Source organism: Phyllobacterium sp. T2-21, from assembly GCF_055378485.1.
In genome coordinates this window covers 2464289-2575284 of record NZ_AP027912.1, presented here as the reverse complement: position 1 = coordinate 2575284, position 110996 = coordinate 2464289, and the positions used below count along the sequence as shown (strand labels likewise).

Here is a 110996-nt window from a genome sequence, read left to right as displayed (position 1 = left end):
CCTGGCTGCGGCCAATGCCACGGAAGTTGAACCGCAATGTCGTGAAGCCGCGCTGCTGGAACATGTAGAACAGATCGTAGACGATCTTGTTGTTCATGGTGCCGCCAAACTGCGGATGCGGGTGCAGGACAATCGCTATCGGTGCATTTTTTTCCATCGAAGGCTGATAACGGCCCTCAAGACGCCCCGCAGGTCCATTGAAAATTACTTCAGGCATGTGTACTCCACTCTTCGCCACAGGGCGTCTGTCGATCAGCCGGACTTGACGGCGATCAACAGCACCCATAAAACCAGTTTAGAACCGTTCAAAACTGGTGTAGGATTTTGTCTCGAAGCGGCTTCATAGGCCGGTCCGAGGTTGAATTTCAAGAAAATTGCGCTTTTTGCCGGCGCTGAGTTCAAAAGAACAGGAATCACGACAGGTATGGCCCAAAAACGCGCCTATCTCGACTACAACGCCAGTGCGCCGCTTCTTGCGGCAGCGCGCGATGCTGTCGTCGATGCTTTGGCGCAAACGGGCAATCCATCGTCTGTTCATCAGGAAGGCCGTGCTTCAAAAGCCATTCTCGAACGCGCCCGCCGCGACGTGGCCGCTCTTGTGAATGCCAAACCTGATCATGTGTTCTTTACATCGGGTGCCACCGAGGCTGCTTCAACCCTGCTGACGCCACATTATATGATGGGACGGGCCCCTGTGCGCCTGTCGCGGCTTTATGTCAGCGCCAGCGAGCATCCCTGCGTGCTGGCGGGCGGGCAGTTTGCCGCCGACCAGATCGATACGGTTCCGGTGGATCGCAACGGGCTGCTCGACCTTGAGCGGCTGCGTGCGCTGCTGGCGGCCCATGACAAGGGCGAAGGTCTGCCGCTGGTCGCCGTGCAGGCCGCCAACAACGAGACCGGCGTGTTGCAGCCGATCGATGAAATCGGCAGGCTTGTCAAAGCGTTCGGCGGCTTTCTTGTCGTCGATGCGGTGCAGGCGGCCGGGCGGATTCCTCTCGATATTGCAACAGCTTGTGCTGATTATCTCATTCTCTCGTCGCACAAGATCGGCGGCCCGAAGGGCGTCGGCGCCATCATTGCGGTGTCCGATCTGGTCATGCCGAAAGCGCTGGTGCGCGGCGGCGGACAGGAAAAGGGCCATCGCGCCGGAACGGAAGCCTTGCCTGTTATAGCGGGTTTCGGCGCTGCGGCGCGGGTTGCCCGCGAACAGTTGCTGGACGGCGGCTGGGGGCTTGCCAACCGGCAGCGGATCGAGGACGGCATCCGGGCGATTGCACCCGATGCGGTGATTTATGGCGATGCGGCCGGGCGGCTCGCCAATACGACCTTCTTCAGCCTGACGGATATGAAGGCGGAAACCGTGCAAATCGCTTTCGATCTGGCGGGAATTGCGCTATCGGCAGGCTCTGCCTGTTCTTCGGGAAAAGTCGGGCCAAGCCATGTGCTTGCGGCCATGGGATTTGGCGATGGAACCGGGGGCCTGCGGGTCTCCACAACGCCGGAAACCACGCAGGACGAAATTGCGCTTTTCCTTGAGGCGCTGACAAAAATTGTCGCGCGGCGGGACCGGACGAAGCCGGTTTCTGCCGATGCGGCGTGAAATATCGCAGATATCGACAATAAATAGTCGATAAATGCAAAAGAATCCGGTGAATACCGGTGTTAAATCGTGCGATTGCACACTACATTGAGGCAAATATTCAAGACGACACACGCCTTGACGTTTGCAACTGCGGGACCTTGAATCCCGCGAGGATGGAGAACGCCAATGCCTGCCGTGCAGGAAACTATTGATCAGGTCCGCACCCTGGACGTGGACCAGTACAAGTATGGCTTTGAGACCCTTATCGAAATGGATAAGGCGCCAAAGGGCCTCAGCGAAGACATTATCCGCTTTATTTCGGCCAAGAAGAACGAGCCGGAATGGATGCTGGAATGGCGTCTGAAAGCCTATGAACGCTGGCTGACGATGGAAGAGCCCACATGGGCGCGGGTGAACTACCCGAAAATCGATTTCCAGGACATGGTCTATTATGCCGGGCCGAAGAATCAGACCGGACCGACATCGCTTGCCGAGGTCGATCCCGAGCTGCTGCGCACCTATGAGAAGCTTGGCATTCCGCTGAAAGAGCAGGAAATCCTTGCGGGTGTGCGCAAGATGGGCGAACCGAGCCCTTCGGACGAGAACGAAGAAGCCAGCGACAATGTCTACAAGTCCGGCCGCGTGGCGGTGGATGCCGTGTTCGACAGCGTGTCCGTGGTTACGACCTTCAAGGCGGAACTGGCCAAGGCCGGCGTCATTTTCTGCTCGATCTCCGAAGCGATCCGCGAACATCCGGAACTGGTCAAGAAGTACCTGGCGTCCGTGGTGCCGGTTTCCGACAACTTCTATGCAACGCTGAATTCGGCTGTCTTCACGGACGGCTCCTTCGTCTATGTGCCGAAGGGTGTCCGCTGCCCGATGGAACTGTCGACCTATTTCCGCATCAACGAGCGGGATACCGGTCAGTTCGAACGCACGCTGATCATTGCCGAAGAGGGCGCCTATGTGTCGTACCTCGAAGGCTGCACCGCGCCGCAGCGCGATGAAAACCAGCTGCATGCGGCTGTCGTGGAGCTGATTGCCCTGGACGATGCCGAGATCAAATACTCGACCGTACAGAACTGGTTCCCCGGCGATGCGGAAGGCAAGGGCGGCATCTACAATTTCGTCACCAAGCGTGGCGATTGCCGCGGCGTCAATTCCAAGATTTCCTGGACGCAGGTCGAAACCGGTTCGGCGATCACCTGGAAATATCCGTCGGTGATCCTGCGCGGCGACAATTCACGCGGCGAATTCTATTCCATCGCCGTTTCGAACGGTCATCAGCAGATCGACAGCGGCACCAAGATGCTGCACCTCGGCAAGAACACGTCGAGCCGCATCATCTCCAAGGGTATTTCGGCGGGCAAGTCGAACAACACCTATCGCGGCCAGGTTTCGGCGCACCGCAAGGCGGAGAATGCCCGCAACTTCACGCAGTGCGACTCGCTGCTGATCGGCAATGATTGCGGCGCGCATACGGTGCCTTACATCGAGGCGAAGAACGCCACGGCGCAGTTTGAGCACGAAGCCACCACCTCCAAGATTTCCGAAGATGCGCTGTTCTACGTGATGCAGCGCGGCATTCCGGAAGAGGAGGCGATTGCGCTGATCGTCAACGGCTTCGTCAAGGAAGTCATTCAGGAACTGCCGATGGAATTTGCCGTGGAAGCGCAGAAACTGATCGGCATCAGCCTCGAAGGCTCAGTCGGATAGCCATGGGACGGCCATCATCGGCCCGTCACTCGCCAAACAAGATTATTGTTGGGATCGCCGAGGCTGATCCCGAGGAATTCAAAGGGTAATAGAATGCTGGAAATCAGAAACCTTCATGCGAAGATCGCAGATACAGACACCGAAATCATTCGCGGCCTGAACCTCACGGTCAAGGCGGGCGAAGTGGCAGCCATCATGGGACCGAACGGTTCGGGCAAGTCGACGCTGTCCTATATTCTTGCGGGCCGCGAAGATTACGAAGTCACTGCGGGTGACATCCTTTACAACGGCGAGTCCATTCTCGAACTCGACCCATCCGAGCGCGCCGCCAAGGGCATCTTCCTGGCATTCCAGTACCCGATGGAAATACCCGGCGTTGCCACGATGGAATTTTTGAAAGTGGCGATGAACTCGCAGCGCAAGGCGCGCGGCGAAGAACCGCTGAAAATCCCGGAATTCATCGCCCGCGTGAAGACGGCGGCGGCCTCGCTCGACATGGATATCGGCATGCTGAAGCGTCCGCTCAATGTCGGTTTCTCCGGCGGTGAGAAGAAGCGTGCGGAAATCCTGCAGATGAAACTGCTGGAGCCGAAGCTTTGCGTGCTGGATGAAACAGATTCGGGCCTCGACATCGACGCGCTGAAGATCGTTTCCGATGGTGTGAATGCGCTTCGTTCGCCTGACCGTGCGGTGATCGTCATCACCCACTATCAGCGCCTGCTCGACTATATCGTTCCGGACAGCGTGCACGTTCTCTACAAAGGACAGGTCATCAAGTCAGGCGACAAGAACCTTGCCCTCCATCTCGAAGAGAACGGCTACGCCGATATCATCGGCGAGGCAGCCTGAGGAGCGACGTCATGAATGTTCACACAGGACGCCAGCCGACAACCGCAGAAGCGGCGCTGGTCGACTCCTTCGTCGACCGGATGGGCGAACTGCCCGGCGATGCGGAAATCGTCAGCGCGCGTGACAACGCCATCGAGGCGTTGAAGACGCAGGGTCTGCCGTCACGCCGCGTCGAGGCCTGGCATTATACCGATCTGCGCACCCTTCTGCGCAGTGTCGCCGCCTATGATGGCACGGCGGGCACCAATGCCTTGCCGGCAGTCATCCCGGGATCGGCGGTTGCAACGGTTTCCAACGGTGTGGCGCTGACATCACCGCGGGTCGCCGGTGTCGACTTCGCCAAGTACAGCGACAGACTGGCTGACGGATCGGTGATCCGCGATCTCGCCATTCGTGGCGGTGACGATGCGATCGGCCAGATCAACGCAGCCTACGTGACTGACGGCTGGGCCGTCTCTATTGCCGATGGCGCGGAGCTTCAGGCGCCGCTGGAACTGCAGAATGCGCAGGCGCGCGGACAGGGCCACGTGCGGTTTGCCGTCAAATTCGGCAAGGGCAGCAAGGCAACCGTGATCGAACGCCAGACAGGCGGCGCGGGCGAGGGCTTCTCGACCAGTGTCAGCAACGTCACCGTTGCCGACGATGCTGAGATCGTCTGGATCATCCTGCGCGAGCAGGGTGTCGACGCAACGCAGCTTGCCCAGTTCACCGCGACCATCGGCACCAATGCGAAGCTGACGCTCTATATCGTCAATGCCGGCGGCAAGCTGGTGCGGCAGGAAGTGCATGTGCTGTCGAAGGGTGAAGGCTCCGACTTCCAGTTGCGCGGCGTCAACCTGCTTGGCGGTGACAGCCACACGGACGTGACGATGACGCTCGGCCACCTCGTCGAGAACACCACGTCGGTGCAGATCATCCGCAATGTGGTGACGGACCGCGCGCGCGGCGTTTTCCAGGGGCAGATCAAGGTCAATAAGATCGCCCAGAAGACCGATGCGCGCATGGCCTGCAACACTCTGTTGTTGTCGGATGACGGCGAATTCGATGCCAAGCCGGAACTGGAAATCTTTGCCGACGACGTGGCGTGCGGCCATGGGGCGACAGTGACCGAGATCGACGGAAACCACCTGTTCTATCTGCAGGCGCGCGGTATCCCGGAAAGCGAGGCACGCGGCCTGCTGATCAAGGCATTCGTGGCTGAGATCGTCGAAGAACTGGAAAGCGAACCACTGGTCGAGGCTCTGGAAGCCATTCTCGACAAGTGGCTGGCGGCGCATGTCTGATCGTTTGCCTGCCGGCTGGTCCGGCGGGCACTATTTCAGGTGAAACACCCGACTGAAACGCAGGAAAGCGCGGGCAACATGGATACGAAGATCATTCGAAGCGGTTATGATGTCGAGGCGATCCGCCGCGATTTCCCCATCCTGTCGCGCGAAGTCTATGGCAAACCGCTGGTTTATCTCGACAACGGTGCCTCCGCGCAGAAACCGCAGGCGGTGATCGACGCGATCACCCATACCTATTCGAACGAATATGCCAATGTGCATCGCGGCCTGCATTTCCTGTCGAACGCGGCCACCGATGCCTATGAAAAGGCCCGCGAAAACGTTCGCCGCTTTCTGAACGCCGGTTCGGTCGACGAGATCGTCTTCACCAAATCGGCCACCGAGGCGATCAATACGGTTGCCTATGGCTATGGCATGCCGCATATCGGCGAGGGCGACGAGATCGTCCTGTCGATCATGGAGCATCATTCCAACATCGTTCCCTGGCATTTCATCCGGGAACGGCAGGGCGCCAAGCTGGTCTGGGTCCCGGTCGACGAGCAGGGCGCGTTCCATATCGAGGAATTCGAGGCACGGCTAACGGAACGCACCAAGCTGGTGGCCATCACCCATATGTCGAACGTGCTCGGCACCGTGACGCCGATCAAGGACATCGTCCGCATTGCCCATGCGCGCGGCATTCCGGTGCTTGTCGACGGCAGCCAGGGCGCCGTGCATCTGCCGGTTGACGTGCAGGATCTCGGCTGTGACTGGTACATTTTCACTGGGCACAAGATCTATGGTCCATCCGGTATCGGTATTCTCTATGGCCGCAAGGAAAAGCTGGAAGCCATGCGCCCGTTCCAGGGCGGCGGCGAGATGATCGAAGAGGTGACGGAGGATATCGTTACCTACAATCACCCGCCGCACCGCTTCGAGGCGGGCACGCCGCCGATTGCCCAGGCCATCGGGCTTGGCGCTGCCATCGAATATGTCGAGAAGATCGGCCGCGCCGCCATTCTCGCGCATGAGGAAGATTTGCGCGATTACGCGCATGAGCGGCTGCGTGAGATCAATTCCCTGCGCATTTTTGGCGATGCCAAGGGCAAGGGCGCGATCATCTCCTTCGAGCTCGAAGGCATCCATGCGCACGATGTGTCCATGGTGATCGACCGGGCCGGTGTTGCCGTGCGCGCGGGCACACATTGTGCCCAGCCGCTCTTGAAACGGTTCGGTGTAACGTCCACATGCCGTGCATCGTTTGCGATGTATAATACGAGAGACGAGATCGATGTTCTCGCCGATGCGCTGGAAAAGGCGCGGAAATTCTTTGGGTGATGACGATGACCGACAAAGTCGAAACGCTGGAAAAAGACGAGACGCTGAAGCCGGAGGCTTCCGCGGTGAGCGGCGCAGTTTCCGCTTCCGCCATTCCAGCCGATGAACTCGCCCGCATGACCGATGATATCATCGGCGCGCTGAAGACGGTCTATGATCCGGAAATTCCGGCGGATATCTATGAGCTTGGCCTCGTCTACAAGATCGACATCGAAGACGACCGCTCCGTGAAGATCGAGATGACCCTGACGGCACCTGGCTGCCCGGTTGCCGGTGAAATGCCGGGCTGGGTACAGGATGCGGTCAGCTCGGTCGAGGGCGTCAGCTTTGTCGACGTGACGATGACCTTCGATCCGCCCTGGACGCCCGACCGCATGTCGGAAGAGGCGCAGGTCGCTGTCGGCTGGTACTGATCCGTTCCGGCCGCATTGCGCTTTCGGCTGATATCCTCTCCTAATGTCTAATTGTCAGATGCGTCGCGGCTCGTCACTGTGGGGTGTCCCATGCCGCAGCGTGTGGGCCGCCGATTAACGGAACAGCCCCTCAGGAGGTCCGCGATGAGTGCTTTCTGGATCGTGCGCCTCGGTATGGCAGGCGTGATCTTCTTTGCGCTCAAAGCCGCCTGGCATTGGCAGGCATCGACTGTCGTTTTGACGCGCGCGGATATTGCCGGGCTGCTCGACGCCCGGTCGGCCATGGGTGTCGTTGCCGAGTCCGCGCTGGAACAGGCGCGGCAGAACGCGCGGGGTTCCAGGGCCGCTGCCTGGGCGTGCGTGCTGGCCGCCATCGTCGGCATCGCCAGCTGGTTTTGAAGCGCCCTCAGGGCGCTTCGCAACCTTCCGGAACGCTTTGATCCAGCGGCTTTTCGAATTTCTGCAACGTGCCGTCGAGAATGGACAAGGGAACAAAGGGAACGCCCTGGATGGCGGCATTCGCCAGCCGCAGGCGGTAGCAACCGTTGTAGACGGTGTGTTTCCCGTCCTTCTGCGTCGATTCGATCGCCAGAGGCAGGCTCCAATAGGTCGAACCAGCCGCGCCTTCGCTTTCGGATTTGCCAAGGCGCAATTCCACCGAGACGGTGTTCTCGTACCCGGCCTGGAACTGCGGAAACGGCTGGCTATGGCCTTCCTCGGCATAGTAGCTGTAGGCGCGCGCATATTCCTGGCGGTTGATGGCATTGTAATAGGATTTGACCAGTTGCTCCGGCGTGCTGCGGTCGTCGAGATAGTCCGGTACGGACTGATTGGGCGCTTCAGCCGATTCCTTGGCGGCAGGTGCTTCCGGGGCGGCCTCGGCGGGCGCTGCTGCCGGCTTCGTTCCGGTTTCCTGCTTCGGCTCGGGCTTCTTGGTCTCCTGAGCAAGTGCAGGCGTCAGGTTCAGCGCCATACCGGCAAGGCTGGTGAGAATGAGATGGCGGTAATTCATGATTTCTGCCTTCTGCGTGCGGGTTTTTGGGACGGGACGAGTTTGAACACTTGCGGTGACGGTTGTGTAACACTAACTATGGTACAGACGGATCATTACACGATCCGAACCAAGAGAGATGAGAAATGGGTCGTTTTTCTGTCATGACGTTGACTGACGCTGCCGCTGCCCGCGTAAGCGAGATCGTGGCGGCGCGCGAGAATGCGCTCGGCATTCGCGTCGGCATCAAGAAGGGCGGCTGCGCCGGTATGGAATATACCATCGACCTCGTCACCGAGGCCAAGCCTGGCGACGACATCGTTGAAAAGGAAGGCTCCAAGGTCTTCGTTGCGCCGGAAGCGGTGCTGTATCTCCTGGGAACGCAGATGGACTTCGAGGTCACGACCCTGCGCACGGGCTTTGTCTTCAACAATCCCAACCAGACGTCCGCCTGCGGCTGCGGTGAGTCGGTCGAACTGACACCGGCCAAGCCGGAAGCCTTGGCACCTGCCGCTTCCTGATTTTTCAGAAATCGCTATCCGGGACGGACGGCACGCTTTTTGGGCGTGACGTCTTCCTGCGCGCCTGCAATAATCGGCCATGGACAATGACGCGATTCACGATCTGTTTTCCGGGCTGGGGCCTGTCACCATCAAACGCATGTTTGGCGGCAAGGGCATCTATCACAACGGTCTGATCATTGCGCTTGAGGTGGCCGACGAAATCCTGCTCAAGGCCGATGCGATTTCCGCGCCCGACTTCGAAGTGGCAGGCTGCCGGCGCTGGACTTACGAAGGCAAGTCAAAGATCGTCGATATGCCGTACTGGTCCATTCCCGCCGATGCGTTCGATGATCCCGATGTTATGACCGAATGGGCGCGCAGGGCCTATGAGGCCTCGCTGCGCGTGGCGAGGCAAGCATAGACGTCGAGAACCGCGCTGTCGGGCTTCTACGGGCCTGTCAGGCCATCTGACGGATCAGGTCCAGGGCATGAACGGTGGGGAGTGTCAGTCTGTCCGGCAGGTTATCGAGGGAAAACCAGTCGATACCGCCGTGTTTGTCCGGTTCAAGCAGTTGCATTTCGCCGGAAAAGCTTTCCGCTTGAAACAGAACGCCGAACCAATGCTGCTTTTCATCATGAAAAAGCTGTTCGCTGAGGCCCAGCAACTTGATATCACCGGCTTCCAGCCCGGTTTCCTCAAGCGCCTCGCGCCGGATCGCCTGTTCGGCGGTTTCCAGGAAATCGATCTTGCCGCCGGGAATGCCCCAGGCACCGGTCTCCGGGCTTTTCTTGCGCTGTAACAAGAGGATGTGGCCGTCTCTTATGAAAACGATTCCGCATCCAACGCCCGGCGAATCCACACCAAAACCTCAGATTTTCGTATCGATCAGCATGAAGGCAGGAATGTCATCGCCAAAGCCGACCGGCGATGGTTCATTATCGCCCCGGTCGCGGCGGTATTCGCGCTCACGTTCGCGCCGTGGTTGTTCCTGCTGAGCGGCAGGGCGGGCGCGGCGCTGTTCATTGTCAGCCTTGATTGCAGCCTTTTGCGGCTTCTCGGCCGTCTTCTTGACGGGCGCTTCGGCGACAACTGGCTGTTCGCCGGTTTCCTTGGCGCGCTCGGCGGCGGCAATGATATCGATTTCCGACTGCGGGCGCTCGCGCTCGCGGCCCTCATTGCGCGGCTTGCGCTTGCTTTCGCTCTTGCCGCGGGCACTACGGCCACGGCGCGGCGCCTCGTCGGGTTCTTCCGAAACGGGCAGGGTGGAGAGATCGCCGTCATACCAGTTGATGTCTTCGCCGATCAGCTTTTCGATGGAGGCGAGATGTTTGACATCGGATGGCGTGACCAGCGTGAAAGCCTTGCCCGAGCGTCCGGCGCGGCCCGTGCGGCCGATGCGGTGGACGTAATCTTCCGAATGGATCGGCACGTCGAAATTGAAGACGTGGCTGACATCGGGAATATCGAGACCGCGGGCAGCCACATCGGAGGCAACGAGGATCTTGAGCTTGCCGTCCTTGAAATTGGCCAGCATCGTCGTGCGGGCGCGCTGATCCATATCGCCGTGCAGGGCACCGGCATCGAATTCATGCTTGACCAGCGAGCGGAACAGCTCCGAAACATCCTTTTTGCGGTTGCAGAAGATGATCGCGTTCTTCAGGCCATCCTCTTCGGCGCGGATGAGATCGCGCAGCTTGGCGCGCTTCTCCCAATCCTTCTTGCCTGATTTGACCAGCTGCTGCTCGACGGTCTTGGCCGTCGTCGCCGCCTTGGCGACTTCAACACGCACCGGCGCATGCAGGAACTGTTCGGTCAGCTTGGTGATCTCAGGCGGCATGGTGGCCGAGAAGAACAGCGTCTGGCGGGTGAACGGGATGAGTTTGCAGATGCGCTCGATATCGGGGATGAAGCCCATGTCGAGCATGCGGTCGGCTTCGTCGATGACCAGAATGTCGACGCCGGTCAGGAGCAGTTTGCCGCGCTCGAAATGATCGAGCAGGCGGCCGGGCGTGGCGATCAGGACGTCGGCACCGCGTTCCAGCTTGCGCAGCTGGTCGTCAAAGGAGACGCCGCCGATCAGCAGCGCAACGTTGAGGCGATGGTTCTTGCCGTATTTGACGAAGTTTTCCTCGACCTGCGCCGCGAGTTCGCGTGTCGGCTCCAGAATGAGCGTGCGCGGCATGCGGGCACGGGCACGGCCCTGTTCCAGCAGCGTCAGCATCGGCAGCACGAAGGAGGCTGTCTTGCCGGTCCCTGTCTGGGCAATGCCGAGCACGTCCTTGCGCTGCAGCGCATGCGGGATGGCGCCTGCCTGGATCGGAGTGGGGATTGTGTATCCTGCTGCTTCGACAGCGTCGAGCACTTTCGGCGAAAGGCCCAGATCAGCGAACGTGGTCAATGGAGGTTTAACTTTCTATCTGCAGTCGATGCCGCACATGTCCGTCATTTTTGCCAATGGAATGGGTGCATTGTATTGCACATTGTCTTGCAGGAATGGCGTTAGGGCTCATGCCAGCAAAAGTCAACTCTCGCGTCCCGTGAGATTTAAGAGTCTGTTACAATTGTGCATCACTTTAATCTAATGTTGTCAATAAAGGAACTGTTCTTTGAGAATTCGTTCATTCCATGAATGGTTCTTGTCGAACAGGATGGTTGCGCGCAGTTGCGAGGCTTCTTCGATGGTGACCGAAAGAACCGACTTCACTTCCGTGTGATCGGCGACCGCATTGACCGGACGCTTCTCCGGTTCGAGGATATCAAGCCGCACCGTGACCTTGTTCGACAGGAGCGCACCGCGCCAGCGGCGCGGGCGGAAGGGTGAGACCGGGGTGAGGGCCAGCAAACGGGCATCGAGCGGCAGGATCGGCCCTTGCGCCGAGAGATTGTAGGCGGTTGAACCCGCTGGTGTTGCCACCATCACGCCATCGCAGATCAGCTCCTCCAGGCGAACCTGGTCGTCGACGGTGATCCTGATCTTCGCGGCCTGATAGGACTGGCGCAGCAGATAGACATCGTTGAGCGCAAAGGAGGTCACCGTGCCTTCCTCCAGCGATTCCGCCACCATCTTGAGCGGGCGGATGGTTTCGGCCTGCGCCGCCTCCACACGTTCCTTCAGGCCGGTCTCGCTGTACTCGTTCATGAGAAACCCGACGGAGCCGCGATTCATGCCATAGGTCATCTTGCCCTGGTTCATGTGGTTCTGCAGCGTCTGGAGCATGAAGCCATCGCCGCCGAGCGCAATGATGACGTCGGCATCCTTGGGGGCCGTCTGCCCGTAGACATTGACGAGAGACGCCATGGCCTCGTCGGATTCCGGTGTTCCGGAGGAAAGAAAAGCAAAGGTTTCAATATTCCGGGTCATGGCTGCCTGCGTGTCCGAGCATGTCGAGGATGTATCGCCTAGCACGGCGCGCTTGATCTGGCAAAATGCGGTGCAGGCAAAAAAACCGGAAAAAATGCGCCAAGTGCTGTTTTTTCATTTTACATCGGGGAGGTTTATGCTAATCGGACGCCGCTGCCCTTGTAGCTCAGTTGGTAGAGCATCTGATTTGTAATCAGAGGGTCGGGAGTTCGAGTCTCTCCGGGGGCACCACCTGTTTTTCCTTCATTTTCAAGTGGTTGTTTGTCCGGCATCTTTTTCAAGGTGCGGGGCCGGGATTCGTGGGCGGGTCAAAGCGTTCTTCATCCGATCCGCGCCATAGGCCTTATCCCCACCAACGGCTGTACGCGAACGCTGCAAGAGCCAGCGCAGCCAGAGCCCAAACCAGCGGAATGAATGCGAGGCCTGCTTTGCCCGCGCCACGACATCGCGCTTTATCCGCCGCGCCCATTGTTTGATATCTTTTGTCCAGGCCATCGGAGCAATTAGCAACGAGTTTCAGTCCATGGCTAGTCCATTTGGGCCATTCGCGGCATGGCCCGAGCAGAAGCGCAGATCATCGGATGGTGGTTCGACGCTTCGAACTGCGATGCAATGCGGCAGCGACCAAACTGGGATCAAGCGAAACGTTGATCACCGTATCGCAATGCGGGCAGACAAACATCCCGCCGCGCAAATGCTTCGTGCCATCCACCAGATCAACCTGTTGAACAGTGATGGACGTCAGTTCACGTGCACACTTTGGGCATTTCCCGCTTGTCATTCGTTCTTCCCGTCTTTGGACGGATTTTGACACAACTCTGGCAAAAGCAAACTTATCCGATGAGGTGAAGACCTACATCGTTCAGGCACTGCCGGGCCATGCCGGCTCCAGTCTGGTGCCTAAGTGGAAAACGACGTCTGAAGAGACCCTTGTGGCCTTGTTTCCGACTGGGGATATCTGAAAGTTTCGCAGCAATGACTGTTTAGCCGGGAAAGCTGTCGTCAATCCGTGCTTACAGGAGTGATGTCACGATCATGCCGATCACGGCAGCAGCCATAACGGCCGTGGCGAGCCAGCCGATCCAGCAAAGCGGACCCTTTACGGTGTTCTTCTTCATGATGTCGGTTCTGGCCGTCATCAACATCATCATCACCATGACCGGGACGGATACGATGCCATTGATGACGGCACTCCAGAACAATGCCTTGATGGGGTCGATGGGTGAAAAATCAACGAGAATGCCAATGAGTGTCGCCGCTGCAATGGTTGCGTAAAACGCCTTTGCTTCCTTCGGCTTGCGCGCGAGGCCGATCGGCCATTTGCGGGCTTCACCCAGGGCATAGGCCGCCGATCCCGCCAGCACAGGAATGGCAAGCAGGCCGGTTCCAATGATGCCCAGCGCAAAGATTGTGAAGGCAAACTGGCCGGCAATCGGTTTGAGTGCCTCTGCTGCCTCAGCCGATGTCTGTATGTCAGTTTTTCCCGCCACATGCAGCGTTGCTGCAGTCGTCACCATGATGGCCAGGGCGACCAGGCTCGAGAAGCCCATGCCGACATAGGTATCCCAGCGAATGCGATGGATGGCAGCCTTCGACTGTTCCGGTGCATCAACGAGAGGCTGTCGGGACGCGCTCTCCTTTTCGTCTTCCACCTCCTGTGAGGCCTGCCAGAAGAAAAGATAGGGGCTGATGGTTGTGCCCAGAATGGCCACGACCGTCGTCCAGAACGCCGTGTCGGCCGAAAAGGTGGGAATAAAAAGCCCGCGCGCCAGCTCTGGGTAGGGGATTTTCACAACCATAACCGTCCCGAAATAGGCGAACAGCGAGAATGTCAGCCATTTCAACACGGAGACATAGCGGGCGTACCGCAGGAATATCTGCAGGCAGGCGCTAAAAATCGCAAACAGAACCACATAAAGTGCGACCCTGCCGCCGATGAGCAATCCGACCGCGTCGCCCATCGCCCCGAGATCGGCACCGATGTTGATCGTATTGGCGATGAAGAGCAGGGCGACGATCGCCGGCAAAATCCAGGGAGGATAATATGTCCGCAGATTTGTCGCGATGCCATGGCCCGTCGTGCGTCCTATCCGGGCGCTGATTTCCTGAATGGCTGCCATCAGCGGATAGCTGAACAACATGGTCCATGTTATCGCAAATCCGAATTGCGCTCCGGCCTGGGAATAGGTGGCGATACCGCTGGGATCGTCATCCGCCGCACCGGTAATAAGACCGGGCCCCAGAGCGCTCAAAAGCTTCGGCTTCGATGTTGCCACTACTGGATCCTTTTTCCGGATCCCTGGTTTTCTTCGCCACGACGATATTCTCCCGAAATGGCCGCTGCAACGGCACACAGCAACGGGCAGAACAGGAATTCGTTCCTTGGGGGGCGACGCATGGCCGCTGATGGCATCGGAAGCCCGGCCGATGTATAGTTCTAATTGTTGGCCATCGGAGCCTGAGGCGCGACAGGATCATCACCTATGCCTGCCATGGATAAGCTGTTCGCGGGATCCATCCCGGAGATGTACGACACCTGTCTGGTGCCTCTCATCTTTCAGGCCTATGCCACTGACCTGGCCCGGCGGGTCGCAGGCGCGGCGCCTGCCCAGGTTCTGGAAACGGCGGCGGGAACCGGCGTCGTCACGCGTGCGCTGGCCCCGCTTCTCGGCGCGAGAGCCAGTTACACCGTCAGCGATCTCAACCAGCCGATGCTCGACAGAGCTGCCATCCGGCAGGGAGCGGACGGGCGGATCACCTGGCGACAGGCGGACGCGCTTAGCCTGCCCTTCGAGCAGGACAGTTTCGATGCGGTTGTCTGTCAGTTTGGCGCGATGTTCTTCCCCGACAGGGTCTGCGGCTATCGGGAGGCGCTTCGCGTCCTCAAACCTGGCGGCCGCTTTGTCTTCAACGTGTGGGATCGCATCGAGGAAAACGACTTTGCCCGCATCGTCACGGATGCTGCATCCGCCGTTTTTCCCAGCGATCCGCCCCGGTTCCTTGCCCGAACGCCGCACGGTTATCACGATGTCGGGCTGATCGAAGCAGAATTGCGCATGGCCGGCTTCACGGCCATCGAGATCATGACGCTCCAACACCGAAGCGATGCGCCAAGTGCGCGCAGCGCGGCGATTGCCTACTGCCAGGGCACGCCATTGCGCAACGAAATTGAAGCCCGCGACCCGAAGGCGCTGCAGACCGTTACCGACCGTGCCGCCGAAGCGATTGCGAAGCAGTACGGCGATGGCCCGGTTTCCGGAAAAATTCAGGCGCATATCGTTGTTGCACGGGCCTAGCGGATCGAGACCCAGCATTTGCCGCAGCTTTTCGTCACTGGCGCGTCACGCCGGATTTGCTTTTGTCGGTCCTGGAGTGGACAGACATGATCGTCTCAAGAACGGAAGAATAGGGGATCATGCCCCGGTCCACTGTCGAGAATGTGGTGCATTGATCTGACGATGAAGCAAAGTGCTGGAAAAGCGCATGCTGGAATAAATTAGGGCCCTCGTGTGTCTCCAGACGCGAGGGCTTTTATCTTTCTGGGTCGGGGTGCCGGCAAACACCATTCATTTCGGTTGAACTAGATCGGTGTGCCGATCTGCGGAGCAAATTTTTCTCCGGTACGACCCTTCTCAAAGACCGCGCAGCTATCATAAAAATGCATCGAAAGCGTCCCCCTCGAAAAGTCGCTTTCCGGAATTGCTCCGCGTGTATGTTCGGCGTTCAATTCGTCGATCATGTCCTTGCAATGCTCAATGAACGATCCGGGCCGCTTGTATCCGCCGGAATATTCTTCCCAATAGGCGGTGTGCAGATCCTCGACGAAATAGACACCGTCCCTCGCCATGCGCGGATAGAGGAATTGAAACGTTGCCGACAGGTGCTCCATGACATGGCTTCCGTCATCGAGCACCACGTCAGGTGCGCCAAACTCCGCCAGAATGGAAGCCAGGAAACCGGTGTCCGACTGATCCCCGATCCTGATATGGATCTGGTCTTCCTCGAAGTTTGCGCATTCCGCCCTGACATCGATGCCGACAATCGTCGCAAGAGGGCCCAGATACTGCTTCCACATTTGCAGTGACCCGCCTTCGCCACAACCGATTTCAAGAAATATTACGGGGCGATTGATGTATCTGGAAAAGTGCCGTTCATAGCTGGGGAAATAGTGTTTCCATTTATGAATGATGCGGCCCTGATTATTCAGGAACAATGGCCAAAGTGACATGTCAAACCCCGTCGTTCTGATATCGAACAGGTATTTTATGATCCCTGAAATAGCAAGGTTCGCGTGATCCGCCCTGGCGGATCACGGCAGCATTCTCTGCATCACCTCATCCTTGCGAATGAAGCGGTGCCAAAGTGCGGCCAGGGCATGAATGCCGGCCAGGATGAGTATTCCGTTGGCGCAAAGGCTGTGCAGTTCCCTGATCGATCGCGCGGTTTCCCTGTTGGGGACAAATGGCGCGGGAATGGTGAAGAGGCCAAAGAAGCTCAAGGCGTCGCCTCTGAACCAGGTGAGCAATATGCCAAGGACGGGAATGGCGATCAGCAAGGCGTAGAGCAAAAGATGCCCGACCTTTGCCAGCGGACGCTCAAGGCCTGTCATCGAAGGCGGAAGCGCCGGGGCGCCGCGCGCGACACGCAAAGTCACCCGCCAGAACACGAGTGCGGCGAGCAGCAAGCCGAATGAGATATGCAGCCACCACGCCAGGGCCCTGTTGGGATCACCTCTCGGAAAGAGATCGTTGCCATAGGTCAGCGCATAAATGAGCAGGACCAGAACGAACAGCGACCAGTGCAGGGTCTTCTGCACCGGTGAATATCCATTGACCGCCATGGGAGGCACTCCACTTTATAATCATTCTAATGTTTTCACATTGGCGCGAAACGCGGCACGGCGGCAACGGTTTTTTTCTTAACGATTCGTAAGGTTCCGGACTGTGGTTTCCCGGCGAGGTGCATGCGCGTCCTCCCATCGCCGGACGGCTTGAAACCGGATCACCGGTCCCATACCATTCCGCTTGGATTCGTGAACACACGACCGTTTGCGCCGTTTGTTCCATCGGGAGTTTGACATGACAATGAAAGACCGGCCGTCCTGTGTTGCGCATTGGTCCGAGATCGAAGGGACTGATGAAAACCACTACAAGGGTGATGACGAATTGCTCGCCATCAACGCGGCTTTCGGTCGGCATTTCGGGCTCGGCAGGATCGGCATTCATCACCAGCGCCTCCTGCCGGGGCGGCGGACATCTTTCCCGCATGCCGAGAGCGCGGAAGAGGAGTTCGTCTACGTCATCGAGGGCACGCCCGATGTCTGGCTGGATGGCGAACTCTGCCGGTTGAAGGCGGGCGATGCGGTTGGTTTTCCGGCGGGCACCGGAATTGCCCATAGTTTTCTCAACAATACCGAGGAGGAAGTCCGTCTTCTCGTGGTTGGTGAAACACCGAAGCCGGAGAATCTGATCTATTATCCGCGCCATCCCGAGCGGAAGGCATTGCGTTCGGACTGGTGGGACAATCCGCCCGAGCGCCCGCTCGGCGACCACGACGGCATGACGGACAAAGTCCGTATCTGGAAAGCGCGGAACGTGTAGACAGGCTCCACGACCGCGGGAAGAAGAGAACGCAAAGCACGTTCCTGCGGAAGTACTTGCTGATCATGGGGATTTGCGGAAAAACGCGTGAAATCCGCAGTCGGCATACGCCCGGAAAGCCGCTGTATTGTTCCGATAAACCGGGCCAGATTTTTCATACGAAATGAGCATTGGCGGGACGTGGCATTTCATTTTTACTTATAGTACGGTTCGCTCGTCCTTGCGGACCATTGAAGAAAAATGAGGGGAAAAACCATGTCTTTGAAGAGAATAATGCAGGCTGCGTTACTGAGCGTTGCTTTGGGCGCTCCAGTCGCCTTGGCCGATGATCTGAAGATCGCGGTCGCAGGCCCGATGACCGGCCAGCTTGCCAATATCGGTGACCAGTTCAAGCAGGGCGCACAGGCCGCAGCCGCCGCGATCAACGAAAAGGGCGGCATCAAGGGACGGCAGATCAAACTGGTGTTCGAAGATGACGTCTGCGATCCGAAGCAGGCCGTTTCGATTGCCAATCGTATTGTCGGCGAAGGGATCAAGTTCGTCGATGGTCATGCATGCTCGGGTTCCAGCATTCCCGCGTCGGCGGTTTATGCCGAGGCTGGCGTGCTGATGATGACACCGGCGTCGTCCAACCCCGACCTGACCGATGCCGCAGCGAAAAAGGGCTGGTCGACGATCATGCGCCTCTATACGCGCGATGACGGCCAGGGTGAATTTGTCGGTCCGTGGATCGCCAAGACCTACAAGGGCAAGCGCGTCGTGATCCTGCATGACAAGGGCGCCTATGGTAAGGGCCTCGCCGACGCGGTGAAAGCCAAGATGAACGAGAGCGGGCTGAAGGAAGTGTTGTATGACGGCATCAATGCCGGCGACAAGGACTATTCGGCGCTCATCACCAAGCTGAAGGAAGCAAAGGCTGATTTCGTCTATTTCGGCGGCTATCATCCCGAAGCGGGCCTTATCCTGCGTCAGGCGGCCGACCAGAACTTCAAGTTTCAGCTGATGATGGGCGATGCGATTGCCTCGCCGGAATTCTGGGCGGTGGCGGGCCCGGCAGGCGAGGGTGTGATGTTCACGTTCCCGGCTAATCCGCAGGCCCGGCCGGAGGCGAAAGCTGCTGTTGAGAAGATCAAGGCCAGCGGCTTCACACCGGATGGTTTCACGCTGTTCTCCTACGCGGTTGTTGAAGCTTTCGCACAGGGCATCGAGCGTGCCGGCGGTGATGATCCGGTCAAGGTTGCTGCGGCGCTCAAGGATGGAAAGCCGGTCAATACCGTCATTGGCCCGGTGGTTTTCGATGAGAAGGGCGATATCAAGGATGCCAAATATGACATCAATATCTGGCACAACGGTGCTTACTCGGCCATGAAGCCGTAAGACAGAAAGGGCGGGCGGTCGTTTCGTCCACCTGTACCGGTCAAAATGAAAACGGGCGCCGCGAGCGCCCGTTTTTCTTGGCCAACAACCCGTATTCTACAGTCCGCAGCTCTGCATCTGCGCGGCGTACCGGCTTGCCATGGCGGCCGTGCGCCGCGCTGCCCGGTCGACACCCGGCCTGTTGCGCCATGTTCCGCGCGCATATTCCTTGGGACCGGCGTAATAGGCGGCGTAGAGATTGTAGGCGTCGTTGAGCGGGATGCCATTCTTCTTGTTGCTTTGCGCGTGATACCAGCCGACGAAATACACCGCATCGGCAAAACTGGTGCGGCCGCTGCCATAACGTCCGGTGCTGCGCTGGAATTCCGCCCAGGTGCCGTCGAGCGCCTGCGAATAGCCGTAGGCGGTGGAGGGGCGCGTCCAGGGAATGAAGCCGAGCAATTTGGTGCGTGGCGGCCTTGCCCGGGCCTGAAAGCCGGATTCGGTGTTGATCGTGGCCATGAGAATAGGAACCGGCACGCCATATTGCGCTTCCGCGCCCTTGGCGTAGGAATACCAATTGTTGAAGAATCCGTCCTTTTGATCGAATACGGCGCAAACATTGCTGGTCTGGGTGGGCGCCGAGGCGCAGCCTGCCAGCAACAACAAGGGTATCATCATGATGCGGCGCATGGGCAAGTCCTTTGTCTTGCCCAACCAACTAGTCCTCAATTCCTAATGGAATCTTACCAAATGGCCTCGAATGCCGATCACATTCGATCAAATTTGATGTGACAATTTATTGTTTCTTAAACGCTGCTTGCCGCCGCGCGAACAGGATCGGTGCGGGGGTGAGGCAGTGCCCCGATGTATCCCGGCGAGAAAGAGACTTGCCTTCGTGCCGCAGCGGGATCACGTTTGGCCGGGCGAATCCGTTCCGTGCAATGGAGATCACCGGTCACCATTCCAGAGGTTTTCCCCATGCGTGCCACCCATCATCCCGCCGGAACCGTGCATCGACTGATCATCGACGGAGTTTCCCTTCGCAACAATCTGCTGGGCGATCCGACCGCTCGCGTGGTCGATGTTTATGTGCCCGCCGGGCATGATGGCACCGGTCTGCCGCTGCTTGTCGATCTCGTGGGGTTCACCGCCGGCGGTCCCGCGCACACCAACTGGAAGGGTTTTGGCGAGAACGTTCCGGAACGGCTTGACCGGCTGATCGGTTCGGACGCCATGCCTCCGGTCGTCGTTGCCTTCCCGGACTGCTTTACCCGGCTCGGCGGCAACCAGTACATCAACAGTGCGGCAATGGGCAATTGGGAGGATTTTCTCATCGACGAGATGCTGCCGGCGGTCGAAGGGCGGTTCCGCTGCGGCGGTGACGGCAAGCGCGGGGTTTTCGGCAAGAGTTCAGGCGGCTATGGCACGCACGTGCATGCCATGCGGCGATCCGATATCTGGTCTGCGGCGGCAAGCCATTCCGGCGATGCGGGCTTTGAACAGCTTTATCTGCCGGAATTTCCCGGCGTGCTGCGGGCGCTCGCCGAACATGATCTCTCGATTGAAGCATGGATGAAGGCTTTCGAGGCGAAACCGAAAAAGAGCGACAGCGACACGCTGGTCATCATGATTTTGGCCCAGGCGGCAACATTCGATCCGGATCCGCAGGCCTTCCTGGGGCTGCGGCTGCCCGTCGATCTGGAAACCTGCGAACTGATCGAGGAGCGGTGGGCGAACTGGCTGGCCTGGGATCCGGCGCGGCTGGCGGAAACGCATGGGCACAATCTGGCGAAACTGAAAGCGGTTTATTTCGATTGCGGGACCAAGGACCAGTATAACATTCTCTACGGGTCGCGCCGGGTGCACCGCACGCTTGACCGGCTTGGCGTCGTTCACCGTTATGACGAATTTGACGACAATCATTCGGTTGTCGATTATCGCATGGATGTCAGCCTGCCTTTTCTTGCCAAGGCCTTGAGCTGAGGCATCCGGCGACCCAGATAGGGTAGGCCCGACCGGGCAACCAGCATGGAGAGCAGGTATCCCGGTCAGGCCCTTGTGCTGGAGGGCAGCGCCAAGGCAACGCCGCCAGGGAACGAAAGTTCCGGTTGGCAATCGGACAAATGGGGTTTTATGCAATGTTCTTGCAATCTAATGTGGTGACAACCCGATTGCGGCAGCAACCCGGTTTGATCTGCTGATCAGAATTTGACCGATGCCTCGTAACCTGCTTTTCAGATGAAGCCGCATCCTGCGGGCGCCAGAAATTGAGCCGATGAAAAACCACGTGAACCCATTATGACTGCGACAAACATCGAATACAGGTTGATAGCAATGATTCATGCCGGGGGGATAATCCTATGCTGATCCCCAGGAATTCATGGCTCTATGCAGCACTTTCCTATTCATTGTGGCCCTTGTTCTATTGCGTCGGTCTCATCGGAACCTATGCGGCGTTTCAGACGCAAGCGCCGCTTCTCTGGTTCAATGTGGTGTATTTTTCGGTGGTGGCACTCATTGCCGTCTTCGAACGGATCATGCCGTACGAGGAAACCTGGCTGAAACGCGACGGCGAAACCTTCAATGACATCGCCCATACGTTGCTGACAAAGGGCGCCGTGCAGATCGCCGCGGCCATTGGCGCATCGTTTCCCATGCTTGTGGCCATCGTCGCCCAGCCGGTGCTCAGCACGTCGGCACATATCTGGCCGAGCGCGTGGCCCTTGGCGATCCAGGTCGTCCTCGGACTGATCATTGCCGAATTCGGGCTGTATATCGCGCACCGGCTGGCCCATGAAAAACTGGCGCTCTGGCGGTTTCACGCCTTGCATCACAGTGTCGAGCGTTTGTGGGTGGTCAACACGGGCCGCTTCCATGTGATCGATTCGCTGTTCAAGATCGCGCTCAGCCAGATACCGCTCTATCTGCTCGGCGCACCGCTGCCGGTGTTCCTGTGGATCAGCGCCGTGACCGCGTTTACCGGGCTTTTGACCCATTGCAATGTTGACGTGCGCACCGGGCCGCTCGACTGGATTCTCAGCACGCCACGGTTGCATCGTTGGCACCATTCCAAGGAATTGTCGGAAGGCAACACCAATTACGGTGAGAATCTGGTGCTGTGGGATCAGATTCTGGGAACCTATTTCAATCCGCCGCGGCCATCGCCTGTCGATATCGGCATCAGCGGCAAGGTGGCCAAGAGCTTTCTCGGCCAGCTGGCGCAACCCTTCTCGTCCAGAGGTGTCCGGCAGATTCTCGGTTATGCCCCGAAGAAGAGCGATGAGGCCGGAGCTTCATCGGTCACGGCGAAAGTGCTCGCCGGCGACAAGGCCGGCGACAAGGATTGAGGCAGCAATCGCGCATTCAACCGCGCTGGCCGTGGATGATCATGTTGAACTGCACGACATTCGAATAGATCGGCGTGCCGACATCCATGCCGTATCTGGAGCGCATCACCTTGCCTTCGACATGAAAGACGATGGCGTTGCGGTCATGGGTGGCAAGGCTGGCCTGGAAACTGGCCGGGCTGCTCTTGCCGCGGGCGGTCAATATTCCGTCGATTGTCGCCGTGTTGGGGCTGGTCTGGATGATATGCGTTGACTTGAAGGTGACGGTTGGAAAGTTCTGCGCGTCGAACACGGCGTCGGAACGCAGGAAACTTTCGATCCGCGACTGGCCGGTGTTGACGCTTTCGGGAAACAGCGTGAACTCAATGCTCGACCGGCTGATATCGCCATTGTTCAAGGAAAACACGCCCGAGAACTTCTTGAAGTCGCCCGATATGCCTCCGCCGCCGATTTGCTCGACGACGAAGCCGATGCGGGACGATGCATCGATCTTGTAACGGCCTGCCACATCGGCCAGCGTGTCGGCGTTTGCCAGTGCAGGCGCTATGGCAAGCAGAAGTGGTATGACGGCCTTGAGAACGGCGCTGATGCAAGCCCGGGCGATTTTCATGATCGAGTATCCTTGTTTGCAATGCGCAGGGGATCGGCACGCGACCGAACTGGGGCCGGGCGGCGCGCGCCGAGCATGCGCAGGAGGACAGTGTCCTTTTTCCAGAAGTGATGGTGCAGGGCTGCCAGAATGTGCGCGGCAGCGACAATGGCGGAGAGATAGGCGAGCCAGGCGTGACTGGCTGTCCAGAATGCCTCGGCCTGATCCGAGATTGTCAGAGGCAGTGGCGGTATCACCACCAGATTGAAGGCATAGGTCGGTATCTGCAAAGGCGAACTGGAGGCGAGCGCCCATCCGGTCAACGGAATGACAAAGAGGGCGATGTAGAGGAACGCGTGCGCCACATGCGCCGCGGCGCGCTCGATCCGGCTCATGCTGTCGGGCGCACGCGGTCGCGGATTTGCCATCCGCCAGAGAAGCCGCACGCCCGAGAGCAGCAGAATGAGAAAGCCCAGGGATTTGTGCCACTGGAAAAGGCTGAACTGCAGGGCGTAATTGCCGGTGCGGACCATCAGATAGCCCAGCAGAATCTGCCCAAGGAAAATGGCGGCAATGATCCAATGGAAGAGGATCGTCACCACGCCATAGGATTCCGCATCATTTCGCAGCATCGGTACACTCCATCGCACAAGCAGCCCCTGGGGAGGGGCTACCCTGATGTGGAATGAACACCGCAGCGGTGAAAATTATTCGGCCCGCCGATTCTTTTGTTCGGCGGCGCGGATTATCCGGCTTTTGTGCTCAGAAACCGCTGTGCCGCATACAGCGAGATGGCTGCGGCATTCGAAACATTGAGCGATTTGATCGCGCCGGGCATGTCGAGACGGGCGAGGTGGGTTACCGTCTCACGGGTCTTCTGCCGCAATCCCTTGCCTTCGGCGCCCAGAACCAGCGCGATGCGGTCATGCGCCATGGTTTTTTCGAGTTCAAGCGGGCCTTCCGAATCAAGACCGATGGTGGCAAAGCCGAGCTCGTGCAGTTCGTGGATGGCGTCGGCGAGGTTGCGCACCTCGATATGCGGAATGAGTTCAAGCGCGCCCGATGCGGCCTTGGCCAGGACGCCCGATTCCTGCGGGCTGTGGCGGGCGGTGGTCACGATGGCACCGGCACCGAAGGCAACGGCGGACCGCATGATCGCGCCGACATTGTGCGGATCGGTGACCTGGTCGAGAATCAGCAGGAGCTGGCTGTCTTTCAAAGCCTTCAGCGACTGGGTCTTCAGCGGCTTGACTTCGATCATGACGCCCTGATGCACGGCTTCGGAGCCGGTTTCCCGATCAATCGCACGCGGATCGACAATATCGACATCGAAGGGCAGGGCGGACGAATCAGCGATCTCCAGCCGGTCGAGGGCATTCTTCGTCACCAGCATGCGCTTGATCTGGCGCTGGGGGTTGTCCAGCGCGGCGCGCACCGTATGCAGGCCGTACAGGCGCACGAGCCCTTCCGGCGCCTGCGTGCCTTCCGCAGCGGGCCGCGTGGGACGCTGGGCCTGCGGCGGCCCTCCGGCCTTCTTGTCGCGAAACTGGCGGCGCAGCGTGGCATAGTGGGAATCTTTGGGTGTACGGGATGGTTTTTCTTCGCTCATGCCGCAACCTATAACCCTTCATGCCGCCCGGCGATATATGCTTCTTGGCGAAAATGCAGATGCTCCCGCTTTGATCGCTTCGGCCGTGCCGGCGAACGGCTCGGGACAATGATTTTCACAGGACCCGTCATTTTCTTCCGCAGACTGTTGACACCACGAAAGCTAGTCGGCATAAGGCCACCCGCAAGCCGCCGCTGGAAAACAAATCCGGTAGCTGGTTTGCAGAGTGCCTGATGGCGCGGTTCTATCGGTAGTGACCGGAGGAGTGCCCGAGTGGTTAAAGGGGACGGACTGTAAATCCGTTAGCTTGGCTTACGTTGGTTCGAATCCAACCTCCTCCACCACTGCCGGAACCGAGCGCCTGATGCACAAGCCAAAACCGGAACTGGTTTTGGTATGGCTTGTGCGCCGTTTAAAATGTTACGGTGGTTCCAGTGCGTTTCGCACGCACGGCACTGTAATATGTGCGGGTATAGCTCAGTGGTAGAGCAGCAGCCTTCCAAGCTGAATATGCGGGTTCGATTCCCGCTACCCGCTCCAGATTTGCAAGAGCACCGCGTGCACGCGTGAGCGCGCAGAGGTGCTCTTCGATTTTTGTCTTGAGCATTGCACGCCGCTCATGTGTCCCCATATGAACGAGCATGAACAAGACGAAACCAATCCGATCCGGTTGATCAGACCGGGCGGGCGACTGAGCTGACGGACGGCTTGCTGTCTCGTCTGAGCTACAAACATGGTACCGGCCCTAGACCGGTTGTGATGACGAGAGAACGACAGCTATGGCTAAGAGCAAGTTTGAACGTAACAAGCCGCACGTCAACATCGGCACGATTGGTCACGTTGACCATGGCAAGACATCGTTGACGGCAGCGATTACGAAGTATTTCGGAGAGTTCAAGGCGTACGACCAGATCGACGCGGCACCGGAAGAAAAGGCGCGCGGCATCACCATTTCGACGGCACACGTCGAGTACGAGACGGCAGCGCGCCACTACGCGCACGTCGATTGCCCCGGCCACGCCGACTATGTGAAGAACATGATCACCGGTGCGGCGCAGATGGACGGCGCGATCCTGGTTGTATCGGCAGCCGACGGCCCGATGCCGCAGACGCGCGAGCACATCCTGCTGGCCCGTCAGGTTGGCGTTCCGGCGATCGTGGTTTTCCTGAACAAGGTCGACCAGGTTGACGATGCCGAGCTTCTGGAACTGGTTGAACTGGAAGTGCGCGAGCTTCTGTCGAAGTACGACTTCCCGGGCGACGATGTGCCGATCGTCAAGGGTTCGGCGCTGGCCGCACTGGAAGATTCCAACAAGGAAATCGGCGAAGACGCGGTGCGCGCGCTGATGGCGGAAGTCGACAAGTACATCCCGACGCCGGAGCGTCCGGTTGACCAGCCGTTCCTGATGCCGATCGAAGACGTGTTCTCGATCTCGGGTCGTGGCACGGTTGTGACGGGCCGCGTTGAACGCGGTATCGTCAAGGTTGGTGAAGAAGTTGAAATCATCGGCATCAAGCCGACGACGAAGACGACGGTGACCGGCGTTGAAATGTTCCGCAAGCTGCTCGACCAGGGCCAGGCCGGCGACAACATCGGCGCGCTGATCCGCGGCGTTGGCCGTGAAGACGTCGAGCGCGGCCAGATCCTTGCCAAGCCAGGTTCGGTCAAGCCGCACACGAAGTTCAAGGCAGAAGCCTACATCCTGACGAAGGACGAAGGTGGCCGTCATACGCCATTCTTCTCCAACTACCGTCCGCAGTTCTACTTCCGCACGACCGACGTGACGGGCGTGGTGACGCTGCCGGAAGGCACGGAAATGGTCATGCCCGGCGACAACATCTCGGTTGATGTGACGCTGATCGTGCCGATCGCAATGGAAGAGAAGCTGCGCTTCGCTATCCGTGAAGGTGGCCGCACGGTTGGTGCAGGCATCGTCGCTTCGATCATCGAGTAATTGTCGCAAGACAAGTTGAATAGGAAAAAGGCGGCCAGTGGCCGCCTTTTTTTGTTTGCCTGCAGCTATTGCCTGATGAAATCAGACGGATTTCGGTTTGCCGTAGGTGCGATGGTAAGCGGCAACGAGTTCGAACAGGCGATCGAAGTCGATCGACAGGACCCGGCCATCGATGTAGATGCCCTTCGGCATGCGGAACAGCGATGCCCGGACGATCCTCGATTTGATGCCCCGGCCGAGCTGATCCACCTGATGGGGATCGATACCCAGCACGATTGTCTGTTCGCGGTTGTCGTTCCATGACGCCACGTCGTTGATGTTCTTCCAGGGAATGGTCTCGTCGGCCAGGCGCCTGTCGCACAGGCCTTCCGGCGAGATGGTGATTGCATCGCGGGTCTTGAGCAGCCGCCAGACCAGGCGACCGGTCAGAAGCGGGAAAACCACGGAACCGGCACAGGCGATGTACTCGATCAGGTTTTCCGGCTCACTGCCGAGCAATTCATAGATAACGACCCCGATTGAATAGAATGACAGCATGCTCGTCATGGCAATATGCTGCAATGGCTTCGAGAACGAGGATTTGATTTTGATCGTTTGGCGCGCGTCCATTTTGATCTCTTTCGTCAATCCCCGTAACGGCCGGTCGATGCCGGGCCCGGTCGCGGGAAGGGACAGGTTGAATTCACGAAAATGTGATGACGTAAATGCATGACGTGAGCATGACAATCCTATGACGCGTCAATTCACACTTTATTGCAATTGTACATTTATCGAGAGCTTGCGCTTCAACACGCTGCTGCCGTGGGCAATGCGCCCCTGCGGCGAAAGGGCAGGTGCTTTCTGTTTACCCTTCCGAACCCTTGGTCTATCCTTGCCACAACAGAGCATATTCGGCTCCAAGGATACCGCCGCGATCCGGCAGCGGGCAATTGGTAGTTATCGGGATTGACATGTTTGGTTATCGTTTGGCCGGATGCAGCGTTCTTTCAGGCATGGCTGCCTGTGTTCTCCTGGCATTGTTGCTCCAACTGGCGCTTGTCGCGCCCGTTCTGGCGGGAAAGAAGCAGGCCGGGGCACCCGTCCTGCAGTCCATGCGCTTTGCCATTGTCCGCAGCGCGGTGCCCAGCTGCGAGCCCGCCTGTCCGGAATGGATATGGGCCTCCGGCACCATATTGGACGACACGCCGGCCAAGCTGCGCAAGATTCTGAAGGTCATGGGCAAACGGCGCCTGCCGATCATCATGGAATCGAATGGCGGCAACGTGGACGCGGCCATGCAGGTCGGCCGCATGATCCGCAAGCGTGGTCTCGACATTGCCATCGGCAGAACCCGCTTTGAAGGCTGCAGCCCCGACCAGAAGTGCAAGCCCGACCGTTATGCCGATGGGGCCTATGCCGGGTTTCCCTATCCGGCGGGCGCCTATTGCCTCTCCGCCTGTCCCTATATCTTCGCGGCGGGTGAAAAGCGTCTTGTCGGCCCCTGGGCCCTGATCGGCGTGCACCAGATCACGCAGGTCTATACACAGACACGCATCACCTATGAGACGCGCTACCGGATGGTGAACGGGAAGAAGAAGATTCTTGATACCAAGATCGTCGGGCGCAAGCCTGCCGGCTCCTATGAACGCACCGATCTTAGCAAGGGATATCGCCAGAAACTGCTCGCCTATTTTACCGGCATGGGCATCGACCCGGCCATTGTCGACCGGATGCTGTCCATTCCGGCCAAGGATATCTCGGTTCTGACGCAGGATGAGCTGGTTGCGTTCAAGCTTGTGTCGGGAACGGGGGATGTCAACGATCTCGCGGCTACGCGCATCTGTGAGCAGGAGCCCAAGGCCGTAAACTGCGTCGAGCTCAAATCTGCCGGTTCCAAGATTGTTTCGAGAATGGACTGATATTTTTGACACCCCATTGATAGCGAAGCCGTTCCGCTTGTAGATAGGCAGGGGAATTGCTTGTGGGGAAGAGCATGGCGTTGACGAAAGTTGCGTTCGATGATTGCCGGTTGCGCTGCTACGATGGCTTTTTCCGTTTATTGATTGTTCTCAGCCTCGCTTTTGCTCTGTTTGCAGGTTTGACAACGGCGCTGCTTGCCGCGGATGCCGAACGGCCCGCATTGCCCGGCCCAGGCGCGACCAGCCAGCCATATGTTCCACCACCGCTCGGCCTTGCCTCGGGACCGGCAACAACAGTGCAACCGATCCTGCGCGATGCTGACCTAACCGGCCCGTCCTATAGCGCTCCGGGGCAATCCGCGCCCAGCACCGGCCCCTTCTGCGATATGTCATGCCCGGCCTGGACGCCGGATCGCGCGTCCATTTGCAACCCGACGAGGAATTGTGTGGCGGGCGTGCCCGCCTATGCTCCGCTTTTTTCGCCGCAGGCGGGAAATATCCCCAGACCAGAACCGATCCAACCACTGCCAGACACGTATCAGTCGAATCTTCTCGTGGCTGACAGTCCCATGGCGTTTGCGATTGTGCGCGCCGACGTTGAGGTTTGCAGACCGAATTGCCCGGAATGGATTGCGGCTACGGGGACGATCAAGCCCGATACGCCTGCAAAGCTGCGGAAAATCCTGAACCAGGCCGGCAAGCGGCGGCTGCCGCTCGTGATCGACTCGAGGGGAGGTGCCGTGAATGCCGCCATCGAGATGGGGCGGATCATCCGCAAGCGCGGTCTGGACGTTGCCATCGGCAAGACGATGTATTTGGGGTGCACGCCGGGCCCGAAGAGTTGCAAACCCGATTTTGCCGATGGGGCTTACGCCGGTTATGCTTTTCCGGGCGGCGGGATTTGCCTGTCCGCCTGTCCGTTTTTTGCCGCGGGCGGCTTAAAGCGATTGGCCGGATATGAGGCGCGGGTCGGGATTCACCAGATCACCACCACGGTCACAAATCTCATGATTACCTATCAGACGCGCTACCGGATCGTGAACGGCAAGAAGAAAATCATTGATCGGAAAGTTGTCAGCCGGAAACCAACCGGGACGTATGAAACCACGGAGGTGCGTAAAGGCTATCGCAAGCAACTCGTTGCCTATTTCGTGGAAATGGGGGTCAAACCCAGCCTCGTCGACCGGATGCTTGCCGTTTCCGCCAGCGATATCTACATATTGCAGTATAATGAGTTGTCGGACTTCAAATTTGCGACGGACGAGGGTGATTCTCGTGCATTCACTGCCGGCAGGATTTGCAACCGCGATCCAAAGCCCGGCAACTGTGTGGAACTGAAGCCTGTTCCGCCGAAAGCCTGAGAAAAGGCAGCGGCTTTCATCTCTGCCTGCGCGGGAAAACCGTCAAATCTGCGCGTCACGCGACGAATTTCTCATAAAGCGGCGCGCGGCGGGAATAGGGGCTTGAAAAGCGCAGCGCTTTGTGGAATGTACGCCCCGGACTGTAGGGGAGTAGCTCAGTTGGTAGAGCGGCGGTCTCCAAAACCGTAGGTCGCAGGTTCGAATCCTGTCTCCCCTGCCACTCATAGTCTGCCCGCACACGATTGGATGGTGTGCTGACAGATGTTTGGAAAGAAACGAAACCGGGGACTTGTGTTTTACCGGAATCGGTTCTATGTAACATCAACAGACACGCGGTGCGTGGAGCTGAACGATCAGCTTTACGGGCCGTAATGGTGTGAACAAAGCGTGTTGTTACCATGGCAACATATTGAGTTTACAACAACATGACACGCACGAGCGGTAAATGGCATCCAAGACAAACCCGATAAGTTTTTTTCAGCAAGTGCGCGCGGAAACGGCAAAGGTCACCTGGCCTTCACGCCGTGAGACGCTCATTTCCACCGCTATGGTGATGGTGATGGCGTTTTTTGCTGCGATTTTCTTCTTCGCAGCTGATCAGTTGATGGCCTTCGGGATTGATCTCGTTCTCGGTCTTGGTCGTTAACGCAGGCTGACAAGGAAATTTGAATGACCGCGCGCTGGTATATCGTTCACGCCTATTCGAACTTTGAAAAGAAGGTCGCCGAGTCGATCGAAGAAAAGGCGAGGCAGAAGGGTCTGTCGCATCTTTTCGAGAAGATCCTCGTGCCGACTGAAAAGGTGGTTGAAGTGCGCCGCGGCCGCAAGGTTGATGCTGAGCGCAAGTTCTTCCCGGGTTATGTCCTTGTTCGTGCCGATCTGACGGATGATGCGTATCATCTGATCAAGAATACGCCGAAAGTGACGGGTTTCCTCGGTTCCGACAACAAGCCGGTTGCGATTTCCGACAAGGAAGCCGACCGGATCCTGATGCAGGTTCAGGAGGGTGTCGAGCGTCCGAAGGCTTCGATCTCGTTCGAGATCGGCGAAAGCGTTCGTGTTGCCGACGGTCCGTTTGCTTCGTTCAACGGTGTCGTTCAGGAAGTCGACGAAGAGCGTTCGCGCCTCAAGGTGGAAGTTTCGATTTTCGGCCGCGCTACGCCGGTCGATCTGGAATTTGGTCAGGTCGAAAAGATCTGATCAATCGGCTGCCCGACGGGCGGCCAGCCACGTCAGTGGCCAATGGTGGGAGGTGAGGCGGCCTTTAGCCGGGTCTTCAATCCGTACCACCAAACTGCAACCGCCGGTTTTCCGGCATAATGATAAGGCAGAGAAGTTATGGCTAAGAAAATTGCAGGCCAGCTCAAGCTGCAGGTTTCGGCAGGATCGGCAACACCGTCTCCTCCCATCGGACCGGCACTTGGTCAGCGTGGCATCAACATCATGGAATTCTGCAAGGCCTTCAATGCGGCCACGCAGGAACTGGAAAAGGGTTCGCCCATTCCGGTCGTGATCACATACTATCAGGACAAGTCCTTCACTTTTGTGATGAAGACGCCGCCGGTGTCTTACTTCCTCAAGAAGGCTGCAAACCTGAAGTCCGGTTCCAAGGAGCCAGGCAAGGTGGTTGCTGGCAAGATCTCGCGCGACAAGGTCCGTGAAATCGCGCAGGCGAAGATGAAAGACCTGAACGCAGCGGATGTCGAATCCGCCATGCGCATGGTCGAAGGTTCTGCCCGTTCGATGGGCCTGGAAGTGGTGGGCTGAGACGATGGCAAAAGTATCAAAGCGTGTAGCCAAGGTTCGTGAAGGCGTTGACCGCGAGAAGCTCTATGATCTGACTTCGGCTGTTGCCATGGTCAAGGAACGTGCCATTGCCAAGTTCGACGAGACGATCGAAGTATCGATGAACCTCGGCGTTGATCCCCGCCATGCGGACCAGATGGTTCGCGGCGTTGTCAATCTGCCAAACGGCACAGGCCGTACGGTTCGCGTTGCTGTTTTCGCTCGCGGCGACAAGGCTGAAGAAGCCAAGAAGGCCGGTGCTGACATCGTTGGCGCGGAAGATCTGTTCGAGATCGTCAATGGCGGCAAGATCGATTTCGATCGCTGCATTGCCACTCCGGACATGATGCCGCTCGTCGGCCGTCTCGGTAAGGTTCTCGGCCCGCGCGGCATGATGCCGAACCCGAAGGTCGGCACCGTAACGACGGATGTTACGGCGGCGGTCAAGGCTTCCAAGGGCGGCGCTGTCGAGTTCCGCGTCGAGAAGGCCGGTATCGTTCACGCCGGCGTTGGCAAGGCATCGTTCGATGTCAAGGCGCTGGAAGAAAACATCAAGGCATTCACCGATGCCGTCACCAAGGCAAAGCCGGCAGGCGCCAAGGGTGAATACGTCAAGCGCGTCGCGATTTCTTCGACGATGGGCGTTGGCGTCAAGGTTGATCCGTCGACTGTACGCCCTGCGTAACAGCTGATGTGAAAACTCGGGCCTAACGGCTTGAGTTCTAAAGAATTCCAGGCCTTTCGGGGCCTGGATAACCGGATGAAAGTCCGGTTATCCTGTCCGAGATTGCAGGTGGCTCGCCTTAATTGTCATGAGCCTGCATGAGACGTGGAACAGCTTTGTTAGGGTGGAAAAATCCACCGAGACAAGGTTCGAACCGTAGTTGCCTTTCGCTTGCAGCCGGATTTCCGGCGAAGCAGGGGGGACAGGATCCTCAAGTGTTGTTTGGTTTCAGTTTTCGGATTGAAGCCTTGCAACAAAAGGCAACCCGGCAGGGACGCACCGTGCGTTTCTGCCAAATGGAGAGAGACAGTGGAAAAAGCGGAAAAGCGCGAATTTGTCACTTGGCTGAACGGCGTCTTCAAGGACTCCGGTTCAGTTGTCGTGGCCCACTATACCGGTCTCACCGTTGCGCAGCTGAGCGATCTTCGCTCCAAGATGCGTGATGCTGGTGGCACCGTTAAAGTCGCGAAGAACCGCCTTGCCAAGATCGCTCTTCAGGGCACGGAATCGGAAGGCATTTCTGACCTGTTCACAGGTCAGACGCTTGTTGCCTATTCGAATGATCCGATTACGGCACCAAAGATCGCCATCGAATTTGCCAAGGGTAACGAGAAGCTCGTCATCCTCGGTGGCTCGATGGGAGCAACAACTCTCGACGCTGATGGCGTGAAGGCTCTTGCCGCACTGCCGTCACTCGACGAGTTGCGTGCAAAGCTGGTTGGTATGATCCAGACACCAGCAACGCGCATCGCTCAGATCGTAAACGCACCGGCAGGCCAGCTTGCCCGCGTTTTTGGCGCCTATGCCCGGAAGGACGAAGCGGCATAAGGCCGTTCTCGCTGTCAATATATCGAACCTTGTAAAGGAAAACCAAAATGACTGATCTCGCAAAGATCGTAGACGACCTGTCCAACCTGACTGTTCTGGAAGCTGCTGAACTTTCCAAGCTTCTTGAAGAGAAGTGGGGCGTTTCTGCTGCTGCTCCTGTTGCTGTTGCTGCTGCCGCTGGCGGCGGTGCAGCTGCTGCAGCCGTTGAAGAAAAGACTGAATTCGACGTCGTTCTGACCGATGCCGGCGCTAACAAGATCAACGTGATCAAGGAAGTCCGCGCAATCACCGGTCTCGGCCTCAAGGAAGCCAAGGACCTCGTTGAAGCTGCTCCCAAGCCAGTCAAGGAAGCTGCTACCAAGGACGAAGCTGACAAGATCAAGGCACAGCTCGAAGCAGCTGGCGCCAAGGTTGAACTCAAGTAAGTCCAACATTTTTGGCGGGCAGGGCGACAAGCCCTGTCCGCTGATCTGCCCTTTTTGGGCAACCCGGTACTGAACCCTTTTCCTGACGGCAATTCCGATGCTTTCAGGAAACGGGTTTTGTCCCGTTCACGGGGCCGCAAAAGCGGTTTTAAGAAACATGCCAGTTTCCGCTGGCGCAAAGACGAGGAGCGACGATGGCTCAGACCCATACTTTTAACGGTCGTAGGCGCGTACGCAAGTTTTTCGGTAAGATCCCTGAAGTCGCAGAGATGCCGAACCTCATCGAGGTTCAGAAGGCTTCCTACGATCAGTTCCTCATGGTTGAGGAGCCGAAAGGCGGGCGTCTTGATGAAGGTCTGCAGGCTGTGTTCAAGTCTGTGTTCCCGATCCAGGATTTCTCCGGCGCTTCCATGCTTGAATTCGTCAAGTATGAATTTGAAGCTCCAAAATTCGACGTTGACGAATGCCGTCAGCGCGATCTGACCTATGCTGCACCGCTGAAAGTCACGCTGCGCCTGATCGTGTTCGATATTGACGAGGATACAGGCGCCAAGTCGATCAAGGACATCAAGGAACAGGACGTTTACATGGGCGACATGCCGCTCATGACCGATAACGGCACGTTCATCGTCAACGGTACCGAGCGCGTCATCGTTTCGCAGATGCACCGTTCGCCGGGCGTTTTCTTCGATCACGACAAGGGCAAGACCCATTCGTCGGGCAAGCTGCTGTTTGCTGCGCGCGTCATTCCTTACCGCGGTTCCTGGCTTGACATCGAGTTCGATGCCAAGGACGTGGTCTATGCGCGTATCGACCGCCGCCGCAAGATTCCTGCGACATCGCTGCTGATGGCGCTGGGCATGGACAGCGAAGAAATCCTGTCGACGTTCTACAATTCGCTGATGTTCAGCCGTGACGGCGACACCTGGCGCATTCCGTTCTCCGTCGATCGTTTCCGTGGTTTCAAGGCGACAACCGACGTTATCGATGCCGATACCGGTGAAGTCATTCTCGAGTCCGGCAAGAAGCTGACAGCCCGCGCTGCCAAGCAGCTTGCTGAAAAGGGCCTGAAGTTCATCAAGGCAACGGAAGACGACCTGTTCGGCATGTATCTTGCCGAAGACATCGTCAACATGGAAACCGGTGAAGTCTATCTCGAAGCCGGTGATGAGCTGGACGAGAAGACCCTCAAGGTTCTGCTCGACACGGGTGTAGCCGAGATCAACGTTCTCGATATCGACCATGTCAATATCGGACCGTATATCCGCAACACGCTGGCCGTAGACAAGAACGAAAGCCGTCAGGACGCCCTGTTCGACATCTATCGCGTCATGCGTCCCGGTGAGCCGCCGACAATCGACTCGGCTGAAGCCATGTTCAAGTCGCTGTTCTTCGATAGCGAGCGTTATGATCTCTCGGCTGTTGGCCGCGTGAAGATGAACATGCGTCTCGACCTGAATGCAGAAGACACTGTCCGCATCCTGCGCAAGGAAGATATCCTTGCCGTGGTCAAGATGCTGGTCGATCTGCGCGACGGTCGCGGTGAAATCGACGACATCGACAATCTCGGCAACCGCCGCGTGCGTTCGGTCGGCGAATTGATGGAAAACCAGTACCGCGTTGGCCTGCTCCGCATGGAGCGCGCCATCAAGGAACGCATGTCGTCCATCGAAATCGACACCGTGATGCCGCAGGACCTGATCAATGCGAAGCCGGCAGCCGCCGCCGTTCGCGAATTCTTCGGTTCCTCGCAGCTGTCGCAGTTCATGGATCAGACCAACCCGCTTTCGGAAATCACCCACAAGCGCCGTCTTTCGGCACTTGGACCTGGTGGTCTGACCCGCGAGCGTGCAGGCTTCGAAGTCCGCGACGTGCATCCGACGCATTACGGCCGCATCTGCCCGATTGAAACGCCGGAAGGCCCGAATATCGGTCTGATCAACTCGCTCGCAACCTTTGCCCGGGTCAACAAGTACGGCTTCATCGAAAGCCCGTACCGCCGGATCGTTGACGGCAAGGTCACGGACGACGTCGTCTATCTCTCGGCGATGGAAGAAGCCAAGTATCACGTGGCGCAGGCCAATGTGGAACTGGACGCTTCCGGCGCCTTCACGGACGAATTCGTTGTCTGCCGTCATGCGGGTGAAGTTCTGATGGCTCCGCGTGAAAACGTGGATCTGATGGACGTGTCGCCGAAGCAGCTCGTATCGGTTGCCGCAGCGCTTATTCCGTTCCTGGAAAACGACGACGCCAACCGCGCTCTGATGGGCTCGAACATGCAGCGTCAGGCCGTGCCTCTGGTTCGCGCCGAGGCACCGTTCGTCGGTACCGGCATGGAGCCGATCGTTGCCCGTGACTCCGGCGCCGCCATCGGTGCACGCCGCACAGGTATCGTCGATCAGGTCGATGCGACGCGTATCGTTATCCGTGCGACGGAAGATCTCGTACCGGGCAAATCAGGCGTCGATATCTACCGCCTGATGAAGTTCCAGCGTTCGAACCAGAACACCTGCATCAATCAGCGTCCGCTGGTTCGTGTTGGCGACCGGATCGAAAAGGGCGACATCATTGCCGACGGTCCTTCGACGGACCTGGGCGATCTGGCGCTCGGCCGCAACGTGCTCGTCGCGTTCATGCCTTGGAACGGCTACAACTACGAAGACTCCATCCTTCTGTCTGAAAAGATCGTTTCGGATGACGTCTTCACCTCGATCCATATCGAGGAGTTCGAAGTCATGGCCCGCGATACGAAGCTCGGACCGGAAGAAATCACGCGCGACATTCCGAACGTTTCGGAAGAAGCCCTGAAGAACCTGGACGAAGCCGGTATCGTTTACATCGGCGCGGAAGTTCAGCCCGGCGACATTCTCGTCGGCAAGATCACGCCGAAGGGCGAAAGCCCGATGACGCCGGAAGAGAAGCTTCTGCGCGCCATCTTCGGTGAAAAGGCTTCCGATGTCCGTGACACCTCGATGCGCATGCCGCCCGGGACTTACGGTACGGTTGTGGAAGTTCGCGTTTTCAACCGCCACGGCGTTGAAAAGGACGAACGCGCCATGGCGATCGAACGCGAGGAAATCGAGCGTTTGGCCAAGGACCGCGACGACGAACAGGCTATTCTTGACCGCAACGTCTATGGCCGTCTGGCTGACGTTCTCAATGGCAAGCCTGCCGTTGCCGGACCGAAGTCGTTCAAGAAGGGCACTGTTGTCACGACGGAAGTCATGGGTGAACACCCGCGTTCCCAGTGGTGGCAGTTCGCCGTCGAGGACGAAAAGCTTCAGGGCGAAATCGAAGCTCTGCGCAACCAGTACGACGACTCCAAGAAGCTGCTCGAACAGCGCTTCATGGACAAGGTCGAAAAGGTACAGCGCGGCGACGAGATGCCTCCGGGCGTCATGAAGATGGTCAAGGTCTTTGTTGCTGTGAAGCGCAAGATCCAGCCAGGCGACAAGATGGCCGGCCGTCACGGCAACAAGGGTGTTGTCTCGCGTATTGCCGCCGTTGAAGATATGCCGTTCCTCGAAGACGGAACGCATGTCGACATCGTGCTCAATCCGCTTGGCGTGCCAAGCCGCATGAACGTTGGCCAGATTCTGGAAACGCATCTGGGCTGGGCCTGCGCCGGAATGGGCAAGAAGATCGGCGATCTGATCGAAGCCTACAAGGCACAGTATGCGGCCAGTGGTCAGGGCGATATCCAGCCGCTGCGGGCGACGATCGAGTCGATCATCCCCGACAACGACCGGAACGAGCCAGTCCGCAACTATGACGACGAAAGCATCGTGCGTCTTGGTGAGCAGATGAAGCGCGGCGTGTCGATTGCAACGCCGGTGTTTGACGGTGCGCATGAGCCGGACATCAACGTGATGCTGGAGCAGGCGGGTCTGAAGGCTTCCGGTCAGTCGACGCTCTATGACGGACGTACGGGTGAAACTTTCGATCGTCAGGTGACTGTCGGCTACATCTACATGCTGAAGCTGCACCACCTGGTCGACGACAAGATCCACGCCCGTTCGATCGGACCATACTCGCTCGTGACGCAGCAGCCCCTGGGCGGCAAGGCCCAGTTCGGCGGTCAGCGTTTCGGTGAAATGGAGGTCTGGGCCCTGGAAGCATACGGTGCGGCCTACACGCTGCAGGAAATGCTCACGGTCAAGTCCGATGACGTCGCCGGCCGTACCAAGGTCTATGAAGCGATCGTCCGCGGTGACGATACGTTCGAGGCCGGTATTCCGGAGAGCTTCAACGTTCTCGTCAAGGAAATGCGTTCGCTCGGTCTCAATGTCGAGCTGGACGATACACGCCAGCAAGAGCAGCAGGCTTTGCCTGACGCGGCAGAGTAAAAAAGTTGGGGTGCGCGGTTTGCCGCGCACCCGACCATTTTGTTTCGAGCCGCTGCAGAAGCGGCATTTGATCTAGATGGACCCGCGACGGCGGATCATTCCATCGCAAGCAGAGGGCAATTTTTGCCCCATGGAGAAACGGCATGAACCAAGAGGTCATGAATCTTTTCAATCCTCAGGTGCCTGTACAGGCATTCGATTCCATCCGGATTTCGATTGCCAGCCCTGAGAAGATTCTGTCCTGGTCATACGGTGAGATCAAGAAGCCGGAGACGATCAACTACCGCACATTCAAGCCTGAGCGGGATGGTCTCTTCTGTGCTCGGATCTTCGGGCCGATCAAGGACTATGAATGCTTGTGCGGCAAGTACAAGCGCATGAAATACAAGGGCATCATCTGCGAAAAGTGCGGCGTGGAAGTAACGCTGTCGCGCGTTCGCCGTGAGCGCATGGGCCATATCGAACTCGCAGCCCCGGTTGCGCACATCTGGTTCCTGAAGTCTCTGCCAAGCCGTATCGGCACATTGCTCGACATGACCCTCAAGGGCATCGAGCGCGTTCTCTATTTCGAGAACTACATCGTGACCGAACCCGGCCTGACATCTCTGAAAGAGCATCAGCTGCTTTCAGAGGAAGAATACATGATCGCTGTCGATGAGTTCGGTGAAGATTCCTTCACGGCACTGATCGGCGCGGAAGCTATCCATGAGCTTCTGGCTTCCATGGATCTGGAGAAGATTGCCGGCGATCTGCGTGAAGAGCTGGCGACAACGACTTCGGATCTGAAGCAGAAGAAGCTGATGAAGCGTCTGAAGATCGTCGAAAACTTCCTGGAATCGGGTAACCGTCCGGAATGGATGATCATGAAGATCGTTCCGGTCATTCCGCCGGACCTGCGCCCGCTTGTTCCGCTGGATGGCGGCCGCTTTGCGACGTCCGATCTCAACGACCTCTATCGTCGTGTGATCAACCGTAACAACCGTCTGAAGCGCCTGATCGAACTGCGCGCACCTGGCATCATCATCCGCAACGAGAAGCGCATGCTTCAGGAATCGGTTGATGCACTGTTCGACAACGGCCGCCGCGGCCGCGTCATCACCGGTGCCAACAAGCGTCCGCTGAAGTCGCTGTCCGACATGCTCAAGGGCAAGCAGGGCCGCTTCCGTCAGAACCTGCTCGGCAAGCGCGTCGACTATTCCGGCCGTTCGGTCATCGTGACCGGTCCGGAACTGAAGCTGCACCAGTGCGGTCTGCCGAAGAAGATGGCGCTCGAACTGTTCAAGCCGTTCATCTATGCCCGTCTCGACGCCAAGGGTTATTCCTCGACCGTCAAGCAGGCGAAGAAGCTGGTTGAAAAGGAAAAGCCGGAAGTCTGGGACATCCTTGACGAGGTCATCCGCGAGCACCCGGTTCTCCTGAACCGTGCGCCGACGCTGCACCGTCTTGGCATCCAGGCGTTCGAACCCATCCTGATCGAAGGCAAGGCAATCCAGCTGCATCCGCTCGTCTGTACCGCTTTCAACGCGGACTTCGACGGTGACCAGATGGCTGTTCACGTTCCGCTTTCCCTGGAAGCGCAGCTTGAAGCCCGCGTTCTGATGATGTCGACGAACAACATCCTGCACCCTGCAAACGGTCTGCCGGTTATCGTTCCGTCGCAGGACATGGTTCTGGGCCTGTACTATCTGTCGATCGTTGCGGCGAAAGAGCCGGGCGAAGGCATGGCTTTTGCCGATATCGGTGAGCTGCATCACGCCATTGGCAGCGGTGCCGTCACCCTGCACACCAAGATCAAGGGCCGCTTCAAGAGCATTGATGCGGACGGCAAGCCGACGTCGAAGATTTTCGACACGACGCCTGGCCGCATGATCATCGGTGAGCTGCTGCCGAAGCACCACAACGTGCCTTTCGACATCTGCAACCAGGAAATGACCAAGAAGAACATCTCCAAGATGATCGACACGGTCTATCGCCATTGCGGACAGAAAGAGACGGTCATTTTCTGCGATCGTATCATGCAGCTCGGCTTCAGCCACGCTTGCCGTGCCGGTATTTCCTTCGGCAAGGACGACATGGTCATTCCGGAAACCAAGGCGAAGCTCGTTGCCGAGACCGAAGCTTTGGCGACCGAATACGAACAGCAGTACAATGACGGCCTGATCACCCAGGGCGAGAAGTACAACAAGGTCGTCGACGCTTGGGGCAAGTGCACCGAGAAGGTCGCTGACGAAATGATGGCCCGCATTAAGGCTGTCGAGTTCGATCCTGTCACTGGCCGCCAGAAGCAGATGAACTCGATCTACATGATGTCGCACTCGGGTGCCCGTGGTTCGCCGAACCAGATGCGCCAGCTGGGTGGCATGCGCGGACTGATGGCCAAGCCTTCGGGCGAAATCATCGAAACGCCGATCATTTCGAACTTCAAGGAAGGCCTGACCGTGAACGAGTACTTCAACTCGACCCACGGTGCGCGTAAGGGTCTTGCCGATACCGCCTTGAAGACGGCCAACTCCGGTTACCTGACACGCCGTCTCGTCGACGTCGCGCAGGATTGCATCGTCATCTCGGTGGATTGCGGCACGACAACGGGCCTCACCATGCAGCCGATCGTTGATGCCGGTCAGGTCGTTGCGACCATTGGCCAGCGTGTTCTCGGCCGTACGGCGCTCGAAGACATCCTGCATCCGTTGACGGGTGACGTTCTGGTTACCGGCGGCAACATCATCGACGAGTTCGATATCGATGCCATCGAAAAGGCGGGCGTCCAGTCCATCCGCATCCGTTCGGCTCTCACCTGTGAGACCCGTGGCGGCATCTGCGCCAAGTGCTACGGCCGCGATCTGGCCCGTGGTACGCCGGTCAATCAGGGTGAAGCTGTCGGCGTTATCGCCGCTCAGTCGATCGGTGAGCCAGGCACGCAGCTGACGATGCGTACGTTCCACCTTGGTGGTACGGCGCAGGTTGTGGATCAGTCGTTCCTCGAAGCCAGCTATGAAGGCACGGTGCAGATCCGTAACCGCAATGTGGTTCGCAACTCCGACGGCCATCTGGTTGTCATGGGCCGTAACATGGCTGTTGTCATTCTTGATGCGACAGGCAAGGAACGGGCGACACACCGCGTCACCTACGGTTCGCGCATCTATGTCGATGACGGCGATACGGTTAAGCGCGGCCAGCGCGTTGCCGAGTGGGATCCTTATACCCGCCCGGTCATGACGGAAGTCGAAGGTCATGTCGAATTCGAAGACATGGTCGACGGTCTCTCCGTTTCGGAAACGACGGACGAGTCCACCGGTATCACCAAGCGCGTGGTCATCGACTGGCGTTCGACACCGCGCGGTTCGGACCTGAAGCCTTGCATCGTCGTCAAGGACAAGGCCGGCAAGGTTCTGAAACTGGCAAAGGGCGGCGATGCACGCTTCCAGCTGTCGGTTGAATCGATCCTTTCGGTTGAGCCTGGCTCGCACGTGAAGGCGGGTGACGTTCTTGCCCGTATCCCGATGGAAAGCGCCAAGACCAAGGACATCACCGGTGGTCTGCCGCGCGTTGCGGAACTGTTCGAAGCACGCCGTCCGAAGGACCACGCGATCATCGCCGAAATCGATGGTACGGTTCGTTTTGGCCGCGACTACAAGAACAAGCGCCGCATCGTCATCGAACCGAACGACGAGACGCTCGAGCCAGTTGAGTATCTGATCCCCAAGGGCAAGCCTTTCCATCTTCAGGATGGCGATGCGATCGAAAAGGGCGATTACATCCTCGACGGCAACCCGGCACCGCATGACATTCTGGCCATCAAGGGCGTGGAAGCACTCGCTTCGTATCTCGTCAATGAAATCCAGGAAGTCTATCGTCTGCAGGGCGTTCTGATCAACGACAAGCACATCGAAGTGATTGTCCGCCAGATGCTGCAGAAGGTCGAAATCACCGAATCCGGTGACACTGGCTTCATCGCCGGTGACCATGTCGACCGGATCGAGCTGGACGAGATCAACGAACGTCTCGAGGAAGATGGCAAGAAGCCAGGTTACGGTACTCCGGTTCTCCTGGGTATCACCAAGGCTTCGCTGCAGACGCCGTCGTTCATCTCGGCTGCGTCCTTCCAGGAAACGACACGCGTCCTCACGGAAGCTGCCGTCGCCGGCAAGATGGATGCGCTGCAGGGCCTGAAGGAAAACGTCATCGTTGGCCGTCTGATCCCGGCTGGTACGGGTGGAACGGTCAAGCAGATCCGCCGCATTGCCGGTGCCCGCGACGAGCTGATCATCGACGAGCGCCGCAAGGAAAGCGGAGCCGGTGCTGCCAAGGTCGACGCCATGCTGACCGACATGACAGGCACTCCGGCCGAATAAGCCGGTTGCACACAACGACATTGAAAAGGCCGCCTTTCGGGGCGGCCTTTTTGTTTGGGCTATGAGGTGAATGCTGATGGGCAGGTGGGCGTAGTGCCAGCCCCTCTAGTTCATTGGTCAAACTCGATCAGCGCGGCCTGGCCGGTGAGGGCGGTCTTCCAGGCGGAGAGGTGGGGTTCTTCCTCCGGCTCGCTTGTCAGCGTGCCGATCTCAAGGAGTTCAGCCTCTTCATAGCCTTCATTGGCCAGAATCTGCAGGGCGGTTTCAACCAGCCCGTCGGCATCGTCGTTCATCAGGAGAACATGCACCTGCAGCGGCTCTTCCTCGCCTTTCTTCCAGACGTCGGCAACGATGAGGTGGACCGGCTTTGAGTCGGCAGGGGCAGTGGACATGTTAATGATTCCCGAATCTGTGTGTTACAAGCCATAAGACTAGCCAAAATGGCCGCAGGCGTCTCGCCAAAGCCTTAAATCTCTGTGCACGATGCGAAAGATTGCTTGAATTCGCGCTCTTTACGCGAAACAATCTTACCATCAGGCCGCAAAGCGCCCCAAAACGCTCCAAACCTTAATAAAATTTGGTGTTCAGGCTTGACGTGGAGCAGGGGACAAAGTATCAGCAGCACATCTGAGCCGATGTGAGATTGGCTGTTTCGGAGCGACACGCTCTGGAGTTCATCTCAAACAGGGTTCGTTTTACGATCGAAATGCAATTTGCCGCTCGCATGAAGCTCTTAAGGCTTCCTCTGCTTTTATTCGGGCAACCACCCTCGCGGTGGTTTAGTTGCCCGAATTCGTGCATGAGCATGGCGCTGAAGCGGCCCTGACGGGCGAAGATACGAGATTTGTGAAAGAGGGAAGGTTGAATGCCTACCGTAAACCAGTTGATCCGCAAGCCGCGCACTGCGCCGGTAAAGCGCAATAAAGTTCCTGCCTTGCAGGAAAACCCGCAGAAGCGCGGCGTTTGCACCCGCGTCTACACGACGACCCCGAAGAAGCCGAACTCGGCTCTGCGTAAGGTTGCCAAGGTGCGTCTGACGAATGGCTTCGAAGTTATCGGATACATTCCGGGTGAAGGCCACAACCTTCAGGAACACTCTGTCGTGATGATCCGCGGCGGCCGTGTCAAGGATTTGCCGGGCGTTCGTTACCACATCATCCGTGGTGTTCTCGATACGCAGGGCGTCAAGAACCGTAAGCAGCGCCGTTCCAAGTACGGTGCAAAGCGTCCGAAGTAAGATTTTCCGGGACTTTGGCCACCAGGTAGGTCAACCCGATGCAGATAAGAGACAAAAAGTATGTCCAGACGCCATAGTGCAGAAAAGCGTGAGATCAACCCGGATCCAAAGTTCGGCGATCTCGTTCTGACGAAGTTCATGAATGCAGTCATGCATCATGGCAAGAAGTCGATCGCTGAGCGTATCGTTTACGGTGCGCTTGAGTCGGTTGAAGCCAAGAGCAAGCAGGAGCCGGTTGCCCTGTTCCATCAGGCCCTCGACAATGTTGCGCCGCACGTTGAAGTGCGCTCGCGCCGTGTTGGTGGTGCAACATACCAGGTTCCGGTCGATGTTCGTCCAGAGCGTCGTCAGGCTCTTGCCATCCGTTGGCTGATCAATGCTGCTCGCGGTCGCAATGAGACCACGATGATTGATCGCCTGTCCGGCGAACTCCTGGATGCGGCAAACAACCGTGGCTCGGCTGTGAAGAAGCGTGAAGACACGCATCGCATGGCAGAAGCCAACCGCGCATTCTCGCATTACCGCTGGTAATCGTCGAAACCCTATTCTTGAAGGCACCATATCATGGCCCGCGAATATAAAATCGAAGACTACCGTAATTTCGGTATTATGGCGCACATCGACGCCGGCAAGACGACGACGACCGAGCGTATTCTTTATTACACCGGCAAGTCGCACAAAATCGGTGAAGTCCATGATGGCGCTGCAACCATGGATTGGATGGAGCAGGAGCAGGAGCGTGGCATCACGATCACATCCGCTGCAACCACCACCTACTGGACAGGCCGCGATGGCAAGAAGCGTCGCTTCAACATCATCGACACGCCAGGTCACGTCGACTTCACGATTGAAGTCGAGCGCTCGCTGCGCGTTCTCGACGGTGCGATTGCTCTGCTCGATGCCAATGCCGGCGTAGAGCCGCAGACGGAAACCGTTTGGCGTCAGGCTGAGAAGTATCATGTTCCGCGCATGATCTTCGTCAACAAGATGGACAAGACCGGCGCCGATTTCGATCGCTGCGTTGAAATGGTCAAGACCCGTCTTGGTGCCAAGGCTGTTGTCATGCAGCTGCCGATCGGTGCAGAGACAGAATTCAAGGGCGTCGTCGATCTGATCGAAATGAAGGCTCTGGTCTGGCGCGATGAGCAGCTGGGTGCGCAGTGGGATGTCGTTGAGATCCCTGCTGATCTGCAAGCCAAGGCTGAAGAATACCGCGAAAAGCTGATCGAAGCTGCCGTTGAAGTCGATGAAGCTGCGATGGAAGCGTATCTGGAAGGCAACATGCCTGACAATGACGCTCTGCGCGCTCTGATCCGCACCGGCACCTGCCGTGTTGAATTCCACCCGGTATTCTGCGGTTCGGCCTTCAAGAACAAGGGCGTACAGCCTCTGCTTGATGGTGTTGTTGAATACCTGCCTTCGCCGGTTGACGTTCCTTCGATCAAGGGTATCGACCCGAAGACCGATGGCGAGACAACCCGCAAGTCTTCGGATGAAGAGCCTCTGTCGATGCTCGCATTCAAGATCATGAACGATCCGTTCGTTGGTTCGCTGACTTTCTGCCGCATCTATTCCGGCAAGCTGACCAAGGGTGTTTCGCTCGACAACACAGTCAAGAACAAGCGCGAACGTATCGGCCGTATGCTGCAGATGCATTCCAACTCGCGTGAAGACATTGAAGAAGCGTTTGCCGGCGACATCGTTGCTCTGGCAGGCCTGAAAGAAACAACGACAGGTGACACGCTCTGCGATCCGCTGAAGCCGGTTATCCTGGAACGCATGGAATTCCCCGATCCGGTTATCGAAATCGCGATCGAGCCGAAGACCAAGGCCGACCAGGAAAAGATGGGCATTGCGCTGAACCGTCTTGCTGCTGAAGATCCTTCATTCCGCGTCAAGTCGGATGAAGAGTCGGGTCAGACAATCATCGCCGGCATGGGCGAACTTCATCTCGACATTCTCGTTGACCGTATGCGTCGCGAGTTCAAGGTCGAGGCGAATGTTGGTCAGCCGCAGGTTGCCTACCGCGAATCGATCACACGCAAGAAGGAACAGGACTACACCCACAAGAAGCAGTCGGGTGGTTCGGGTCAGTTCGCTCGCGTCAAGATCATCTTCGAACCCCACGATGGCGACGATTTCATCTTCGAATCGAAGATTGTCGGCGGCTCTGTACCGAAGGAATACATTCCGGGCGTTCAGAAGGGTATTGAAAGCGTCATGGGTGCGGGTCCGCTCGCAGGCTTCCCGATGCTCGGCGTGAAAGCCACGCTGATCGACGGTGCCTACCATGATGTCGACTCGTCGGTTCTGGCATTCGAAATCGCAGGCCGTGCGGCATTCCGCGAAGCTGCCCGCGAAGCCGGTGCCCAGCTGCTCGAGCCGATCATGAAGGTCGAAGTTGTAACGCCTGAAGATTATGTCGGTGACGTAATCGGCGATCTGAATTCACGTCGTGGTCAGATTTCGGGTACCGAAGCCCGTGGCATTGCTACGGTCGTCAATGCAAACGTGCCGCTGGCCAACATGTTTGGTTATGTGAACACGCTGCGTTCGATGAGCCAGGGTCGTGCACAGTACACGATGCAGTTTGATCACTACGAACCTGTTCCGACAGCAGTCGCACAGGAAATTCAGAAGAAGTTTGCGTAACCCTGACGGTTGCGCGTGACAGTTGAGTTAAGCCTGAGCAGGCGAACATATAACGGAGAGCTCAGATGGCTAAGAGCAAGTTTGAACGTAACAAGCCGCACGTCAACATCGGCACGATTGGTCACGTTGACCATGGCAAGACATCGTTGACGGCAGCGATTACGAAGTATTTCGGAGAGTTCAAGGCGTACGACCAGATCGACGCGGCACCGGAAGAAAAGGCGCGCGGCATCACCATTTCGACGGCACACGTCGAGTACGAGACGGCAGCGCGCCACTACGCGCACGTCGATTGCCCCGGCCACGCCGACTATGTGAAGAACATGATCACCGGTGCGGCGCAGATGGACGGCGCGATCCTGGTTGTATCGGCAGCCGACGGCCCGATGCCGCAGACGCGCGAGCACATCCTGCTGGCCCGTCAGGTTGGCGTTCCGGCGATCGTGGTTTTCCTGAACAAGGTCGACCAGGTTGACGATGCCGAGCTTCTGGAACTGGTTGAACTGGAAGTGCGCGAGCTTCTGTCGAAGTACGACTTCCCGGGCGACGATGTGCCGATCGTCAAGGGTTCGGCGCTGGCCGCACTGGAAGATTCCAACAAGGAAATCGGCGAAGACGCGGTGCGCGCGCTGATGGCGGAAGTCGACAAGTACATCCCGACGCCGGAGCGTCCGGTTGACCAGCCGTTCCTGATGCCGATCGAAGACGTGTTCTCGATCTCGGGTCGTGGCACGGTTGTGACGGGCCGCGTTGAACGCGGTATCGTCAAGGTTGGTGAAGAAGTTGAAATCATCGGCATCAAGCCGACGACGAAGACGACGGTGACCGGCGTTGAAATGTTCCGCAAGCTGCTCGACCAGGGCCAGGCCGGCGACAACATCGGCGCGCTGATCCGCGGCGTTGGCCGTGAAGACGTCGAGCGCGGCCAGATCCTTGCCAAGCCAGGTTCGGTCAAGCCGCACACGAAGTTCAAGGCAGAAGCCTACATCCTGACGAAGGACGAAGGTGGCCGTCATACGCCATTCTTCTCCAACTACCGTCCGCAGTTCTACTTCCGCACGACCGACGTGACGGGCGTGGTGACGCTGCCGGAAGGCACGGAAATGGTCATGCCCGGCGACAACATCTCGGTTGATGTGACGCTGATCGTGCCGATCGCAATGGAAGAGAAGCTGCGCTTCGCTATCCGTGAAGGTGGCCGCACCGTCGGTGCAGGCATCGTCGCTTCGATCATTGAATAATATTAAGGTTTTATGCAGAGGCGCCTGCTATAGGCGTCTCCGCTAAACAAGGAAAAGATGAAATGAACGGTCAAAACATCCGCATTCGCCTCAAGGCGTTTGATCATCGGATCCTTGACGATTCGACGCGGGAAATCGTGTCGACTGCCAAGCGTACCGGTGCCAATGTGCGCGGACCGATCCCGCTTCCTACACGGATCGAGAAGTTCACAGTAAACCGCTCGCCGCACATCGACAAGAAGAGCCGCGAACAGTTCGAGATGCGCACTCATAAGCGTCTTCTCGATATCGTAGACCCAACCCCGCAGACAGTAGACGCGCTGATGAAGCTCGATCTTTCCGCTGGTGTTGATGTCGAGATCAAGCTGTAAGGCTTGAGGACGGAAGGACGAACCGATGCGTTCAGGTGTAATTGCACAGAAGCTGGGCATGACTCGCGTCTACAATGACGCAGGCGAGCATGTACCTGTGACAGTTCTTCGTATGGAGAATTGCCATGTCGTGGCTCAGCGTACAGTCGAGAAGAATGGCTACACAGCTGTTCAGCTCGGTGTTGGACTGGCCAAAGTAAAGAATACAACGCAGGCATTGCGCGGTCATTTCGCGAAGGCCTCCGTTGAGCCAAAGGCGAAAGTGGCTGAGTTCCGCGTTTCTGCCGACAACCTCTTGGATGTCGGTGTTGAGATCACGGCCGAACATTTCGTTGCTGGTCAGAAGGTTGATGTGACGGGTACGTCGATCGGTAAAGGTTTTGCCGGTTCGATGAAGCGCCACAACTTCGGTGGTCACCGCGCCACACACGGTAACTCGGTAACACACCGCGCTCACGGTTCGACCGGTCAGCGTCAGGATCCGGGTAAAGTGTTCAAGGGCAAGAAGATGGCCGGTCACATGGGTCAGACCCGCGTGACGACCCAGAACATCGAAGTCGTTTCGACGGATCTGGATCGTGGTCTTATTCTCGTTCGTGGTGCTGTTCCTGGCTCCAAGGGTGCATGGATCCTGGTACGCGATGCCGTCAAGGTAGCGCTGCCGGCAACTGCCCCCAAGCCAGCTGGTGTTCGCCAGGCCGCAAACGCCGCAGCAGCTGTGTCTGATGCAGAAGTAGCTCAGACGACTGAGGGAGCCGTATAATGGATCTCACAATTACAACACTTGAAGGCAAAGACGCCGGCAAGGTGAAGCTCTCGGAAGAGATTTTCGGCCTTGAGCCACGCGACGACATCCTTCAGCGCATGGTCCGTTACCAGCTCGCCCGCAAGCAGCAGGGAACACACAAGGCAAAGGGTCGTTCGGAAATCGCACGCACCGGCGCCAAGATGTACAAGCAGAAGGGTACGGGCCGCGCCCGTCACCATTCGGCACGTGCTCCGCAGTTCCGCGGCGGTGGTAAGGCGCATGGTCCGGTTGTTCACAGCCACGAACATGACCTGCCGAAGAAGGTACGCGCTCTTGCGCTCCGTCATGCCCTGTCTGCCAAGGTAAAGGCTTCCGAACTCATCATCATCGATGAGCTGGCCGCTACCGATGCCAAGACAAAGGTACTTGTTTCGCAGTTCGCCAAGCTGGGCTTCGAAAATGCGCTTCTCATCGGCGGTGCCGAGATTGATGCGAATTTCCGTCGCGCTGCTTCGAACATCCCGAACATCGATGTTCTGCCAATTCAGGGCATCAATGTTTATGACATCCTGCGTCGCGGCAAGCTCGTGCTTTCCAAGGCTGCAGTTGAAGCTCTCGAGGAGCGTTTCAAATGACCGATCTTCGCCATTACGACGTGATCGTCAGCCCGGTTATCACCGAAAAGTCGACCCTGGTTTCCGAACATAACCAGGTCGTCTTCAACGTGGCCCGCAAGGCAACGAAGCCGGAAATCAAGGCCGCAGTCGAAGCGCTGTTTCGCGTGAAGGTAACTGCAGTCAATACAGCTGTGCGCAAAGGCAAGGTGAAGCGGTTCCGCGGCATCGTCGGGCGCCAGAGTGATGTCAAGAAAGCTATCGTGACGCTTGCCGAAGGGCAGTCGATCGATGTTTCGACTGGTCTCTGAGGGGCCGTGGAGTAAAGACAATGGCACTCAAACATTATAATCCAACCACACCAAGCCAGCGTCAGCTGGTCATCGTGGACCGCTCGGAGCTCTACAAGGGCAAGCCTGTCAAGGCGCTGACCGAAGGTCTTCATTCAAAGGGTGGTCGTAACAACTCCGGTCGCGTGACTGCACGCTACCAGGGTGGTGGTCACAAGCGCACATACCGCTTTGTAGATTTCAAGCGCCGCAAGCATGACGTGGCTGCCAAGGTTGAACGCCTTGAATACGATCCGAACCGGACCGCATTCATTGCTCTCATCCGCTACGAAGACGGTGAGCTGAGCTACATCCTGGCTCCGCAGCGTCTGGCTGTCGGCGACAGCGTTATCGCTGGCGCACAGACGGACGTGAAGCCAGGCAATGCGATGCCATTGTCGTCGATCCCGGTCGGCACCATCATCCACAATGTGGAGATGAAGCCAGGCAAGGGCGGTCAGATCGCCCGTTCCGCCGGTACCTATGCGCAGCTCGTCGGCCGCGACCAGGGCATGGCAATCCTTCGCCTGAATTCGGGTGAACAGCGCCTCGTCCACGGTTCGTGCTTCGCCACGGTCGGTGCAGTATCCAATCCTGACCATGGCAACATCAGCCTTGGTAAGGCCGGCCGCAGCCGTTGGCTTGGCAAGCGCCCGCACGTTCGCGGTGTTGCCATGAACCCGGTTGATCACCCGCACGGTGGTGGTGAAGGTCGTACGTCAGGTGGTCGTCATCCTGTTTCTCCGTGGGGCAAGCCCACGAAGGGCAAGAAGACGCGCTCCAACAAGTCGACGGACAAGTTCATCGCTCGTTCGCGTCATCAGCGCAAGAAGTAAGAGAGGTAGTCTGAAATGGCTCGTTCAGTTTGGAAAGGCCCGTTCATCGATGGCTATCTTCTCAAGAAGGCTGAGAAGGTACGTGAGGGCGGTCGCAGTGAAGTTATCAAGATCTGGAGCCGTCGCTCCACGATCCTGCCACAGTTCGTCGGTCTGACCTTCGGTGTGTACAACGGTAACAAGCATGTGCCGGTTTCGGTCAACGAAGAGATGATCGGACACAAGTTTGGTGAATTCGCTCCGACGCGTACCTATTACGGTCACGGCGCGGACAAGAAAGCGAAGAGGAAATAAAGATGGGCAAGGCTAAGGCTCCGCGCCAGCTTAAGGACAACGAGGCGAAAGCCGTTGCCCGTACGCTCCGTATCAGCCCTCAGAAGCTAAATCTGGTGGCTGCTTTGATCCGTGGCAAGAAGGTTAACGCCGCTCTTGCCGATCTGGAATTTTCGCGCAAGCGGATTGCAGGGACGGTGAAAAAGACTCTCGAATCAGCTATCGCCAACGCAGAGAACAACCATGACCTGGATGTTGATGCTCTGGTTGTTGCTGAAGCCTACGTTGGCAAGTCAATCGTGATGAAGCGTTTCCATGTTCGTGGTCGCGGTCGTGCAAGCCGGATCGAGAAGCCATTCTCGCATCTGACGATCGTTGTCCGCGAAGCTGAGGAAAAAGGGGAGGCCGCATAATGGGCCAGAAGATTAATCCGGTTGGCTTCCGCCTTGGCATCAACCGGACCTGGGACTCGCGTTGGTACGCGAACACAGGTGAATACGGCAAGCTGCTGCATGAAGACCTGAAGATCCGCAAGTATCTGATGGACGAGCTGAAGCAGGCTGCCATTTCCAAGGTGGTGATCGAGCGTCCGCACAAGAAGTGCCGCGTGACGATCCATGCTGCCCGTCCGGGTCTGATCATCGGCAAGAAGGGCGCCGATATCGAGAAGCTGCGCCGCAAGCTGTCAGAAATGACAAACGCGGAAACAGCGCTCAATATCGTTGAAGTCCGCAAGCCGGAAACAGATGCAGTCCTGGTTGCGCAGTCCATCGCTCAGCAGCTGGAACGCCGTGTTGCATTCCGCCGTGCCATGAAGCGTGCCGTTCAGTCGGCCATGCGTCTTGGTGCAGAAGGCATTCGTATCAATTGCTCGGGTCGTCTCGGCGGCGCGGAAATTGCGCGTATGGAATGGTACCGCGAAGGTCGCGTGCCTTTGCATACACTTCGTGCCGATATCGACTACGGAACTGCTGAAGCACACACCGCCTACGGCATCTGCGGCGTCAAGGTCTGGGTATTCAAGGGCGAGATCCTTGAGCATGACCCAATGGCCTCCGAACGTCGCGCTGTTGAAGGTGATGGTCATCAGGGTCAGAACCGTCGCCGCGAAAACGCTTAAAATAGCGTCTTTCCGGAAAGAGAATTTTGGAGTAGAGAACAATGCTGCAGCCTAAGCGCACAAAGTTCCGCAAGCAGTTCAAGGGCCGTATCCACGGCGCGTCGAAAGGCGGCACGGATCTTAATTTTGGTGCTTTCGGCCTGAAGGCCCTCGAGCCGAACCGCGTTACCGCGCGTGAGATCGAAGCCGCTCGCCGTGCAATTACCCGTCACATGAAACGTGCCGGCCGTGTGTGGATCCGGATTTTCCCGGATGTGCCCGTAACATCGAAGCCTACCGAAGTCCGCATGGGTAAAGGTAAGGGTTCCGTGGACTACTGGGCATCTCGTGTAGCACCAGGCCGCGTCATGTTTGAACTCGACGGCGTTCCGGAAGATGTGGCTCGTGAGGCTCTTCGCCTTGGTGCTGCCAAGCTTTCGGTCAAGACGCGCTTTATTCAGCGCATCGCAGAATAAGGGGTGGATGCTATGAAATCCGCAGAAGTCCGGGCCTTGAGCCTCGATCAGTTGAATGAAGAGTTGGCTACGCTGAAGAAAGAGCAGTTCAACCTGCGCTTCCAGAAGGCGACTGGCCAGTTGGAAAAAACCGCACGTGTCCGGCAGATCCGCCGTGATATCGCGCGCATCAAGACAGTCGCCCGCCAGAAAGCGGTCGAGAGCAAGGCTTAAGGAAGAAAACCATGCCTAAACGCATTCTGCAGGGCGTTGTCGTCAGCGACAAAAACGACAAGACCGTCGTGGTCAAGGTCGAGCGGCGCTATTCGCACCCGCTCCTCCAGAAGACTGTGCGCCAGTCCAAGAAGTACAAGGCGCACGACGAGAATAACCAGTTCAAAGTCGGCGATGCCGTTTCCATCCAGGAATCGAAGCCGATTTCGAAAGACAAGCGTTGGGTTGTCGTTACAGACGCCCCAGCAAGTTAATATTAATTATCTGTATGTAAGTACGCAACAATCGCGAGGGGCAAGGAAAGCCCAGTCCGGTTGAACAAGAAGAAGGCGGCTAGTCATGATTCAGATGCAAACAAACCTCGACGTCGCGGATAATTCCGGCGCACGTCGTGTCATGTGCATCAAGGTGCTGGGCGGCTCGAAGCGGAAATATGCTTCGGTCGGCGACATTATTGTCGTTTCGATCAAGGAAGCAATTCCGCGCGGCCGTGTTAAAAAAGGTGACGTGATGAAGGCGGTGGTTGTTCGTACCGCCAAGGATATCCGTCGCGCGGATGGGAGCGTTATTCGTTTCGACAAGAACGCCGCCGTCCTGATCGACAACAAGAAAGAGCCTATCGGCACGCGTATCTTCGGACCGGTTCCGCGCGAACTCCGCGCAAAGAGCCATATGAAGATCATCTCGCTGGCTCCAGAAGTACTCTAAAGGAGCAGACGATGCAGAAGATCCGTAAAGGCGACCGCGTTGTCGTTCTTGCTGGTAAGGACAAGGGCCGTACCGGCGAAGTAATCAAAGTTTTGCCGAAGGACGAGCAGGCGCTCGTTCGCGGCGTTAATGTTGTCAAGCGTCACCAGAAGCAGACACAGACCCAGGAAGCCGGCATCATTTCGAAAGAAGCGCCGCTCCATCTGTCGAACCTCGCGATCGCCGACCCCAAGGATGGCAAGCCGACCCGCGTTGGCTTCAAGGTTCTTGAAGACGGCAAGAAGGTACGTGTAGCAAAGCGCTCAGGAGACCTGATCGATGGCTAATACCAGTGCAAAGATCGAACCACGCTTGAAGAAGCAGTACCTGGAAGTGGTACGTAAAGACCTTCTCGAGCAGTTCAAATATGACAACGAGATGCAGATTCCCCGCATCACCAAAGTTGTTCTCAACATGGGCGTTGGCGAAGCTACGGCTGATTCCAAGAAGCCAACTGTCGCAGCTGAAGATCTGGCATTGATTGCTGGTCAGAAGCCGGTTATTACCCGGGCGCGTAATTCGATCGCTACCTTCAAGGTACGTGAGAATATGCCGATCGGCACGAAGGTTACCCTTCGTAAAGAGCGCATGTATGAATTCCTGGATCGCCTGATCACGATCGCGCTGCCGCGCGTTCGAGATTTCCGTGGTCTGAACCCGAAGAGCTTTGACGGTCGTGGCAACTTCGCCATGGGCATCAAGGAACACATCGTGTTCCCGGAGATCAACTACGATAAGGTTGATCAGATCTGGGGCATGGACATCATCGTTTGCACGACTGCAAAGACGGATGATGAAGCCCGCGCTCTCCTGCGCGCCTTCAACTTCCCCTTCCGGCAGTAACGGCAAGCGTAGCGAGGTATTTGAAATGGCAAAGACTAGCGCAGTCGAAAAGAACAAGCGCCGTGGTTTGCTCGTCAAGCAGTATGCTGCAAAGCGTGCCCGTTTGAAGGCAATCGTGATGAACCAGTCGCTTCCGCTGGATGAGCGCTTCCGCGCGACAATCCAGCTGGCAGAACTGCCACGGAATTCGACCAAGGTTCGCATTCGCAATCGTTGCGAAGTATCCGGTCGTCCACGCGGTTATTACCGCAAACTGAAAATGTCGCGTATCGCATTGCGCCAGCTGGGTTCGCTCGGCCAGGTGCCCGGCGTCGTGAAGTCGAGCTGGTAAGGGAGAAGACGGATGTCTATGACAGATCCTCTCGGCGATATGCTGACACGTATCCGCAACGCCATCATGCGCAAAAAGGGCAAGGTTTCCACACCTGCCTCCAAGCTGCGCGCCCGCGTTCTGGATGTTCTGCAGTCTGAAGGTTATATCCGCGGATACAGCCAGGTAGATTTTGAAAACGGCAAGTCCGAGATCGAAATCGAACTGAAGTATTTTGAGAACGTACCTGTAATCCGTGAGATTACCCGTATTTCGAAGCCTGGCCGTCGCGTTTACGTTTCGGTCAAGTCGATTCCGCAGGTTGCTAACGGTCTTGGTATTTCGATCCTGTCGACGCCGAAGGGCGTGATGGCAGACCACGAGGCACGTGAACAGAATGTCGGCGGCGAATTGCTCTGCCGTATATTCTAACCGCTGGCTTGAAAAGGTTTGAAAAATGTCTCGTATCGGTAAAAAACCAGTGGCAGTCCCGCCAGGCGTAACAGCCAGCGTTGACGGCCAGACCATTAAGGCCAAGGGCCCCAAAGGTGAACTGAGCTTTGTCGCCAACGACGAAGTTCTGGTCAAGTTCGAAGATAATGCCGTTCGCGTTGATCCGCGTGACAGCAGCAAGACCGCCCGGTCGAAGTGGGGCATGAGCCGCACGATGATCGTCAACATCTTCACAGGTGTTAAGGACGGTTTTGAAAAGCGCCTTGAGATCAACGGCGTTGGTTATCGTGCGGCCATGCAGGGCAAGAACCTGCAGCTGTCGCTCGGTTTCAGCCACGAAGTGATCTATGACGTACCAGCTGGCATCACAGTTGCTGTACCGAAGCCGACGGAAATCGTCGTCACGGGCATCGACAAGCAGCAGGTCGGCCAGGTCGCCGCTGAGATCCGCGAATATCGTGGTCCAGAACCCTACAAGGGCAAGGGCGTTAAATATGCGGGCGAGAAGATCGTTCGCAAAGAAGGTAAGAAGAAGTAAGGAATTCGTGTCATGGCATCGCCGAAAGAAATTATTCAGCGTCGCGCTGCGCGTGTTCGCCGCCAGCTCAAGGCGGTTGCCGGTGACCGTCCGCGGCTCAGCGTCCACCGTTCTTCAAAGAATATCTATGCGCAGATCATCGATGATGCGCGTGGACATACAATTGCATCCGCATCGACACTTGATCTTGACCTGAAGGGTCAGCTCAAGACCGGTGCAGACCAGGGTGCAGCAGCACTCGTCGGCAAGCTCGTTGCAGAGCGTGCTGTCAAGGCTGGCATCAAGGAAGTTGTCTTCGATCGTGGCGCCTACATTTACCACGGCCGTGTAAAGGCACTTGCTGAAGCTGCTCGCGAAGCTGGTCTCAGCTTCTAAGGCAAGACATCCGAAATCCGGAACTGCAGGAGCTTGTCTCCTGCAAGCCGGATTTCGTTACTATCATTCGTGCTACCGGAAAAGAAAAAGGAATTAGGAGCATGGCACAGGAAAAACGGAACCGCGAGGATCGCGGCCGCAACGAAGAGCGCGATAGCGAATTCGTTGACAAGCTTGTTCACATCAACCGCGTCGCCAAGGTCGTCAAGGGCGGCCGGCGTTTTGGTTTCGCAGCTCTCGTCGTCGTTGGCGACCAGAAGGGTCGCGTTGGTTTCGGTCATGGCAAGGCGCGCGAAGTGCCGGAAGCCATCCGCAAGGCAACCGAATCCGCCAAGCGCGAAATGATTTTCGTACCGCTGCGTTCGGGCCGTACCCTTCATCACGATGTTGAAGGCCGTCATGGCGCCGGCAAGGTTCTGCTTCGTGCAGCCACAGCTGGTACAGGTATCATCGCTGGCGGTCCAATGCGCGCTGTCTTCGAGACACTGGGCGTACAGGACGTTGTTGCCAAGTCGCTCGGCTCGTCGAACCCATACAACATGGTTCGTGCGACATTCGATGCCTTGAAGCACCAGATGCACCCCAAGGACATCGCTGCCCAGCGCGGTATCAAGTACTCCACACTGCAGGCTCGTCGCCGCGACGTGGTCGGTTCGGAAGAATAGGCCAGAAGCTGGCGCAGCAGGGCAGGGATCTCGGTCCCGCTAGCTGTAGACTAAAGGATATAAGTCATGGTTGAGAAGAAGAAGGGTAAGACGGTTACGGTCGAACAGATCGGCAGCCCTATCCGCCGTCCGGCAGAACAGCGCGCAACGCTGATCGGCCTGGGCCTCAATAAGATGCATCGTCGCCGGGTTCTGGAAGATACGCCTTCCGTCCGTGGCATGATTGCGAAAGTTCAGCATCTCGTCCGCGTTGTGGACGAGGCTTAAGAACTCCGGAGATTGATCAAATGAAACTCAATGATCTGAGTGAAAACCCAGGCGCCACCAAAGCGCGCAAGCGCGTTGGCCGTGGTATCGGCTCCGGCTCCGGCAAGACTGCCGGTCGCGGTGTGAAGGGCCAGAAGTCGCGTTCCGGCGTTGCCATCAACGGCTTCGAAGGCGGCCAGATGCCGGTTTACCGTCGCTTGCCAAAGCGCGGCTTTACCAACATCTTCATGAAGAACTTCAATGAAGTATCCGTTGGCCGTATCCAGACTGCCATCGATGCCAAGAAGCTCGATGCCAAGGTTGCGATCACGATTGAAACCCTGAAGGCTGCCGGTGTTATCCGCCGCGCCAAGGACGGTGTCCGTCTGCTTTCCGGTGGTGATATCACAACTGCGGTAACGATCGAAGTTGCCGGTGCCTCCAAGGCCGCGATCGAAAAGATCGAAAAGGCCGGCGGTTCGGTCAAGCTTCCTGCTGTTGCAGCGGCTGCAGAATAATTCTATTGAATGAGCGGCGGCCCTCCGGGTCGCCGCTTGTATCTTGTCTTCCCCGATCATATTTACCAAAACAATCCCGCATCATTCTTTTGGTAAATATGATGGGTAAATCTTAGCGTTGATGCATTCCCTGCACGTTTTGGGAAAGCACGGCGCAGTAACGGCACATATCTGGGTAGGACCGTCAGTGCCTGACGGGCGCAGACCGGAGACTACTTATGGCATCAGCCGCTGAACAGCTCGCCTCCAATCTTAATTTCTCTGCTTTTTCCAAAGCTGAAGAGCTTAAAAAGCGCATCTGGTTTACACTTGGGGCATTGCTGGTTTACCGGCTTGGCACCTATATCCCGCTTCCGGGTATCAATCTCGGCGCCTATGCCCAGGCCTTCAACCATCAGGCGCAGGGCATCCTCGGCATGTTCAACATGTTCGCCGGCGGTGCCGTGGCCCGCATGGCCATTTTTGCCCTGGGCATCATGCCCTACATCTCCGCATCGATCATTGTTCAGCTGATGACCTCGGTCATCCCGGCTCTGGAACAGCTGAAGAAGGACGGGGAGCAGGGCCGCAAGGTCATCAATCAGTATACGCGCTATGGCACGGTGCTTCTGGCAACGGTGCAGGCCTATGCGATTGCCGTCGGCCTGCAGGGAAGTCAGGGTATTGTCACCAATCCCGGACCGTTCTTCCTGTTTTCCACCGTTATCACGCTCGTCGGCGGAACCATGTTCCTGATGTGGCTGGGCGAACAGATCACGGCACGCGGTATCGGCAACGGTATTTCGCTGATCATCTTCTCCGGAATTGTCGCCAACCTGCCGCAGGCCATTTCCGGCACGCTGGAACTCGGCCGTACCGGCGCTCTGTCGACTCCGGTTATTCTGGCGATCATCATCCTGACCATCGCCGTCATCGGTATCATTGTCTTCGTCGAACGCGCGCAGCGCCGCCTGCTGATCCAGTATCCGAAGCGCCAGGTCGGCAACCGCATGTTCCAGGGTGATACGTCGCACCTGCCGCTGAAGCTCAATACAGCGGGTGTTATTCCTCCGATCTTCGCGTCCTCGCTGCTGCTGTTGCCTGCGACCATTGCCGGCTTCGCCAAGAGTGAAGGTCTTCCCGGCTGGGCGACGACGATCCTTTCCTCGCTCGGCCATGGCCAGCCGCTCTATATGGCGTCCTATGCCGCGATGATCGTGTTCTTTGCCTTCTTCTACACGGCGCTCGTCTTCAATCCGAAGGACACGGCCGACCAGCTGAAGAAGCATTCCGGCTTTATTCCCGGCATTCGCCCCGGCGAACGCACAGCCGAATATATCGACTACGTTCTGACCCGCATTACAGTTCTTGGCGCAGCCTATCTCGTGTTGATCTGCATGCTGCCGGAGTTCCTGATTTCCTGGGCTGGCGTTCCTTTCTATCTCGGCGGTACATCGCTGCTGATTGTCGTGAGCGTTACGCTCGATACGGTTGCACAGATCCAGGGTCACCTGATCGCGCATCAATATGAGGGGCTTATCAAGAAGTCTAAGCTCCGTGGAGGGAAGCGGAACAGATGAGATTAATACTTCTCGGACCACCGGGGGCAGGTAAGGGAACTCAGTCTCAGCGCTTGGTAGAAAAACTAGGGATACCGCAGCTCTCCACCGGGGACATGTTGCGGGACGCAGTCAAAGCCGGAACCGATGTCGGTTTGCGCGCCAAGGCTGTGATGGATGCCGGCAAGCTGGTATCCGACGAAATCGTCAATGCGATCGTTTCAGAGCGCATTGATCAGCCCGATGCAGCCAATGGCTTCATTCTCGATGGCTATCCGCGGACACTTGTCCAGGCGGATGCGGTCGAGGAGATGTTGTCGGACAAGGGATTTGAGCTGGATTGCGTCATCGAGCTCGAGGTCGACGACAATGTGCTCGTCGAGCGGATCTCGGGCCGATACACCTGTGCCAAGTGCGGCACCGGTTATCATGACACCAACAAGCAGCCCAAGGTACCGGGCGTGTGCGACAAATGCGGTTCGACGGAATTCAAGCGGCGTCCCGATGACAATGCTGAAACAGTCCGCACGCGGCTCGAGGCATACTACAAGCAGACTTCGCCCCTGATCGGCTATTACTACGCCAAAGGCAAGTTGAAGAAGGTCGATGGCATGGCGGACTTCGAAGAAGTCACCAAATCGATCGAAAAGATTTTGGCGGAACTTTAGTTTCCGACAAAAATGTACGGGAGGAGTTGACTTTTCGAAGCGATTCCTTCAAAGACGGCGGAAATTCGCTTGGATATGAAGCGATCGGCGCCGATCCGGTAAAGCAGGTTCGGGGCTGATCGTTTGTGTTTGTCCCGGATATCATTTTCATCCCGTCATCTGGCCGGTCGCGTTGACTGCCCAGCTCTGCCGGTTAACAAGGAGAACAGACGTGGCTCGTATTGCTGGCGTCAACATCCCGACGAACAAGCGCGTTGTTATCGCGCTTCAGTACATTCACGGGATTGGTCAAAAGTTTGCACAGGAAATCGTCGAGAAAGTCGGCATTCCTGCGGAGCGTCGTGTCAATCAGTTGACCGATGCCGAAGTCTTGCAGATTCGTGAAACGATCGACCGCGATTACCACGTTGAGGGTGATCTGCGTCGTGAAGTTTCGATGAACATCAAGCGTCTGATGGATCTGGGCTGCTACCGCGGTCTGCGTCATCGCCGCTCCCTGCCGGTTCGCGGCCAGCGTACGCATACCAATGCGCGTACCCGCAAGGGTCCTGCCAAGGCAATCGCCGGCAAGAAGAAGTAAGATCACGCCGGCGCGGTTCGCTGCGCCGGTTCTGCTGTTGCAGAGACAAGTGCTGGTTTCGCACTTTAACTGAAACCATGGTGGAGCCTCTGGAAATACGGAGGCGTCGAGATCAACTGAAAGGACTACTATGGCCAAGGAAGCCACACGCGTTCGCCGTCGCGAGCGTAAAAATATCTCGTCGGGCGTTGCCCATGTTAATTCGACATTCAACAATACGATGATCACCATCACGGATGCGCAGGGCAATGCGATTGCCTGGTCCTCCGCCGGTGCGCAGGGCTTCAAGGGTTCGCGTAAATCCACGCCTTTCGCTGCACAGATGGCTGCTGAAGATTGTGCCAAGAAGGCACAGGAACATGGCATGCGTTCGCTCGAAGTTGAAGTTTGCGGACCGGGCTCCGGCCGTGAATCGGCTCTGCGCGCGCTCCAGGCTGCTGGTTTCACGATCACGTCGATCCGCGATGTGACACCGATCCCGCACAATGGCTGCCGCCCGCGCAAGCGTCGCCGCGTCTAATCTGTTTCGACAAGATTTGGCCGCATGAGCTGATATTCAGCTCCTCTGCGGTTTCCACGCTTCATTGCCACGATTGGATGGTGGCAAGGCAAGGATAGGGAAAAACTAGATGATCCAGAAAAACTGGCAAGAACTGATCAAGCCGAACAAGGTCGAGTTTCAGACCTCCGGCTCGAAGACAAAGGCAACGGTCGTCGCCGAGCCGCTTGAACGCGGCTTCGGCTTGACGCTCGGCAATGCTCTGCGCCGTGTGCTTCTGTCTTCGCTGCGCGGCGCTGCGGTGACTGCCGTACAGATCGATGGCGTTCTGCATGAATTCTCGTCGATCCCCGGCGTTCGTGAAGATGTGACGGACATCGTCTTGAACATCAAGGAAATCGCGATCCACATGGAAAGCGACGGTCCCAAGCGCATGGTCGTCCGCAAGGAAGGCCCAGGCGTTGTGACGGCTGGCGACATTCAGACGGTTGGCGATATCGAAATCCTCAATCCGGAACACGTTATCTGCACGCTGGACGAAGGCGCTGAAATCCGCATGGAATTCACCGTCAACACCGGCAAGGGCTACGTTCCGGCTGACCGCAACCGTGCAGAAGATGCGCCAATCGGCCTGATCCCGGTTGACAGCCTCTACTCACCGGTTCGCAAAGTATCGTACAAGATCGAAAACACCCGCGAGGGACAGGTTCTCGATTATGACAAGCTGATCCTTTCCATCGAGACCGATGGTTCGATCTCCGGCGAAGATGCCGTTGCCTATGCAGCACGCATCCTGCAGGACCAGCTGGCGATCTTCGTCAACTTTGACGAGCCGCAGAAGGAAGTACAGCAGGAACAGGTCACTGAACTTGCGTTCAATCCGGCTCTGCTCAAGAAGGTCGACGAACTCGAACTTTCCGTACGCTCGGCAAACTGCCTGAAGAATGATAACATCGTCTATATCGGCGATCTTATTCAGAAGACAGAAGCAGAAATGCTGCGCACACCGAACTTTGGTCGCAAGTCGCTGAACGAAATCAAGGAAGTTCTGGCTTCCATGGGTCTCCATCTCGGTATGGAAGTCCCATCCTGGCCGCCAGAAAACATTGAAGATCTCGCGAAGCGTTACGAAGACCAGTATTAATCCGGGCTCTGCCCGACAACCAAGCCCGGGCAATGAGCCCGAACTGAGAAATTGAAGGAGAAGGCTCATGCGCCACGGTAATTCAGGCCGCAAGCTTAACCGGACTGCCAGCCATCGTAAGGCGATGTTTGCCAATATGGCTGCATCATTGATTGAGCATGAGCAGATCGTTACAACGCTGCCCAAGGCCAAGGAAATTCGTCCAATCGTTGAAAAGCTTGTCACGCTCGGCAAGCGCGGTGATCTGCACGCTCGTCGTCAGGCCATTTCGGCGATCCGCGATGCCAAGCTCGTAGCAAAGCTGTTTGACACGCTTGCTCCGCGCTACGGTCAGCGCAACGGCGGTTACATCCGCATCATGAAGGCAGGCTTCCGCACCGGTGACAATGCACCGCTCGCCGTTGTCGAATTCGTTGATCGCGATGTCAGCGCCAAGGGTTCCAAGGATTTGGCCCGCGTTGCTGCCGAACAGGCAAACGAAGCCGAAGCCGCATAATCCAGCGCTTCCGCATCGATAATTTTGGGACAGGGGCCTTTGCGGGCCCCTTTTCTGTTTTTGCTCGACTTTCGCTTCGTTGAAATCGGACTGTATTGACGCTATGTATGACTAGTTAAATGGTCAGGAGAGCCCGATGGGTACAGTCAATCTTGTTGAAGCGAAAGCGCATCTCAGCGAATTGATCGATCAGGTCGAAGCGGGAGAGACCGTGCAGATTTTGCGCCGGGGTAAACTGGTAGCCCAACTGGTGCCAGCCGGCGCGCCGCGCAAGCCGATCGATATAGCGGCATTGCGACAGCTCACGGAAATATGCCGGAACAGCCGGTCTCGGGTGGCGACTTTGTCCGCGAGATGCGTGATCAAGACCGCTATTGATGCTTTACCTCGACACATCCGTTCTCGTCGCTGCGTTGACATCAGAAAGCCAGACAGCACGCGTGCTTGACTGGCTTGCAAGCCAGCACAACGAAAAAATGACTGTGAGCGATTGGACAATCACCGAGTTCTCGTCAGCTTTGTCTTTCAAGGTACGGACCGGGCAACTGCAGGTGCAGCATCGCAACAGTTCTCTTGCCGCCTTTCATCGTCTCGTGAGCGAATCCTTTGAAACACTGCCTATCACGGCATTGATGTTTCGGTCTGCTGCTCAGATCGCAGATCGTTATGTGTCAGGGGTAAGAGCGGGTGGTGCGCTCCATCTGGCGGTTGCTATTCATCACGGCGCCACCATCTATACCCTGGACCGCAAATTTGCTGAAGCGGGCGAGAATATGGGCGCAATGACGAAGCTGCTTTGAATGTCTCAAATTTGCTTTGTTTCATGGCTGGTATCCGCGTTGAAATTCAGCACATTGGGTTAACACGTTTCACTGATTCATCAGTTCGGGAGATCGACATGAGTTGTTCCAAAATCGCGCAATCGGCCCGGGCGCTGCTCGTCACCTCCGCACTCGTTTCCGCCATGATCGTCCCGGTGCATGCGCAGACGGCGGCTGATACGGCAAAGCAGGTTCCGGCATCACGTGTGGATACACAATTGTCGTTTGCGCCGCTCGTCAAGCAGACTGCCGGAGCGGTCGTCAACGTCTATGCGGCGCGGGAAGTGCAGCAGCGTTCGCCTTTTGCCGGTGATCCGTTTTTCGAGCAGTTCTTTGGCGGCCAGTTCAATGGCCCGCCGCGCATCCAGTCATCGCTCGGTTCCGGCGTTATCGTCGACGCCTCGGGCATCGTGGTCACCAACAACCACGTCATCCGCGATGCGGAAACGGTCAAGATTGCCCTCTCCGATGGCCGCGAGTTTGAATCGCGCATTCTCCTGAAGGATGAATCGACGGATCTCGCCATCCTCAAGATCGAGGCCGGAGAGCAATTGCCGATCCTGCAGCTGGCGGATTCGGACAAGGTTGAGGTGGGTGATCTGGTTCTTGCCATCGGCAATCCCTTTGGCGTGGGCCAGACCGTCACCAGCGGCATCGTCTCGGCGCAGGCGCGTACCCGGGTGGGGATTTCGGATTTTGATTTCTTCATCCAGACGGATGCGGCGATCAATCCCGGCAATTCCGGTGGCGCGCTCATCGGCATGGACGGCAAGCTTGTCGGCATCAACACGGCGATCTTTTCCCGCTCCGGCGGTTCGGTAGGCATCGGTTTCGCCATCCCATCGAACATGGTGCGGGCCGTGGTTGAAACGGCCAAACAGGGCGGAGACAAGTTCGAGCGCCCTTACATAGGTGCGACCTTCCAGAACGTGACATCCGATGTGGCGGAAGGCCTAGGCATGAAGCAGCCCTATGGCGCGCTTGTCACGAACGTTGCCAAGGATGGACCGGCTGAGAAGGGCGGACTGCAGGTTGGTGACGTGATTCTGGCGGTTGATGATTTCCGCATCGAGAATTTCGACGGCCTGGGCTATCGCCTGTCGACCGCCGGGATCGGCAAGACCGTCAAGCTCAATGTCTTGAGCCGGTCGAAGGAGAAGGTGATTTCCCTCGTTCTGGAAAAGCCGCGGCCGGACGATCCCGCCAACAAGACGGTGATCCAGGGCAAGAATCCGCTTTCCGGCGCGCAGGTCATCACACTCACGCCCAGCAGCGCGACAAGACTGCACCTGTCGGCGGAAACGACCGGCGTTGCGGTGGAAAAGATTTTTGCCAATACGCCGGCAGCGCGGATCGGCTTGCAGCCCGGCGATATCGTGCGCAAGGTCAATGGTCGTGATATTGCGACCGCCGCCGATCTGGCGACGGTGATGGCAACCAAGCCGGTCCTGTGGCGCTTTGAGTTCGAGCGGGATGGCGCAATCATCCGGCAGATCATTCGATAGATGAGGCAGATGGGACAATGACGGATCTGTTTGCAGCAAAGGAGGATCCGGCTTCGGACCGGAGCAGGCCGCTTGCTGACCGTTTGCGTCCGCGCTCGCTTGGCGAAGTCACCGGCCAGGAGCACCTGACCGGACCGGAAGGCGCGCTGACGCGCATGATCGAATCCGGCTCGCTGGGTTCGATGATTTTCTGGGGACCGCCCGGAACGGGTAAAACCACCGTGGCGCGGTTGCTTGCGGGTGAGACCAATCTTGCCTTCGAACAGATATCGGCCATCTTTTCCGGCGTCGCCGACCTGAAGAAGGTTTTTGACATGGCCCGCGCCCGCAAAATGTCGGGCCGCCAGACCCTGTTGTTCGTCGACGAGATTCACCGCTTCAACCGTGCCCAGCAGGATTCCTTTCTGCCTGTCATGGAGGACGGGACGATTGTGCTCGTGGGTGCGACCACGGAAAACCCGTCCTTCGAGCTCAATGCCGCTCTCTTGTCCCGTGCGCGCGTCCTTGTGTTTCATCCGCACGACGAAGCCAGCCTGATGGCGCTGATGCAGCGCGCCGAGGAACATGAAGGCAAGCCGCTGCCTCTGGACGACGAGGCGCGGGCGAGCCTGGTGCGCATGGCGGACGGCGATGGCCGGGCGATCCTGACACTGGCCGAGGAAGTGTGGCGCGCGGCCCGCACGGGCGAAATCTTCAATGTCGAGCGCGTTCAGCAGATCGTGCAGCGCCGCGCCCCTGTTTATGACAAGGGGCAGGACGGGCACTACAATCTGATCTCGGCCCTGCACAAATCCGTGCGCGGGTCCGATCCCGATGCGGCGCTGTATTATCTCTGCCGCATGTTCGATGCGGGGGAAGACCCGCTGTTTATCGGCAGGCGTCTGGTGCGGATGGCAAGTGAGGATATCGGGCTCGCCGATCCGCAGGCTCTGGTCATCTGCAATGCGGCCAAGGATGCCTATGACTATCTCGGTTCACCGGAGGGCGAACTCGCCCTGGCGCAGGCCTGCGTCTATCTGGCGACAGCTCCCAAATCGAACGCGGTCTATACGGCGTTTGCTGCGGCCATGCGCACGGCCAAGGAAAACGGCTCGCTTGTGCCGCCCAAGCATATTCTGAATGCGCCGACCAAGCTGATGAAGGGCGAGGGCTACGGCAAGGGGTATGCCTACGACCACGACCAGCCGGATGCATTTTCCGGGCAGAACTATTTTCCCGACGCGCTTGGCCGCCAGACCTTTTACAATCCGCCCGAGCGGGGCTTCGAACGCGAAATCCGCAAACGGATCGAATACTGGAACCGGCTGAGGGTCGAGCGCGGCGAATAGGCCGCGCCTGGCGTTTTCCGGTCCGGCTGGAATCAAGAAAAAGGCCGCTTCATTTGAAGCGGCCTTTTTATCGGGTTGATCATCTTCAGGCTTAGGCGGCTTCCGGCGGCTTGCGCGGGAAGGGCGTGACGTTTGCCGTGTCATCATCCAGCTTCAGGCCGCCGGCCTTGAGCAGCGCCGTGAAGCGGCCGTTCTGATGTGCCAGCTCGTCAAAGCTGCCGGACTCGACGATCTCGCCGTGATCCATGAAGAGCACGATGTCAGCGTCGCGAACCGTCGACAGGCGGTGGGCGATGATGAAGGTCGTGCGGTTCTGACACAGCTTGTCGACCGCCGCCTTAACGCGTGCCTCAGTTTCGACGTCAAGCGCACTGGTTGCCTCGTCGAGAACGAGGATCGGTGCATCCTTCAGGATGGCGCGGGCAATGGCAACACGCTGGCGTTCACCGCCGGAAAGCTGCGAACCGCGTTCACCAACCATCGTGTCGAAACCGGCTGACTTCGACAGGATGAAGTCGCTGGCATCGGCTGCTGCTGCCGCTGCCGCAACGTCCTCGTCCGAAGCCTTCGGACGGCCGACACGGATGTTTTCCTCGATGCTGCGGTTGAACATGCCTGCATCCTGAAACACCGTGGCGATTGCATTGCGCAACGAGCGGCGGCTGATCGTGCGCGTATCGATGCCATCGACAAGCACACGGCCTTCCTTGGGATCGTAGACGCGCTGCAGAACGTTGATCAGCGTCGTCTTGCCTGCGCCTGTCGGACCGACGATGGCGACCGTCTGGCCGGCTTTCGCCTTGAACGATACATTCTTCAGGCCCTGTGTGGACTTGGCAAATTCGAACGACACGTTCTGGAATTCGACTTCGCCGCTGATGTTGTCGAGGTCATGCACGGCCTTCGGTTCGGCCTGGTAGGCGGCGGAATCTTCCATTTCGTAGAAGTCTTCCAGCTTGGCGCGGGCAGCAAAGATCTGGTTCACAAAGGCACTGAGCTGGTCAAGACGGCCGATGAGCAGGGCGGCGAAGCCGGTGAAGGCAACAACCTGGCCGACATTCATCTGGTTGTGCATGACGAAATAGGAGCCGAGGAACAGGATGACGACCATCGAAATGATGGAGGCCATGCGGTTGATACCGGCAGCCAGAGCCCACCAGTTGAGAACCGGATACTGCGAATCCAGCAACTGCTTTGTATAGGACTGCAAGGCACGGGTTTCTTCGTCGATGCGGTTATAACTCTGCAGGACGGAGATATTGCCCATGGAGTCGGTGACGTGGCTGAATGCCTTGATATGATGACGCTCGACCTGCGCCTGACCATCCTTGGTCTTGGCTGTGACAACGCGGCTGACGATGACATAGATGACGCCAAGCACGGCCAGAACCGAAGCGAGGCGCCAATCCTGGGCCAAAGCCAGCGGAACAAGTCCGACCAGAGCAACGGTGGTGGCAAGGTGCGTGCGCATGAATTCAAGCCAGAGGCTGAACAGGGTTTCAATCGCGCGCAGAAGGGTGTGCATGGCGTTGGATGTGCCGCGCTGATGATGCCAGGCGAGCGGCATGCTGATCACGCGGTTGTACGATTCCGTCAGCACCGACAGTTTGCGGCGATGCGCAAGCCGGTCCGCTTCACGCGAAACCAGAACGTTGGCGACGATATGGAACAAACCAACACCAGCCAGCTGGCTCAGAGGCGGCCATATGGCTGTCTTGGTCGAGATGGCCTGAATGACGCGGCCCACAAGTACGGGCTCAAACAGCATGGTCAGGGCCAACGCAACGTTGACCAGGCAGATAAACGTGGTTGCACGCTTTTCCGCCCCAAGATATTGGAGAGATTTCCAATAGATCTGTATCAATGACACTTTGCCACTCCGCTCGTTATGCCCGCTTCTGCGCACATTCCTCAATTTTTGACTCTGCATGAGGTGCTTGTGCGCTGCAATATTCAATGCTCTAAAGTTGTGTCAGTTCCGCGTCTGTTCAAGGAACATTTTTCTACGTTTGTTAACGTCCCGTGATGAGTCAAATATTTGACTTCATAGAATAAACTGCCGGAGGTGAGGCAAAGTGAACGCAATATTACTGGTTGCATCAGGCGGAGCTATCGGTTCGGTTGCCCGATATCTCGTCGGCGTGCTGATGACCCGGATTTTTGGCATGGCTTTTCCCTGGGGAACGCTGACCGTGAATGTGGCCGGCGGATTGCTGATGGGCCTGTTCATTGAGCTTCTGGCCCGGCGTTTCAACGGTTCCACCGAGCTGCGCCTGTTTGTTGCGGTTGGCATTATGGGAGGCTTCACCACCTTTTCCTCGTTCTCGCTCGACGCTGCGCTGCTGTGGAACCGCGGAGAAGCACTTTTCACGCTGATTTATGTGCTTGCGAGCGTCATCTTGAGCATTGGGGCGTTGTTTTTCGGATTATGGCTCGCAAGAGCGTTCGCTTAGTGCTAAGCGCATGCCTGATTAGACAAGGTATGACTTATGGCAGTGGTAGAGCAGAAGACAGTTGACACCGGCGAAGCGGAAATGCGCCTCGACCGGTGGTTCAAGGTACATTATCCGGGATTGGGCTTCGGACACCTGCAGAAATTGCTGCGGTCCGGGCAGATCCGGGTGGATGGCTCGCGCGCCAAGTCCGATACGCGCCTGCAGGCTGGCCAGACCGTGCGCATTCCGCCATTGCAGGTGGACGCCAAGGCCGAAGGCCAGCACCTGACCGGCAAGAGCATTCGCGGCCGGGAAGATGGTGACGTTCTCTCCCAGATGCTGCTCTACGAAGATCCCAAGGTTTTCGTGTTCAACAAGCCGGCTGGTCTGGCGGTGCAGGGCGGTTCCGGCGTCAATCGCCATGTGGACGACATGCTGGAAGCCTGGCGCAACAAGAAGGGTGAAAAACCCCGGCTTGTGCACCGGCTTGACCGTGATACGTCGGGCGTTCTCGTGGTTGCGCGCACGCGCGGTGCCGCGCAGGCTTTGACCGCGGCGTTCCGCGAGCGCGAGACCAAGAAAACCTACTGGGCACTGGTCAAGGGTATTCCACGCAAGCGCGAGGACAAGATCACGACCTGGCTGGTCAAGGAAACAACGCCCGATGGCGACCGGATGCGCGTTGCCCAGCATGGGGAACCGGACTCCGATCATGCGGTTTCCTATTACCGGGTCATCGAATCCGCCGGGCAGGTGCTGACCTGGCTGGAAATGGAGCCCTATACGGGCCGTACGCATCAGTTGCGCGTCCATGCCGCCCACATCGGCTGCCCCATCATCGGCGATCCCAAATATTTCGAGGCCGACACCAACTGGTCTTTCCCCGGCGGCATCCAGAACCGCCTGCACCTGCACGCGCGCCGCATCCGCATTCCCAATCCGTCGGGCGGGATCATCGATGTCACGGCACCACTGCCACCGCATATGGTGCAGACGTGGAACCTTCTGGGTCTCGACGAAAGTGACGGCGACGAAGAGAACTAGAACAGGCCGATTGCAAGATGTGACTGTCGGCCGGGAAAATCGGCGGTTGCAGCTATCCGGCAAGGTATACGGACGATGACGATGAACAATGACGTTTTCAACATGGACACGCCGGACGGTCCGTCGGATGCAGATCCCGTGCGCCGGGCGCAGGTCCAGTCGAACCTGCCGTTTCCCAAACGGTTTTACAACGCAGTAGCGGTTGTGGAGCGGGATGGTCAGTTTGCCGTTGAACTGGATGGCAAACGCGTCAAGACGCCGGCACGGCAGGATCTGCTGCTGCCAAACCGCGCTTTGGCGCAGATGATTGCCGATGAATTCGCGGCACAGGACAAGGATATCGTCCCGGCGCGCATGCCCGCTACTCGTCTCGCCAACACGGCGATCGATGGCATTGTCAGCGATCCCCAGGTCGTGCTGGAGGACGTGCTGCGTTTCGCCTCCTCGGACATGCTGTGCTACCGCGCGGGTTCGCCCGAACGGCTGGTCAAGCGCCAGACGGAACTCTGGGATCCCATTATCGATTGGGCCGCCTCCGATCTCGGCGCACGTTTCGTCCTTGCCGAGGGCGTCATGCATGTGGAACAGCCGCGCGAGACGCTTGCCGCGCTCGGCGTGCATCTCGGACAATTCAGGGATGCCTTTACCGTTGCCGCCCTGCACACGATCACGACTCTGACCGGATCAGCCATTCTGGCGCTTGCCGTGGCAAAGGGCCGTATTACCGGCGATGAAGCCTGGACATTGGCGCATGTCGATGAAGACTGGACCATCGAGCAGTGGGGCGAAGATGCGGAAGCATCAGCCCGGCGGGCTTTGCGTGAGCGCGAGATGATCGCCGCCGTGAAGGTGCTTCAGGCGCTCTCCGGCTCTTAATCAAAGAAGCCGAATTTTCATCCAAGATCTATCAGAACTTTCCCGTATCGCGTTGATTCAACTGTACGTTTATTGCTTTCACCAAAACTGAGCGCAATAATTTCAATACAGGGTTTCAAGGGCGAAGCAGGATGCGCTGTGCCAGCAGCGCGTCGGAAAGATGGGCCTTCCGACCATGGCAATGGCCTTGCCTTTGAACTTGGAGGTGAAGCGATGTGGTTTAAACCGCTTGTCATCACCCTGGAAATGAAAAGAACCCGGACAGGCTGGCAAATCTTGCTCCGGGTTCGATTCATCATCTAGGAAGAGGGAGGCGGGCGAAAGCTCGCCTCTCACTCCAAGGCAAATATATCATTCTTCCGCGAATTTTAAAGACCATACCTTGGTCTAATGAAAAACCCCGGGGCAAGCCCGGGGTTTCCCTGTCGACAGACCGGTCCCGTCAGACCGAGTAGTACATGTCGTATTCGACGGGATGCGGGGTCATTTCGTAGCGCATCACTTCGGCCATCTTCAGCTCGATGAAGCTGTCGATCTGATCATCGTCGAACACGCCGCCGGCCTTGAGGAAGCCGCGATCCTTGTCGAGGCTCTGGAGCGCTTCACGCAGCGAACCGCAGACGGTCGGGATCTTCTTGAGTTCCTTGGCAGGAAGATCATAGAGATCCTTGTCCATCGGCTGGCCGGGATGGATCTTGTTCTTGATGCCGTCGAGGCCTGCCATCAGCATTGCGGCAAAGCCGAGATAGGGGTTGGCTGTCGGATCCGGGAAGCGGATTTCAACGCGCTTCGACTTCGGCGAGGAGCCGAACGGAATACGGCAGGACGCCGAACGGTTGCGGGCGGAGTAGGCCAGCAGAACGGGAGCTTCGTAACCTGGGACCAAACGCTTGTAGGAGTTGGTCGACGGGTTGGTGAAGGCATTGATGGCCTTGGCATGCTTGATGATGCCGCCGATGAAGAACAGGCAGTTTTCTGACAGACCGGCATATTCATTGCCGGCGAAGGTTGGCTTGCCATCCTTCCAGATCGACATGTGCACGTGCATGCCCGAGCCGTTGTCACCGAAAATCGGCTTCGGCATGAAGGTGGCTGTCTTGCCATAGGCATTGGCAACCTGATGCACGACGTACTTGTAGATCAGCATCTTGTCGGCGTTGCGGGTGAGGGCGTCGAACTTGATGCCCAGCTCGTGCTGTGCCGCCGCCACTTCGTGGTGATGCTTTTCAACGCGAACGCCCATTTCGGTCAGAACCGTGAGCATTTCCGAGCGCATGTCCTGGCAGGAATCGACTGGAGGAACCGGGAAATAACCGCCCTTGACGCGCGGGCGGTGGCCAAGGTTGCCGGTTTCGTAGTCGGTGTCGTCGTTGGACGGCAGTTCGGTGGAGTCGAGCTTGAAGCCCGTGTTGTACGGATCGGCCTTGTACTTCACGTCGTCGAAGACGAAGAATTCAGCTTCCGGGCCAACGAAGATGGTGTCGCCAACGCCTTCCGCCTTCATGTAGGCTTCGGCTTTCTTGGCGGTGCCGCGCGGGTCGCGGTTGTAGGCTTCGCCGGAGATCGGGTCGAGAATGTCGCAGAGAATGACCATGGTCGACTGCGCGAAGAACGGGTCCATGTGCACCGTGTCGGTGTCAGGCATGAGAACCATGTCGGATTCGTTGATGGCCTTCCAGCCGGCAATGGAGGAACCATCGAACATGACACCATCGGCAAACATGTCTTCGTCGACTTCGGCAACGTCCATCGTCACGTGCTGCAGCTTGCCCTTCGGATCCGTGAAGCGAAGGTCAAGGAATTTTACATCATTGTCTTTGATCTGTTTGAGAATGTCTTTTGCAGTCGTCATGTCAATTTTCCTTGTTCAGCGACGATGATAGCGGATGGGCCGGTGCGGGAGCACCGGCAATGGGATAGCAGGACTAGATGGCGTCGATACCGGATTCACCGGTACGGATACGCACGACTTCCTCGATGTTGGAAACGAATATCTTTCCATCGCCGATACGGCCGGTCTGTGCGGCCTTGCGGATCGCCTCGATGGCTGCTTCGACAGACTCGTCGCCCAGAACGATCTCGACTTTCACCTTTGGCAGGAAGTCGACGACATATTCAGCGCCGCGATACAGTTCCGTATGGCCTTTCTGGCGGCCAAAACCCTTGGCTTCCGTCACGGTAATGCCCTGAAGCCCCACTTCCTGCAGTGCCTCTTTCACCTCATCCAGCTTGAATGGTTTGATGATGGCTTCAATTTTCTTCATCAGAGAATAAACTCCCTATGTATGGCGAGCGGACCTCTTGCCCGCTTGCACAACAAAAAGCAGGAAGCATGCCAAGTCGACCCCTAAAGCGAATTTATTCGAGGAATGGGATTTTACCGATGACAGAGCGGGGAGTTTTCTGAACTCCCTATGATTTAGCGATGACAACAAACATTCAGAAAAAGGCAGCTCTGATTAAATTATAATCAATCTGCCTGTTTTTTATGCTGCATGGCCTTCGACTTGACCTGCCTCTCGTCAGAGACGGTCCTTCAGCGCCTGGGCTGCCTGCGGCGCGCGCACTTTGCCCTCATGGATGAAATAGGCAAAAACATCGCGTGGCTGCTTGTCCGGTTTGACCAAGGGAGCGGCTAGGGGCAGGTCATCCGGCGCATCGCCCTTTGCCCAAAGTTTAACCCGCTCCGCCCACTGATCGAGCTCCTTGGCCGGATATGCGGTCTCGACGGCATCGTCGCCCTTCTGCAGGCGGGCATAGACGAAATCGGCGGTCACATCGGCGATCTCGGGGTAGTCGAAATGATGGGCATAGACCACGGCGACATTCTTCTGGCGCAGGAGCGCGATGAAATCGGGATCGATGAACGAGGGATGGCGCACCTCGACTGCGTGACGCAGGGCAATACCGCCTTCCTTCTCCGGCAGGAGATCAAGGAAGGCGCCAAAATCTTCGGCATCGAATTTCTTGGTCGGGGCAAACTGCCAGAGCAGTGGCCCCAGCCGGTCGGCAAGTTCGGCGATGCCGGACTTGATGAAACGTTCCATCGACTCGCCGGCCTCCGCCAGAACACGGCGATTGGTGACGAACCGGTTGCCCTTGACCGAGAAAATAAAACCGTTCGGCACCGAGCTTGCCCATTTGGCAAAGGTTTCCGGCTTCTGGGTGCCGTAATAGGTGCTGTTGATCTCGATCGTACTCAGGTGCTGCCCGGCATATTCGAGCTCCTTGGCCTTCGACAGGCCCTTGGGATAGAAGGTGCCGCGCCAGGGTTCGAAAATCCAGCCGCCGATACCTGTTCTGATCGTTCCGCTTGCGGTCATGATGGTGTCCTCCCGTCAATCCGTATTCATTCAAACCGGCCCATAAACAAAACCCGCCGTTTCCGGCGGGTTTGTCTGTTATTCCGCCGCCGCTTGGGCGCGATTGCCCGGTCGCCGTTGCAGCAGTTCCTTCAGGAACCTGCCGGTATAGGAGCGCGGCTCGGCCACGATATCCTCGGGACGCCCGACGGCAACGATCTCGCCGCCGCCATCGCCACCTTCGGGGCCAAGATCGATGACCCAGTCCGCCGTCTTGATGACTTCGAGATTGTGCTCGATCACCACCACGGTATTGCCCTGGTCGACGAGCTCATGCAGCACTTCAAGAAGCTTGGCCACATCATGGAAATGCAAGCCGGTTGTCGGTTCGTCGAGGATATAAAGTGTGCGTCCGGTTGCCTTGCGCGACAATTCCTTGGCGAGCTTGATGCGCTGGGCCTCGCCGCCGGACAGCGTATTGGCCTGCTGGCCGACATGGATGTAACCAAGGCCGACTTTTGCCAGCGTCTGCAATTTGTCGCGTACCGCCGGAACGGCAGCGAAGAACTCCGCACCTTCCTCGACCGTCATGTCGAGCACATCGGCAATCGATTTGCCCTTGAACAGCACTTCCAGTGTTTCGCGGTTGTAGCGCTTGCCGTGGCACACGTCACAGGTGACATAGACATCGGGCAGGAAGTGCATCTCGATCTTGATCACGCCATCGCCCTGGCACGCCTCGCAGCGGCCACCCTTGACGTTGAACGAGAACCGGCCCGGCTGATAGCCGCGCGCCTTGGCCTCGGGCAGACCGGCAAACCAGTCGCGGATCGGGGTGAAGGCGCCAGTATAGGTGGCCGGATTGGAACGCGGCGTGCGGCCGATTGGCGACTGGTCGATATCAATGACCTTGTCGAGGAATTCCAGGCCGTCGATCCGGTCGTGGTCTGCCGGTTGCTCGCGCGACCCCATGATGCGGCGCGACGCCGACTTGAACAGGGTTTCGATCAGGAAGGTGGATTTGCCGCCGCCGGAAACACCGGTCACGGCCGTAAAGGTGCCAAGCGGAATTTCCGCCGACACATTCTTCAGGTTGTTGCCGCGCGCGCCGACAATCTTGATGCGCTTCTTGTTCAGCTTGCGCCGTTCGGACGGCACGGCCACCTCGATGGCGCCGGACAGATATTTGCCGGTCAGCGACTTCGGGCTTGCCATGATATCGGCTGGCGTTCCGGAAGCGATGATTTCACCGCCATGGATGCCGGCAGCCGGTCCGATATCGACGACATAGTCGGCGGTGAGGATCGCGTCTTCGTCGTGTTCGACCACGATCACGGTGTTGCCGAGATCGCGCAGATGCCGCAACGTCTTCAGAAGCTGCTCGTTATCGCGCTGATGCAGGCCGATGGACGGCTCATCCAGAACGTAGAGCACGCCGGTCAACCCGGAGCCGATCTGCGACGCCAGCCGGATGCGCTGGCTCTCGCCGCCCGACAGCGTGCCGGAGTTGCGCGACAGGGCGAGGTAATCCAAGCCGACATCGTTCAAAAAGCGCAGGCGCTCGCGGATTTCCTTGAGGATGCGTGCCGCGATTTCCGTCTGCTTGTCGTTGAAACTCTTGTCGATGTCACTGAACCAGGCATCCGCATGGCGGATCGACTTTTCCGTGATCTGGCCGATATGCAGGCCGCCGATCTTCACCGCCAGCGCTTCCGGCTTCAGGCGATAGCCGCCGCAGGCCGGGCAGGGCGTGCCGGACATGAAGCGCTCGATTTCCTCGCGCGACCAGGCCGAATCCGTTTCCTTCCAGCGGCGCTCCAGATTGGGAATGACGCCTTCGAACGGTTTCGTCGTCTTGTAGGAGCGCAAGCCGTCATCATAGGAAAAATGCACCTCGCGGCTGCCGGTGCCGTATAGAATGGCCTTTTGCGCGTCTTCATTGATGTCGCGCCAGCGGTCGCCCAGCTTGAAGCCGTAGCTGCTGCCCAGGGCGTCCAATGTCTGGTTGTAATAGGGCGAGCTCGACTTCGACCACGGGGCAATGGCGCCATTCTTCAGCGTCAGGCTTTCATCGGGCACGATCAGGTTGGGATCGATGGCCTTCTGGGTGCCGAGACCGTCGCAGGTCGGACAGGCGCCGAACGGATTGTTGAACGAGAACAGGCGCGGTTCGATTTCGGCAATGGTGAAGCCGGAAACCGGGCAGGCAAACTTTTCCGAGAACATCAAACGCACATGCGTTTCGTTCTTGGATTTGTTGGCCGATTCCCCGGATGTCTCGTCGGCGGGCAGCGGCTTGTCGGCGAATTCCGCCAGGGCAATGCCGTCGGCGAGCTTGAGCGCGGTTTCAAGGCTGTCCGCCAGACGTGCGGAGATGTCCGGACGGACGACAACGCGGTCGACGACCACATCGATGTCATGCTTATATTTCTTGTCGAGGGCCGGAACGTCGGCGATCTCGTAGAATATCCCGTCGACCTTCACGCGCTGGAAGCCGCGCTTCTGCAGATCGGCCAGTTCCTTGCGGTATTCGCCTTTGCGGCCGCGCACGATGGGAGCGAGGATGAACAGGCGGGTGCCTTCATCCTGTGCCAGAACACGGTCCACCATCTGGCTGACGGTCTGGCTTTCAATCGGCAGGCCGGTTGCCGGTGAATAGGGGATGCCGACGCGCGCATAGAGCAGGCGCAGATAATCGTAGATTTCCGTGACGGTGCCGACGGTGGAGCGCGGGTTGCGGCTCGTCGTCTTCTGCTCGATGGATATGGCCGGAGACAGGCCGTCGATCTGGTCGACATCGGGCTTCTGCATCATCTCCAGAAACTGCCGGGCATAGGCCGACAGGCTCTCGACATAACGCCGCTGGCCTTCCGCATAGATGGTATCGAAGGCAAGCGAAGATTTGCCCGATCCCGACAGGCCGGTCATGACAATCAGCTTGTCGCGCGGCAGATCGAGGTCGATGTTCTTCAAATTGTGTTCGCGGGCACCACGAATGGATATAAATTTCTGATCGCTCATGACTGTCACGCCGTTATGGGGGAGGAACTGGCTCGCTGGCCGGAGTCTTTCCCTTATTTAGAAAGTTTCCAGCAGATTGCGAGGCCGTACCTGGGTTGGAATCACCATAGCCATGTTGACATCCATAGAGCAAGTGATAGAACAAAAAAAGAACAAATATTGCAGGCGGGGTAAAACCGGCGTAAAATCCGGGAGTTCCGTGCCTGACAAGCCAGACTGATACGGGATAAGGGCAGTGAACGGATAAGTGCGCGTGCAAGCCTACTGACAGATTTGTCAGGAGAGTGTCAGTTGCCACTGAATTGTCAGGAGGCTGGCGGCATTGAAGGTCGGGGCGAGCAGTATTTTGTGGATAGAGCCAGACAGTTGCCCGCGCAATGAGCGGCTTCTGTATGATGGCGCCAAATCGAAAAGCTAATTTTGTGGAGTATTTTTATGGCTGGCAGTGTCAACAAGGTAATTTTGGTCGGTAATCTTGGCGCTGATCCGGAAGTCCGGCGTCTCGGTTCAGGCGATCCGGTGGTCAATCTGCGCATTGCCACCTCGGAAAGCTGGCGCGACAAGAACAGCGGCGAGCGCAAGGAAAAGACCGAATGGCACAGCGTCGTCATTTTCAACGACAACCTGGCCAAGGTGGCTGAACAGTACCTCAAGAAGGGCATGAAGGTTTATCTGGAAGGCGCGCTGCAGACCCGCAAGTGGCAGGACCAGACCGGCAATGACCGCTATTCGACGGAAATCGTCCTGCAGAAGTTCCGTGGTGAATTGCAGATGCTCGATTCACGCGGCGAGGGTGCCGGTTCTGGCGGCGGCCGCTCGTTCGACAATTCGAGCCGGGGCCAGGTCTCCGACAATGGCGATTATGGTTCGGATTTCGGCCGTTCCAGCGCTTCGCCGTCCAGTGGCGGCAGCAATGCAGGTGGCAATTTCTCGCGCGATCTCGACGACGAGATCCCGTTCTGAGCCTGTTCTGTAAGTCATTGCCGGTTTGATCATGCTTGTTGATCTGGGCGTGTACGCCGGATTGTTCGCGGCCGCTTTTGCGGCCGCAACCATTTTGCCGATGCAGTCGGAGGCGCTGCTTGCCGGACTGCTGCTCTCGCATTCCTATCCGGCCGTCGCATTGATCGCCGTTGCCAGCGTGGGCAACGTCCTTGGCTCGGTGGTCAATTGGCTGCTCGGGCGCGGGATCGATCAGTTCCGCCACAGCAAATGGTTCCCGGCGAGCGAGGCACAGCTCGACCGTGCCACGGGCTGGTACCAGCGCTATGGCAAGTGGACCCTGCTGTTGAGCTGGGCACCCGTGATCGGCGATCCGCTGACGCTGATTGCCGGGGTGTTGCGCGAGCCGCTCTGGAGTTTTGTGCTCTTGGTCTCCATTGCCAAGACTGTACGGTATCTCGTTGTATTCGCGCTTGTATCCGGCTGGTAGCGCCGGTGTTACGGGTGCATCCTGGCGCCCTTGGTGATCTTGTCGACGATCTTCTTCTCCGCGTGCAGTGCAATGCCGACAACCTTCGCATCATCCGGTGCAAACCGGGCAAACACGGCGCGATTGGCCTGATCATATCCGGTTGAAAACATCTCCTCGATATACAGGCAGGATTTGACCTCGCGTTCGAGCGAGCGGCGGTGGATGGCCGACAGGGTTGCCTGATCCGCCGTGAGCACGATCATCGGCTGGATGGGCAAGGGATGATAATGATGGCCGGCCCGATCCATATAGGGGGCGCCGATCAATCCTGGGGACTGGGCGACAACGCCGCTTGCCAGGAACGACGAGACGTTGAGTTTCTGCCATGTCGCAAGATCGTCACGCACGACAATTGTAATTTTCGTATCAAACACCAAATCTAGGTCTCCATTCATGGATCGAGTCTGCCGGATGCCGGGTGAAAATCTAAAAGAGGAAGTGCTGCGCGGTCTTGGACGTTTGTGCGAGCGTCCGGCGCACGATGCCATCCTGTCGGCGCCATCCAATCCGGGTGTCGAACGCATGGAAGCGCGTTTCACCGGCGATGCCTTCGAACCGCACCGGCACGATACCTATGCCATCGGCGTGACGCTGCACGGCGTCCAGACATTCCGCTATCGCGGGGAAAAACGGCAAAGCCTTCCCGGCAACATCATGGTTCTGCATCCCGACGAGGTGCATGATGGCGGGGCAGGCACCGAGGACGGCTTGCGTTACCGGATGATTTATCTCGAGCCGGCCCTGGCCATCGCGGCGCTTGGCGGCAATCAGGCCGCGCTGCCTTTCGTGCGGGAGCCGGTTTTTTCCGATGCGCCGCTTGTCTCGGCCATATCCGCCGCGTTCGGCAATCCCGATGCGGAAATGGATGAACTGCTGGTGGATGACATCGTATCGCGGCTGACGTTGGGATTGGCGCGCCACGCGAAGCAGCCGTTGAAACCGATGGGCAGGCCTGCAGCGCGCCAGGCGGGCATGGCCCGCGACTATCTTGCGGACAATGCCCTGCGGCTGGTGCGCTCGCGGGAGTTGGAGGCCGTCAGCGGCCTTGACCGTTATGCGCTGTCGCGGCACTTCCGCGCCCTCTATGCCACGAGCCCGCATCGCTTCCTGCTGATGCGCCGCCTGCAGCGCGCGAAGGATCTGATGAAACTGGGCGTGCCGCTGGCGGAAATCGCGCTGGAAACCGGATTTACCGACCAGAGCCATCTCAACCGGCAGTTCAAGAAAGCCTATGGCATCACACCCGGACGGTGGGCCGCGCTGACCACGGCGAGCCGGCAGCTTTGACCTTTGCGTCAATCATGGTAGGTGATCAGCACATGTGCTCAAGGAGCCTGCCATGACAGACACCATGACATCATCGAACGCTTTGCACCGGGTGGTTATCGTCGGTGCCGGATTCGGCGGGCTGGAAGCCGCCAATTCCCTGCGCAATGCGGATGTCGCCGTCACCGTGGTCGACCAGCGCAATCACCACCTTTTCCAGCCGCTGCTCTATCAGGTCGCCACATCGACGCTGGCGACGTCGGAAATTGCCTGGCCTATCCGGCATCTCCTGCGGAAATACAGCAATATCAAGACATTGCTTGGAACTGTTGAAAGTGTGGATACAGCTGCGCGCACCATTTCGACCGCCGATGGCGAGGTCATCCCCTATGACACGCTGGTGCTGGCGACAGGAGCCCGCCATGCCTATTTCGGGCATGACGATTGGGAGCCCTTTGCGCCGGGATTGAAGACGCTCGAAGATGCCACGACGATCCGCAGGCGTATTCTGACCGCCTTTGAAAAGGCCGAACGCGAGCCAGATCCGGCGCGCCGGGCGGCATTGCTGACCTTCGTCATCATCGGCGCCGGGCCGACGGGTGTGGAAATCGCCGGAACCATTGCCGACCTGGCAAGGGATACGCTGAAAGGTGAATTCCGGGCGATTGATCCCGCCACGGCGCGGGTGATCCTGATCGAAGGCGGGGAGCGCGTGCTTGGCGCCTTCGCGCCTGACCTTTCCGCCTATGCGCAGCGGGCGCTCGAAAAGCTCGGCGTGCAGGTGCATCTGGGCAATCCGGTGACAAGCTGCACGGCGGATGGCGTGGAATATGCCGGGCGATTTGTCGGCGCGGCGACGATCATCTGGGCCGCAGGTGTCCAAGCCTCTCCGGCGGCAAAATGGCTCGACGTGGTGGCGGACCGGGCAGGGCGTGTTGCCGTCAACGACGATCTGACGGCTCCGGGGCATCCGGATATCTTTGTCATCGGCGATACGGCAACGGTCAAAAATGGCGGCAAGGGTATGGTTCCCGGCATTGCGCCCGCTGCCAAGCAGCAGGGAATCCATGTGGCAAAAACCATCAGGGCGCGATTGGCCGGCGATGCTGCGCCAAAGCCTTTCCGCTATCGCCATGCGGGCGATCTTGCAACGATCGGCAAGCGCGCGGCGGTGACGGATTTCGGCTGGATCAAGCTCAAGGGCTATGTCGCCTGGTGGCTATGGGGACTTGCCCATATCTACTTCCTCATCGGCGTGCGCAACCGTCTTGCCGTGGCCATGAGCTGGCTGTGGATTTCCGTCAGCGGCACGCGCAGCGCCCGTCTGATCACGCAGAAGGACGCGACTGAGGAAGATCACCTGAAATGATTCATGTGGTGATGAAGGTCTTGATGCCGTCGGCCACGAATTGCACCGCCAATGCCGCGAGGATGACCCCCAGAAGGCGTGTCAGGATCGAGCGGCCTGTTTCACCCAGAAAGCGGTCGACGCGCTCAGCGAGGAAAAATACGACATAGGATGCAGCAATGCAGATCAGGATGATGCCGATCAGCGCCAGCCGCGATGTCGGCTCGGACAAGGTGCCGGCCAGCAGGATGGTCGCGGAGATGGCGCCGGGACCGGCAATCAGCGGAATGGCGAGCGGAAAGGCGGCGATGTTACGGATATGATCCTTGGTGATGGCAACGGTGGCGCTCTTCTCGTGCCGCTCCTGGCGTTTTTCGAAAATCATCTCGAAGGCGATCCAGAACAGGAGCAGGCCGCCGGCAATCCGGAAGGCGCCGATGGTGATGCCGAACAGCGCCAGGATCTGTGCGCCCGCTATGGCGAAGATCGTCAGCACGACAAAGGCGGTGATGCTGGCGCGCAGGGCAACCTGGCCGCGCTCCTTGCGATTCATGCCCCTGGTCAGCGCCAGAAACAGCGGCGCCAGTCCCGGTGGATCGATCGTCACCATGAGGGTAACGAGCGCATTGAGCAGGGTGTCATAAAGCGCCACGATTTTGCTTTTCTTCTCTGATTGAAGCTGAGCCAGAGTAGCGGATTCGGGGTTAAGCGTCGATAAAGTTGGGATTTTGCAACCAAGTTTTTCACCGATTGAAATGAACTGTTGTATCCTATTGAAAACAAAGGGTTTTCATCTGTGTACTGTGGTGCCGCCAGTTGGCTTTTGCGTTGAAAAGCCGCTATAAGATGAAGATTGATTCTATACGAAAGATGAGTGCCTCGTGTCTGAACTAACCCCACCATCCGGCCCAGAAGACGATAAACCAGGCGGAAATTTCGGCATTGAGCCAATTTCCATTATCGAGGAGATGCAAAGCTCCTATCTCTCCTATGCCATGAGCGTGATTGTCAGCCGCGCACTGCCTGACGTGCGTGATGGTCTGAAGCCGGTGCACCGGCGCATCCTGCATGCGATGAACGAAATGGGCCTGTCCTGGAACAGATCCTACCGTAAGTCCGCCGGTGTGGTCGGTGAGGTCATGGGTAAATACCATCCCCACGGCGACGCCTCGATCTACGACGCTTTGGTGCGCATGGCGCAGGACTGGTCACTGCGCGATCCGCTGGTCGACGGGCAGGGCAATTTCGGCTCCATCGATGGCGATTCCCCGGCGGCGATGCGTTACACCGAGTGCCGTCTTGAAAAAGTGACGGAATCCCTGCTCGAGGATATCGACAAGGAAACGGTCGATTTCCAGGACAATTATGACGGCCGTGAGCAGGAGCCGGTGGTTCTCCCCGCCCGTTTCCCCAACCTGCTGGTCAATGGCTCCGGCGGCATTGCCGTGGGTATGGCGACCAATGTTCCGCCGCACAATCTGGCTGAGGTCATCAATGGCTGCATTGCCCTGATCGACAATCCGGCCATCGACCTGCCGGAACTGATGGAAATCATTCCGGGCCCGGATTTCCCGACGGGCGGCATTGTTCTCGGCCGTTCCGGCATTCATTCGGCCTACAGCACCGGCCGCGGCTCGATCCTGATGCGCGGCAAGGTCGCCATCGAAGCCATGCGCGGCGACCGCGAAGCCATCATCATCACCGAAGTGCCCTATCAGGTGAACAAGGCGACGATGATCGAAAAGATGGCCGATCTCGTGCGCGAAAAGCGCATTGAGGGCATTTCGGACATCCGCGACGAATCCGACCGCGACGGTTACCGCGTGGTCGTCGAGCTGAAGCGCGATGCCGTTGCCGATGTCATCGTCAACCAGCTCTATCGCTTTACCCCGCTGCAATCCTCGTTCGGCGCCAATATGGTGGCACTCAACGGCGGCAAGCCAGGCCTGCTGAACCTGATGGACATTCTGCGCGCCTTTGTCGCCTTCCGCGAGGAAGTCGTCAGCCGCCGCACGAAATTCCTGCTGCGCAAGGCGCGTGACCGCGCGCATGTGTTGGTCGGTCTGGCGATTGCCGTTGCCAATATCGACGAGATCATCGCGCTGATCCGCCAGGCGCCCGATCCGGCAACGGCGCGCGATCAGTTGATGGAGCGCCGCTGGCCGGCCAACGACGTGGCACCGCTGATCACGCTGATCGCCGATCCGCGCCACACGCTCAATGACGACAACACCTACAATCTGTCGGAAGAGCAGGCACGCGCCATTCTCGATCTGCGCCTGCAGCGCCTGACGGCCCTCGGACGCGATGAAATCGCCGATGAACTCAACAGGATCGGCGTTGAAATCAAGGATTATCTCGAAATCCTCGCATCGCGCCTGCGCATCATGACCATCGTCAAGGACGAACTTGCCGCCATCCGCGACGAATTCGGCACGCCCCGCCGCACGGAACTGACCGATGGCGGCGCGGATATGGACGACGAGGACCTGATCGCCCGGGAAGACATGGTCGTGACCGTCAGCCATGCGGGTTACATCAAGCGCGTGCCATTGACGACCTATCGTGCACAGCGCCGTGGCGGCAAGGGCCGGTCCGGCGTGACCATGAAGGACGAGGATTTCGTCACCCGGCTGTTCGTGGCCAACACCCACACGCCGATGCTGTTCTTCTCCTCGCGCGGCATTGTCTATAAGGAAAAGGTCTGGCGCCTGCCGATCGGCACGCCGCAGTCCCGCGGCAAGGCGCTGATCAACATGCTGCCGCTGGAACAGGGCGAGCGCATCACGACAATCATGCCGCTGCCCGAAGACGAGGCAAGCTGGACCAATCTCGACGTGATGTTTGCCACGACGCGCGGCACCGTGCGCCGTAACAAGCTCTCTGACTTCGTTCAGGTCAATCGCAACGGCAAGATTGCGATGAAGCTGGAAGAAGAGGGCGATGAAATCCTCGGCGTCGATACCTGTGACGAGTTTGACGATGTGCTTTTGACCGCTGCCGGCGGCCAGTGCATCCGTTTCCCCGTCACTGACGTACGCGTCTTTGCCGGCCGTAACTCCATCGGTGTCCGTGGTATCACACTGGCCAAGGGGGATACGCTTATCTCGATGGCAATTCTCGCCCACGTGGATGCAAGCCCGGCTGAACGCTCCGCTTATCTCAAGCAGGCAGCGGCTGACCGGCGTGCACAGGGTGCGGATGACGTTGAGGAAGTGGCACTGGTGGGCGAAGAAGCCACGGAAGTGGCTGATCTCAATGCCGAGCGTTATGCCGAATTGCGCGACCGCGAGCAGACGGTTCTGACCGTCAGTGAGTTCGGTTATGGCAAGCGGTCGTCATCCTACGAATTCCGTGTCTCGGGACGTGGCGGCAAGGGTATCCGCGCAACGGATACATCGAAGACCGATGAAATCGGCAAGCTTGTGTCGCTGTTCCCGGTCGAGGCGTCGGATCAGATCCTGCTCGTCTCTGATCGCGGTCAGCTGATCCGCGTTCCGGTCAATGGCATTCGCATCGCCGGACGCTCCACAAAGGGCGTGACGATCTTCAATACGGCCGATGGCGAGAAGGTTGTGTCGGTCGAGCGGATTTCGGAAACCGACAGTGATGACGAAGAGCTCGAGGCAGTAATTCCTGCCGAAGGCGAAGCCGAGACAGCAGCCCCGGAAAGCGGTTCTGACGAGAGTTAGAACCGCGGGCGGTCGTTCTGACCGTTCATGGGATAAACACCGAAGCGGGATGTCTTAACTTTGGCTTCCCGCTTTTTGTTTTCTTCCAGCATCATAACGACGACGGAAACCATCATCGCGATCATCATGCCTACACTCAGAAGTACAAACATTCATTTATCCCTTCAATCTTCAGCTTTCCTGTGATTAACAACGCAATAGGGGCCGAAAGGTTTCATTTTCTGCGTTCTTTATAGTTGGCGGGAACTGAATGCTTGCTGATGTGCCCGTTCATCTTCCGTTCATTTATCATGAAGGGAGGACTCTTTCCGGCCATTGAAAGCGCCCGATAAAACGGTTAGGAGACGGTATGACAATCGCAATTTACGCCGGATCCTTCGACCCGATCACCAATGGACATATGGATGTCCTGCAGGGCTCGTTGCGCCTTGCTGACAAGGTATTCGTGGCCATCGGCATTCATCCGGGCAAGGCGCCGCTGTTTTCCTTCGACGAGCGCGTGGACCTGATCAAACGGGTTGCTGCGGATGTCTTTGGCAAGGACAGCCAGCGGCTCGAGGTGGTGTCCTTCGATGGTCTGCTGATTGATGCCGCCCGCAAACACGGCGCTTCGCTGATGGTGCGCGGCCTGCGGGACGGCACGGATCTCGATTACGAGATGCAGATGGCCGGCATGAACGGCACGATGGCGCCGGAGCTGCAAACCGTGTTCCTGCCGGCTGATCCTTCGGTCCGCACGATTACTGCCACATTGGTCCGCCAGATTGCGGCCATGGGCGGCGACGTCCGGCATTTTGCTCCCGCTCTTGTCGCCGAGGCGCTCAGGGCCAAATTCAAATAGGGCTTTCTTCTCATCCCCATCCGTTGGAGACTTTCTGTATGTCCGTATTTCGCACTGCGCTTCTTGTGGCAGCCGTTTCTTCCCTGTCTTTTGCTGCATTGACCCCAAGCTGGGCCGATGACCAGAACACCATGACGATCAAGCTGAAGGACGGCGACGTCAAGATCGAGCTGCGTCCCGACCTTGCGCCGAAACATGTCGAGCAGATCAAGGCGCTGGCCAAGGAAGGTGCCTACAACAGTGTCGTGTTCCACCGCGTCATTCCCGGCTTCATGGCCCAGACCGGTGACGTGCAGTATGGCAATACCGAAAAGGGCTACAATCAGGCCGCCGCTGGAACCGGCGGGTCGAAGCGTCCGGACCTGCCTGCCGAGTTCTCGAAGGAACCCTTCGTGCGCGGCACTGTCGGCATGGCGCGTTCCTCCAACCCGAATTCGGCCAATTCGCAGTTTTTCATCATGTTCGACAAGGGCGCATTCCTGAACGGCCAGTATACGGTCGTCGGCAAGGTGACGAGCGGCATGGAAGCTGTCGACAAGATCAAAAAAGGCAATGAAGCGCAGAATGGCGCCGTTGAAAATCCGGACAAGATGATCAAGGTCACTGTCGGTCCGGCAAAATAATCTAACAAAGGAGATGCCGGAAATGGCTTACAAAGATCCAGAAAACACGATCCTGCTCGAAACCACCAAGGGCAATGTCGTCATCGAACTTTACCCCGATCTCGCACCCGGCCATGTCGAGCGCATCAAGGAACTGGCACGCGAAGGTGCCTATGACGGCGTCGTCTTCCACCGCGTCATCGATGGTTTCATGGCGCAGACCGGCGACGTGAAGTTCGGCAAGAAGGGCGGTTCGTCCTTCAATCCGTCGCGTGCGGGCATGGGCGGTTCGGAAAAGCCGGACCTGAAGGCAGAGTTCTCCAACGCCAATCACGGCCGCGGCGCTTGCTCGATGGCCCGTTCGCAGAACCCGAATTCGGCCAATTCCCAGTTCTTCATCTGCTTCGACGATGCGGGCTTCCTCAATCGCCAGTACACGGTTTGGGGCCAGGTCATCGAAGGCATGGACAATGTCGACAAGATCAAGCGCGGCGAGCCTGTGCAGGATCCGGATTCGATCGTTTCCATGCGCGTTGCCGCAGACGCCGAATAAGATCGCATTGACAGACCATGCGTGTTGATCTTTTCGATTTTGATCTGCCGGAAGAAAACATCGCATTGAGACCTGCAGAGCCGCGCGATTCAGCGCGGCTTTTGCTTGTGAAAGCGGACAGTTCCGGATTTGACGGCAGTACCGTTCGCAATCTCGGCGATTTTCTGCGTCCCGGCGATGCTCTTGTTTTCAATGATACCAAGGTGATACCCGCACAGCTTGAAGGGTTTCGCGAGCGCGAGGGTGTAAAGGCTCAGATCAGCGCGACGCTGCATATGCGGACGGGACCGGATCGCTGGAAAGCCTTCCTGCGTCCGGCCAAACGCATCAGGCAGGGCGAGCGGATCGACTTCGGTCACGGCAACAATGCCTGCCTGCTCGGGTCGTTGCAGGCCACCGTTGCCGAAAAGGGCGACGCGGGCGAAGTCCTGCTGGTGTTTGATTTCAGTGGTGCCGATCTTGATCAGGCCATTGCGGCGGTCGGGCATATCCCGCTGCCGCCCTATATCGCCTCCAAGCGGGCGGAAGATGGCCGCGACAAAGAGGATTACCAGACCGTCTATGCCCGCGAGGAAGGTGCCGTTGCCGCACCCACGGCGGGGTTGCATTTTACCCCTGATTTGCTGGACGATCTGAAGAAGCGCGGCATCGAAGAGCACTTCGTGACGCTGCATGTGGGCGCGGGCACGTTCCTGCCTGTCAAGGCGGACGATACGGCAGACCACAAGATGCATGCGGAAATCGGCCATGTGGACCAGAAGACGGCGGATGCACTCAATGCCGTGAAGGCGCGGGGCGGTCGTATCGTCAGCGTCGGCACGACCTCGCTGCGTCTGCTGGAAAGCGCGACGGGCGAAGACGGCGTCATCCGGGCATGGTCGGGCCCGACGGATATTTTCATCACGCCGGGCTACAGGTTCCGGGCGGTTGACCTGCTGATGACCAATTTCCACCTGCCGAAATCGACACTGTTCATGCTGGTGTCGGCCTTCAGCGGCTTCGAGCGCATGCATGCGGCCTATGCCCATGCGATCAAAAATCACTACCGCTTCTATTCCTATGGCGATGCAAGCCTGTTATGGCGATCCGCATCATGACAGAAAATTTTGAATTCAAACTGATCGCAACCGATGGCAAGGCCCGGCGCGGTGAAATCACTATGCCGCGCGGCACTGTCCGCACCCCCGCCTTCATGCCGGTTGGCACGGCGGGCACGGTCAAGGCCATGTATATGGATCAGGTTGCCGAGCTCGGCGCCGATATCATTCTCGGCAACACCTATCACCTGATGCTGCGCCCGAGCGCCGAACGGATTGCAAAACTCGGCGGACTGCACGATTTTGCCCGCTGGCCTGGGCCAATCCTGACGGATTCCGGCGGTTTCCAGGTCATGTCGCTGGCGCAATTGCGCAAGCTCGACGAAAAGGGCGTGACTTTCCGCTCGCATATCGACGGGCGTGCCCATGAGATGAGCCCGGAACGCTCTATCGAAATCCAGGGGCTGCTCGACTCCGATATCCAGATGCAGCTGGATGAATGCGTTGCCCTGCCTTCAACACCGAAAGACATCCAGCGCGCCATGGAACTGTCGCTGCGCTGGGCGGAACGCTGCAAGACGGCATTCGGCAACCAGCCGGGAAAAGCCATGTTCGGCATCGTGCAGGGCGGCGATGTGCCGGATCTGCGCATCCGCTCGGCCCAGGCTTTGAAGGCGATGGATCTGAAGGGATATGCGGTCGGCGGTCTCGCGGTCGGCGAACCGCAGGAGGTCATGCTCGACATGCTGGATGTGACCTGTCCCGAGCTTCCAGAGGAAAAGCCGCGCTATCTGATGGGTGTGGGCACGCCCGACGACATCCTGAAATCCGTGGCGCGCGGCATCGACATGTTCGATTGCGTGATGCCGACACGGGCGGGCCGGCATGGCCTGGCCTTTACCCGCCGCGGCAAGGTCAATCTGCGCAATGCGCGCCATGCGGATGATCCTCGCCCGCTGGATGAGGAATCCTCATGCCCGGCCGCACGCGATTACAGCCGTGCCTATCTGCATCATCTGGTCAAATCGGGTGAAGCGCTGGGCGGCATGCTGCTGACATGGAACAATCTGGCCTATTACCAGCAGCATATGCAGGGTATCCGCGATGCCATCGAAGCAAAACGCTTTGATGCTTTCAGCGCGGAAACCCAGGCCGCCTGGGCCGAGGGCGACATCAAGCCCTATGCCTGATCAGCCGGTAGCCGGCTGGGACGGCTTGTCGGGGTCGCACGGCGCGAACAGCTGACGCAGGCCGTCAATGGCGGCGATCTGGTCTTCATGGGTGAGGGTGTCCATATCGAGCAGCTTCAAACTGCGCAAACCCTCGATGGTCAGGAACGCGATGAGGGCCATGGTCGGGTCCTCCGAGTTCTCCTTCATGCGGTCCAGCAATTGCTTGTTGTAGCGGCGGATCGGATCAATGAAGCTTGGATCATTGGCAATGGCCGCCAGTATGCCCGACGGCTCCGGCTCGTTGAGCACAAATTCAGCGCGATAGACCTCGATGCAGGCCTGGACCACACTGTTCACCTTGTGGTTGCGCCGGGCCTCCTGCATGCGCAGGGATTCGTCGAATTCAGCGACGTGGTGTTCGACCAGCGCTTCCAGAAGCTTGGCTTTGGTCGGGAAGGTGTAGAGCAGGCCGCCCTTCGACAGCCCGGCGCGCCGTGCGACGGCATCAAGGGAGAGATGGACCGGACCAACCTCCATGGCAATCTCCGCAGCAGCCTGCAGAATCTTATCTTTGGTGGTGAGAGTGGCCGCCCGCATTCCGTTCCTTTTTCTACAACTTTGCGTCCATAAGGGATTCCGCTTCTATTGACTTTACCGTCCGGACGGTACAGTAAAGTGCGCGTGGCAATCAAGTCCACATCACGTTATTCTCATTTGACAGGCTAGCAACAAACTTTGCTGGCCATTGTTTTGTTGCGGAGCGGTTCCTGATGATTAAGCGCTACATTCTACCCGTGATCATTCTCATTTTGGTCGTGGTGCTTGCCGGAGGGCTGGTCTGGTTCAACTTTTTCCGCGACGGAATGATCAAGCAGTTCTTCGCGACCATGCAGCAGCCCGCGCAATCCGTCTCGACCTATACGGTCGAGCCTGCCGTCTGGACGCCGAATATCGAAGCCATCGGTACTGTCAGCGCCATTCAGGGCGTCGAGCTGGCCGTGGAAGTTGCGGGTATCGTCAAGGACATCCCGTTCACAGCCAACGATATCGTCGAGAAGGGCGCACCGCTGCTGCAGCTGGATGACGCCATCGAAAAGGCCGATATCGTCGCCGCCAAGGCGCAGGATGTGCTGAACGACCAGACATTGGCGCGTGCCCGCACCCTGAATACACGCGGTGTCGGCGCGGAATCCAATGTGGATACGGCCCAGGCCGCATCGCTGGCCAAGAAGGCTGAAATTGCCAAGCTGGAAGCTGTCATGGAGCAGAAGCTGCTCAAGGCGCCGTTCAAGGGCACAGTCGGTATTCCGCGCATCGAACTCGGTCAGTATCTGTCGCCGGGCACGGTCGTCGTTTCGCTGCAGGATCTGTCCACAATGCGTGTGGATTTCACCGTCAACGAACAGAATCTCAATCTGATCAAGATGGGCCAGCTGATCAAGCTCAGCCTTTCGGATGCCGATCAGCCCTATGAAGGCCAGATCACGGCGATCGAACCGCGCATTGATCCGTCGACGCGTCTGGTGTCGGTGCGTGCGAAAGTCGATAATCCCGAAGGCAAGTTGCGGCCCGGCCAGTTCGCGCAGGTTCGTGTCGAGCTTCCCAAGGAAGAAGGCGTATTCACCTTGCCGCAGACGGCGCTCGTCTCCAGCCTTTACGGCGACTATATCTATGTCGTTCGCCCGGCACCCGATGCAGCCAAGCCGGCAGATGCGGCAAAGCCCGCAGCGGATGCGGCAAAGCCTGCCGACGCGGCCAAGCCTGCTGCCGCTGGCGCGACTGCAGAGAAGAAAGAGCCCAAGCTTGTCGTTGCACAGGTTTTCGTCAAGCCCGGCCGCCGTTCCGGCCTTCTGGTTGAAATCACCAAGGGTCTGAAACAGGGCGATATCGTTGTGACAGCCGGTCAGAACCGCCTTAATGCCGGTTCGGTGGTCACAATCGCCAATGACGTGAACCCAGCAAATACAACCGATTCAGGACTGCCCAAGAAATGAATTTTTCAGAAGTTTTCATTCGCCGCCCCGTTCTATCGACGGTTGTCGCTTTGATGATCATTCTGCTTGGCGCGCAGGGTTTGACGAATCTTTCGATTCGCCAATACCCGAAGGTCGAGGAAACGGCCATCACCGTGACAACGGCCTATGCTGGGGCAAGTGCCGATCTTATTCAGGGATTCATCTCTGCGCCCATCGCCAATGCGGTGACCACGACGGAAAACATCGACTACGTGACGTCATCGTCGTCACCGTCGTCGAGCACCGTCACCGTTCACATGAAGCTTGGCTCCAATCCTGATGCGGCTTTGACCGAGGTGATTTCCAAGGTCAACCAGGTGCGCGGCAATCTGCCCAAGGAGGCGGACGACCCTGTCATCACCAAGGGCACGGGGCAGAATTTTGCGACGATGTACCTCGCCGTGCAGAACCCGAACATGACGAGCGAGCAGATCACCGAATATCTGCAGCGCGTCATCCAGCCGCGCATGTCGACCATTCAGGGTGTTGCCAATGCGCAGATCCTGGGCGGTCAGGTTTTCTCGATGCGCGTCTGGATCGACCCGGTCAAGATGGCGGCGCATACCACGACGGCTTCGGAAGTATTGGCTGCCATCAATCAGTCCAACTTCCTGTCGGCGCCGGGCAAGGTACAGAACCTGTACACGGCTTCGCCGATCACGTTGAAGACCACATTGCAGACGCCAGAGGCATTCGGTGCCCTGCCGATCAAATCCGACGCCAAGAGCATCGTGCGGTTGCGCGATATCGCGCGGATCGAGCTTGGCGCGGTGAGCACGGATACGCGCGTGACCTTCAACGGCTCGAGCGGTACGTTTATCGGTATTTTCCCGACACCTTCGGCGAACCCGCTGGATATGACGGCGGCCGTGCGCAAGGAATTGCCGGCGATCCAGGCAACTCTGCCCGAGGGCATGACCATGATCATGCTTTACGATTCGACGGAACAGATCAGTTCGTCGGTCGATGAAGTGTACAAGACCATCGGTGAAGCCGTGCTCATCGTTGTTCTGGTGATCCTTCTCTTCCTTGGTTCGTTCCGCTCCGTCATCATTCCGGTCGTCACGATTCCGATTTCGCTGGTCGGCGTGTGCTTCTTCCTGTTCCTGCTGGGCTATTCGATCAACCTTCTCTCCCTGCTGGCGATGGTTCTGGCCATCGGTCTCGTCGTGGACGACGCGATCGTTGTTCTGGAAAACATCCATCGCCACATCGAAGAGGGGCTGAAGCCGCTCGATGCCTCGCTCAAGGGCATGAAGGAAATCACCGGGCCGATCGTCGCGATGACGATCACGCTCGCTGCCGTGTTCGCACCGCTCGGTTTTACCGCCGGTCTTACCGGGGCGCTGTTCCGCGAGTTCGCGTTTACGCTCGCCGGTGCGGTTATCATTTCCGGTGTCGCGGCTTTGACGGTTTCGCCGATGATGTGCGCGCTGCTGCTGAAACCCGGCAATCACAGCCGTTTCCAGCGCATCGTGGACAGAAGCTTCGGCTGGCTTGAAGGTGTCTATGAACGGCGCGTTGCCGGGTCGTTGGCCTTCCGGCCGGTGACATTGCTGATCGTTATCATTCTGGTGGCTTTGACAGGATTTCTGTTTACCAAAACGGCATCCGAACTGGCACCGGAAGAAGATGGCGGCTTCCTGGTCTCGCTGGTCAATGCTCCACAATATGCAACGACCGACTATACGCTGCTCTATGCCAATCAGATCGATGCGCTGACGAAGGATCTGCCGGAGCTCAAGGCCCGCTTCAACATTGCCGGCCTTGGCACGACGAATTCCGCCTTCGCCATCTGGGTCTTCAAGGATTGGTCACAGCGCACCAAGTCGCAGAAGCAGCTTCAGCAGGAACTGCAGAAGATGATTGCTCCGGTGGCGGGTGCGCAGGCCTATATCTTTGCCCTGCCGACCCTTCCGGGCAGCGGCGGCGGCTTGCCGATCTCCGTGGTTCTTCAATCGACCGGTCCGTCGGACAAGGTGTTTGAAATCGCCGAAGAGGTAAAGCGGCAGGCTCAGGCGTCCGGCAAGTTCATTGTCGTGCAGAATTCCCTGTCCTTCAATGCACCGCAGACGACGGTAACGATCGATCGTGACCGTGCGGCGGCTCTTGGCGTGCCGGTGAGCGACATCGGACAGACGCTTGGATTGCTGGTCGGCGGCGGCAAGATCGCCAAGTTCGACCGCGATTCCAACAGCTATGACATCATTCCGCAGGTGCCGCAGGATTTCAGATCGAATCCTGAAAACCTTGGCCAGTATTTTGTCAAAAGCGCCTCGGGTGACATGGTACCATTGTCGGCCGTGGTCAAAATCGTGCAGAATGCGGCTCCGGCAGCCATCGAGCAGTTCAACCAGTTGAATTCTGCGACGATCAGTGCCTTGCCGATGCCGGGCGTCTCCACAGGTGAAGGCCTGCAGACGGTCATCAATACGGCACGTCCCTTGATGCCGGATGGGTTCTTCCTCGATTACATCGGCCAGTCGCGTCTGGAAATCACCCAGGGCAACACGATCCTCATTGCCTTCATTCTGGCGGTTGTCGTGATTTACCTGGTGCTTGCGGCGCAGTTCGAAAGCTTCCGCGATCCGTTCATCATCATGATGTCGGTGCCCTTGTCGATCTTCGGTGCGATTGTTCCGCTGAACATGGGGCTGGGAACGCTGAACATCTACACGCAGGTGGGGCTGATCACACTGGTCGGGCTGATTACCAAGCACGGTATTCTCATGGTGGAATTTGCCAACCAGCAGCGGGAACTGCATGGGATATCGCGGCATGATGCGATCATTCTGGCCGCCAAGACCCGTCTTCGCCCGATCCTGATGACGACGGCCGCCATGGCGCTCGGCGTTATCCCGCTGATCACGGCGACCGGTGCGGGTGCGGCAGCCCGTTATTCCATCGGCCTGGTGATTTTCTCCGGCATTCTGGTCGGCACGATCTTCACGCTCTTCGTGGTGCCGATGTTCTACACCTTCATTTCGCACAGGGATCACACGGCTGAGCCAGCCGCGGCGCCTGTGCCGAACGGGGATGCGCAATTCGGCCGTACCTGACCGGTTGAACGCTGCACAATAAAAAGCCTCCGAACCTTGCCGGTTCGGAGGCTTTGTCGTTTTCAATGGCTGGTATCGTCAGGCTCGCTTAACGGCGCGAAGAATGATGAGGAGGATGACGGCGCCGATTGTCGCCGAAATAACGGCGCCCAGAATTCCGGCACCCAGCGATATGCCCAGACGCGGCAGGAGATATCCCGCTATGAATGCGCCGATAACGCCGATGATCAGATCGCCGATGAGGCCAAAGCCGCCCCCACTGACAAGCTGACTCGCCAGCCACCCAGCGATCAGTCCCACTAACAGGAAAATAAGAAGTGATTCTCCACCCATAGTCGTCTCTCCACATGCCGGTTGCGTTACGATGGTCCTGCAGACCGTGGATGCCGCTCTTCATGGGCGATCCGGGATCGGCCGTAGAATCATCACAAGGATTTTACGATGGGAAATCTGTTTTGGATAATAAAACTTGTATGGATGGCGATCAAACACCGCAATATATAGTGCAATGAAGCAATCTGACGGGCAGCCAAGGCACTATCACCCGGAAATCATTGCGCTTCTTTCGGTCTCAGCAAAATTTGGGAAGAAGCGGAGAAACGCACGAAAAAGCTATGCCGGCTATGGTTTCCCACGACCGGCATAGTTGCAGGCAATTCAAGAATTGCGGGCCAGGAAGATTACATTTTCTTGGCAGGGGCCTTCTTGGCAGCGGCCTTCTTGTGGGTCTTGTGCTTGTGGGTCTTCTTAACAGCATGCTTCTTTGCAGTGTGCTTGGTAGCAGCTGGTGCTGCTGCGGCTGCCGGTGCGGCAGCAGTGGCTGCGTTGGCGCTGGAAGCTGTCAGAACCGGAGCCGAAACAGCGAGAGCAACAGCAAGGCCGAGAGCTGTGTAGAGGGACTTTTTCATAGGTCAGTTTCCTTTTGATGTGGGCTCATGGGACACAGTCGATCAGTCATCAATCGGCTGCACACCGAGCAGTTTCAACGCTTGTGCGAACGTTCTGATGCCTTGTGCCTGCTTGTTGCTTGCACAAAACCTTGTTGCCCTGCGCTGAAGTGCTCTCGCCTTGGCTGCCCGTTTTGCCTCGGCGTGTTCGGTGATGGCTTGTTGAGTTTGCAGCTGAAGTTTGCCGCAAAGCTCGGAACGGGTCAGCGTTTCATCGGCCATCGACAGGTCGACTGGCGCAGCGGCATACAGCGCGCCGGTCAGAATGAGTGTCGATATGGTCAGGACGTTGCGCATAAAACCCTTTGGCGTTCGAGTGTTGTCCTGTTCAGTGGTTGCGAACAGGTCCGGTGTGCCTGTTATCGGGCATGACTATTGCGCGCGTTTTTCCGCTCTGTAGTGTTTTGTTTCTGGATTGTTTCTGAAAGCGGGAAGCGGCGGCAAATCGCCGGGAAGTGATCAGGGGCGGCTGGTCAATGCGGATTTCGGCCTTTATCTTGTTGCCGGATAATCGAAGCTAGTGGTCCGATTCTGACATTTGCATCCTGTTGATACAGGCCGTTCAGGCAAATGTCAGAATCAGAGGACCACTAGAAAGTCTATGATTCTAGTGGAACTTTGAATTTGACATTCGCATGTTCCGCGTGATGTCAAATGGGATGCGAATGTCAAATTCGTTCCACTAGGCCTGACACGTTGAAAGATTCGCATGAAATCTGAGCCGCATATCCTGATTGTCGATGATGACGATGCCATTCGCGATCTGCTGCATGAGTTTTTGAAAAAGCGCGGCATGCGTGTCTCCGTCGCCAGGGACAGTGAAGAGATGCAGGCCATCTTTTCGCGCACGCCCGTCGACCTGCTCATTCTCGATGTGATGCTGCCGGGCAAGAGCGGCATGGAGATTTGCCGGGATATCCGCATGCACTCACGCGTGCCGATCATCATGCTGACGGCCATCACGGAAACCACGGACCGCGTCGTCGGGCTGGAGATGGGGGCGGATGACTATGTGTCGAAACCGTTCGATCCGCGCGAGCTGCTGGCACGGGTGAGGGCGGTTCTGCGCCGTCTGGACGGCCCGGGCCCGGACCGGCGGATCGAGCCGCAGGTTTACAAGTTTGCTGGATGGACGATGGATTGTTCGCGCCGCCGGCTGGTGTCGCCGGACAATGTGCGGGTGGAACTGACCAGCGGCGAATTCAATCTGCTGGAAACGCTGGTCAAGAGTGCGCAGCGCATGCTCAGCCGCGATCAGCTGATGGAGCTTGCCGGGAGCAACGTCGCTTACGGATATGATCGCAGCATCGATATTCTGATCAGCCGCCTGCGCCGCAAGATGGAAGACGATCCGCGGTCGCCGAAACTGATCCTGACCATTCGCGGCGGCGGTTATCAGTTCGTGCCGGAAGTCGTGGCGGAATGAAGCGGTTTCTGCCCCAGTCCCTGCCAAGCTGGATCCTGCTGATCCTGATTGCCGGACTGATCACCACGCAGATCGCCACGCTGTCCATCGTCTCGCGTGACCGCAGCGAAGGCAACAACATCCTTGAGCTGTTTCGCCTGAGCGAGCGGGCGTACACGCTGGTCAAGCTGCTCTACGCCGCGCCGCCGCCGGAGCGCACCCGTCTTGCCGGCGCCATGTCGAATGCGTCCAGCCCGCTCTATATGTCGGATGATCCGGCCGTGACATCGGCGATTGCATCCGATGACAATCTGGCCGAGCTTGAAGACGTGCTTGTCGCGCGGTTTTCAGCCTTTGGCGTGACGGATGCGCGGGTTCGCCGCGAATCGCCCAACGCCACACCGGAAACCGATACGGATTCCAGCACGCCGGGTGCGGATGTCGGCGTTGTCGAAAAGCAGCTGTCGGCGCTCGCGCAGGATTTCAGCAAGAGCGGCGGCCTGATCGCCTCCATCGAATTCAGCGATGGCCAATGGCTGAACTTCGTAACGCCGGTTTCGCCCATCGATCCGATCCTCACCGTGCAGACGCTGCCATTGTTCGGCGCCGTCGCGGCCATTGTCATCATCTTGTCGATCTGGGCGATGCGCCGGCTGACGGCGCCGTATCGTGCATTGGAAAGCGCGGTCAAGCGCATCGGCGAGGATGTCAAAATTCCGCCTTTGCCGGAATTCGGCAGCACCGAGTACAAATCGGCGGCGCGGGCCGTCAATGCCATGCAGGCGCAACTGCGCGAATATGTGGCTGACCGTGAGCAATTGGCGGCGGCGCTTGCCCATGATTTGCGCACGCCGTTGACCCGCATCCGCCTGCGGCTTGAATTGCTGCGCAAATCCCAGCTGCGCCAGTCACTGATGCAGGATCTCAACGATATCGAGGCGATTTCCCGTTCGGTCATCGACTTCGCCACCTATGAAGTGGTCGATGAAGAACAGGAAAAGATCGATTTCTGGTCTCTGGTCGACTCAATCGTCGATAATTATCCGCAAGTGACGTTTGAAAAGAAGGGCATCGGCTCGCGCAAGCTCGTCTGCACCGGGCGGCCGATCGCCTTGCGCCGCTGTGTCACCAATCTGATCGACAATGCGGTGGCCTACGGCGAAAGGGCTGATGTCAGTCTGAAGCTGGCCGGTAATGAGATTGTCCTGGTTATCAAGGATCACGGTCCCGGTATTCCGCAGGCCAAGCTGGACGAGGTGTTCCAGCCATTCCGCCGGGTGGAGGGGTCGCGCAACCGGCAAACGGGCGGGTTTGGTCTTGGCCTGACCATCGCCCGCAATATTGCCCGGCGCAGTGGCGGCGACATCAAGCTTGAAAACGATCCGGAGGGCGGATTGCGGGCGGAGCTGACAATCCCTCTGGCATCCTGACGCCTATTCTTCGGCCAGCACAAAGGACTGGATATCGTCAAAGACGGCGTTCCAGTCCCGGTCACCGATTTCCATGAAGCCGAAGAAGCGCAGCATGAAAATGCCTTCCGTGGCGATGAAGGCGATGCGCGCGCGGCGGCCCGCTTCGGTTGACAGGTCGAAATCCGCCATTCTGGTTTTGTACCAGGCGCGGGTGCTTGCAAGATGCTCCGGTGTCTGGATCAGGGATGACATCAGGCTTGCCGCCTTGGCGTTGGAGCTTTCGTCGCCTTTGCGCGTGGCTTCCAGATGGGCGCGGATCGGCGAAACCGGGGTTCTCTGGGTGAGTTGCACGACTTCCGCATCATAGGCTTCACCCCAGCGTTCCAGCATCGCATCGATAAGGGCGCCCTTGGTGCCGAAGCAATATTGCACGCCGCCCTTGGTGATCCCTGCCGCTTTCGCCACGGCATCGATGGTGAGCGCCGCAGCGCCCACCTTGCTCACCACGGCTTCCGCCGCATCGAGAACCTTGCCCCGATCAATCGTGCGTTTCCGGCCCAAAACAGTCTTCCTCTTCCATTTCAATACGAACGTATTTATATATACCACGATGCAGCGATACCCAATCAATGCATGACCGCAAATATAACGGGAGCGGCAAAAGCTCCAATGGTGAAAAAATGCTACCCCAAAACCGCTGGCTGGTCCTTGCGATCGTCTCCAGCGCGCTGTTCCTCGTCGTCATCGACATGACAGTTCTCTACACGGCTCTGCCGCGTCTGACCCATGATCTTCATGCTTCGGCCTCGGCCAAGCTGTGGATCGTCAACGCCTATCCGCTGGTTGTCGCTGGCCTTCTGCCCGGTGCCGGTGCGCTCGGTGACCGGATCGGCAACAAGAAATTGTTCGCGGGCGGTCTCGTCGTGTTTGGCGTTGCCTCGCTGGCAGCCGCATTCTCCCCGACAAGCGGGGTGCTCATCGCTTCGCGCGCCTTGCTGGCCGTGGGTGCAGCCATGATGATGCCGGCCACGCTTTCCATCGTCCGGCAGACCTTTGCCGACGAGCGGGAGCGTGCCTTTGCCATTGGCATCTGGGCGGCAATTGCATCGGGCGGCGCGGCCGTCGGTCCCGTGCTGGGCGGTGTTCTGCTCGAATATTTCTGGTGGGGCTCGGTTTTCCTGATCAACGTTCCCATCGTCGTCGTGGCGCTGGTTTTCACGCTGTGGATCATCCCGAACCGCGCGGGCGATACGACGCGCCCCTGGGATCTCGTCGCGTCCGCGCAGATCATGGTCGGGCTTGTCGGCGTGACCTATGCGATCAAGGAATTCGGCAAGCAAACACCGGTTTACGTGGCGGCACTGGTTGCTGCGATGATCGGCATCGTCTTCCTGTGGCTGTTTGTCCGGCGGCAGGGACGCTCGGCGCAACCGATGATCGATTTCAGATTGTTCCGGAACCGGAGATTCTCGTCGGGTGTCGCGACCGCCTTCATCGCCTCTCTCACGCTCGTGGGCATGGAGCTGGTGCTGAGCCAGCGATTTCAGCTGGTCATGGGCCTGTCGCCGCTCGAAGCAGGGCTTCTGATCCTGCCGGTGCCGCTCGCTGCCTTCGCAGCGGGTCCGCTGGCGGGCCTGGCGCTGCCGCGCCTTGGCTCGGAACCTATCATGTGGGCCAGTCTTGCAGCGGCGGGGCTCGGCGTTGCCAGCCTGCTCTATGTCCATGACGCGAGGCCGCTCGTGCAGATCGCCAGCCTTGCCGTTCTCGGTTTTGGCTTCGGTGCGGCCATGACGGCGGCATCGAGCGCCATCATGCTCAACACGCCGGAAGAAAGCGCCGGTACGGTGGCCTCGATTGAAGAAGTGTCCTACGAACTCGGCGGTGCCATGGGTGTCGCCTTGCTCGGCAGTCTCATGTCGACGATCTACAGCATCAGCCTGACGCTGCCTGACAGCATGAATGCGCCGGTGATGGTCTATGACAGCCTCGATGAGGCGTTGATCTATGCGAAGGGGCTCGCACCGGACGTCGCATCCGCCTTGGTCGGCTTTGCCCGGGATGCCTTCGAAAGCGCGTTCACCTCGGTCATTTTTGTGGCTTCCGCCACGCTGATCCTCACGGCAACGGCAATCAAGCTGGCAACACGGGCAGGCAGAAGCTGATTTGCAGCGTTATGGCTGGACCACGGCCCATGCCGACGCGGTGTCATAGAAGAAGCGTTCTTCGATGATGCGGTCACCCTGCCAGCGCTGCAGCGCGAGTTCTTCGAGACGCCGGGTCACGCCATCCCTGGATGTCGCGTCGAATATCCACTGAATGACGACGGTGTCGCCGTCGATGAGGACGGCGCGGGCCGGGTGCGTATACATCCGGTCCAGCCGGTCGAGCGCGTTCCGTTCGTGGTTTTCAAGCAGCGCGCGGCCGCGGCGCGGTTCCTTGCCGGGCTCCTGCATGGAGGCATTTTCATGATAGAAATCGGTGATTGCTTTCACATGATCACCGCTGACGACAGTTGCAACAAAAGCATCGACGCGGCTGCGTTCCGGCATGGGGCTGTTCCTTCGATTGGATGATTTTTGCGGTGGCCGGCCCATGATACAGGTCCGGCGCCGCATAAACAAAGCTTGATTCAGATGATCGCGTGCGACAAGCCGCCATCCACCGGTATTGCCGCCCCGGTGACGTAGGAAGCCTTTTCGCTGGCGAGAAAGGCAGCCACCGCGCCGAACTCATCCGCCGTTCCGTAGCGGCCGACAGGCACATCCGCCTGGCTCTCTGCGGCAATGACGGCGACATCGACACCCCGTGCTTCGGCATCCATGCGATCCAGCATGTCGGTGCGTGCCGTGGCGAGGCGTCCCGCGAGCAACAGATTGACCGTTATCCCATCGGCAGCGACTTCGCCGGCAAGGCTCTTTGCCCAGCCGGCAACGGCGGCGCGCAACGCGTTGGATGCGGTCAGGCCGGCAATCGGCTCCCGGACGCTGGTGGATGACACCACGAGGATGCGGCCCCAATGCCGCTCCCGCATCCCCGGCAGAAAATGCGCGGCGATACGCACGCCGGACAGGAACATGGCTTCGAACTGGGTGCGCCATTGGACAATATTCAGCGAGGCAGCCGGAAACGGCGGCGGCCCGCCGCCATTCAGCAGCAGGATGTCGATGCCGCCCATCGCCTCATCAACACGGTCAAGCATGGCGGCCAAGGCCACCGGATCGGCAAGATCGGCATTGAGGGCGAAGGAGCGGGGCGAATGCACGCGCAGCGCACTGGCCGCGGCGTTCAACGCCGCATCGTCCCGTCCGGCAATGGCGACAATCGCGCCGTTTTCGGCCAGGGCGCTGGCGACGCCGCGGCCAAGCCCCTTATTGCCGCCGAGCACAAGCGCCCGTTTTCCTTCCAGTCCGAGATTCATGGTAGAGTTCTCACTTTTTCAAGGGGTTAGCGGACATGGATGATGGCATCCACTTCGACCGGGACATTCAGGGGCAGGCCCGCCATGCCGATCGCCGCACGGGCATGTCTGCCCTTGTCACCCAGCACTTTGAGCAACAGTTCGGATGCGCCATTGCCAACCGTTGAATAATCGCTGAACCCGGCGACGGCGTTCACGTAAACCGTGATCTTGGCTACCTGGACAACCCGGCTCAGATCGCCGTCCAATTCCCGGCTCAGCCAGAACAGGATGTTCGCAGCGCACATCGCAGCCGCCTGTTTCGCCTCTTCGAGACTGATCGTTTCGCCGACTTTGCCTGTGTAGGCGATGTCTTCTCCCGCCTCGGGTATCTGGCCGGAGATGTAGACGATATTGTCGACGCGGATCGCCGGTGCGAACGGAAAGTCGGCTGGTGCGATATCCGGCCAGGTCAGGCCGGTCTGTTCAAAACGGTCACGGAAACTCGTCAAGGCAATCTCCTTCTGCTGGGGAGCATTCCTTGCCATGCCTGGTAGAGATAATGTATCTTGATATTACTTATATCGATATAAGGTTTCTTGATGGACATGAATCTTGATCCGCACCTGTTGCGAGCGCTGCTCGTGGTTGCCGAAACGGGTACCGTCAGCGGTGCAGCGGAGAAACTGGCGCGCACGCAGGCGGCAGTCAGCATGCAGCTCAAACGGCTGGAGGCGGATCTCGGCACGCAGCTTCTCAAGCGTTCGTCGCGCGGTGTGTCACTGACCGATTCAGGCGAAATTCTCGTCGCTTACGCCCGCAAGCTCATTGCGCTTGGCGAAGATGCACGTCAGCAGATCGAGGGACGCCAGCTGGTCGGGCGGGTGAGGCTCGGGCTGATTGAAGATCTTGTCGTTACACGATTGCCCATTCTGCTGGCGGAATTTCGCAAAAGATTTCCGCAGGTGAAACTTGATCTCGTCACGGCGCACAGCGGCGAGCTCAGCCAAGGTCTCCAGTCGGGGAAGCTGGATATTGTTGTTGCCGATCCATCGCGCTTTTCGTTTGCGCCGTTTTTTCACTGGTCGCGGCAACTGGTCTGGAGCGGCAGCCGTTTGATCGATGTCGGTGAGGGCGATCCCATCCCCCTCATCGTCTTCGAAGGTTCCTGTACCTGGCAGGACAAGACAACAGTGGCGTTTGCCAGCGCCGGGGTCGCATGGTCCGTGGCGTGCCGGGTCTCGAGCTATGGTGCTCTCATCGGCGCCTTGCGTGCCGGACTTGGCTACAGTCTCATGCTGCCGGAAAGCATACCAGCTGATTGCGAAACGATTGACAGCGGCCGCAACCTGCCGGAGGCGCCAAGTGCCGATTTCGGACTGTTTGTCGGCAAGGACCCATCCAACATCGTGCGGGAACTCGGAGTGTTTCTCCGGGGAAAACTGGTGTCCTGACTCCCGCAGTCAGGACACTCCCGTTTTGGGATATGTTATTTCGCGGCCGGCTTGAGCGAACCGATGATTGCCAGCAGTTCGGGCGCGTGTTTTTCCTGTGTGCCCTTGGAACCCCAATAGGTGATGACAAGGAGCTTGTCCGGTGTGGGCGCGGCAAATGACAGTCCGATGTTCACGGCACCTTCCTTGTCCGTGCCGCTCCAGTCCAGATTGGTCATGTCCATTCCGTTGATCTGGTCCGTTGAGGTCTTCTTGGTGGAGTCATCGATCTTCACGCCGTTTTCCGTCAGAAAATCGATGGCGTCACTGATCACCTTGTCGGATGTTTTGGCATCGGCCACATCGACGGAGAGATAGATGGCCGAATCATCGGATGTGGCGTCGATCCCACCTTCGGTTTCCTTGGGTCCCCAGCTATTCGGGATGGTGATCGACGCGACCGGCGCCTCGCTCGGAAAGGTGAGGGTCGCGGCGGGCGCCGCGGCAGGCGCCAGTGCGATCATGGTCGCCAGCAAAATTTTCTTCATATGAATTCCCCTTGGGTTGTAACGCAGAGCATCACGAATTGCGGACTATTCCCAATTCGCGTTTTTTCTTTCAGGTTTTCTGGATATATCAGAAGTATATCGGTAAGTTATTGCACATATATGAACAATAACAATAGTAATTCGTGGTAATTTTCACCAAGAACAGAATTTTTTATTTCTGAGTATGTTGAATATCACCCCTGAGGTTGAATATTGACCTTTAGCAGGAGTGGCGCCTTCAAAACATCTTTCGATAAACTACAAAGCCGGAATGATCCGCCACTTTGTTGTAGAGCTCCATGGCGGTGTGATTGGTCTCGTGGGTGAGCCAATAAACGCGAGGGGACCCCGCAAGCTGCGCCCGTTCGTAAACGCCGTTGATCAGGGCTCTGCCGACGCCCTTTCCCCGTGCCGCCTCGTTGGTGAACAGGTCTTGCAGATAGCAGTTTGGCGCAATCGAAATGGTGCTGCGGTGGAAGAGGTAGTGCGTCAGCCCCAGAAGCTGTCCGCCGCTCTCCGCAACAAGGGCATTGACCGGCTCATAGGCATCGAAGAATCGTTCCCAGGTTGTGCGGGTGATGTCCGCCGCCAACGCTGTCGGGCCCGACCGTCCGTAAAACGCATTGTAACCATCCCAAAGCGGCAGCCACTGGTCATAATCCTGACGGGTGACGGGGCGAACGAGAAGATCGTTGGTCATGTGTTCATCCTGCATTCTCGGGGAAAGTGTGGGGCGGTCGGCCGAAAGGAAGCTAAAACACGAAACGGCCCGGGGACAATGGGTATTTCAGATATTTTTGGTGTTGCCGGCGCGCGGGGCAGGCGCGCGCGCCGGCGATGGTTTTATTGATCTTGTGCCGGAACAGCCGGTTCTCGCCCTCATATATTCTGACGCCGCTTGATCGTCATCAGGCGTTCGTAGAGTTTCAGACGTTTTGGCCGCCTTCTGCGGATCGACAGGAGGGAGCCGGACAGGAGAGCCGGCTGCAGGCAGACGGAATTGAGATGGATGAGCTTTTCACCGCGAATCGTCCAGGTGTGGAGAAAGGGCACCGTCGCATCGCCTTCATGCATCTTGAGATGAACGAGTGCGTGTACTTCGTCATCCTGGCAATTCAGGGTTTCATAGACGACGGATGTCGGTTCGAGGTAGAGCGAATACTGGCGCACGCACGTGCTCAGATAGTGTTCCGGGCCGGTGTAAACGCCGCCCCATGGCACGCTGTCGCCGATGCGGGCCACGAAATCACTGTCAAGCAATGGGGCCATTGATTGCGGCCCGTCGCTGCGTGTTTTTTCGTAGACGAGCCGGATCAGGGCTCTGTTCTTGTCCTTGATGTTTCCGTTCATTTTTTGTTTTGGTCCCCACGGCACCGCTTATTGACGGTTCCGGCCCAATCTTACTGCGGTCTGATCGACGGGTATAGGCCCACGCCTGTCCCTGTCGGGCACTTGGGCGGCCGATTGGCGATTGGCAGAGGTGAATGGTTGAGCTGATGGTGAGCGCGCGGGGGTTCGAACCCCGGACCTACTGATTAAAAGTCAGTTGCTCTACCGGCTGAGCTACGCGCTCCCAGGCAGGGAAGTCGCTTGCGCTACCCCTTGGGAATTGCGGCGGAACATAGGGATGACATCGGCATTGGTCAACAGCTATTGTGCACTGTTTTTGCAAGATTAAGCCCTGTTTTTGCCCTGCCCACGGTTTTTCCGGGCATCGGAGGCATTTTACACGGGGTTGGCGCTGCCGCTGGCGACAATCACAGCGCATCCGTGTGCCGAACTGGCGAAAAGGTGATTGGAATTTGTGGGGGATTCGGCCTATGGCAGCTTTCATCAGAATTGAAATGCCAAACGAGGAGCGCATATGGCGCTTGATGTATCCTATCTGACGGCTGCCGGTGCCGGTGCGCTGTCGTTCTTGTCTCCCTGCGTGTTGCCGCTTGTACCGCCTTATCTCTGCTACATGGCCGGCGTGACCGTGGAGGATTTCCGTTCCGATCAGCCCGCTGCCCGCGTTTCACCGGTGCGGCAGGCGCTGTTGCTTTCATCCTTCTGCTTCGTTCTCGGGTTTTCGACTGTTTTCGTGCTGCTGGGGGCGGGCGCCTCGACGATCGGCGGACTGCTGCGCATGTGGCAGCAGGAGATCGCCATTGCCGCCGGTGTCGTCATCATCCTGATGGGGCTGAATTTCCTCGGCGTGTTCCGCCTTGCCTTCCTGTCGCGCGAAGCGCGGTTCCAGACCAAGGGCAAGCCGGCAAACCCGCTGGCTGCCTATGTCATGGGACTGGCCTTCGCCTTTGGCTGGACGCCCTGCATCGGGCCGGTTCTCGGGCCGATCCTTGCCCTTGCGGGCGGCCGCGATACGGTTTCCGACGGGGCGCTGCTGCTTGCCATCTATTCGCTGGGCCTCGGCATTCCCTTTATCATCGCCGCCCTGTTTTCCGGCTACTTCATGCGGTTCCTCACGCGCTTCCGCATGCATCTCGGCAAGGTGGAAAAGGTGATGGGCGGGCTGCTGGTGATCACCGGCGTGTTGTTCCTGACCGGCGGATTGCAGACATTCTCTTTCTGGCTGCTTGAAACATTTCCCATCCTTGGCCAACTCGGCTAAAGAAGCGGAACTTGTTCATGCATTGGCAACCGGGATTATGCCACGATCGGGCGTAAAACTGTGTCGAGCCAAAACGGATCCGGAATTCTGACAATGACATCACGTACCTGCCTCTCGGTCATTCTTGCCGCCGGTGAGGGCACGCGCATGAAATCAGCGCTGCCGAAAGTGCTTCATCCGATCGCCGGGCTGCCCATCGTAGCACATGTGGCAAAGGCGGTTCACAGCGCGGGGGGCAGCGATATCGCTCTGGTTGTCGGCCGTGGCGCCGATGCGGTGCGTGACGCGGTGCAATCGGTGGTTTCCCATGTCACAGTGCACGAACAGACTGAACGGCTCGGCACCGCCCACGCGGTTCTCGCTGCCCGCGATGCAATCGCGCGCGGCTATGACGATATCCTTGTGGTGTTCGGCGATACGCCCCTCATTGAAACTGCAGCCTTGGATCGGGCACGGGCCAAATTGGCCCGGGGTGCCGACGTCGTTGTCATGGGCTTCCGGCCGGACAATCCGGCGGGTTATGGCCGTCTGGTCGAAAAGGGCGGCAAGCTGATCGCCATCCGCGAAGACAAAGATGCCAGCGAAGACGAGAAAAAAATCGGTTTCTGCAATGGCGGCCTGATGGCCTTGCGCGGCGACAGTGCCCTGCAGCTGCTGGACAAGGTCACCAATGCCAACGCCAAGGGCGAATATTATCTGACGGACGTGGTTGAAATCGGCAATGCACTGGGAAAATCCGTCGTCGCCATCGATATTGCCGTCGACAATGTCATCGGCATCAACACCCGCGTCGAGCTGGCTGAAGCCGAAGCCATCTGGCAGAACCGCAAGCGGCGGGCAATGATGCTCGCTGGCGTCAGCATGCAGGCGCCGGAGACCGTGTTTTTTGCGCATGACACGTTGATTGAAGCCGATGCGGTGCTGGAACCGCATATTGTCTTCGGTCTGGGGGTGTCGGTGGCGACCGGCGCCGTCATTCACGCCTTTTCCCATCTGGAACGGGCGAAGGTGGGGCCGGGCGCCAATGTCGGCCCGTTTGCCCGGCTGCGCCCGGGCGCCGATCTTGCTGCCAATGCCAAGGTCGGAAATTTCGTCGAGGTCAAGAACACCAGGATCGGCGTGGGTGCAAAGGTCAGCCATTTGACCTATCTCGGCGATGCCACGGTCGGTGCCGATGCCAATATTGGTGCCGGAACGATCACCTGCAACTACGACGGCTACAACAAGGCTTTGACGGAGATCGGGGTCGGTGCTTTTATCGGCTCCAACACGTCGCTGGTCGCGCCGGTGTCGGTGGGCGACAATGCCTATGTCGCTTCGGGCAGCGTGATTACGCAGAATGTCCCGGCGGATGCGCTGGCGTTTGGCCGGGCGCATCAGGTCAACAAGGAAGGCCGGGCGGTTCAGCTGCGCGCAGGCTATGCCGCGCAGAAAAAGGCCAAGAAGGCCGCGGAATAACGCATTGGCAGTTCATGCCAGACATTGAAACGGAATTTGACTTCCTGCCGGGACATATTCCCTTTAGGCAGGTTGAAATCGAGACCCTGAGCCATCGGAGCTTTTTATGTGCGGTATTGTAGGAATTATCGGACGCGAGCAGGTTGCGCCTTTGCTGGTGGACGCGCTGAAACGCTTGGAATATCGCGGCTATGATTCCGCCGGTGTTGCAACACTGGACGAGGGTGTCCTCGACCGGCGGCGCGCCGAAGGCAAGCTCGTCAATCTCGATACGCTGCTGAAGGACCAGCCGCTTTCCGGAACCATCGGCATCGGCCACACCCGCTGGGCCACGCATGGCGCCCCGACGGTGCGCAATGCGCACCCGCATACCACGCCGCGTCTTGCGGTCATCCACAACGGCATCATCGAGAATTTTGCCGAACTGCGCAGCATGCTGGAAAAAGACGGCTACGTCTTCGAGACCGAAACCGATACGGAAACCGTGGCGCACCTGGTGACACGTGCGCTGGATCGCGGCCTTGCGCCCGTTGAAGCCGTTCGCCAGACCTTGCCGCAACTGCGCGGTGCCTTTGCCATTGCCATCATGTTCAAGGGCGAAGACGACCTGCTGATCGCGGCGCGCAACGGTCCGCCGCTTGCGGTCGGTTATGGCGACGGCGAGATGTATCTGGGCTCGGATGCCATTGCGCTTGCCCCGTTCACCGACCGCCTGTCCTATCTGGAGGACGGCGACTGGGCCGTGCTGACGCGCAAGGGCGTGGTGATCTATGACGAGGCCGGTGCAACCGTGCAGCGCCGCATCGAAAAATCAGCCGGTACGGCGTTCCTCGTCAGCAAAGGCAATCACCGGCACTTCATGGAAAAGGAAATCCATGAACAGCCCGAAGTGATTTCCCACACGCTGGCCAATTATCTCGATTTTTCCAAGGGCATTATCCGCAGCGATGCTGCACCCGTCGATTTTGCCAGGGTCGACCGGATTGCAGCCTCCGCCTGCGGAACGGCCTATTATGCCGGACTGATCGGCAAATACTGGTTCGAGCAGATCGCGCGGCTTCCCGTCGATATCGATGTGGCTTCGGAATTCCGCTATCGTGAAATGCCCCTGTCCAAGGACAGTCTTGCGCTGTTTGTCTCCCAGTCCGGTGAAACCGCCGATACGTTGGCGTCACTGCGCTACTGCAAGCAGCAGGGATTGATCATCAGCTCTGTGGTCAATGTGCGGGAATCGACCATGGCGCGCGAGTCCGACACCATCTTCCCGACCTTGGCCGGTCCGGAAGTCGGCGTTGCCTCCACCAAGGCATTCACCTGCCAGTTGTCGGTGCTTGCGTCACTTGCCGTTATTGCCGGCAAGATGCGCGGAACCATTTCGGAAGACGACGAGCGCCGTCTGGTGCATGAACTGTCAGAAATTCCGCGCTATGCCACGCAGGCCCTGAAACTCGAGCAGCAGATGGAGGCGATCAGCCGCGATCTCTCGCAGGTGAAGCATGCGCTTTATCTCGGCCGGGGCACGAGTTTCCCGCTGGCGCTGGAAGGCGCGCTGAAGCTGAAGGAGATTTCCTACATTCATGCGGAAGGCTATGCGGCGGGCGAGTTGAAACATGGCCCGATCGCGCTGATCGATGAATCCATGCCGGTCATCGTCATTGCCCCCTATGATCACTGGTTTGAAAAGACCGTATCGAACATGCAGGAAGTGGCGGCGCGCGGCGGCAAGATCATCCTGATCACCGATGAGCGCGGCGCGGCGGCAAGCACGCTGAAAACCATGCATACGGTCATTCTGCCGGATATGCCCGAAATCATCACGCCGATCATTTACGCGCTGCCGATCCAGATGCTGGCCTACTACACGGCGGTGTTCATGGGAACCGACGTGGATCAGCCGCGCAATCTGGCGAAATCGGTCACGGTGGAATAGTTCATCCGGCGCGAAGCAGCCGGACGGCTTCATCGCGCTCGAAGAGATAGAGCAGGACGCGCAAGGCTTCGCCACGCGCGCTCTGCAGCTCCGGATCGCGCCCGAGAATATAGCGCGCATCCTTTCTGGCGATTTCGAGAAGCTCCTGATGCGCCTCGATGCTGGCGAGGCGAAAGCCCGGCGTGCCGGATTGGCGGGTGCCCAGCAATTCGCCTTCGCCGCGCAGCTTCAGGTCTTCCTCGGCGATGCGGAAGCCGTCTTCCGTCTCGCGCATGATTTCCAGGCGCGCCCTTGCCACTTCGCCGAGCGGGCCCTTATAGAGCAGCAGGCAGGTCGATGGCTTGTCACCGCGCCCGACACGCCCGCGCAGCTGATGCAGCTGGGCAAGACCGAACCGCTCGGCATGCTCGATCACGATGATCGTTGCATCCGGCACATCCACACCGACTTCGATGACCGTGGTTGCAATCAGCAGGCGCGTCTCGCCATTCTTGAAGGCCAGCATGGCGGCGTCTTTTTCCGGCCCGGTCATGCGGCCATGGACAAGGCCGATCTGATTGCCCAGCAAGGGCTGCAGCGACTGGAAACGCTCTTCGGCCGAAACCAGGTCGACCAGCTCCGATTCCTCGACTAGCGGGCAAATCCAGTAGATTTTCTGGCCGTCGGTGATGGCGCGGCGCATGCGGTCCACCAGTTCGCTCAAGCGCTCCATCGGCAGGATGGCGGTGGTGATCGGCCGGCGTCCGGCGGGTTTTTCCGTCAGTTTCGACACGTCCATGTCGCCAAAGGCCGTCAGAACCAGCGTGCGCGGAATGGGCGTCGCTGTCATGACCAGCATGTCCGGTGCGGATCCCTTGGATTGAAGCAGCAGCCGTTGATGCACACCGAACCGATGTTGTTCATCAATGATTACAAAGACAAGGTCGTGGTAGTTTACCTTTTCCTGGAAGAGCGCATGCGTCCCGATGACGATGTGGATGGCGCCAGAACGCAGGCCGTCAAGAATGTCCTCACGCTCACGGCCTTTTTCCCGGCCGGTCAGTAGGGCTGTCCGCAGGCCCGCCTTGGCCGCAAGCGGCGCAATGGTGGCATAGTGCTGCCGGGCCAGAACTTCCGTGGGCACCATCAGCGCGGATTGTCCGCCGGATTCGGCCGCATGCGCCATGGCCAGCAGGCCGACGATGGTTTTGCCGGATCCCACGTCACCCTGCAGCAGTCTGAGCATCCGTTCCGGCTGGCGCAGGTCAGCGATGATTTCCTTGATCGCCTGCTGCTGGCTGCCCGTCAGATCATAGGGCAAAGCAGCGATGACCCTGGCTTTCAGGCTGCCGTCGCCCTCCAGCTTGCGGCCGGACAGCCGGCGGGTTTTCAGGCGCACAAGCGCGAGAGCCAGCTGACCGGCGAGAAACTCGTCATAGGCAAGCCGCTGGCGCGCGGGATGATCCAGTGCGATATCGGAAGGGTCCTGCGGGCGATGAATCGTTTCAAGCGCCTGCCGATGCGCGGGAAAGTCATGTTTTGCCAGCACGGGCGCTTCGATCCACTCGGGCATTTCCGGTGTGCGTGCCAGCGCTTCATGTATGCCGCGTGCCAGGACCTTGGGCGACAGGCCGGCCGTCAGAGGATAAACCGGTTCGACCAGCGGCAGCGACGCTGCATCCGCGATGCTGGCGATATGGTCGGGGTGAACCATGGTCGGACGGCCGTTGAACCATTCCATGCGGCCGGAAACGATGACCGTTTCACCCACGGGCAGAGCGTTTTCAAGCCATGCCTTTTTGGCGTGAAAGAAGACAAGTCCTATTTCTCCCGTGTCATCGTGGGCAAAAACCCGGTGCGGCACATTGCTTCGCCCGCTTGGTGCCGGCTGATGGCGGTCGACACGCAGTTCCAGCGTGACGATGGCGCCTTCCGGTGCATGGGCGATACCGGGACGATTGCGCCGGTCGATGACGCTGTTCGGCGGCAGGTAGACCAGATTGCCGACGCGCGGTTCGGTTCCGGGTGGCTGCGTTCCCAGCAGCGTGGCAAGCAGATCAGTCACTTTCGGCCCGATGCCGGGCAGCGAGCGAACGGAAGCAAAAAGGGGATCGAGCAGTGAAGGACGCATTCCCTAGGTTTAACGTCTTCAAAGCGTGTTGCAAGGCTGACAGCGGCGTCAATGCGCGCTATACCCAGCCGCAATCCTTTGGCTTCCCGCCCATCGAAGCCTTTTCACGATATTTCAAGGGAGACTGTCCATGACCGGAAGCAGTCGTTCAACAGTTGATCTGCCGCCAAGACAGCGCAAAATCCTCTTCCGTTCCTGGCATCGCGGCATGCGCGAGATGGATCTGATTCTCGGGCAGTTTGCCGATGCGCACATCGAAAGCCTGACGGAGGCGGAACTCGATCAGTATGAAGCGCTGATGGAAGCGCTCGACCGCGACCTGCTGAAATGGGTCACCGGGGAAGCCGAGGTTCCGGAAGAATTCAATACGCCGATCTTTCACAGGATTCTGGCTTCCCGCAACGCTATGAAATTCTGATTCGACATGAATGCCTTTTCCAAACTCGGA

General features: G+C 58.2%; 117 protein-coding genes, 5 tRNA genes and 1 pseudogene (2 of these 123 running past the window's edge). 88 read left to right on the top strand and 35 right to left on the bottom strand.

Translation table 11 applies throughout. The features are described from left to right. A protein-coding gene (locus ACZ5FP_RS13005; protein ID WP_342588452.1) for an alpha/beta hydrolase crosses the window boundary here: on the bottom strand, window positions 1–286 show its start. It extends 458 nt beyond the left edge of the window; 286 of the gene's 744 nt are visible here — the first part of the coding sequence; its start codon is at window positions 284–286; its stop codon lies beyond the left edge, outside the window. A gap of 138 nt (window positions 287–424) precedes the next feature. Here ACZ5FP_RS13005 and ACZ5FP_RS13000 point away from each other — a divergent pair, with 138 nt between their 5' ends. The 7 genes from ACZ5FP_RS13000 (at window position 425) to ACZ5FP_RS12970 (ending at window position 7562) form a co-directional block, all read left to right on the top strand. Next, entirely contained in the window at window positions 425–1600 is a 1176-nt protein-coding gene (locus ACZ5FP_RS13000) for a cysteine desulfurase family protein (protein ID WP_464660572.1), read from the top strand. Between the two features lie 168 nt (window positions 1601–1768). Further along, complete coding sequence (gene sufB / locus ACZ5FP_RS12995) at window positions 1769–3298, top strand: Fe-S cluster assembly protein SufB (RefSeq protein ID WP_464660570.1); 1530 nt, start codon at window positions 1769–1771, stop codon at window positions 3296–3298. Window positions 3299–3391: 93 nt separating this feature from the next. Continuing rightward, window positions 3392–4147: a Fe-S cluster assembly ATPase SufC gene (sufC, locus tag ACZ5FP_RS12990; RefSeq protein ID WP_464660568.1), complete on the top strand. Its 756-nt coding sequence runs from the start codon at window positions 3392–3394 to the stop codon at window positions 4145–4147. 11 nt (window positions 4148–4158) lie between these two features. Further along, entirely contained in the window at window positions 4159–5430 is a 1272-nt protein-coding gene (gene sufD / locus ACZ5FP_RS12985) for a Fe-S cluster assembly protein SufD (protein WP_464660567.1), read from the top strand. A 78-nt stretch (window positions 5431–5508) separates the two neighbouring features. Next, window positions 5509–6750 (top strand): cysteine desulfurase, encoded by a 1242-nt coding sequence (locus ACZ5FP_RS12980; RefSeq protein ID WP_464660565.1) that lies wholly within the window; start codon window positions 5509–5511, stop codon window positions 6748–6750. Continuing rightward, complete coding sequence (locus ACZ5FP_RS12975) at window positions 6750–7163, top strand: SUF system Fe-S cluster assembly protein (RefSeq protein ID WP_464660563.1); 414 nt, start codon at window positions 6750–6752, stop codon at window positions 7161–7163. Before ACZ5FP_RS12980 ends, ACZ5FP_RS12975 begins: the two co-directional genes overlap by 1 nt. A gap of 144 nt (window positions 7164–7307) precedes the next feature. Then, the gene (locus ACZ5FP_RS12970; RefSeq protein WP_403175034.1) at window positions 7308–7562 is read left to right on the top strand and encodes a hypothetical protein; all 255 of its coding nucleotides are present in this window, start codon (window positions 7308–7310) and stop codon (window positions 7560–7562) included. 7 nt (window positions 7563–7569) lie between these two features. On the opposite strand, the gene ACZ5FP_RS12965 is transcribed toward ACZ5FP_RS12970, so the two are convergent. After that, window positions 7570–8175 carry a hypothetical protein gene (locus tag ACZ5FP_RS12965; RefSeq protein ID WP_464660561.1) on the bottom strand — a complete coding sequence of 202 codons (606 nt, stop codon included), beginning with the start codon at window positions 8173–8175 and terminating at the stop codon, window positions 7570–7572. 125 nt (window positions 8176–8300) lie between these two features. On the opposite strand from ACZ5FP_RS12965, the gene sufA reads away from it, so the two are divergent. Next, window positions 8301–8675 (top strand): Fe-S cluster assembly scaffold SufA, encoded by a 375-nt coding sequence (sufA, locus tag ACZ5FP_RS12960; RefSeq protein ID WP_464660559.1) that lies wholly within the window; start codon window positions 8301–8303, stop codon window positions 8673–8675. A gap of 79 nt (window positions 8676–8754) precedes the next feature. After that, window positions 8755–9078 carry a TfoX/Sxy family protein gene (locus ACZ5FP_RS12955; RefSeq protein ID WP_464660557.1) on the top strand — a complete coding sequence of 108 codons (324 nt, stop codon included), beginning with the start codon at window positions 8755–8757 and terminating at the stop codon, window positions 9076–9078. 37 nt (window positions 9079–9115) lie between these two features. On the opposite strand, the gene ACZ5FP_RS12950 is transcribed toward ACZ5FP_RS12955, so the two are convergent. The 3 genes from ACZ5FP_RS12950 to ACZ5FP_RS12940 all read right to left on the bottom strand — a co-directional run bounded on the left by ACZ5FP_RS12950 (window position 9116) and on the right by ACZ5FP_RS12940 (window position 12019). Beyond that, window positions 9116–9517 (bottom strand): NUDIX domain-containing protein, encoded by a 402-nt coding sequence (locus ACZ5FP_RS12950; protein WP_464660556.1) that lies wholly within the window; start codon window positions 9515–9517, stop codon window positions 9116–9118. A gap of 9 nt (window positions 9518–9526) precedes the next feature. Then, window positions 9527–11056 carry a DEAD/DEAH box helicase gene (locus ACZ5FP_RS12945; protein WP_464660555.1) on the bottom strand — a complete coding sequence of 510 codons (1530 nt, stop codon included), beginning with the start codon at window positions 11054–11056 and terminating at the stop codon, window positions 9527–9529. 189 nt (window positions 11057–11245) lie between these two features. Continuing rightward, complete coding sequence (locus tag ACZ5FP_RS12940; RefSeq protein ID WP_223613234.1) at window positions 11246–12019, bottom strand: NAD kinase; 774 nt, start codon at window positions 12017–12019, stop codon at window positions 11246–11248. A gap of 155 nt (window positions 12020–12174) precedes the next feature. On the opposite strand from ACZ5FP_RS12940, the gene ACZ5FP_RS12935 reads away from it, so the two are divergent. Then, window positions 12175–12250: transfer RNA gene (locus tag ACZ5FP_RS12935), tRNA-Thr, on the top strand. A gap of 782 nt (window positions 12251–13032) precedes the next feature. Here the strand turns inward: ACZ5FP_RS12935 and ACZ5FP_RS12930 are convergent. Next, window positions 13033–14295, bottom strand: coding sequence for an Nramp family divalent metal transporter (locus ACZ5FP_RS12930; RefSeq protein WP_464660552.1), 1263 nt, complete (start codon window positions 14293–14295; stop codon window positions 13033–13035). 207 nt (window positions 14296–14502) lie between these two features. Between ACZ5FP_RS12930 and ACZ5FP_RS12925 the strand changes: the two genes are divergently transcribed. Continuing rightward, window positions 14503–15315, top strand: coding sequence for a class I SAM-dependent methyltransferase (locus ACZ5FP_RS12925; protein ID WP_464660551.1), 813 nt, complete (start codon window positions 14503–14505; stop codon window positions 15313–15315). Window positions 15316–15599: 284 nt separating this feature from the next. On the opposite strand, the gene ACZ5FP_RS12920 is transcribed toward ACZ5FP_RS12925, so the two are convergent. Beyond that, window positions 15600–16094, bottom strand: coding sequence for a class I SAM-dependent methyltransferase (locus ACZ5FP_RS12920; protein ID WP_464660549.1), 495 nt, complete (start codon window positions 16092–16094; stop codon window positions 15600–15602). Between the two features lie 234 nt (window positions 16095–16328). Further along, window positions 16329–16859 (bottom strand): cytochrome b, encoded by a 531-nt coding sequence (locus ACZ5FP_RS12915; RefSeq protein ID WP_464660548.1) that lies wholly within the window; start codon window positions 16857–16859, stop codon window positions 16329–16331. A gap of 238 nt (window positions 16860–17097) precedes the next feature. Here ACZ5FP_RS12915 and ACZ5FP_RS12910 point away from each other — a divergent pair, with 238 nt between their 5' ends. Together ACZ5FP_RS12910 and ACZ5FP_RS12905 are read left to right on the top strand one after the other, a co-directional pair. Continuing rightward, complete coding sequence (locus tag ACZ5FP_RS12910) at window positions 17098–17619, top strand: cupin domain-containing protein (RefSeq protein WP_464660547.1); 522 nt, start codon at window positions 17098–17100, stop codon at window positions 17617–17619. Window positions 17620–17892: 273 nt separating this feature from the next. Then, window positions 17893–18996, top strand: a complete 1104-nt coding sequence (locus ACZ5FP_RS12905; RefSeq protein WP_464660545.1) for an ABC transporter substrate-binding protein — start codon at window positions 17893–17895, stop codon at window positions 18994–18996. Between the two features lie 96 nt (window positions 18997–19092). Here the strand turns inward: ACZ5FP_RS12905 and ACZ5FP_RS12900 are convergent, their stop codons facing one another. Next, complete coding sequence (locus ACZ5FP_RS12900; RefSeq protein WP_403174967.1) at window positions 19093–19668, bottom strand: transglycosylase SLT domain-containing protein; 576 nt, start codon at window positions 19666–19668, stop codon at window positions 19093–19095. Between the two features lie 288 nt (window positions 19669–19956). Here ACZ5FP_RS12900 and ACZ5FP_RS12895 point away from each other — a divergent pair, with 288 nt between their 5' ends. Continuing rightward, window positions 19957–20961: an alpha/beta hydrolase gene (locus ACZ5FP_RS12895; RefSeq protein ID WP_464660544.1), complete on the top strand. Its 1005-nt coding sequence runs from the start codon at window positions 19957–19959 to the stop codon at window positions 20959–20961. A 377-nt stretch (window positions 20962–21338) separates the two neighbouring features. After that, window positions 21339–22325 (top strand): ornithine lipid hydroxylase OlsE, encoded by a 987-nt coding sequence (olsE, locus tag ACZ5FP_RS12890; RefSeq protein ID WP_464660543.1) that lies wholly within the window; start codon window positions 21339–21341, stop codon window positions 22323–22325. A 16-nt stretch (window positions 22326–22341) separates the two neighbouring features. On the opposite strand, the gene ACZ5FP_RS12885 is transcribed toward olsE, so the two are convergent. The 3 genes from ACZ5FP_RS12885 to rlmB all read right to left on the bottom strand — a co-directional run bounded on the left by ACZ5FP_RS12885 (window position 22342) and on the right by rlmB (window position 24523). Beyond that, window positions 22342–22935, bottom strand: coding sequence for a YceI family protein (locus ACZ5FP_RS12885; protein WP_464660542.1), 594 nt, complete (start codon window positions 22933–22935; stop codon window positions 22342–22344). Continuing rightward, the gene (locus tag ACZ5FP_RS12880) at window positions 22932–23546 is read right to left on the bottom strand and encodes a cytochrome b (RefSeq protein WP_464660541.1); all 615 of its coding nucleotides are present in this window, start codon (window positions 23544–23546) and stop codon (window positions 22932–22934) included. Before ACZ5FP_RS12880 ends, ACZ5FP_RS12885 begins: the two co-directional genes overlap by 4 nt. 113 nt (window positions 23547–23659) lie before the next feature. Then, window positions 23660–24523: a 23S rRNA (guanosine(2251)-2'-O)-methyltransferase RlmB gene (rlmB, locus tag ACZ5FP_RS12875; RefSeq protein WP_223613247.1), complete on the bottom strand. Its 864-nt coding sequence runs from the start codon at window positions 24521–24523 to the stop codon at window positions 23660–23662. A gap of 259 nt (window positions 24524–24782) precedes the next feature. Between rlmB and ACZ5FP_RS12870 the strand changes: the two genes are divergently transcribed. From ACZ5FP_RS12870 to tuf (ACZ5FP_RS12860), 3 genes are all read left to right on the top strand, one after another. Then, window positions 24783–24867: transfer RNA gene (locus ACZ5FP_RS12870), tRNA-Tyr, on the top strand. Between the two features lie 122 nt (window positions 24868–24989). Next, window positions 24990–25063, top strand: a tRNA-Gly gene (locus ACZ5FP_RS12865). Window positions 25064–25302: 239 nt separating this feature from the next. Further along, entirely contained in the window at window positions 25303–26478 is a 1176-nt protein-coding gene (gene tuf, locus ACZ5FP_RS12860) for an elongation factor Tu (protein ID WP_105732669.1), read from the top strand. A gap of 81 nt (window positions 26479–26559) precedes the next feature. Here the strand turns inward: tuf (ACZ5FP_RS12860) and ACZ5FP_RS12855 are convergent, their stop codons facing one another. After that, window positions 26560–27087: an STM3941 family protein gene (locus tag ACZ5FP_RS12855; protein WP_346306323.1), complete on the bottom strand. Its 528-nt coding sequence runs from the start codon at window positions 27085–27087 to the stop codon at window positions 26560–26562. Window positions 27088–27428: 341 nt separating this feature from the next. Here ACZ5FP_RS12855 and ACZ5FP_RS12850 point away from each other — a divergent pair, with 341 nt between their 5' ends. The 11 genes from ACZ5FP_RS12850 (at window position 27429) to rpoC (ending at window position 42197) form a co-directional block, all read left to right on the top strand. Next, window positions 27429–28376: a COG3904 family protein gene (locus ACZ5FP_RS12850; protein ID WP_464660539.1), complete on the top strand. Its 948-nt coding sequence runs from the start codon at window positions 27429–27431 to the stop codon at window positions 28374–28376. Window positions 28377–28450: 74 nt separating this feature from the next. Then, window positions 28451–29737, top strand: a complete 1287-nt coding sequence (locus ACZ5FP_RS12845) for a hypothetical protein (protein ID WP_464660538.1) — start codon at window positions 28451–28453, stop codon at window positions 29735–29737. A gap of 144 nt (window positions 29738–29881) precedes the next feature. Further along, window positions 29882–29957: transfer RNA gene (locus ACZ5FP_RS12840), tRNA-Trp, on the top strand. A 225-nt stretch (window positions 29958–30182) separates the two neighbouring features. Next, window positions 30183–30383, top strand: a complete 201-nt coding sequence (secE, locus tag ACZ5FP_RS12835) for a preprotein translocase subunit SecE (protein WP_091886799.1) — start codon at window positions 30183–30185, stop codon at window positions 30381–30383. A 23-nt stretch (window positions 30384–30406) separates the two neighbouring features. Continuing rightward, window positions 30407–30937 (top strand): transcription termination/antitermination protein NusG, encoded by a 531-nt coding sequence (gene nusG / locus ACZ5FP_RS12830; protein WP_223613252.1) that lies wholly within the window; start codon window positions 30407–30409, stop codon window positions 30935–30937. A 138-nt stretch (window positions 30938–31075) separates the two neighbouring features. Next, the gene (rplK, locus tag ACZ5FP_RS12825) at window positions 31076–31504 is read left to right on the top strand and encodes a 50S ribosomal protein L11 (protein ID WP_105732673.1); all 429 of its coding nucleotides are present in this window, start codon (window positions 31076–31078) and stop codon (window positions 31502–31504) included. A gap of 4 nt (window positions 31505–31508) precedes the next feature. Then, window positions 31509–32207 (top strand): 50S ribosomal protein L1, encoded by a 699-nt coding sequence (gene rplA / locus ACZ5FP_RS12820; RefSeq protein ID WP_182552812.1) that lies wholly within the window; start codon window positions 31509–31511, stop codon window positions 32205–32207. 348 nt (window positions 32208–32555) lie between these two features. Beyond that, on the top strand, window positions 32556–33074 hold the full coding sequence (gene rplJ / locus ACZ5FP_RS12815; protein WP_105732675.1) for a 50S ribosomal protein L10: 519 nt from the start codon (window positions 32556–32558) through the stop codon (window positions 33072–33074). Between the two features lie 47 nt (window positions 33075–33121). Beyond that, window positions 33122–33499 carry a 50S ribosomal protein L7/L12 gene (gene rplL, locus ACZ5FP_RS12810; protein ID WP_105732676.1) on the top strand — a complete coding sequence of 126 codons (378 nt, stop codon included), beginning with the start codon at window positions 33122–33124 and terminating at the stop codon, window positions 33497–33499. Between the two features lie 194 nt (window positions 33500–33693). Continuing rightward, window positions 33694–37845 carry a DNA-directed RNA polymerase subunit beta gene (gene rpoB, locus ACZ5FP_RS12805; RefSeq protein WP_223613255.1) on the top strand — a complete coding sequence of 1384 codons (4152 nt, stop codon included), beginning with the start codon at window positions 33694–33696 and terminating at the stop codon, window positions 37843–37845. Between the two features lie 143 nt (window positions 37846–37988). Continuing rightward, a complete protein-coding gene (gene rpoC, locus ACZ5FP_RS12800; protein WP_223613256.1) occupies window positions 37989–42197 on the top strand; it encodes a DNA-directed RNA polymerase subunit beta' in 4209 nt (1402 codons plus the stop codon). Between the two features lie 110 nt (window positions 42198–42307). Here rpoC and ACZ5FP_RS12795 read toward each other — a convergent pair whose 3' ends face one another. Then, complete coding sequence (locus tag ACZ5FP_RS12795) at window positions 42308–42589, bottom strand: hypothetical protein (protein ID WP_346306317.1); 282 nt, start codon at window positions 42587–42589, stop codon at window positions 42308–42310. A gap of 473 nt (window positions 42590–43062) precedes the next feature. Between ACZ5FP_RS12795 and rpsL the strand changes: the two genes are divergently transcribed. The 35 genes and pseudogenes from rpsL (at window position 43063) to ACZ5FP_RS12620 (ending at window position 65560) form a co-directional block, all read left to right on the top strand. Continuing rightward, on the top strand, window positions 43063–43434 hold the full coding sequence (gene rpsL / locus ACZ5FP_RS12790; RefSeq protein ID WP_008121760.1) for a 30S ribosomal protein S12: 372 nt from the start codon (window positions 43063–43065) through the stop codon (window positions 43432–43434). Between the two features lie 60 nt (window positions 43435–43494). Continuing rightward, a complete protein-coding gene (rpsG, locus tag ACZ5FP_RS12785) occupies window positions 43495–43965 on the top strand; it encodes a 30S ribosomal protein S7 (protein WP_105732683.1) in 471 nt (156 codons plus the stop codon). A gap of 33 nt (window positions 43966–43998) precedes the next feature. Next, window positions 43999–46086: an elongation factor G gene (gene fusA / locus ACZ5FP_RS12780; RefSeq protein WP_403174869.1), complete on the top strand. Its 2088-nt coding sequence runs from the start codon at window positions 43999–44001 to the stop codon at window positions 46084–46086. Window positions 46087–46151: 65 nt separating this feature from the next. Continuing rightward, window positions 46152–47327: an elongation factor Tu gene (gene tuf, locus ACZ5FP_RS12775; RefSeq protein ID WP_105732669.1), complete on the top strand. Its 1176-nt coding sequence runs from the start codon at window positions 46152–46154 to the stop codon at window positions 47325–47327. 62 nt (window positions 47328–47389) lie between these two features. Continuing rightward, on the top strand, window positions 47390–47698 hold the full coding sequence (rpsJ, locus tag ACZ5FP_RS12770) for a 30S ribosomal protein S10 (protein WP_008124902.1): 309 nt from the start codon (window positions 47390–47392) through the stop codon (window positions 47696–47698). A gap of 25 nt (window positions 47699–47723) precedes the next feature. Continuing rightward, window positions 47724–48461: a 50S ribosomal protein L3 gene (gene rplC / locus ACZ5FP_RS12765; protein WP_105732685.1), complete on the top strand. Its 738-nt coding sequence runs from the start codon at window positions 47724–47726 to the stop codon at window positions 48459–48461. Continuing rightward, window positions 48461–49081, top strand: a complete 621-nt coding sequence (rplD, locus tag ACZ5FP_RS12760; RefSeq protein ID WP_223613264.1) for a 50S ribosomal protein L4 — start codon at window positions 48461–48463, stop codon at window positions 49079–49081. Before rplC ends, rplD begins: the two co-directional genes overlap by 1 nt. Then, window positions 49078–49371: a 50S ribosomal protein L23 gene (locus ACZ5FP_RS12755; RefSeq protein ID WP_223613265.1), complete on the top strand. Its 294-nt coding sequence runs from the start codon at window positions 49078–49080 to the stop codon at window positions 49369–49371. Before rplD ends, ACZ5FP_RS12755 begins: the two co-directional genes overlap by 4 nt. Window positions 49372–49391: 20 nt before the next feature. Beyond that, window positions 49392–50225, top strand: a complete 834-nt coding sequence (gene rplB / locus ACZ5FP_RS12750; RefSeq protein WP_112526650.1) for a 50S ribosomal protein L2 — start codon at window positions 49392–49394, stop codon at window positions 50223–50225. Window positions 50226–50240: 15 nt separating this feature from the next. Continuing rightward, entirely contained in the window at window positions 50241–50519 is a 279-nt protein-coding gene (gene rpsS, locus ACZ5FP_RS12745) for a 30S ribosomal protein S19 (protein ID WP_008124912.1), read from the top strand. Window positions 50520–50521: 2 nt separating this feature from the next. After that, window positions 50522–50911, top strand: a complete 390-nt coding sequence (rplV, locus tag ACZ5FP_RS12740) for a 50S ribosomal protein L22 (RefSeq protein ID WP_008124914.1) — start codon at window positions 50522–50524, stop codon at window positions 50909–50911. Further along, the gene (gene rpsC / locus ACZ5FP_RS12735) at window positions 50911–51618 is read left to right on the top strand and encodes a 30S ribosomal protein S3 (protein WP_105732689.1); all 708 of its coding nucleotides are present in this window, start codon (window positions 50911–50913) and stop codon (window positions 51616–51618) included. Before rplV ends, rpsC begins: the two co-directional genes overlap by 1 nt. Before the next feature lie 41 nt (window positions 51619–51659). Beyond that, window positions 51660–52073, top strand: coding sequence for a 50S ribosomal protein L16 (gene rplP, locus ACZ5FP_RS12730; protein WP_091877000.1), 414 nt, complete (start codon window positions 51660–51662; stop codon window positions 52071–52073). A 12-nt stretch (window positions 52074–52085) separates the two neighbouring features. Next, window positions 52086–52286: a 50S ribosomal protein L29 gene (gene rpmC, locus ACZ5FP_RS12725; RefSeq protein WP_105732690.1), complete on the top strand. Its 201-nt coding sequence runs from the start codon at window positions 52086–52088 to the stop codon at window positions 52284–52286. A gap of 11 nt (window positions 52287–52297) precedes the next feature. Further along, window positions 52298–52540 (top strand): 30S ribosomal protein S17, encoded by a 243-nt coding sequence (gene rpsQ, locus ACZ5FP_RS12720; protein WP_099999158.1) that lies wholly within the window; start codon window positions 52298–52300, stop codon window positions 52538–52540. Window positions 52541–52625: 85 nt separating this feature from the next. Further along, a complete protein-coding gene (rplN, locus tag ACZ5FP_RS12715; RefSeq protein ID WP_008124924.1) occupies window positions 52626–52994 on the top strand; it encodes a 50S ribosomal protein L14 in 369 nt (122 codons plus the stop codon). Window positions 52995–53005: 11 nt separating this feature from the next. Then, window positions 53006–53320, top strand: a complete 315-nt coding sequence (rplX, locus tag ACZ5FP_RS12710; protein WP_105732691.1) for a 50S ribosomal protein L24 — start codon at window positions 53006–53008, stop codon at window positions 53318–53320. Further along, window positions 53313–53876, top strand: coding sequence for a 50S ribosomal protein L5 (rplE, locus tag ACZ5FP_RS12705; RefSeq protein ID WP_223613267.1), 564 nt, complete (start codon window positions 53313–53315; stop codon window positions 53874–53876). The genes rplX and rplE overlap by 8 nt, the downstream gene beginning before the upstream one ends. Window positions 53877–53901: 25 nt before the next feature. After that, entirely contained in the window at window positions 53902–54207 is a 306-nt protein-coding gene (rpsN, locus tag ACZ5FP_RS12700; RefSeq protein ID WP_223613268.1) for a 30S ribosomal protein S14, read from the top strand. Between the two features lie 12 nt (window positions 54208–54219). Continuing rightward, the gene (gene rpsH / locus ACZ5FP_RS12695) at window positions 54220–54618 is read left to right on the top strand and encodes a 30S ribosomal protein S8 (protein ID WP_091876988.1); all 399 of its coding nucleotides are present in this window, start codon (window positions 54220–54222) and stop codon (window positions 54616–54618) included. Between the two features lie 25 nt (window positions 54619–54643). Beyond that, the gene (gene rplF / locus ACZ5FP_RS12690) at window positions 54644–55177 is read left to right on the top strand and encodes a 50S ribosomal protein L6 (protein ID WP_105732694.1); all 534 of its coding nucleotides are present in this window, start codon (window positions 54644–54646) and stop codon (window positions 55175–55177) included. A 12-nt stretch (window positions 55178–55189) separates the two neighbouring features. Beyond that, window positions 55190–55552 (top strand): 50S ribosomal protein L18, encoded by a 363-nt coding sequence (gene rplR, locus ACZ5FP_RS12685; protein ID WP_105732695.1) that lies wholly within the window; start codon window positions 55190–55192, stop codon window positions 55550–55552. A gap of 101 nt (window positions 55553–55653) precedes the next feature. Continuing rightward, window positions 55654–56217 carry a 30S ribosomal protein S5 gene (rpsE, locus tag ACZ5FP_RS12680; protein ID WP_105732696.1) on the top strand — a complete coding sequence of 188 codons (564 nt, stop codon included), beginning with the start codon at window positions 55654–55656 and terminating at the stop codon, window positions 56215–56217. Between the two features lie 66 nt (window positions 56218–56283). Then, window positions 56284–56484 carry a 50S ribosomal protein L30 gene (rpmD, locus tag ACZ5FP_RS12675; RefSeq protein ID WP_105732697.1) on the top strand — a complete coding sequence of 67 codons (201 nt, stop codon included), beginning with the start codon at window positions 56284–56286 and terminating at the stop codon, window positions 56482–56484. Window positions 56485–56504: 20 nt separating this feature from the next. Beyond that, on the top strand, window positions 56505–56981 hold the full coding sequence (rplO, locus tag ACZ5FP_RS12670; protein ID WP_105732698.1) for a 50S ribosomal protein L15: 477 nt from the start codon (window positions 56505–56507) through the stop codon (window positions 56979–56981). A gap of 218 nt (window positions 56982–57199) precedes the next feature. After that, window positions 57200–58540: a preprotein translocase subunit SecY gene (gene secY, locus ACZ5FP_RS12665; protein ID WP_223613270.1), complete on the top strand. Its 1341-nt coding sequence runs from the start codon at window positions 57200–57202 to the stop codon at window positions 58538–58540. Beyond that, window positions 58537–59187 carry an adenylate kinase gene (locus ACZ5FP_RS12660; RefSeq protein ID WP_464660524.1) on the top strand — a complete coding sequence of 217 codons (651 nt, stop codon included), beginning with the start codon at window positions 58537–58539 and terminating at the stop codon, window positions 59185–59187. Before secY ends, ACZ5FP_RS12660 begins: the two co-directional genes overlap by 4 nt. A gap of 211 nt (window positions 59188–59398) precedes the next feature. Next, the gene (gene rpsM, locus ACZ5FP_RS12655) at window positions 59399–59767 is read left to right on the top strand and encodes a 30S ribosomal protein S13 (RefSeq protein ID WP_008124949.1); all 369 of its coding nucleotides are present in this window, start codon (window positions 59399–59401) and stop codon (window positions 59765–59767) included. 130 nt (window positions 59768–59897) lie between these two features. Then, window positions 59898–60287 (top strand): 30S ribosomal protein S11, encoded by a 390-nt coding sequence (rpsK, locus tag ACZ5FP_RS12650; protein ID WP_008124952.1) that lies wholly within the window; start codon window positions 59898–59900, stop codon window positions 60285–60287. Between the two features lie 109 nt (window positions 60288–60396). Then, on the top strand, window positions 60397–61410 hold the full coding sequence (locus ACZ5FP_RS12645) for a DNA-directed RNA polymerase subunit alpha (RefSeq protein ID WP_112526662.1): 1014 nt from the start codon (window positions 60397–60399) through the stop codon (window positions 61408–61410). Between the two features lie 67 nt (window positions 61411–61477). After that, window positions 61478–61906 carry a 50S ribosomal protein L17 gene (gene rplQ / locus ACZ5FP_RS12640; RefSeq protein ID WP_223613272.1) on the top strand — a complete coding sequence of 143 codons (429 nt, stop codon included), beginning with the start codon at window positions 61478–61480 and terminating at the stop codon, window positions 61904–61906. Between the two features lie 136 nt (window positions 61907–62042). Further along, window positions 62043–62284 (top strand): annotated as a pseudogene (locus ACZ5FP_RS12635) (type II toxin-antitoxin system Phd/YefM family antitoxin). After that, complete coding sequence (locus ACZ5FP_RS12630) at window positions 62284–62706, top strand: type II toxin-antitoxin system VapC family toxin (protein WP_464660520.1); 423 nt, start codon at window positions 62284–62286, stop codon at window positions 62704–62706. Before ACZ5FP_RS12635 ends, ACZ5FP_RS12630 begins: the two are co-directional and overlap by 1 nt. A gap of 98 nt (window positions 62707–62804) precedes the next feature. Then, window positions 62805–64232 carry a DegQ family serine endoprotease gene (locus tag ACZ5FP_RS12625; protein ID WP_374042635.1) on the top strand — a complete coding sequence of 476 codons (1428 nt, stop codon included), beginning with the start codon at window positions 62805–62807 and terminating at the stop codon, window positions 64230–64232. A 17-nt stretch (window positions 64233–64249) separates the two neighbouring features. Then, window positions 64250–65560 carry a replication-associated recombination protein A gene (locus tag ACZ5FP_RS12620; protein ID WP_426136876.1) on the top strand — a complete coding sequence of 437 codons (1311 nt, stop codon included), beginning with the start codon at window positions 64250–64252 and terminating at the stop codon, window positions 65558–65560. Window positions 65561–65651: 91 nt separating this feature from the next. On the opposite strand, the gene ACZ5FP_RS12615 is transcribed toward ACZ5FP_RS12620, so the two are convergent. Next, on the bottom strand, window positions 65652–67430 hold the full coding sequence (locus ACZ5FP_RS12615; protein ID WP_223613274.1) for a glucan ABC transporter ATP-binding protein/ permease: 1779 nt from the start codon (window positions 67428–67430) through the stop codon (window positions 65652–65654). A 205-nt stretch (window positions 67431–67635) separates the two neighbouring features. Between ACZ5FP_RS12615 and crcB the strand changes: the two genes are divergently transcribed. From crcB to ACZ5FP_RS12600, 3 genes are all read left to right on the top strand, one after another. Then, window positions 67636–68013, top strand: a complete 378-nt coding sequence (gene crcB / locus ACZ5FP_RS12610; RefSeq protein WP_464660517.1) for a fluoride efflux transporter CrcB — start codon at window positions 67636–67638, stop codon at window positions 68011–68013. A 36-nt stretch (window positions 68014–68049) separates the two neighbouring features. Beyond that, window positions 68050–69039 carry an RluA family pseudouridine synthase gene (locus tag ACZ5FP_RS12605; RefSeq protein ID WP_403174733.1) on the top strand — a complete coding sequence of 330 codons (990 nt, stop codon included), beginning with the start codon at window positions 68050–68052 and terminating at the stop codon, window positions 69037–69039. A gap of 81 nt (window positions 69040–69120) precedes the next feature. Then, window positions 69121–69915: an ATP12 family chaperone protein gene (locus tag ACZ5FP_RS12600; protein ID WP_464660515.1), complete on the top strand. Its 795-nt coding sequence runs from the start codon at window positions 69121–69123 to the stop codon at window positions 69913–69915. A 442-nt stretch (window positions 69916–70357) separates the two neighbouring features. Here ACZ5FP_RS12600 and glnA read toward each other — a convergent pair whose 3' ends face one another. From glnA to uvrA, 4 genes are all read right to left on the bottom strand, one after another. Continuing rightward, window positions 70358–71767, bottom strand: a complete 1410-nt coding sequence (gene glnA, locus ACZ5FP_RS12595; RefSeq protein WP_223613278.1) for a type I glutamate--ammonia ligase — start codon at window positions 71765–71767, stop codon at window positions 70358–70360. A 73-nt stretch (window positions 71768–71840) separates the two neighbouring features. Beyond that, complete coding sequence (locus ACZ5FP_RS12590) at window positions 71841–72179, bottom strand: P-II family nitrogen regulator (RefSeq protein ID WP_008123000.1); 339 nt, start codon at window positions 72177–72179, stop codon at window positions 71841–71843. Between the two features lie 258 nt (window positions 72180–72437). Then, window positions 72438–73238: a DUF72 domain-containing protein gene (locus ACZ5FP_RS12585; RefSeq protein WP_403174712.1), complete on the bottom strand. Its 801-nt coding sequence runs from the start codon at window positions 73236–73238 to the stop codon at window positions 72438–72440. A gap of 78 nt (window positions 73239–73316) precedes the next feature. After that, complete coding sequence (gene uvrA, locus ACZ5FP_RS12580; protein ID WP_464660512.1) at window positions 73317–76238, bottom strand: excinuclease ABC subunit UvrA; 2922 nt, start codon at window positions 76236–76238, stop codon at window positions 73317–73319. Between the two features lie 435 nt (window positions 76239–76673). On the opposite strand from uvrA, the gene ACZ5FP_RS12575 reads away from it, so the two are divergent. Next, window positions 76674–77201: a single-stranded DNA-binding protein gene (locus ACZ5FP_RS12575; RefSeq protein WP_464660510.1), complete on the top strand. Its 528-nt coding sequence runs from the start codon at window positions 76674–76676 to the stop codon at window positions 77199–77201. Between the two features lie 31 nt (window positions 77202–77232). Continuing rightward, window positions 77233–77670 carry a YqaA family protein gene (locus ACZ5FP_RS12570; protein WP_464660508.1) on the top strand — a complete coding sequence of 146 codons (438 nt, stop codon included), beginning with the start codon at window positions 77233–77235 and terminating at the stop codon, window positions 77668–77670. An 8-nt stretch (window positions 77671–77678) separates the two neighbouring features. On the opposite strand, the gene ACZ5FP_RS12565 is transcribed toward ACZ5FP_RS12570, so the two are convergent. After that, complete coding sequence (locus ACZ5FP_RS12565; protein WP_464660506.1) at window positions 77679–78086, bottom strand: DUF2000 family protein; 408 nt, start codon at window positions 78084–78086, stop codon at window positions 77679–77681. A 19-nt stretch (window positions 78087–78105) separates the two neighbouring features. On the opposite strand from ACZ5FP_RS12565, the gene ACZ5FP_RS12560 reads away from it, so the two are divergent. Together ACZ5FP_RS12560 and ACZ5FP_RS12555 are read left to right on the top strand one after the other, a co-directional pair. Further along, window positions 78106–78999 (top strand): AraC family transcriptional regulator, encoded by an 894-nt coding sequence (locus tag ACZ5FP_RS12560; RefSeq protein WP_464660504.1) that lies wholly within the window; start codon window positions 78106–78108, stop codon window positions 78997–78999. A gap of 52 nt (window positions 79000–79051) precedes the next feature. Beyond that, the gene (locus ACZ5FP_RS12555) at window positions 79052–80347 is read left to right on the top strand and encodes an NAD(P)/FAD-dependent oxidoreductase (protein ID WP_464660502.1); all 1296 of its coding nucleotides are present in this window, start codon (window positions 79052–79054) and stop codon (window positions 80345–80347) included. A 1-nt stretch (window position 80348) separates the two neighbouring features. Here ACZ5FP_RS12555 and ACZ5FP_RS12550 read toward each other — a convergent pair whose 3' ends face one another. Then, entirely contained in the window at window positions 80349–80978 is a 630-nt protein-coding gene (locus tag ACZ5FP_RS12550; RefSeq protein WP_105732717.1) for a MarC family protein, read from the bottom strand. Window positions 80979–81207: 229 nt separating this feature from the next. Between ACZ5FP_RS12550 and gyrA the strand changes: the two genes are divergently transcribed. Continuing rightward, entirely contained in the window at window positions 81208–84018 is a 2811-nt protein-coding gene (gene gyrA, locus ACZ5FP_RS12545; RefSeq protein ID WP_464660500.1) for a DNA gyrase subunit A, read from the top strand. Here gyrA and ACZ5FP_RS12540 read toward each other — a convergent pair. Next, complete coding sequence (locus ACZ5FP_RS12540; protein ID WP_464660498.1) at window positions 84015–84170, bottom strand: hypothetical protein; 156 nt, start codon at window positions 84168–84170, stop codon at window positions 84015–84017. The two genes, gyrA and ACZ5FP_RS12540, sit on opposite strands and share 4 nt — an antisense overlap. A 197-nt stretch (window positions 84171–84367) precedes the next feature. Here ACZ5FP_RS12540 and coaD point away from each other — a divergent pair, with 197 nt between their 5' ends. Genes coaD through tgt form a run of 5 tightly spaced genes read left to right on the top strand, consistent with a single transcriptional unit; the run spans window position 84368 to window position 88241 of the window. Continuing rightward, window positions 84368–84859, top strand: coding sequence for a pantetheine-phosphate adenylyltransferase (gene coaD / locus ACZ5FP_RS12535; RefSeq protein ID WP_288191578.1), 492 nt, complete (start codon window positions 84368–84370; stop codon window positions 84857–84859). Between the two features lie 38 nt (window positions 84860–84897). Further along, the gene (locus ACZ5FP_RS12530) at window positions 84898–85482 is read left to right on the top strand and encodes a peptidylprolyl isomerase (protein ID WP_105732720.1); all 585 of its coding nucleotides are present in this window, start codon (window positions 84898–84900) and stop codon (window positions 85480–85482) included. Between the two features lie 22 nt (window positions 85483–85504). Continuing rightward, window positions 85505–86014, top strand: a complete 510-nt coding sequence (locus ACZ5FP_RS12525; protein WP_199537961.1) for a peptidylprolyl isomerase — start codon at window positions 85505–85507, stop codon at window positions 86012–86014. Between the two features lie 17 nt (window positions 86015–86031). Next, window positions 86032–87111 carry a tRNA preQ1(34) S-adenosylmethionine ribosyltransferase-isomerase QueA gene (queA, locus tag ACZ5FP_RS12520; RefSeq protein ID WP_464660495.1) on the top strand — a complete coding sequence of 360 codons (1080 nt, stop codon included), beginning with the start codon at window positions 86032–86034 and terminating at the stop codon, window positions 87109–87111. After that, on the top strand, window positions 87108–88241 hold the full coding sequence (tgt, locus tag ACZ5FP_RS12515; RefSeq protein WP_346305530.1) for a tRNA guanosine(34) transglycosylase Tgt: 1134 nt from the start codon (window positions 87108–87110) through the stop codon (window positions 88239–88241). The genes queA and tgt overlap by 4 nt, the downstream gene beginning before the upstream one ends. On the opposite strand, the gene ACZ5FP_RS12510 is transcribed toward tgt, so the two are convergent. After that, window positions 88242–88820, bottom strand: coding sequence for a TetR/AcrR family transcriptional regulator (locus ACZ5FP_RS12510; protein ID WP_223613294.1), 579 nt, complete (start codon window positions 88818–88820; stop codon window positions 88242–88244). Between the two features lie 173 nt (window positions 88821–88993). On the opposite strand from ACZ5FP_RS12510, the gene ACZ5FP_RS12505 reads away from it, so the two are divergent. Beyond that, the gene (locus ACZ5FP_RS12505; protein WP_464660492.1) at window positions 88994–90217 is read left to right on the top strand and encodes an efflux RND transporter periplasmic adaptor subunit; all 1224 of its coding nucleotides are present in this window, start codon (window positions 88994–88996) and stop codon (window positions 90215–90217) included. Continuing rightward, complete coding sequence (locus ACZ5FP_RS12500) at window positions 90214–93297, top strand: efflux RND transporter permease subunit (RefSeq protein ID WP_464660490.1); 3084 nt, start codon at window positions 90214–90216, stop codon at window positions 93295–93297. Before ACZ5FP_RS12505 ends, ACZ5FP_RS12500 begins: the two co-directional genes overlap by 4 nt. Window positions 93298–93375: 78 nt before the next feature. Here ACZ5FP_RS12500 and ACZ5FP_RS12495 read toward each other — a convergent pair whose 3' ends face one another. The 3 genes from ACZ5FP_RS12495 to ACZ5FP_RS12485 all read right to left on the bottom strand — a co-directional run bounded on the left by ACZ5FP_RS12495 (window position 93376) and on the right by ACZ5FP_RS12485 (window position 94541). Further along, a complete protein-coding gene (locus ACZ5FP_RS12495) occupies window positions 93376–93630 on the bottom strand; it encodes a GlsB/YeaQ/YmgE family stress response membrane protein (RefSeq protein ID WP_105732726.1) in 255 nt (84 codons plus the stop codon). Between the two features lie 347 nt (window positions 93631–93977). Further along, window positions 93978–94205 (bottom strand): hypothetical protein, encoded by a 228-nt coding sequence (locus ACZ5FP_RS12490; RefSeq protein WP_403174638.1) that lies wholly within the window; start codon window positions 94203–94205, stop codon window positions 93978–93980. A 42-nt stretch (window positions 94206–94247) separates the two neighbouring features. Then, the gene (locus ACZ5FP_RS12485) at window positions 94248–94541 is read right to left on the bottom strand and encodes a hypothetical protein (protein ID WP_346305115.1); all 294 of its coding nucleotides are present in this window, start codon (window positions 94539–94541) and stop codon (window positions 94248–94250) included. Window positions 94542–94953: 412 nt separating this feature from the next. Here ACZ5FP_RS12485 and ACZ5FP_RS12480 point away from each other — a divergent pair, with 412 nt between their 5' ends. Together ACZ5FP_RS12480 and ACZ5FP_RS12475 are read left to right on the top strand one after the other, a co-directional pair. After that, window positions 94954–95670 carry a response regulator transcription factor gene (locus tag ACZ5FP_RS12480; RefSeq protein ID WP_346305116.1) on the top strand — a complete coding sequence of 239 codons (717 nt, stop codon included), beginning with the start codon at window positions 94954–94956 and terminating at the stop codon, window positions 95668–95670. Next, window positions 95667–97079, top strand: a complete 1413-nt coding sequence (locus tag ACZ5FP_RS12475) for an ATP-binding protein (protein ID WP_464660487.1) — start codon at window positions 95667–95669, stop codon at window positions 97077–97079. Before ACZ5FP_RS12480 ends, ACZ5FP_RS12475 begins: the two co-directional genes overlap by 4 nt. A gap of 3 nt (window positions 97080–97082) precedes the next feature. On the opposite strand, the gene ACZ5FP_RS12470 is transcribed toward ACZ5FP_RS12475, so the two are convergent. Beyond that, a complete protein-coding gene (locus ACZ5FP_RS12470) occupies window positions 97083–97622 on the bottom strand; it encodes a TetR/AcrR family transcriptional regulator (protein WP_464660485.1) in 540 nt (179 codons plus the stop codon). 119 nt (window positions 97623–97741) lie between these two features. Between ACZ5FP_RS12470 and ACZ5FP_RS12465 the strand changes: the two genes are divergently transcribed. Next, window positions 97742–99223, top strand: coding sequence for an MFS transporter (locus ACZ5FP_RS12465; protein ID WP_464660483.1), 1482 nt, complete (start codon window positions 97742–97744; stop codon window positions 99221–99223). A gap of 9 nt (window positions 99224–99232) precedes the next feature. Here the strand turns inward: ACZ5FP_RS12465 and ACZ5FP_RS12460 are convergent, their stop codons facing one another. The 3 genes from ACZ5FP_RS12460 to ACZ5FP_RS12450 all read right to left on the bottom strand — a co-directional run bounded on the left by ACZ5FP_RS12460 (window position 99233) and on the right by ACZ5FP_RS12450 (window position 100970). Then, window positions 99233–99610, bottom strand: coding sequence for a nuclear transport factor 2 family protein (locus tag ACZ5FP_RS12460; protein ID WP_464660482.1), 378 nt, complete (start codon window positions 99608–99610; stop codon window positions 99233–99235). A gap of 80 nt (window positions 99611–99690) precedes the next feature. After that, window positions 99691–100479 carry an SDR family oxidoreductase gene (locus ACZ5FP_RS12455; protein WP_464660480.1) on the bottom strand — a complete coding sequence of 263 codons (789 nt, stop codon included), beginning with the start codon at window positions 100477–100479 and terminating at the stop codon, window positions 99691–99693. Window positions 100480–100505: 26 nt separating this feature from the next. After that, window positions 100506–100970 (bottom strand): RidA family protein, encoded by a 465-nt coding sequence (locus ACZ5FP_RS12450; protein ID WP_464660478.1) that lies wholly within the window; start codon window positions 100968–100970, stop codon window positions 100506–100508. A 90-nt stretch (window positions 100971–101060) separates the two neighbouring features. On the opposite strand from ACZ5FP_RS12450, the gene ACZ5FP_RS12445 reads away from it, so the two are divergent. Beyond that, window positions 101061–101912, top strand: a complete 852-nt coding sequence (locus ACZ5FP_RS12445) for a LysR family transcriptional regulator (RefSeq protein ID WP_464660476.1) — start codon at window positions 101061–101063, stop codon at window positions 101910–101912. A gap of 35 nt (window positions 101913–101947) precedes the next feature. On the opposite strand, the gene ACZ5FP_RS12440 is transcribed toward ACZ5FP_RS12445, so the two are convergent. From ACZ5FP_RS12440 to ACZ5FP_RS12425, 4 genes are all read right to left on the bottom strand, one after another. After that, window positions 101948–102439, bottom strand: a complete 492-nt coding sequence (locus tag ACZ5FP_RS12440; RefSeq protein ID WP_223613306.1) for a histidine kinase — start codon at window positions 102437–102439, stop codon at window positions 101948–101950. Window positions 102440–102677: 238 nt separating this feature from the next. After that, window positions 102678–103139: an N-acetyltransferase family protein gene (locus ACZ5FP_RS12435; RefSeq protein ID WP_464660474.1), complete on the bottom strand. Its 462-nt coding sequence runs from the start codon at window positions 103137–103139 to the stop codon at window positions 102678–102680. Window positions 103140–103318: 179 nt separating this feature from the next. Next, window positions 103319–103789 (bottom strand): hypothetical protein, encoded by a 471-nt coding sequence (locus ACZ5FP_RS12430; protein ID WP_223613308.1) that lies wholly within the window; start codon window positions 103787–103789, stop codon window positions 103319–103321. Window positions 103790–103936: 147 nt separating this feature from the next. Then, a tRNA-Lys gene (locus ACZ5FP_RS12425) sits at window positions 103937–104012 on the bottom strand. A gap of 291 nt (window positions 104013–104303) precedes the next feature. Between ACZ5FP_RS12425 and ACZ5FP_RS12420 the strand changes: the two genes are divergently transcribed. The 3 genes from ACZ5FP_RS12420 to glmS all read left to right on the top strand — a co-directional run bounded on the left by ACZ5FP_RS12420 (window position 104304) and on the right by glmS (window position 108438). Continuing rightward, a complete protein-coding gene (locus ACZ5FP_RS12420; protein ID WP_105732738.1) occupies window positions 104304–105050 on the top strand; it encodes a cytochrome c biogenesis CcdA family protein in 747 nt (248 codons plus the stop codon). Window positions 105051–105143: 93 nt separating this feature from the next. Further along, on the top strand, window positions 105144–106508 hold the full coding sequence (gene glmU, locus ACZ5FP_RS12415) for a bifunctional UDP-N-acetylglucosamine diphosphorylase/glucosamine-1-phosphate N-acetyltransferase GlmU (protein WP_464660471.1): 1365 nt from the start codon (window positions 105144–105146) through the stop codon (window positions 106506–106508). Window positions 106509–106614: 106 nt separating this feature from the next. Then, window positions 106615–108438: a glutamine--fructose-6-phosphate transaminase (isomerizing) gene (gene glmS / locus ACZ5FP_RS12410; protein WP_464660469.1), complete on the top strand. Its 1824-nt coding sequence runs from the start codon at window positions 106615–106617 to the stop codon at window positions 108436–108438. Window position 108439: 1 nt separating this feature from the next. Here the strand turns inward: glmS and recG are convergent, their stop codons facing one another. Next, a complete protein-coding gene (gene recG / locus ACZ5FP_RS12405) occupies window positions 108440–110548 on the bottom strand; it encodes an ATP-dependent DNA helicase RecG (protein ID WP_464660467.1) in 2109 nt (702 codons plus the stop codon). Window positions 110549–110678: 130 nt separating this feature from the next. Between recG and ACZ5FP_RS12400 the strand changes: the two genes are divergently transcribed. Further along, complete coding sequence (locus ACZ5FP_RS12400) at window positions 110679–110966, top strand: FAD assembly factor SdhE (RefSeq protein ID WP_105732742.1); 288 nt, start codon at window positions 110679–110681, stop codon at window positions 110964–110966. 6 nt (window positions 110967–110972) lie between these two features. Next, window positions 110973–110996, top strand: the 5' portion of a protein-coding gene (mfd, locus tag ACZ5FP_RS12395; RefSeq protein ID WP_464660465.1) for a transcription-repair coupling factor. It continues 3474 nt past the right edge of the window; the window shows 24 of its 3498 coding nt (coding positions 1–24); it begins with the start codon at window positions 110973–110975; its stop codon lies off the right edge, out of view.

Coding starts and splice junctions, on each gene's coding strand:
- ACZ5FP_RS13000 (WP_464660572.1), top strand. CDS start 425: ATGGCCCAAAAACGCGCCTATCTCGACTACAACGCCAGTGCGCCGCTT.
- sufB (WP_464660570.1), top strand. CDS start 1,769: ATGCCTGCCGTGCAGGAAACTATTGATCAGGTCCGCACCCTGGACGTG.
- sufC (WP_464660568.1), top strand. CDS start 3,392: ATGCTGGAAATCAGAAACCTTCATGCGAAGATCGCAGATACAGACACC.
- sufD (WP_464660567.1), top strand. CDS start 4,159: ATGAATGTTCACACAGGACGCCAGCCGACAACCGCAGAAGCGGCGCTG.
- ACZ5FP_RS12980 (WP_464660565.1), top strand. CDS start 5,509: ATGGATACGAAGATCATTCGAAGCGGTTATGATGTCGAGGCGATCCGC.
- ACZ5FP_RS12975 (WP_464660563.1), top strand. CDS start 6,750: ATGACGATGACCGACAAAGTCGAAACGCTGGAAAAAGACGAGACGCTG.
- ACZ5FP_RS12970 (WP_403175034.1), top strand. CDS start 7,308: ATGAGTGCTTTCTGGATCGTGCGCCTCGGTATGGCAGGCGTGATCTTC.
- ACZ5FP_RS12965 (WP_464660561.1), bottom strand. CDS start 8,175: ATGAATTACCGCCATCTCATTCTCACCAGCCTTGCCGGTATGGCGCTG.
- sufA (WP_464660559.1), top strand. CDS start 8,301: ATGGGTCGTTTTTCTGTCATGACGTTGACTGACGCTGCCGCTGCCCGC.
- ACZ5FP_RS12955 (WP_464660557.1), top strand. CDS start 8,755: ATGGACAATGACGCGATTCACGATCTGTTTTCCGGGCTGGGGCCTGTC.
- ACZ5FP_RS12940 (WP_223613234.1), bottom strand. CDS start 12,019: ATGACCCGGAATATTGAAACCTTTGCTTTTCTTTCCTCCGGAACACCG.
- ACZ5FP_RS12925 (WP_464660551.1), top strand. CDS start 14,503: ATGCCTGCCATGGATAAGCTGTTCGCGGGATCCATCCCGGAGATGTAC.
- ACZ5FP_RS12920 (WP_464660549.1), bottom strand. CDS start 16,094: ATGTGGAAGCAGTATCTGGGCCCTCTTGCGACGATTGTCGGCATCGAT.
- ACZ5FP_RS12915 (WP_464660548.1), bottom strand. CDS start 16,859: ATGGCGGTCAATGGATATTCACCGGTGCAGAAGACCCTGCACTGGTCG.
- ACZ5FP_RS12910 (WP_464660547.1), top strand. CDS start 17,098: ATGACAATGAAAGACCGGCCGTCCTGTGTTGCGCATTGGTCCGAGATC.
- ACZ5FP_RS12905 (WP_464660545.1), top strand. CDS start 17,893: ATGCAGGCTGCGTTACTGAGCGTTGCTTTGGGCGCTCCAGTCGCCTTG.
- ACZ5FP_RS12900 (WP_403174967.1), bottom strand. CDS start 19,668: ATGCGCCGCATCATGATGATACCCTTGTTGTTGCTGGCAGGCTGCGCC.
- ACZ5FP_RS12895 (WP_464660544.1), top strand. CDS start 19,957: ATGCGTGCCACCCATCATCCCGCCGGAACCGTGCATCGACTGATCATC.
- olsE (WP_464660543.1), top strand. CDS start 21,339: ATGCTGATCCCCAGGAATTCATGGCTCTATGCAGCACTTTCCTATTCA.
- ACZ5FP_RS12885 (WP_464660542.1), bottom strand. CDS start 22,935: ATGAAAATCGCCCGGGCTTGCATCAGCGCCGTTCTCAAGGCCGTCATA.
- ACZ5FP_RS12880 (WP_464660541.1), bottom strand. CDS start 23,546: ATGCTGCGAAATGATGCGGAATCCTATGGCGTGGTGACGATCCTCTTC.
- rlmB (WP_223613247.1), bottom strand. CDS start 24,523: ATGAGCGAAGAAAAACCATCCCGTACACCCAAAGATTCCCACTATGCC.
- tuf (WP_105732669.1), top strand. CDS start 25,303: ATGGCTAAGAGCAAGTTTGAACGTAACAAGCCGCACGTCAACATCGGC.
- ACZ5FP_RS12855 (WP_346306323.1), bottom strand. CDS start 27,087: ATGGACGCGCGCCAAACGATCAAAATCAAATCCTCGTTCTCGAAGCCA.
- ACZ5FP_RS12850 (WP_464660539.1), top strand. CDS start 27,429: ATGTTTGGTTATCGTTTGGCCGGATGCAGCGTTCTTTCAGGCATGGCT.
- ACZ5FP_RS12845 (WP_464660538.1), top strand. CDS start 28,451: ATGGCGTTGACGAAAGTTGCGTTCGATGATTGCCGGTTGCGCTGCTAC.
- secE (WP_091886799.1), top strand. CDS start 30,183: ATGGCATCCAAGACAAACCCGATAAGTTTTTTTCAGCAAGTGCGCGCG.
- nusG (WP_223613252.1), top strand. CDS start 30,407: ATGACCGCGCGCTGGTATATCGTTCACGCCTATTCGAACTTTGAAAAG.
- rplK (WP_105732673.1), top strand. CDS start 31,076: ATGGCTAAGAAAATTGCAGGCCAGCTCAAGCTGCAGGTTTCGGCAGGA.
- rplA (WP_182552812.1), top strand. CDS start 31,509: ATGGCAAAAGTATCAAAGCGTGTAGCCAAGGTTCGTGAAGGCGTTGAC.
- rplL (WP_105732676.1), top strand. CDS start 33,122: ATGACTGATCTCGCAAAGATCGTAGACGACCTGTCCAACCTGACTGTT.
- rpoB (WP_223613255.1), top strand. CDS start 33,694: ATGGCTCAGACCCATACTTTTAACGGTCGTAGGCGCGTACGCAAGTTT.
- rpoC (WP_223613256.1), top strand. CDS start 37,989: ATGAACCAAGAGGTCATGAATCTTTTCAATCCTCAGGTGCCTGTACAG.
- ACZ5FP_RS12795 (WP_346306317.1), bottom strand. CDS start 42,589: ATGTCCACTGCCCCTGCCGACTCAAAGCCGGTCCACCTCATCGTTGCC.
- rpsL (WP_008121760.1), top strand. CDS start 43,063: ATGCCTACCGTAAACCAGTTGATCCGCAAGCCGCGCACTGCGCCGGTA.
- rpsG (WP_105732683.1), top strand. CDS start 43,495: ATGTCCAGACGCCATAGTGCAGAAAAGCGTGAGATCAACCCGGATCCA.
- fusA (WP_403174869.1), top strand. CDS start 43,999: ATGGCCCGCGAATATAAAATCGAAGACTACCGTAATTTCGGTATTATG.
- tuf (WP_105732669.1), top strand. CDS start 46,152: ATGGCTAAGAGCAAGTTTGAACGTAACAAGCCGCACGTCAACATCGGC.
- rpsJ (WP_008124902.1), top strand. CDS start 47,390: ATGAACGGTCAAAACATCCGCATTCGCCTCAAGGCGTTTGATCATCGG.
- rplC (WP_105732685.1), top strand. CDS start 47,724: ATGCGTTCAGGTGTAATTGCACAGAAGCTGGGCATGACTCGCGTCTAC.
- rplD (WP_223613264.1), top strand. CDS start 48,461: ATGGATCTCACAATTACAACACTTGAAGGCAAAGACGCCGGCAAGGTG.
- ACZ5FP_RS12755 (WP_223613265.1), top strand. CDS start 49,078: ATGACCGATCTTCGCCATTACGACGTGATCGTCAGCCCGGTTATCACC.
- rplB (WP_112526650.1), top strand. CDS start 49,392: ATGGCACTCAAACATTATAATCCAACCACACCAAGCCAGCGTCAGCTG.
- rpsS (WP_008124912.1), top strand. CDS start 50,241: ATGGCTCGTTCAGTTTGGAAAGGCCCGTTCATCGATGGCTATCTTCTC.
- rplV (WP_008124914.1), top strand. CDS start 50,522: ATGGGCAAGGCTAAGGCTCCGCGCCAGCTTAAGGACAACGAGGCGAAA.
- rpsC (WP_105732689.1), top strand. CDS start 50,911: ATGGGCCAGAAGATTAATCCGGTTGGCTTCCGCCTTGGCATCAACCGG.
- rplP (WP_091877000.1), top strand. CDS start 51,660: ATGCTGCAGCCTAAGCGCACAAAGTTCCGCAAGCAGTTCAAGGGCCGT.
- rpmC (WP_105732690.1), top strand. CDS start 52,086: ATGAAATCCGCAGAAGTCCGGGCCTTGAGCCTCGATCAGTTGAATGAA.
- rpsQ (WP_099999158.1), top strand. CDS start 52,298: ATGCCTAAACGCATTCTGCAGGGCGTTGTCGTCAGCGACAAAAACGAC.
- rplN (WP_008124924.1), top strand. CDS start 52,626: ATGATTCAGATGCAAACAAACCTCGACGTCGCGGATAATTCCGGCGCA.
- rplX (WP_105732691.1), top strand. CDS start 53,006: ATGCAGAAGATCCGTAAAGGCGACCGCGTTGTCGTTCTTGCTGGTAAG.
- rplE (WP_223613267.1), top strand. CDS start 53,313: ATGGCTAATACCAGTGCAAAGATCGAACCACGCTTGAAGAAGCAGTAC.
- rpsN (WP_223613268.1), top strand. CDS start 53,902: ATGGCAAAGACTAGCGCAGTCGAAAAGAACAAGCGCCGTGGTTTGCTC.
- rpsH (WP_091876988.1), top strand. CDS start 54,220: ATGTCTATGACAGATCCTCTCGGCGATATGCTGACACGTATCCGCAAC.
- rplF (WP_105732694.1), top strand. CDS start 54,644: ATGTCTCGTATCGGTAAAAAACCAGTGGCAGTCCCGCCAGGCGTAACA.
- rplR (WP_105732695.1), top strand. CDS start 55,190: ATGGCATCGCCGAAAGAAATTATTCAGCGTCGCGCTGCGCGTGTTCGC.
- rpsE (WP_105732696.1), top strand. CDS start 55,654: ATGGCACAGGAAAAACGGAACCGCGAGGATCGCGGCCGCAACGAAGAG.
- rpmD (WP_105732697.1), top strand. CDS start 56,284: ATGGTTGAGAAGAAGAAGGGTAAGACGGTTACGGTCGAACAGATCGGC.
- rplO (WP_105732698.1), top strand. CDS start 56,505: ATGAAACTCAATGATCTGAGTGAAAACCCAGGCGCCACCAAAGCGCGC.
- secY (WP_223613270.1), top strand. CDS start 57,200: ATGGCATCAGCCGCTGAACAGCTCGCCTCCAATCTTAATTTCTCTGCT.
- ACZ5FP_RS12660 (WP_464660524.1), top strand. CDS start 58,537: ATGAGATTAATACTTCTCGGACCACCGGGGGCAGGTAAGGGAACTCAG.
- rpsK (WP_008124952.1), top strand. CDS start 59,898: ATGGCCAAGGAAGCCACACGCGTTCGCCGTCGCGAGCGTAAAAATATC.
- ACZ5FP_RS12645 (WP_112526662.1), top strand. CDS start 60,397: ATGATCCAGAAAAACTGGCAAGAACTGATCAAGCCGAACAAGGTCGAG.
- rplQ (WP_223613272.1), top strand. CDS start 61,478: ATGCGCCACGGTAATTCAGGCCGCAAGCTTAACCGGACTGCCAGCCAT.
- ACZ5FP_RS12630 (WP_464660520.1), top strand. CDS start 62,284: ATGCTTTACCTCGACACATCCGTTCTCGTCGCTGCGTTGACATCAGAA.
- ACZ5FP_RS12625 (WP_374042635.1), top strand. CDS start 62,805: ATGAGTTGTTCCAAAATCGCGCAATCGGCCCGGGCGCTGCTCGTCACC.
- ACZ5FP_RS12620 (WP_426136876.1), top strand. CDS start 64,250: ATGACGGATCTGTTTGCAGCAAAGGAGGATCCGGCTTCGGACCGGAGC.
- ACZ5FP_RS12605 (WP_403174733.1), top strand. CDS start 68,050: ATGGCAGTGGTAGAGCAGAAGACAGTTGACACCGGCGAAGCGGAAATG.
- ACZ5FP_RS12600 (WP_464660515.1), top strand. CDS start 69,121: ATGAACAATGACGTTTTCAACATGGACACGCCGGACGGTCCGTCGGAT.
- glnA (WP_223613278.1), bottom strand. CDS start 71,767: ATGACGACTGCAAAAGACATTCTCAAACAGATCAAAGACAATGATGTA.
- ACZ5FP_RS12590 (WP_008123000.1), bottom strand. CDS start 72,179: ATGAAGAAAATTGAAGCCATCATCAAACCATTCAAGCTGGATGAGGTG.
- ACZ5FP_RS12585 (WP_403174712.1), bottom strand. CDS start 73,238: ATGACCGCAAGCGGAACGATCAGAACAGGTATCGGCGGCTGGATTTTC.
- uvrA (WP_464660512.1), bottom strand. CDS start 76,238: ATGAGCGATCAGAAATTTATATCCATTCGTGGTGCCCGCGAACACAAT.
- ACZ5FP_RS12575 (WP_464660510.1), top strand. CDS start 76,674: ATGGCTGGCAGTGTCAACAAGGTAATTTTGGTCGGTAATCTTGGCGCT.
- ACZ5FP_RS12570 (WP_464660508.1), top strand. CDS start 77,233: ATGCTTGTTGATCTGGGCGTGTACGCCGGATTGTTCGCGGCCGCTTTT.
- ACZ5FP_RS12560 (WP_464660504.1), top strand. CDS start 78,106: ATGGATCGAGTCTGCCGGATGCCGGGTGAAAATCTAAAAGAGGAAGTG.
- ACZ5FP_RS12555 (WP_464660502.1), top strand. CDS start 79,052: ATGACAGACACCATGACATCATCGAACGCTTTGCACCGGGTGGTTATC.
- ACZ5FP_RS12540 (WP_464660498.1), bottom strand. CDS start 84,170: ATGTTTGTACTTCTGAGTGTAGGCATGATGATCGCGATGATGGTTTCC.
- coaD (WP_288191578.1), top strand. CDS start 84,368: ATGACAATCGCAATTTACGCCGGATCCTTCGACCCGATCACCAATGGA.
- ACZ5FP_RS12530 (WP_105732720.1), top strand. CDS start 84,898: ATGTCCGTATTTCGCACTGCGCTTCTTGTGGCAGCCGTTTCTTCCCTG.
- ACZ5FP_RS12525 (WP_199537961.1), top strand. CDS start 85,505: ATGGCTTACAAAGATCCAGAAAACACGATCCTGCTCGAAACCACCAAG.
- queA (WP_464660495.1), top strand. CDS start 86,032: ATGCGTGTTGATCTTTTCGATTTTGATCTGCCGGAAGAAAACATCGCA.
- tgt (WP_346305530.1), top strand. CDS start 87,108: ATGACAGAAAATTTTGAATTCAAACTGATCGCAACCGATGGCAAGGCC.
- ACZ5FP_RS12510 (WP_223613294.1), bottom strand. CDS start 88,820: ATGCGGGCGGCCACTCTCACCACCAAAGATAAGATTCTGCAGGCTGCT.
- ACZ5FP_RS12505 (WP_464660492.1), top strand. CDS start 88,994: ATGATTAAGCGCTACATTCTACCCGTGATCATTCTCATTTTGGTCGTG.
- ACZ5FP_RS12500 (WP_464660490.1), top strand. CDS start 90,214: ATGAATTTTTCAGAAGTTTTCATTCGCCGCCCCGTTCTATCGACGGTT.
- ACZ5FP_RS12495 (WP_105732726.1), bottom strand. CDS start 93,630: ATGGGTGGAGAATCACTTCTTATTTTCCTGTTAGTGGGACTGATCGCT.
- ACZ5FP_RS12490 (WP_403174638.1), bottom strand. CDS start 94,205: ATGAAAAAGTCCCTCTACACAGCTCTCGGCCTTGCTGTTGCTCTCGCT.
- ACZ5FP_RS12485 (WP_346305115.1), bottom strand. CDS start 94,541: ATGCGCAACGTCCTGACCATATCGACACTCATTCTGACCGGCGCGCTG.
- ACZ5FP_RS12480 (WP_346305116.1), top strand. CDS start 94,954: ATGAAATCTGAGCCGCATATCCTGATTGTCGATGATGACGATGCCATT.
- ACZ5FP_RS12475 (WP_464660487.1), top strand. CDS start 95,667: ATGAAGCGGTTTCTGCCCCAGTCCCTGCCAAGCTGGATCCTGCTGATC.
- ACZ5FP_RS12465 (WP_464660483.1), top strand. CDS start 97,742: ATGCTACCCCAAAACCGCTGGCTGGTCCTTGCGATCGTCTCCAGCGCG.
- ACZ5FP_RS12460 (WP_464660482.1), bottom strand. CDS start 99,610: ATGCCGGAACGCAGCCGCGTCGATGCTTTTGTTGCAACTGTCGTCAGC.
- ACZ5FP_RS12455 (WP_464660480.1), bottom strand. CDS start 100,479: ATGAATCTCGGACTGGAAGGAAAACGGGCGCTTGTGCTCGGCGGCAAT.
- ACZ5FP_RS12445 (WP_464660476.1), top strand. CDS start 101,061: ATGGACATGAATCTTGATCCGCACCTGTTGCGAGCGCTGCTCGTGGTT.
- ACZ5FP_RS12440 (WP_223613306.1), bottom strand. CDS start 102,439: ATGAAGAAAATTTTGCTGGCGACCATGATCGCACTGGCGCCTGCCGCG.
- ACZ5FP_RS12435 (WP_464660474.1), bottom strand. CDS start 103,139: ATGACCAACGATCTTCTCGTTCGCCCCGTCACCCGTCAGGATTATGAC.
- ACZ5FP_RS12430 (WP_223613308.1), bottom strand. CDS start 103,789: ATGAACGGAAACATCAAGGACAAGAACAGAGCCCTGATCCGGCTCGTC.
- ACZ5FP_RS12420 (WP_105732738.1), top strand. CDS start 104,304: ATGGCGCTTGATGTATCCTATCTGACGGCTGCCGGTGCCGGTGCGCTG.
- glmU (WP_464660471.1), top strand. CDS start 105,144: ATGACATCACGTACCTGCCTCTCGGTCATTCTTGCCGCCGGTGAGGGC.
- glmS (WP_464660469.1), top strand. CDS start 106,615: ATGTGCGGTATTGTAGGAATTATCGGACGCGAGCAGGTTGCGCCTTTG.
- recG (WP_464660467.1), bottom strand. CDS start 110,548: ATGCGTCCTTCACTGCTCGATCCCCTTTTTGCTTCCGTTCGCTCGCTG.
- ACZ5FP_RS12400 (WP_105732742.1), top strand. CDS start 110,679: ATGACCGGAAGCAGTCGTTCAACAGTTGATCTGCCGCCAAGACAGCGC.